This window comes from Alcanivorax jadensis T9 (genome assembly GCF_000756655.1).
Taxonomy (GTDB): Bacteria; Pseudomonadota; Gammaproteobacteria; order Pseudomonadales; family Alcanivoracaceae; genus Alcanivorax; species Alcanivorax jadensis.
Window position 1 is genome coordinate 115,344 of sequence record NZ_ARXU01000005.1, and the last position, 113,150, is coordinate 228,493.

General features: G+C 58.7%; 108 protein-coding genes (2 of these 108 cut by a window edge). 78 read left to right on the plus strand and 30 right to left on the minus strand.

Features of this window, described 5'->3' with window-relative positions; all coding sequences use genetic code 11:
- From T9A_RS08645 to T9A_RS08685, 10 genes are all read left to right on the plus strand, one after another.
- A protein-coding gene (locus tag T9A_RS08645; protein WP_052042692.1) for an NAD(+) kinase crosses the window boundary here: on the plus strand, positions 1-606 show its 3' portion. Its footprint begins 324 nt before the window's first position; 606 of the gene's 930 nt are visible here — the last part of the coding sequence; its start codon lies beyond the left edge, outside the window; its stop codon occupies positions 604-606.
- 138 nt (positions 607-744) lie between these two features.
- On the plus strand, positions 745-1,017 hold the full coding sequence (locus T9A_RS08650; protein WP_035247134.1) for a YeaC family protein: 273 nt from the start codon (positions 745-747) through the stop codon (positions 1,015-1,017).
- A gap of 253 nt (positions 1,018-1,270) precedes the next feature.
- Complete coding sequence (locus tag T9A_RS08655; RefSeq protein ID WP_052042695.1) at positions 1,271-3,700, plus strand: hypothetical protein; 2,430 nt, start codon at positions 1,271-1,273, stop codon at positions 3,698-3,700.
- A gap of 107 nt (positions 3,701-3,807) precedes the next feature.
- Positions 3,808-5,319 (plus strand): aminopeptidase N, encoded by a 1,512-nt coding sequence (gene pepN / locus T9A_RS17270; protein WP_232222049.1) that lies wholly within the window; start codon positions 3,808-3,810, stop codon positions 5,317-5,319.
- Between the two features lie 85 nt (positions 5,320-5,404).
- Positions 5,405-6,415 carry an aminopeptidase N C-terminal domain-containing protein gene (locus T9A_RS17275; RefSeq protein ID WP_232222050.1) on the plus strand — a complete coding sequence of 337 codons (1,011 nt, stop codon included), beginning with the start codon at positions 5,405-5,407 and terminating at the stop codon, positions 6,413-6,415.
- Between the two features lie 316 nt (positions 6,416-6,731).
- A complete protein-coding gene (locus T9A_RS08665) occupies positions 6,732-8,702 on the plus strand; it encodes a DUF1302 domain-containing protein (protein WP_035247136.1) in 1,971 nt (656 codons plus the stop codon).
- A 45-nt stretch (positions 8,703-8,747) separates the two neighbouring features.
- Entirely contained in the window at positions 8,748-10,154 is a 1,407-nt protein-coding gene (locus tag T9A_RS08670) for a DUF1329 domain-containing protein (RefSeq protein ID WP_035247139.1), read from the plus strand.
- Between the two features lie 138 nt (positions 10,155-10,292).
- Entirely contained in the window at positions 10,293-11,384 is a 1,092-nt protein-coding gene (locus tag T9A_RS08675; RefSeq protein WP_035247140.1) for a WD40/YVTN/BNR-like repeat-containing protein, read from the plus strand.
- Positions 11,385-11,394: 10 nt separating this feature from the next.
- Positions 11,395-13,776: an efflux RND transporter permease subunit gene (locus T9A_RS08680; protein WP_052042698.1), complete on the plus strand. Its 2,382-nt coding sequence runs from the start codon at positions 11,395-11,397 to the stop codon at positions 13,774-13,776.
- A 252-nt stretch (positions 13,777-14,028) separates the two neighbouring features.
- On the plus strand, positions 14,029-15,039 hold the full coding sequence (locus tag T9A_RS08685) for a quinone-dependent dihydroorotate dehydrogenase (protein ID WP_035247142.1): 1,011 nt from the start codon (positions 14,029-14,031) through the stop codon (positions 15,037-15,039).
- Positions 15,040-15,268: 229 nt separating this feature from the next.
- Here the strand turns inward: T9A_RS08685 and rmf are convergent, their stop codons facing one another.
- A complete protein-coding gene (gene rmf / locus T9A_RS08690; protein ID WP_035247144.1) occupies positions 15,269-15,475 on the minus strand; it encodes a BatR family protein in 207 nt (68 codons plus the stop codon).
- Positions 15,476-15,727: 252 nt separating this feature from the next.
- Between rmf and rlmKL the strand changes: the two genes are divergently transcribed.
- From rlmKL to T9A_RS08705, 3 genes are read left to right on the plus strand one after another with little or no spacing between them, the layout of a single operon-like run.
- Positions 15,728-17,839: a bifunctional 23S rRNA (guanine(2069)-N(7))-methyltransferase RlmK/23S rRNA (guanine(2445)-N(2))-methyltransferase RlmL gene (rlmKL, locus tag T9A_RS08695; RefSeq protein ID WP_035247147.1), complete on the plus strand. Its 2,112-nt coding sequence runs from the start codon at positions 15,728-15,730 to the stop codon at positions 17,837-17,839.
- Positions 17,839-18,063 carry a glutaredoxin family protein gene (locus T9A_RS08700; protein WP_035247149.1) on the plus strand — a complete coding sequence of 75 codons (225 nt, stop codon included), beginning with the start codon at positions 17,839-17,841 and terminating at the stop codon, positions 18,061-18,063. Before rlmKL ends, T9A_RS08700 begins: the two co-directional genes overlap by 1 nt.
- Before the next feature lie 44 nt (positions 18,064-18,107).
- A complete protein-coding gene (locus T9A_RS08705) occupies positions 18,108-18,413 on the plus strand; it encodes a DUF6482 family protein (protein ID WP_035247152.1) in 306 nt (101 codons plus the stop codon).
- A gap of 105 nt (positions 18,414-18,518) precedes the next feature.
- On the opposite strand, the gene T9A_RS08710 is transcribed toward T9A_RS08705, so the two are convergent.
- Genes T9A_RS08710 through lexA form a run of 3 tightly spaced genes read right to left on the minus strand, consistent with a single transcriptional unit; the run spans position 18,519 to position 20,350 of the window.
- Positions 18,519-19,340, minus strand: a complete 822-nt coding sequence (locus T9A_RS08710; RefSeq protein WP_052042700.1) for a TatD family hydrolase — start codon at positions 19,338-19,340, stop codon at positions 18,519-18,521.
- A complete protein-coding gene (locus T9A_RS08715; protein WP_052042703.1) occupies positions 19,288-19,704 on the minus strand; it encodes a DUF1499 domain-containing protein in 417 nt (138 codons plus the stop codon). Before T9A_RS08715 ends, T9A_RS08710 begins: the two co-directional genes overlap by 53 nt.
- A gap of 31 nt (positions 19,705-19,735) precedes the next feature.
- Positions 19,736-20,350, minus strand: a complete 615-nt coding sequence (gene lexA / locus T9A_RS08720; RefSeq protein ID WP_035247154.1) for a transcriptional repressor LexA — start codon at positions 20,348-20,350, stop codon at positions 19,736-19,738.
- A gap of 318 nt (positions 20,351-20,668) precedes the next feature.
- Between lexA and T9A_RS08725 the strand changes: the two genes are divergently transcribed.
- Positions 20,669-21,319, plus strand: a complete 651-nt coding sequence (locus tag T9A_RS08725) for a Crp/Fnr family transcriptional regulator (RefSeq protein WP_035247157.1) — start codon at positions 20,669-20,671, stop codon at positions 21,317-21,319.
- Between the two features lie 158 nt (positions 21,320-21,477).
- Here T9A_RS08725 and T9A_RS08730 read toward each other — a convergent pair whose 3' ends face one another.
- Entirely contained in the window at positions 21,478-21,924 is a 447-nt protein-coding gene (locus T9A_RS08730) for a universal stress protein (RefSeq protein WP_035247160.1), read from the minus strand.
- Positions 21,925-22,195: 271 nt separating this feature from the next.
- Between T9A_RS08730 and topA the strand changes: the two genes are divergently transcribed.
- The 17 genes from topA to T9A_RS08815 all read left to right on the plus strand — a co-directional run bounded on the left by topA (position 22,196) and on the right by T9A_RS08815 (position 40,810).
- Entirely contained in the window at positions 22,196-24,946 is a 2,751-nt protein-coding gene (topA, locus tag T9A_RS08735; RefSeq protein WP_035247162.1) for a type I DNA topoisomerase, read from the plus strand.
- Positions 24,947-25,075: 129 nt separating this feature from the next.
- A complete protein-coding gene (locus T9A_RS08740; RefSeq protein WP_035247165.1) occupies positions 25,076-25,606 on the plus strand; it encodes a DUF6586 family protein in 531 nt (176 codons plus the stop codon).
- Positions 25,607-25,880: 274 nt separating this feature from the next.
- Positions 25,881-26,669 carry an outer membrane lipoprotein-sorting protein gene (locus tag T9A_RS08745; protein WP_035247168.1) on the plus strand — a complete coding sequence of 263 codons (789 nt, stop codon included), beginning with the start codon at positions 25,881-25,883 and terminating at the stop codon, positions 26,667-26,669.
- A gap of 2 nt (positions 26,670-26,671) precedes the next feature.
- Positions 26,672-27,955, plus strand: a complete 1,284-nt coding sequence (locus tag T9A_RS08750) for a hypothetical protein (protein WP_052042720.1) — start codon at positions 26,672-26,674, stop codon at positions 27,953-27,955.
- A 280-nt stretch (positions 27,956-28,235) separates the two neighbouring features.
- Complete coding sequence (locus T9A_RS08755; RefSeq protein WP_035247170.1) at positions 28,236-28,871, plus strand: TetR/AcrR family transcriptional regulator; 636 nt, start codon at positions 28,236-28,238, stop codon at positions 28,869-28,871.
- A 127-nt stretch (positions 28,872-28,998) separates the two neighbouring features.
- Positions 28,999-29,469: a L,D-transpeptidase gene (locus T9A_RS08760; RefSeq protein ID WP_035247173.1), complete on the plus strand. Its 471-nt coding sequence runs from the start codon at positions 28,999-29,001 to the stop codon at positions 29,467-29,469.
- Between the two features lie 11 nt (positions 29,470-29,480).
- On the plus strand, positions 29,481-30,494 hold the full coding sequence (gene nagZ / locus T9A_RS08765; protein ID WP_232222051.1) for a beta-N-acetylhexosaminidase: 1,014 nt from the start codon (positions 29,481-29,483) through the stop codon (positions 30,492-30,494).
- Positions 30,495-30,502: 8 nt separating this feature from the next.
- Positions 30,503-31,660 (plus strand): mechanosensitive ion channel family protein, encoded by a 1,158-nt coding sequence (locus T9A_RS08770; RefSeq protein ID WP_035247175.1) that lies wholly within the window; start codon positions 30,503-30,505, stop codon positions 31,658-31,660.
- Complete coding sequence (locus T9A_RS08775; protein ID WP_084573445.1) at positions 31,647-32,213, plus strand: hypoxanthine-guanine phosphoribosyltransferase; 567 nt, start codon at positions 31,647-31,649, stop codon at positions 32,211-32,213. The genes T9A_RS08770 and T9A_RS08775 overlap by 14 nt, the downstream gene beginning before the upstream one ends.
- Positions 32,214-32,215: 2 nt before the next feature.
- Complete coding sequence (locus tag T9A_RS08780; RefSeq protein ID WP_084573446.1) at positions 32,216-32,956, plus strand: S-methyl-5'-thioinosine phosphorylase; 741 nt, start codon at positions 32,216-32,218, stop codon at positions 32,954-32,956.
- A 48-nt stretch (positions 32,957-33,004) separates the two neighbouring features.
- Positions 33,005-34,030 carry a CNNM domain-containing protein gene (locus T9A_RS08785; protein ID WP_035247182.1) on the plus strand — a complete coding sequence of 342 codons (1,026 nt, stop codon included), beginning with the start codon at positions 33,005-33,007 and terminating at the stop codon, positions 34,028-34,030.
- Between the two features lie 32 nt (positions 34,031-34,062).
- A complete protein-coding gene (gene cysK, locus T9A_RS08790; protein WP_035247186.1) occupies positions 34,063-35,031 on the plus strand; it encodes a cysteine synthase A in 969 nt (322 codons plus the stop codon).
- Between the two features lie 153 nt (positions 35,032-35,184).
- Positions 35,185-35,448: a hypothetical protein gene (locus T9A_RS08795; RefSeq protein WP_156964875.1), complete on the plus strand. Its 264-nt coding sequence runs from the start codon at positions 35,185-35,187 to the stop codon at positions 35,446-35,448.
- A 126-nt stretch (positions 35,449-35,574) separates the two neighbouring features.
- Positions 35,575-36,765, plus strand: coding sequence for a BaiN/RdsA family NAD(P)/FAD-dependent oxidoreductase (locus T9A_RS08800; RefSeq protein WP_035247192.1), 1,191 nt, complete (start codon positions 35,575-35,577; stop codon positions 36,763-36,765).
- Between the two features lie 166 nt (positions 36,766-36,931).
- Positions 36,932-37,315 (plus strand): DUF6394 family protein, encoded by a 384-nt coding sequence (locus T9A_RS08805; protein ID WP_035247195.1) that lies wholly within the window; start codon positions 36,932-36,934, stop codon positions 37,313-37,315.
- A 5-nt stretch (positions 37,316-37,320) separates the two neighbouring features.
- Positions 37,321-39,039: a potassium channel family protein gene (locus T9A_RS08810; RefSeq protein ID WP_035247198.1), complete on the plus strand. Its 1,719-nt coding sequence runs from the start codon at positions 37,321-37,323 to the stop codon at positions 39,037-39,039.
- A 79-nt stretch (positions 39,040-39,118) separates the two neighbouring features.
- Complete coding sequence (locus T9A_RS08815) at positions 39,119-40,810, plus strand: bifunctional helix-turn-helix transcriptional regulator/alpha/beta hydrolase (RefSeq protein ID WP_035247201.1); 1,692 nt, start codon at positions 39,119-39,121, stop codon at positions 40,808-40,810.
- Positions 40,811-40,870: 60 nt separating this feature from the next.
- On the opposite strand, the gene T9A_RS08820 is transcribed toward T9A_RS08815, so the two are convergent.
- The 7 genes from T9A_RS08820 to T9A_RS08850 form a co-directional block, all read right to left on the minus strand.
- Positions 40,871-41,302 carry a thioesterase family protein gene (locus T9A_RS08820; protein ID WP_035247205.1) on the minus strand — a complete coding sequence of 144 codons (432 nt, stop codon included), beginning with the start codon at positions 41,300-41,302 and terminating at the stop codon, positions 40,871-40,873.
- A 195-nt stretch (positions 41,303-41,497) separates the two neighbouring features.
- Complete coding sequence (locus T9A_RS08825; RefSeq protein ID WP_035247209.1) at positions 41,498-41,857, minus strand: hypothetical protein; 360 nt, start codon at positions 41,855-41,857, stop codon at positions 41,498-41,500.
- Positions 41,858-41,898: 41 nt separating this feature from the next.
- Positions 41,899-42,309 (minus strand): roadblock/LC7 domain-containing protein, encoded by a 411-nt coding sequence (locus T9A_RS08830; protein WP_035247212.1) that lies wholly within the window; start codon positions 42,307-42,309, stop codon positions 41,899-41,901.
- A complete protein-coding gene (locus tag T9A_RS08835; protein ID WP_035247214.1) occupies positions 42,306-42,857 on the minus strand; it encodes a GTP-binding protein in 552 nt (183 codons plus the stop codon). Before T9A_RS08835 ends, T9A_RS08830 begins: the two co-directional genes overlap by 4 nt.
- A gap of 4 nt (positions 42,858-42,861) precedes the next feature.
- Positions 42,862-43,833, minus strand: a complete 972-nt coding sequence (locus T9A_RS08840; RefSeq protein WP_035247216.1) for a hypothetical protein — start codon at positions 43,831-43,833, stop codon at positions 42,862-42,864.
- 374 nt (positions 43,834-44,207) lie between these two features.
- Positions 44,208-45,743: a glutamate synthase-related protein gene (locus tag T9A_RS08845; RefSeq protein ID WP_035247219.1), complete on the minus strand. Its 1,536-nt coding sequence runs from the start codon at positions 45,741-45,743 to the stop codon at positions 44,208-44,210.
- Between the two features lie 153 nt (positions 45,744-45,896).
- Positions 45,897-46,787 carry an SDR family NAD(P)-dependent oxidoreductase gene (locus T9A_RS08850; protein WP_052042705.1) on the minus strand — a complete coding sequence of 297 codons (891 nt, stop codon included), beginning with the start codon at positions 46,785-46,787 and terminating at the stop codon, positions 45,897-45,899.
- Positions 46,788-46,999: 212 nt separating this feature from the next.
- Between T9A_RS08850 and T9A_RS08855 the strand changes: the two genes are divergently transcribed.
- Entirely contained in the window at positions 47,000-47,908 is a 909-nt protein-coding gene (locus T9A_RS08855) for an oxidoreductase (RefSeq protein WP_035247225.1), read from the plus strand.
- Between the two features lie 103 nt (positions 47,909-48,011).
- On the plus strand, positions 48,012-48,734 hold the full coding sequence (locus tag T9A_RS08860; RefSeq protein ID WP_035247227.1) for a YebC/PmpR family DNA-binding transcriptional regulator: 723 nt from the start codon (positions 48,012-48,014) through the stop codon (positions 48,732-48,734).
- Positions 48,735-48,799: 65 nt separating this feature from the next.
- On the opposite strand, the gene T9A_RS08865 is transcribed toward T9A_RS08860, so the two are convergent.
- Positions 48,800-49,393, minus strand: a complete 594-nt coding sequence (locus tag T9A_RS08865) for a peptidoglycan binding protein CsiV (RefSeq protein ID WP_035247229.1) — start codon at positions 49,391-49,393, stop codon at positions 48,800-48,802.
- Between the two features lie 248 nt (positions 49,394-49,641).
- Positions 49,642-53,121, minus strand: coding sequence for a transcription-repair coupling factor (gene mfd, locus T9A_RS08870; RefSeq protein ID WP_035247231.1), 3,480 nt, complete (start codon positions 53,119-53,121; stop codon positions 49,642-49,644).
- Positions 53,122-53,220: 99 nt separating this feature from the next.
- On the opposite strand from mfd, the gene T9A_RS08875 reads away from it, so the two are divergent.
- Positions 53,221-53,508 carry a DUF6916 family protein gene (locus tag T9A_RS08875; protein WP_035247234.1) on the plus strand — a complete coding sequence of 96 codons (288 nt, stop codon included), beginning with the start codon at positions 53,221-53,223 and terminating at the stop codon, positions 53,506-53,508.
- Here T9A_RS08875 and T9A_RS08880 read toward each other — a convergent pair.
- From T9A_RS08880 to T9A_RS16605, 6 genes are read right to left on the minus strand one after another with little or no spacing between them, the layout of a single operon-like run.
- Complete coding sequence (locus T9A_RS08880) at positions 53,483-53,956, minus strand: GNAT family N-acetyltransferase (protein ID WP_035247236.1); 474 nt, start codon at positions 53,954-53,956, stop codon at positions 53,483-53,485. The two genes, T9A_RS08875 and T9A_RS08880, sit on opposite strands and share 26 nt — an antisense overlap.
- Complete coding sequence (locus T9A_RS08885) at positions 53,956-54,372, minus strand: phage tail protein (protein ID WP_035247238.1); 417 nt, start codon at positions 54,370-54,372, stop codon at positions 53,956-53,958. The genes T9A_RS08880 and T9A_RS08885 overlap by 1 nt, the downstream gene beginning before the upstream one ends.
- 8 nt (positions 54,373-54,380) lie before the next feature.
- Entirely contained in the window at positions 54,381-54,791 is a 411-nt protein-coding gene (locus T9A_RS08890; protein WP_035247240.1) for a phage tail protein, read from the minus strand.
- 13 nt (positions 54,792-54,804) lie between these two features.
- Positions 54,805-55,218 (minus strand): phage tail protein, encoded by a 414-nt coding sequence (locus T9A_RS08895; RefSeq protein ID WP_035247242.1) that lies wholly within the window; start codon positions 55,216-55,218, stop codon positions 54,805-54,807.
- A gap of 7 nt (positions 55,219-55,225) precedes the next feature.
- Positions 55,226-55,999, minus strand: coding sequence for a hypothetical protein (locus T9A_RS08900; protein WP_035247244.1), 774 nt, complete (start codon positions 55,997-55,999; stop codon positions 55,226-55,228).
- Positions 55,999-57,216 carry a DUF8740 domain-containing protein gene (locus T9A_RS16605; protein WP_052042707.1) on the minus strand — a complete coding sequence of 406 codons (1,218 nt, stop codon included), beginning with the start codon at positions 57,214-57,216 and terminating at the stop codon, positions 55,999-56,001. Before T9A_RS16605 ends, T9A_RS08900 begins: the two co-directional genes overlap by 1 nt.
- A gap of 281 nt (positions 57,217-57,497) precedes the next feature.
- Between T9A_RS16605 and tesB the strand changes: the two genes are divergently transcribed.
- From tesB to nqrM, 11 genes are all read left to right on the plus strand, one after another.
- Entirely contained in the window at positions 57,498-58,376 is an 879-nt protein-coding gene (tesB, locus tag T9A_RS08910; RefSeq protein WP_035247246.1) for an acyl-CoA thioesterase II, read from the plus strand.
- The gene (locus T9A_RS08915; protein WP_035247249.1) at positions 58,373-58,960 is read left to right on the plus strand and encodes a uracil-DNA glycosylase family protein; all 588 of its coding nucleotides are present in this window, start codon (positions 58,373-58,375) and stop codon (positions 58,958-58,960) included. Before tesB ends, T9A_RS08915 begins: the two co-directional genes overlap by 4 nt.
- A gap of 409 nt (positions 58,961-59,369) precedes the next feature.
- A complete protein-coding gene (locus T9A_RS08920; RefSeq protein WP_084573447.1) occupies positions 59,370-60,809 on the plus strand; it encodes a glyceraldehyde-3-phosphate dehydrogenase in 1,440 nt (479 codons plus the stop codon).
- Between the two features lie 268 nt (positions 60,810-61,077).
- Complete coding sequence (locus T9A_RS08925) at positions 61,078-62,424, plus strand: Na(+)-translocating NADH-quinone reductase subunit A (protein WP_035247251.1); 1,347 nt, start codon at positions 61,078-61,080, stop codon at positions 62,422-62,424.
- Between the two features lie 2 nt (positions 62,425-62,426).
- Positions 62,427-63,659 (plus strand): NADH:ubiquinone reductase (Na(+)-transporting) subunit B, encoded by a 1,233-nt coding sequence (locus T9A_RS08930; RefSeq protein WP_035247253.1) that lies wholly within the window; start codon positions 62,427-62,429, stop codon positions 63,657-63,659.
- Positions 63,660-64,457 carry a Na(+)-translocating NADH-quinone reductase subunit C gene (locus T9A_RS08935; RefSeq protein WP_035247256.1) on the plus strand — a complete coding sequence of 266 codons (798 nt, stop codon included), beginning with the start codon at positions 63,660-63,662 and terminating at the stop codon, positions 64,455-64,457.
- On the plus strand, positions 64,457-65,122 hold the full coding sequence (locus tag T9A_RS08940; protein WP_035247258.1) for an NADH:ubiquinone reductase (Na(+)-transporting) subunit D: 666 nt from the start codon (positions 64,457-64,459) through the stop codon (positions 65,120-65,122). Before T9A_RS08935 ends, T9A_RS08940 begins: the two co-directional genes overlap by 1 nt.
- 12 nt (positions 65,123-65,134) lie before the next feature.
- Positions 65,135-65,755, plus strand: coding sequence for an NADH:ubiquinone reductase (Na(+)-transporting) subunit E (nqrE, locus tag T9A_RS08945; RefSeq protein WP_035247259.1), 621 nt, complete (start codon positions 65,135-65,137; stop codon positions 65,753-65,755).
- A gap of 16 nt (positions 65,756-65,771) precedes the next feature.
- Positions 65,772-67,001, plus strand: coding sequence for an NADH:ubiquinone reductase (Na(+)-transporting) subunit F (gene nqrF / locus T9A_RS08950; RefSeq protein WP_035247262.1), 1,230 nt, complete (start codon positions 65,772-65,774; stop codon positions 66,999-67,001).
- Positions 67,002-67,170: 169 nt separating this feature from the next.
- Positions 67,171-68,181 (plus strand): FAD:protein FMN transferase, encoded by a 1,011-nt coding sequence (locus tag T9A_RS08955; RefSeq protein ID WP_035247265.1) that lies wholly within the window; start codon positions 67,171-67,173, stop codon positions 68,179-68,181.
- Between the two features lies 1 nt (position 68,182).
- Positions 68,183-68,419 (plus strand): (Na+)-NQR maturation NqrM, encoded by a 237-nt coding sequence (gene nqrM / locus T9A_RS08960; protein WP_198030647.1) that lies wholly within the window; start codon positions 68,183-68,185, stop codon positions 68,417-68,419.
- A gap of 237 nt (positions 68,420-68,656) precedes the next feature.
- Here nqrM and T9A_RS08965 read toward each other — a convergent pair whose 3' ends face one another.
- The gene (locus tag T9A_RS08965) at positions 68,657-69,754 is read right to left on the minus strand and encodes a GNAT family N-acetyltransferase/peptidase C39 family protein (RefSeq protein ID WP_035247268.1); all 1,098 of its coding nucleotides are present in this window, start codon (positions 69,752-69,754) and stop codon (positions 68,657-68,659) included.
- A 120-nt stretch (positions 69,755-69,874) separates the two neighbouring features.
- On the opposite strand from T9A_RS08965, the gene T9A_RS08970 reads away from it, so the two are divergent.
- Positions 69,875-71,044: a patatin-like phospholipase family protein gene (locus T9A_RS08970; protein WP_035247271.1), complete on the plus strand. Its 1,170-nt coding sequence runs from the start codon at positions 69,875-69,877 to the stop codon at positions 71,042-71,044.
- On the opposite strand, the gene T9A_RS08975 is transcribed toward T9A_RS08970, so the two are convergent.
- Positions 71,008-71,799: a glycerophosphodiester phosphodiesterase gene (locus T9A_RS08975; RefSeq protein WP_084573448.1), complete on the minus strand. Its 792-nt coding sequence runs from the start codon at positions 71,797-71,799 to the stop codon at positions 71,008-71,010. The genes T9A_RS08970 and T9A_RS08975 overlap by 37 nt on opposite strands.
- Before the next feature lie 404 nt (positions 71,800-72,203).
- Here T9A_RS08975 and T9A_RS08980 point away from each other — a divergent pair, with 404 nt between their 5' ends.
- From T9A_RS08980 to T9A_RS08990, 3 genes are all read left to right on the plus strand, one after another.
- Positions 72,204-73,370, plus strand: coding sequence for a sulfotransferase (locus tag T9A_RS08980; RefSeq protein ID WP_232222052.1), 1,167 nt, complete (start codon positions 72,204-72,206; stop codon positions 73,368-73,370).
- A gap of 292 nt (positions 73,371-73,662) precedes the next feature.
- Positions 73,663-74,841: a glycosyltransferase gene (locus tag T9A_RS08985; RefSeq protein WP_035247274.1), complete on the plus strand. Its 1,179-nt coding sequence runs from the start codon at positions 73,663-73,665 to the stop codon at positions 74,839-74,841.
- Complete coding sequence (locus T9A_RS08990; RefSeq protein ID WP_084573450.1) at positions 74,822-75,574, plus strand: polysaccharide deacetylase family protein; 753 nt, start codon at positions 74,822-74,824, stop codon at positions 75,572-75,574. Before T9A_RS08985 ends, T9A_RS08990 begins: the two co-directional genes overlap by 20 nt.
- 26 nt (positions 75,575-75,600) lie before the next feature.
- Here T9A_RS08990 and yecR read toward each other — a convergent pair whose 3' ends face one another.
- The 4 genes from yecR to T9A_RS09010 form a co-directional block, all read right to left on the minus strand.
- Entirely contained in the window at positions 75,601-75,927 is a 327-nt protein-coding gene (gene yecR / locus T9A_RS08995) for a YecR family lipoprotein (protein ID WP_035247277.1), read from the minus strand.
- 90 nt (positions 75,928-76,017) lie between these two features.
- Positions 76,018-76,911 (minus strand): carbon-nitrogen hydrolase, encoded by an 894-nt coding sequence (locus T9A_RS09000; RefSeq protein ID WP_035247280.1) that lies wholly within the window; start codon positions 76,909-76,911, stop codon positions 76,018-76,020.
- Positions 76,912-76,933: 22 nt separating this feature from the next.
- The gene (locus T9A_RS09005) at positions 76,934-77,941 is read right to left on the minus strand and encodes an agmatine deiminase family protein (protein WP_035247283.1); all 1,008 of its coding nucleotides are present in this window, start codon (positions 77,939-77,941) and stop codon (positions 76,934-76,936) included.
- A gap of 42 nt (positions 77,942-77,983) precedes the next feature.
- A complete protein-coding gene (locus tag T9A_RS09010; protein WP_035247285.1) occupies positions 77,984-78,853 on the minus strand; it encodes a hypothetical protein in 870 nt (289 codons plus the stop codon).
- A 169-nt stretch (positions 78,854-79,022) separates the two neighbouring features.
- On the opposite strand from T9A_RS09010, the gene T9A_RS09015 reads away from it, so the two are divergent.
- Together T9A_RS09015 and lolD are read left to right on the plus strand one after the other, a co-directional pair.
- On the plus strand, positions 79,023-80,258 hold the full coding sequence (locus T9A_RS09015; RefSeq protein ID WP_035247288.1) for a lipoprotein-releasing ABC transporter permease subunit: 1,236 nt from the start codon (positions 79,023-79,025) through the stop codon (positions 80,256-80,258).
- Positions 80,251-80,955, plus strand: a complete 705-nt coding sequence (gene lolD, locus T9A_RS09020) for a lipoprotein-releasing ABC transporter ATP-binding protein LolD (RefSeq protein ID WP_035247290.1) — start codon at positions 80,251-80,253, stop codon at positions 80,953-80,955. Before T9A_RS09015 ends, lolD begins: the two co-directional genes overlap by 8 nt.
- Here lolD and T9A_RS09025 read toward each other — a convergent pair.
- Positions 80,938-81,513 (minus strand): DUF2062 domain-containing protein, encoded by a 576-nt coding sequence (locus tag T9A_RS09025; RefSeq protein WP_035247293.1) that lies wholly within the window; start codon positions 81,511-81,513, stop codon positions 80,938-80,940. The genes lolD and T9A_RS09025 overlap by 18 nt on opposite strands.
- A gap of 298 nt (positions 81,514-81,811) precedes the next feature.
- On the opposite strand from T9A_RS09025, the gene T9A_RS09030 reads away from it, so the two are divergent.
- The 8 genes from T9A_RS09030 (at position 81,812) to murB (ending at position 90,377) form a co-directional block, all read left to right on the plus strand.
- Positions 81,812-84,037: a DNA internalization-related competence protein ComEC/Rec2 gene (locus tag T9A_RS09030; protein ID WP_035247295.1), complete on the plus strand. Its 2,226-nt coding sequence runs from the start codon at positions 81,812-81,814 to the stop codon at positions 84,035-84,037.
- Positions 84,038-84,122: 85 nt separating this feature from the next.
- Positions 84,123-84,752 carry a MotA/TolQ/ExbB proton channel family protein gene (locus T9A_RS09035; protein ID WP_035247298.1) on the plus strand — a complete coding sequence of 210 codons (630 nt, stop codon included), beginning with the start codon at positions 84,123-84,125 and terminating at the stop codon, positions 84,750-84,752.
- Positions 84,749-85,174, plus strand: a complete 426-nt coding sequence (locus tag T9A_RS09040; RefSeq protein ID WP_035247299.1) for an ExbD/TolR family protein — start codon at positions 84,749-84,751, stop codon at positions 85,172-85,174. Before T9A_RS09035 ends, T9A_RS09040 begins: the two co-directional genes overlap by 4 nt.
- Entirely contained in the window at positions 85,171-86,913 is a 1,743-nt protein-coding gene (gene msbA / locus T9A_RS09045; protein WP_035247301.1) for a lipid A export permease/ATP-binding protein MsbA, read from the plus strand. The genes T9A_RS09040 and msbA overlap by 4 nt, the downstream gene beginning before the upstream one ends.
- 7 nt (positions 86,914-86,920) lie before the next feature.
- Positions 86,921-87,919: a tetraacyldisaccharide 4'-kinase gene (gene lpxK / locus T9A_RS09050; protein ID WP_035247303.1), complete on the plus strand. Its 999-nt coding sequence runs from the start codon at positions 86,921-86,923 to the stop codon at positions 87,917-87,919.
- A 180-nt stretch (positions 87,920-88,099) separates the two neighbouring features.
- Positions 88,100-88,873 carry a 3-deoxy-manno-octulosonate cytidylyltransferase gene (gene kdsB / locus T9A_RS09055; protein ID WP_035247304.1) on the plus strand — a complete coding sequence of 258 codons (774 nt, stop codon included), beginning with the start codon at positions 88,100-88,102 and terminating at the stop codon, positions 88,871-88,873.
- Positions 88,870-89,349 carry a low molecular weight protein-tyrosine-phosphatase gene (locus T9A_RS09060; protein ID WP_198030648.1) on the plus strand — a complete coding sequence of 160 codons (480 nt, stop codon included), beginning with the start codon at positions 88,870-88,872 and terminating at the stop codon, positions 89,347-89,349. Before kdsB ends, T9A_RS09060 begins: the two co-directional genes overlap by 4 nt.
- The gene (murB, locus tag T9A_RS09065) at positions 89,346-90,377 is read left to right on the plus strand and encodes a UDP-N-acetylmuramate dehydrogenase (protein ID WP_035247307.1); all 1,032 of its coding nucleotides are present in this window, start codon (positions 89,346-89,348) and stop codon (positions 90,375-90,377) included. Before T9A_RS09060 ends, murB begins: the two co-directional genes overlap by 4 nt.
- A gap of 295 nt (positions 90,378-90,672) precedes the next feature.
- Here murB and rne read toward each other — a convergent pair whose 3' ends face one another.
- Positions 90,673-93,945 carry a ribonuclease E gene (rne, locus tag T9A_RS09070; protein WP_198030649.1) on the minus strand — a complete coding sequence of 1,091 codons (3,273 nt, stop codon included), beginning with the start codon at positions 93,943-93,945 and terminating at the stop codon, positions 90,673-90,675.
- Between the two features lie 724 nt (positions 93,946-94,669).
- Between rne and T9A_RS09075 the strand changes: the two genes are divergently transcribed.
- Genes T9A_RS09075 through sppA form a run of 3 tightly spaced genes read left to right on the plus strand, consistent with a single transcriptional unit; the run spans position 94,670 to position 97,272 of the window.
- A complete protein-coding gene (locus T9A_RS09075; protein ID WP_035247311.1) occupies positions 94,670-95,623 on the plus strand; it encodes an RluA family pseudouridine synthase in 954 nt (317 codons plus the stop codon).
- Complete coding sequence (locus T9A_RS09080; protein WP_035247314.1) at positions 95,620-96,297, plus strand: HAD-IA family hydrolase; 678 nt, start codon at positions 95,620-95,622, stop codon at positions 96,295-96,297. The genes T9A_RS09075 and T9A_RS09080 overlap by 4 nt, the downstream gene beginning before the upstream one ends.
- A complete protein-coding gene (sppA, locus tag T9A_RS09085; RefSeq protein WP_035247316.1) occupies positions 96,298-97,272 on the plus strand; it encodes a signal peptide peptidase SppA in 975 nt (324 codons plus the stop codon).
- A gap of 589 nt (positions 97,273-97,861) precedes the next feature.
- Here the strand turns inward: sppA and T9A_RS09090 are convergent.
- Positions 97,862-98,452: a Maf family protein gene (locus tag T9A_RS09090; RefSeq protein WP_035247319.1), complete on the minus strand. Its 591-nt coding sequence runs from the start codon at positions 98,450-98,452 to the stop codon at positions 97,862-97,864.
- Between T9A_RS09090 and T9A_RS09095 the strand changes: the two genes are divergently transcribed.
- The 16 genes from T9A_RS09095 (at position 98,451) to T9A_RS09170 (ending at position 113,113) form a co-directional block, all read left to right on the plus strand.
- The gene (locus tag T9A_RS09095; RefSeq protein WP_035247322.1) at positions 98,451-98,660 is read left to right on the plus strand and encodes a hypothetical protein; all 210 of its coding nucleotides are present in this window, start codon (positions 98,451-98,453) and stop codon (positions 98,658-98,660) included. The genes T9A_RS09090 and T9A_RS09095 overlap by 2 nt on opposite strands.
- Before the next feature lie 12 nt (positions 98,661-98,672).
- On the plus strand, positions 98,673-99,188 hold the full coding sequence (locus T9A_RS09100) for a YceD family protein (RefSeq protein WP_035247324.1): 516 nt from the start codon (positions 98,673-98,675) through the stop codon (positions 99,186-99,188).
- 33 nt (positions 99,189-99,221) lie between these two features.
- Positions 99,222-99,410, plus strand: a complete 189-nt coding sequence (gene rpmF / locus T9A_RS09105; protein WP_035247326.1) for a 50S ribosomal protein L32 — start codon at positions 99,222-99,224, stop codon at positions 99,408-99,410.
- Positions 99,411-99,574: 164 nt separating this feature from the next.
- A complete protein-coding gene (gene plsX, locus T9A_RS09110; RefSeq protein WP_035247329.1) occupies positions 99,575-100,600 on the plus strand; it encodes a phosphate acyltransferase PlsX in 1,026 nt (341 codons plus the stop codon).
- Positions 100,601-100,689: 89 nt separating this feature from the next.
- Entirely contained in the window at positions 100,690-101,619 is a 930-nt protein-coding gene (gene fabD / locus T9A_RS09115) for an ACP S-malonyltransferase (RefSeq protein WP_035247332.1), read from the plus strand.
- 2 nt (positions 101,620-101,621) lie between these two features.
- Positions 101,622-102,353: a 3-oxoacyl-ACP reductase FabG gene (gene fabG / locus T9A_RS09120; RefSeq protein ID WP_035247334.1), complete on the plus strand. Its 732-nt coding sequence runs from the start codon at positions 101,622-101,624 to the stop codon at positions 102,351-102,353.
- A 186-nt stretch (positions 102,354-102,539) separates the two neighbouring features.
- Positions 102,540-102,773 carry an acyl carrier protein gene (acpP, locus tag T9A_RS09125; RefSeq protein WP_035247337.1) on the plus strand — a complete coding sequence of 78 codons (234 nt, stop codon included), beginning with the start codon at positions 102,540-102,542 and terminating at the stop codon, positions 102,771-102,773.
- 245 nt (positions 102,774-103,018) lie between these two features.
- The gene (gene fabF, locus T9A_RS09130; RefSeq protein WP_198030650.1) at positions 103,019-104,257 is read left to right on the plus strand and encodes a beta-ketoacyl-ACP synthase II; all 1,239 of its coding nucleotides are present in this window, start codon (positions 103,019-103,021) and stop codon (positions 104,255-104,257) included.
- Entirely contained in the window at positions 104,257-105,057 is an 801-nt protein-coding gene (pabC, locus tag T9A_RS09135) for an aminodeoxychorismate lyase (protein WP_035247343.1), read from the plus strand. The genes fabF and pabC overlap by 1 nt, the downstream gene beginning before the upstream one ends.
- 166 nt (positions 105,058-105,223) lie before the next feature.
- The gene (mltG, locus tag T9A_RS09140; RefSeq protein ID WP_035247346.1) at positions 105,224-106,282 is read left to right on the plus strand and encodes an endolytic transglycosylase MltG; all 1,059 of its coding nucleotides are present in this window, start codon (positions 105,224-105,226) and stop codon (positions 106,280-106,282) included.
- Complete coding sequence (gene tmk / locus T9A_RS09145) at positions 106,279-106,905, plus strand: dTMP kinase (protein ID WP_035247349.1); 627 nt, start codon at positions 106,279-106,281, stop codon at positions 106,903-106,905. Before mltG ends, tmk begins: the two co-directional genes overlap by 4 nt.
- 514 nt (positions 106,906-107,419) lie before the next feature.
- Positions 107,420-108,433, plus strand: coding sequence for a DNA polymerase III subunit delta' (locus tag T9A_RS09150; RefSeq protein WP_035247352.1), 1,014 nt, complete (start codon positions 107,420-107,422; stop codon positions 108,431-108,433).
- Between the two features lie 90 nt (positions 108,434-108,523).
- Positions 108,524-108,871: a PilZ domain-containing protein gene (locus tag T9A_RS09155; RefSeq protein ID WP_035247354.1), complete on the plus strand. Its 348-nt coding sequence runs from the start codon at positions 108,524-108,526 to the stop codon at positions 108,869-108,871.
- Between the two features lie 191 nt (positions 108,872-109,062).
- Positions 109,063-109,854, plus strand: a complete 792-nt coding sequence (locus T9A_RS09160) for a TatD family hydrolase (protein ID WP_035247357.1) — start codon at positions 109,063-109,065, stop codon at positions 109,852-109,854.
- Positions 109,851-111,188 (plus strand): DNA recombination protein RmuC, encoded by a 1,338-nt coding sequence (gene rmuC, locus T9A_RS09165; RefSeq protein ID WP_035247359.1) that lies wholly within the window; start codon positions 109,851-109,853, stop codon positions 111,186-111,188. The genes T9A_RS09160 and rmuC overlap by 4 nt, the downstream gene beginning before the upstream one ends.
- A 281-nt stretch (positions 111,189-111,469) precedes the next feature.
- Positions 111,470-113,113: a S1 family peptidase gene (locus tag T9A_RS09170; RefSeq protein ID WP_035247361.1), complete on the plus strand. Its 1,644-nt coding sequence runs from the start codon at positions 111,470-111,472 to the stop codon at positions 113,111-113,113.
- Here the strand turns inward: T9A_RS09170 and T9A_RS09175 are convergent.
- Positions 113,078-113,150: the 3' end of a hypothetical protein gene (locus T9A_RS09175; protein ID WP_035247364.1), read on the minus strand. The gene runs 770 nt beyond the window's last position; 73 of the gene's 843 nt are visible here — the last part of the coding sequence; its start codon lies beyond the right edge, outside the window; the stop codon is at positions 113,078-113,080. The two genes, T9A_RS09170 and T9A_RS09175, sit on opposite strands and share 36 nt — an antisense overlap.

The following is a 113,150-nucleotide window of genomic DNA, read 5'->3' on the forward strand; positions in this document are numbered from 1 at the left end:
CGTGGTCACCTGGGGTTTCTCACCGATATTCTTCCCTCCGAAATCGAAAGCCGGGTGGGGCAGGTGCTGGACGGTGAATACACCACCGAAAAGCGGTTTCTGCTGGATCTGGAAGTGCGCCGGGGCAAGACCGTGGTGGGCGAGGGCTGCGCCCTGAATGATATCGTGCTGCTATCCGGTGACAGCGTGCACATGATCGACTTCGAGCTGGTGATCGATGGCCATTTTGTTTATGGCCAGCGTTCCGATGGCCTGATCATCTCCACTCCCACCGGTTCCACGGCCTATGCGCTGTCCGGCGGCGGGCCCATCATGCATCCCAAGCTGGATGCCATGGTAATGGTACCGCTCAATCCGCATACCCTCACCAGCCGCCCGCTGGTGGTGGCCGGTGACAGCGAGATTAAGATCCATATCACCACCGAAAAGGTCCGGCCACTGGTCAGCTGCGACGGCACCGCCGGGATTCGCCTGCAGGTGGATGATGTGATCGCCATTCGCAAGAAACCCCACCGTTTGCACTTGATTCACCCGCCAGGCCATGATTTCTACCAGGCCTGCCGTTCCAAGCTGGGTTGGAGTACTCGCCCCGGTGACAGCAATTAAAAAGCAGTTAATAGTGAGTAGTTAATAGCTACAGGCAAACAGCGGTTTCCCTGTATCCGTCCCAGGCTAGCTAGGCCGGAAACGGGCGTAAGCCCACCCCCGCCGAACTGGCGGGGGTGCCTCTAACGAGTGAATCTCATGACCTATCAAAGCTTTGAAGACCTGATCTCTGCCATGACGCAGGAAGTCTGTGACAACATGCGCCGCGCTATTGAAACCGGCAAATGGGCGGATGGCCGGCCGCTGACCCGGGAGCAGCGTGAAACCTGTCTGCAGGCAGTGATTGCCTGGGAGGCAAAGAACCTGCCCGAGGAGCAACGCTCAGGCTATATGGAGCAGCAATGTAAGAGTGGGGAGGGCGAGCCAGAGGAGCAGCCGGTGACCCTGCGTGCGCCGGATCGACTTCAGTAGACCTGTTCTCTCTCTCGGGCGGTGACTGGCGGGTCGTCGCCCGGATACCGCCTATCGGACCAACGTCAAGTTTTTCCTGTCAAAGACCGTTGGTGCTCTTCCAAACATACTGTATTCTTCCTAGGTGACAACTCTGCTGTGTAGGTTAGCCGGCCTAGATTCGGCGCACAGGGACGATGTCTTTCTGGCTGCGTTATGGGAGATTGCGGCGCAGACAGAAATAAAAAAGATAACAAACGGTTTGGGAGAACCCATGCATATCTACAAGAAAGTACTGCCTGCGGCAGTGGCCTTGGCACTGGCGGCCTGTGGTGGCGGCAGTGATACCGTTCCTGATCAGAGTGAGGGTGCTACCCAAATCGGGACTTTTCCCCGCTTTGACCCGCTTGCATCCGATCTGCCGTTGAATACCGATATTGTCTTCGCGGCAGCAGCAACCAGTGATGGTACTGCAGACGTGGGCGCTCCCACCAATCCGGTGGAAGCGGCAATTAATGGCCTGGACGGCTTTTCTACCAGCGCTTATTTCGATATCGGATTTGCCGGCGGTAGCATTGATCCAGCGAGCCTCTGTACGACGTTGGCTCAGGCGATGGCGCAGTGCGCTTCACCGAATGTTTTCCTTATCCCGCTGGATACTGGTAGCAATGATGCACTGGATCCCGCCAATATCGTCGGCGTTCAGGCTCCGGGTAACTGGCCCGCTGCCAGCGCTGAGGTAGTGTCTCTGGATGGCGGCACCAACAATGTGCTGCGTGTGATTCCTCAGGAGCCTTTGCAGGCCAAGACCAAGTATCTGGTATTTGTTACCAATGGCGTCCTGGACAGTGCTGGTGACCCGATTACTCCGTCCAGCAGCTACAATACGCTGGGTGAAACGACTCCGGCTGTAACTCCCGCTCTGCAGCCGGTACGTGATGCTATCGCAGGCTGGGAAACTATTGCTTCCGGTGTCCTGCAAACGCTTTCCGGCGGTGCTATCAGTGCCGAACAGGCAAAAGACAGCATTGCCATTTCCTACACCTTTACGACCACGGATCCCCAGGCGCCACTGGTTGCCATGGCGGCACCTCGTGCAGCACTGGTTCAGGCGCAGGTTGCTCTAGGCATTGCTGGCGGCACAGCCGTTGCAAACTCTACAGGACTGGAAGCCCTGGGGCTGTTGAGTACCCCCAAGGCTCGGGATAATGACATTGCTGCAGCAACTGCCGTTGATCTCAATGTTCTGACGGGTGGAGCGTTGCCTGCTGGCGTCGGTTCTCTGTATACCGGCTTTATCAAGCTGCCGTACTACCTGACTACGCCCGATACCACCATGAAGATGAGTTACACCCAAGATAGCTGGGTGGCCGATCAGACGCTGGGTGGGGCATTAAGCGCAGAGTTGCCACCAGGTGCACCGGCATTGCCGCCTGTGGATGCCGATGGCGTGACCTATAATGTGACCTACCGATACCCGTTTGCGGCGCAGAAGAGTGTCGAGTCGGTGCCGTTGCAGGTCACATTGCCTGAGCCGGATCATGTTCCAGCGAACCCGGCTTTTGGCGGCGCAGACTGTCAAACGGCACGTCCTGCGGGTTACCCGGTGGTGATTTATATCCACGGTATTACCAGTGACAGGGCGTCCGTGGTGGCGCTGGCCCATACTCTGGCATCCGTCTGTGTTGCAACAGTGGCGATTGATTTGCCGCTTCACGGTGTGACGAGTGGAAACCCTCTGGGCGCCTTGCTTGGCGCTGATGCTGTCAGCTCCGCTTATGACCCGGCAGACGTCCCTGTCGAGCGTCACTTTGGTGACCCGGGTGGTTCCGGTGCTCAGTTCATCAATCTGGGAGTGCTCAATAACACTCGCGATAATATGCGCCAGTCTGTCATGGATATGTTGAACCTTAATGCCAGCCTGGACAGCATCAGCACCTCATTGAATGATGCGGGTCTGGGAACTCTGGATACCACCAATGTGAAAACGGTAGGTGTTTCTCTTGGCGGTATTGTCGGTGCGGTGTACGCCACCGTGAATCAGAGGGCGATTGGGTTTGAAAGCCTCACCGGCTTTACCAGTAATCTGAAGCCTCTTGATGGGCTGGTGGTTTCCGCCGGCGGTAGCCAGCTGACCCAGATCCTGAACAATTCGCAGACCTTTGGTCCGGTGATTGAGGCAGGCCTGGCAGCAGCGGGCGTTCAGAAGGGCACCACAAACTTCGAACGCTTCCTGTATGTGGCTCAGAGCGCAGTGGATTCCGGTGATCCGGTAAACTTTGCTGAAACCCTGGGAACCCTCGGTGTGCCGGTACTGGTACAGCAGATTGTCGGTGGTGGTGATGCTTCAGGCCTGGCTGATGCCAAGGTCTATACTGCCGACAAGGTAGTGCCAAATAGCGCCGCTGGTGCGCCACTGGCAGGTACGACCCCGCTGGCAGCCCTGCTTGGTGCCGGCCAGGTTGGCCCAGGGCCTGTGGATGTATCCGCTGCTAACGCTCTGGTAAATCTGACCATCGGTCATCACGCTTCACTGCTGCGCCCCAACGAGGTAAGTGGTGAAATGCCCACCAATGGTGAGAATGTGGCGACTGCAGAACTGCAGACCCAAGTAGCTAGCTTCGTATTGGCGCCGGCATCCACGGCTGTTGGTTCTGCACCGAATGGTAGCAATACCGCGGCTGCCTTTATCGAAGCCCCATAATGGCTGTATTACCGGGCTGATCTTCAGCCCGTGAAATGGCATAGTCACAACACCTCGCTCTGCGGGGTGTTGTCGTTTTTGTCTGCCCCTTTTGTTTGGAGTCTTCCATGGATAGCCCGCAAGCTGATGTGAAAACCACTCGCCTGGCTGATTATACGCCACCGGATTTTCTTGTAGACCATGTGGAGCTGGACGTGGACTTACGGGACGGTCAGACCCGGGTGACCAGCACTATGCAGTTTCGCCTAAACCCTGAGAATACACGGGAAGGTGGTAGTGATCTGATTCTGGACGGTGAGTGCCTGGCGCTTGAGTCGCTGGCAATCAATGGTGAGCCTGTTGCGGAAAATCGATACCGCTATGAAAAGGACAAGTTGACCATCGAAAGCGTCCCTGAGACTTTTTCGCTGACGTCTGTAGTGCGGATAGAACCGGAAAAAAATACTGCGCTCGACGGTCTCTATCGTTCCAATGGCATGTACTGCACCCAGTGCGAAGCGGAAGGTTTTCGTCGGATTACCTTTTTCCCTGATCGGCCGGATGTATTGGCCCGGTTCACGACCACGGTGCGGGCCGACAAGAAGCGCTACCCGCTGCTGCTATCCAATGGTAACCCGGTAGAACAGGGCGAAGAGGGCGATCGCCACTGGGTGACCTGGGAAGATCCGTTCCCGAAACCCTGCTACCTGTTTGCGCTGGTGGCCGGTGATCTGGCCTGTCTGGAGGACAGCTATACCACCGGTTCCGGTCGCCAGGTGTCGCTGCGCCTTTATGCGGAGCACCGCGATCTGGACAAGCTGGACCACGCCATGCTGTCGCTGAAGAATGCCATGCGTTGGGATGAAGACACCTACGGGCGTGAGTACGACCTGGATATCTATATGATCGTGGCGGTAAGCCACTTCAATATGGGGGCCATGGAAAACAAGGGTCTCAATATCTTCAATACTTCCTGTGTGCTGGCTCACCCGTCTACTACCACCGATGCCGGTTTTCAGCGGGTGGAATCCGTGGTGGCCCATGAGTATTTCCATAACTGGTCGGGTAACCGGGTCACCTGCCGGGACTGGTTTCAGCTCAGTCTCAAGGAAGGCTTCACCGTATTTCGAGACCAGCAGTTCTCGGCTGATATGAACTCAGCCGCGGTGCAGCGGGTGGAGAATGTGGACTTTCTGGTTAACCACCAGTTCCCGGAAGATCAGGGGCCCATGGCGCATCCTGTGCGCCCGGCGGAATACCAGAAAATTGATAATTTTTACACGCTGACGATCTATGAAAAGGGCGCCGAAATTGTCCGTATGCAGTATCACCTGGTGGGGCCGGAAGATTTTCGTCGCGCCACTGACCTTTACTTCGATCGTTTTGATGGCCAGGCGGTCACCTGTGATGACTTTGTTGCCTGCATGGAGGAGATCTCCGGGCGGGATCTGACCCAGTTCAAGCGCTGGTACAGCCAGGCGGGTACGCCGGTACTGACCGTGACAGATCGCCTTGAGAATGACCGGTACCAGCTCACCTTCCGCCAGCACACTCCTCCGACACCAGGGCAGGCGGAGAAACAACCGCTGATGATCCCGGTGCGTCTGGCCTTACTGGACGAAACCGGCGAGCCGGGATGAGGAGGGCAGTCGGGAGAAGGTCATTATCCTCGACAGGGAAGAGCAGACTTTCAGCGTTGATGCCGCTGGGCCGGTTACCCCTTCCTTGTTGCGGGGCTTTTCTGCGCCGGTGGTGCTCGACTACGCCTTCGATCATGGCCAGTTATCTCGCCTGCTGGCCCACGATAGTGATGGCTACTGCCGCTGGAGTGCTGCCCAGCGGCTTTACTTCTCCGCGCTGGATCGGCTGGTGAAAGGGGAGGGGGCCGCCGCAGCTGAGGCGCAAGCGCTGGTGCCCGTATTGGAGCAAGTGATCGGTCGGGCCGATGAAGATCCGGCTCAGGCTGCTCTGTTGCTGTCACTGCCTGGTGAAGTGGCCCTTGGCGACAGGCATACCCCCCTGGATCCTGGCGGAATCCATGCTGCCCACCATGCCATGAAGCAGGCCTTGGGCAAGGCGTTGCAGGGCCACTGGCTGTCACTGGCAGAGAATCTGATCGCTACTGAGCTGGAAATGGATGGCCGGGCCATGGGGCGCCGCCAGTTGCGCAATCTGGCGCTGGATTATCTGGCAGCGTCCGGTCACCCGGAAGCACAGCGTCTGGCAGCGGAGTTGTTCGAGTTACCGCTGTGTATGACCGAAGAACTGGCTGCGCTGCGGGTGCTGGTGCACTACAACCTGGCCGGGGCAAACCAGGCGCTGGCCCAGTTCGCTGAACGCTGGTCCGAGGAAGCACTGGTAATGGATCAGTGGTTTGCAGTTCAGGCCTCCATGCCTGGGGAGCAAAGCTTGTCCCGAATAGAGGCGCTGATGGCGCATCCAGCCTTTGACTGGACTGTCCCGAACCGGGTGCGAGCGTTGGTGGGCACCCTGGCTAACGGTAACCCTTCGGCCTTCCATTCCCAGGACGGGGAGGGGTACCGTCTGTTTGCTGCGGCACTGACTCGTCTTGACGGGATCAACCCGCAGATTGCAGCCCGGTTGGCTAATGCGGCCGCACGTCTGCCAAAGCTGGAAGCGGTGCGCCGTGAGCATCTAGCCTCAGCCTTGTTGACGGTCAAAAAGCAGGCTTCAGATAACCTGAGAGAGGTGTTGGGACGGATACTGGAGGCCTGATACGAGTGGCACTGGCATAAGTCGCGCCCCGAAGCTTTGCTTGCAAAGCTCCTACGGGTGAATCAGGCAACGGGGCTCGGGTCACGTTAATGCCTTCAGGCTGATAGCGGGATTGGTCAGTGCGCACAAAAGTAGTGACTAGCTGGTCGTTAAATGTACACTGAAGGGGGATTTCTTTTTGGTCCCGATATGTAAGAATTAAGACTTAGTCTGGGTGACGGCGTGCATCGGATGGAATGATGGGACCGGTACACAAGGGAGAAGCCGCCACCGGGGCAAGAACAATAAAGCCATACATGGCAATTCGGAGAGCTACATGAATAATAACCCCCTGCGCAAAACCAGGTTAGCGATGGCTGTTGCTGGTGCTGCAGCACTTACCAGTTTGTCACTTCCTGCCTCTGCAATTCAGCTTCAATTCGATAATCCTGACTGGACCGGTCGACTGGATACTGCCTTGTCCGTGGGTGCGTTGTTCCGCACAGAAGGGCAGGATCGGATGCTGGCTGCCAACGGTGATGTGGTTGACATGACCCTCAGAGGCTATGGCTCCCAGGTCAACAAGAACGATGCCAACAACAACTTCGATACTGGTCTGGCGTCTCTGGTTTACAAGATCACCCCGGAGATGGATTTGAGCTGGCAGGGGCGTTACGGCATGTTCGTCCGTGCCACGGCGTTCCACGATCAGCAGATCATGGGCGGTGGCCATGATGGCGGCGCTCTGATGAAATCAGGCCCCTTCGTGCCGGGTAACGGGTTTACCCGTTATGCGACCTATTCCGATTATGCCAATAACGGTATCGGGGATGATTTCAACCGTGATGCAGAGCGTTATGCAGGCCAGCGGGCTCGTATGCTGGATGCTTATGTCTGGGGCAGTTTCGATCTGTTCGAGAAGCCTCTGAATGTGCGTCTGGGCCAGCAGGTAATTAACTGGGGTGAAGCGCTGTTCATCCAGGGTGGTGTTAACACTGCCAACTACTTCGATCTCAATGCACTGCGCTTGCCAGGTTCTGAAATCAAGGAAGCCCTGTTGCCGCTGGATAGCTTGTACTTTTCCTACGGCCTGACCTTTAACGCGACACTGGAAGGCTTCTATCAATTCGAGTGGGAGAACTCCGAAGACGCACCAGCGGGGACCTACTTCTCTACTCATGATGCATTCCCTGGTAGAGGCGCTGACAACGTGATTATTGATGGCCGTGTTGTAGCCCTCGGCGCTGGCGCACCGGGTCTGGAAAATGCATTTGCTGCCTATACGGCTCAATTCGGGCCGGGTTACGAGTACGAAGCTACTCAGGTAACGGTTGACCGAATTCGTGATGAGGATGCGAAGGATGGCGGCCAGTTTGGTTTGGCCTATCGTTACTTTGCAGAAGCTCTGAATGGTACCGAATTTGCGCTTTACTATACCCGCACCCATGCACGTACGCCTGTAGTGGGTTCCCGCATCAACAAGATCAACACCTCTGGCCTGGCTGGTGTTCCGGAAACCATCGATACCACTGAATACCAGATGGCTTATGTGGAAGACCAGGACATGTTCGGTGCCAGCTTTAACACCGTTGTCGGCTCCATGTCTCTGGCGGGGGAACTGGCTTACCGGCCCAAGCGTGCGATTATCAATGAAATCGGCGACAACCTGATCCAGTCACTGGCTGGCGCAGCCGCAAACCCTGCACCAACCCTCGGCAGTCTGACTCAGCATTGTGTGCGCGCTGAACTTGGCGGTAGCTGTCTCAATTCCAACTCTCCCGTGCAGGAAGGCCAGCTCTACTACTTCTACGACGAAGTGGAAAGCTACAACGGCTCCCTGGTCAGTATTTTCAACTTCGGCCCTACTTGGGGTACCGATGGTTTGGTGGCCCTGCTGGAACTGGGCGTTGAGCACATCGAAGGCCTTGAGAATCCGGAGCTGGAATATAACTCCACCGCTGCCATTCTTGGCTCTGAAGCCCAGATCCTGAGCCCGGATGACCCCAATAAATATAATCTGGATGATACATCCTGGGGTTACCGTGCGGTTCTGAGAGCGAACTACAACAATATTTTTGCCGGTATTTCCATGGCGCCCAGCATCCGACTTGCCCACGATGTGAGTGGCAACTCCCCGATCGGCGGCAATTTCATGGAAGATCGCAAAGCTGCCACGCTGGGGCTGGATTTTGTGTACCTGAACAACCTGGAAGTGGGCATGTCTGCCACCAGCTTCTGGGGCGCCAAATATTCCAACAAACTGGCGGACCGGAACAACGCTACGGTTTCTGTTAAGTACTCTTTTTAATTTTTTCCGGGTCGGGATTCCGGCCCGTTTATTCGGAGAGCAATCATGTTGAAGAAATTGACCGCCATGGGCAGCGCGCTTGCGCTGTCACTGAGCGTAGCGGCCAATGTGCAGGCTGCCGTGTCCGCACAGGAAGCGGCAAAGCTGGGCAAGTCCCTGACCCCCTTCGGGGCCAACGTCAGCGGTAACGGCAAAGCCGTGTCCACTGGCCTTGGCATCCCTGATTGGACCGGCGGTATCCAGAAGAAGGATATCCCCAAGGAATATACCCGGCCCGGCCAGCACCATCCGGACCCCTACAAGAATGACAAAGTGGTATTCACCATCACCGCCCAGAACCTGTCCAAATATGCCGACAAGGTGCCTGATGGTGTGCAGGGTATGCTGAAAACCTACCCGGATACCTTCAAACTCAATGTCTACCCAAGTCACCGCTCTACCTCTGCACCGCAGTGGGTCTACGACAACACCAAGAGCAACGCCACTCGCGCCACTCTGGCGGAAACCGGCGTTGACAAGGCGTTTGGTGGGATTCCTTTCCCGATTCTGAGCGGTAGCAATGAAGACAAAGCACAGCAGGCGATCTGGAACCACATTCTTCGCTGGCGTGGCCTGTATGTGGTGCGTCGTGCTTCCGAAGTAGCGGTGCAGCGTAACGGTGCCTACTCCCTGATTACTTCCCAGCAGGAAGTGTATTTCCGCTACTACGATCCCAAGTACAACTTCGACAGCCTGGACAACATCATTTTCTACTACCTGTCCTTCACCAAGGCGCCAGCGCGTTTGGCCGGTGGGGCCGTGTTGGTCCATGAAATGCTGGACCAGAAACAGATGCCGCGTCAGGCCTGGGGTTATAACGCTGGTCAGCGCCGTGTCCGTCGGGCGCCGAACCTGGCCTATGATACCCCCATCGCTGCTGCTGATGGTCTTCGTACCGCCGATGACACCGATATGTATAACGGTGCCCCGGACAAGTACAACTGGAAACTGGTGCATGAAAAGCCGGTGGAAATGTTTATTCCCTATAACAATTACAAGATGGACAGCCCTGACGTGAAATACGAAACCCTGCTGCAACAGGGCCACGTCAACCCGGACTATCAGCGCTGGGAACTGCACCGTGTATGGGTCGTGGAAGCTAACCTGAAAGAAGGTGAGCGTCATATCTACGCCAAGCGCCGTTTCTACATTGATGCAGATTCCTGGCAGATCGCCGCCATCGACCAGTACGACCGCCGTGACGAACTGTGGCGCGTGAGCCTGGCCTACATCAAGAACTACTATGAAGTGCCAACCCAGTGGACCGCGCTGGATGTGTTCCATGATCTGCGTGCCCAGCGTTACCACGTACAGTTCCTGGATAACGAAGAGCCGTCCATTCTGGATTATAGCCAGCCGGTACCAGATGATCGTTACTTCCATCCGGCCGCATTGCGCCGCCGCGGACGGTAATGACAAGAAAAAGCTGACCGTTTAACGGCACAGCACTGGCAACGCGACCGGGAACCGACGGGCCATCATCTAGGGCTCCAAGTCCCCGGTCGTTTTGCAATTGGCTCCGTCAAGGAGCCTTCGGGAAGAGATGGGACAATGAGAAAAACACTTTTGCTGGCTGTTGCAGCCATGCTGTCTGCCCCTTTGCAGGCACAGTTTATTGATAACAAGTCGCCGCTGGTTACAGCCAACAACTATCTGGATCTGGCTAACGCCAATGGCCGGATTGTGGCGGTGGGTGACCGCGGCAAAATTCTTTACTCCGATGATGATGGGGATCACTGGCAGGCAGCCAAAACCCCTGAAGAGGTGCTGCTGACAGCGGTTTGTTTTGCGGATGCCCGCAACGGCTGGGCCGTGGGCCATGATGCAGTGGTACTGGGTACCCGTGATGGCGGAGAAAGCTGGACGCTTCAGTACAGCGATCCGCTGGGTGGCAGTGATGATAGCGAGCCGGCTGATGAGAGCATGGATGATCTGTCCATGGACGACATCTATGGCGACCCCTATGAGGACGATGCCTACGGGGATGATCTCTACAGCGATGATCCTTACGAGGAAGCCGCCGCTGCACCCGTCGATACCTCCGGTGCGCCGCTACTAGATGTGCACTGTGAAAGCCGTGACAAGGCAGTGGCAGTGGGTGGTTATGGTTATTATCTGGAAACCTCCAACGGCGGTGAGACCTGGAACAAACGCACCGCTGCACTGAGTAATAACGATGGTTGGCATCTGTACGGCTTTGCGGCCGCTCCCGCTAGCAACGATCGCTATCTGGTTGGTGAAAAGGGCGTCATCTTTCGCTCTTCGGACAAGGGCCAGAACTGGGAAGCGTTGACCAGTCCCTATGACGGGACCTTGTTCGGGGCCACCCCGATATCCGATTACCAGGTGTTGATCTACGGCCTGCAAGGCAATGTGTGGTTAACCGCCAATCGCGGCAGTAGCTGGGCCAAGGTGCCCACCAAGCTGACCCGTGGTGTGAATGACGGCACGGTACTGGAAGACGGCACGGTGGTGCTGGTTACCAATGCCGGCGGCATTCTCACCAGCCACGATGGTGGTCAAACCTTCTCCCTGCGGTTCCTTCCGGACCGTGAATCCATCTCCGCAATTTTGCCCCGAAAGGCAGGCGGCGTTCTTGTCGCCGGCCAGGGCGGAGTGCGTGTGATTGAAGACGTAAAATAAGGGGCACAGCATGTCAGGTCGTATTTCCAAAACCATTGCCGGCGGGCTGTTTTCCATTCGTCCCGTTGTGCTGCTGCTGTTTATTGCAGCGACTGTCTTCCTGGGCTTTCAGGCCAGCAAGATTCAGCTTAATACCGATATCCGCAAAATGGTCCCGCTGGGTCATCCCTATATCCAGAACTTCCTGGAGCACAAGGATGATATGAGCCTGGGTAACGATGTGCGTGTCATCGTTGCAGAAACCCAGAGTGAGGATATCTTCAATCCTGAGTATATGACGGCCCTGAAGGAAATCACCGACGAGGTGTTTGCCCTGGATGGCGTGGATCCCAGCAAAATCAGTTCCCTCTGGACCAGCAATGTACGCTGGAATGAGGTAACCGAGCAGGGCTTCCAGGGTGGTGAAGTGATTCCCGCCGGTTACGATGGCAGCGAAGCGACGCTCGAAGATCTGCGCACCAATGTGCTTCGCTCAGGCCAGGTTGGCCGTCTGGTGGCGGATAACTTCCAGTCCAGTGTGGTGCATGCCCATTTGCTGGATGCGCTGGGTGAAAACGGCGTGGATATTCCCGTGCTGGCAGCGCGTCTTGAAGAGATTCGTGCTACCTATCAGGACAAGTATCCCAACGTTCGAATCCATATCGTCGGCCTGGCCAAAAAAGCCGGTGATGTGATGGCCGCCGCAGAAGAAGTGGCCATGTTCTTCTTCTTCACTCTGGCTCTGATTGCAGTACTGCTGCTGCTGGATACCCGCTGTTTGCGCAGTGCAATGACAGTGACCGTTTGCTCTTTTGTGGCGGTTATCTGGCAATTGGGGATTGTCAGTACGCTGGGCTTCACCATTGATCCTTATTCGATGCTGGTGCCGTTCCTGGTGTTTGCCATTGCGGTCTCCCATGGTGTGCAGATCGTCAACACCCTGGCGAACTACGCTGCAGAAGGGCAGACCCCACTGGATGCGGCGCGTAATACCTTCCAGTCCTTGTATGTACCGGGCATGGTGGCGCTGGTGTCAGATGCCATCGGCTTCCTGACGCTCTATATCATCGATGTGGGCGTGATCCGGGAACTGGCCATGGCGGCCAGTATCGGGGTGGCGGTGATTATCATCACCAACCTGATTGTGGTGCCGATGGTGCTTTCCTACCTGGGTGTCAGCGGTGCATCAGTGCGCAAGATTCAGGCGGGAGAGAAGAAAGAGCACCCGCTGGCCGGGCTGTTTGCCCGCTTTACCCGTAAGCCTTTGGCGGCTCTCTCCATTGTGATCGCAGTGGCCGGTTACGGGGTGGGCATCTACATGAGCCAGGATCTGAAAATCGGTGATCTGGACAAAGGTGCACCAGAGCTCTGGCCGGACCCGTGTGAAGAAATGGATTGCCCGCGCGGTTATGAACCCAAGCCCCGCTATCGCTATAACCACGACGTGAATTTCCTGGTGTCCAACTACTCTGTCAGTGCGGATGTGCTGGTAGTGATGGGCAAGACGCCGGTGGAGTCCTGTAACACCTATCCCGCCATGCAGACCGTGGATGATTTGTCCTGGACCCTGCGCAATGTGGAGGGAGTGCAGGATGTTGTTACCATCTCGTCGGCAACTAAACTGATCTCCACCAACATGAATGAAGGCTCCCTGAAATGGGCTACCATTTCCCGGGACCAGTATGCGCTCAACAATGTCATGAGCTTCATGCCGGACAGCCTCTACAATCTGGACTGTTCCCTGGCCCCGGTGTACGTGTTCCTGGATGACCACAAGGCGGAAACCCTGGACCGTGTGACCGCAGCGGTGGCCGATTTCGCCGAGAAGCGGAACAATGAAGAGGTTATCGAGTTCAAGCTGGCGTCAGGTAATGCTGGCGTGGAAGCCGCCACCAACCAGACCATCGAGGCCAATCAGTATCCCATGCTTGCCCTGGTGTACGCGGTGGTATCGATTCTGGTGCTGATCGCCTTCCGCTCCATTCGTGCGGTGATCTGTATCATCGTGCCGCTGGGGCTGACTTCCATCCTTTGCCAGGCGCTGATGGCGCATCTGGGCATTGGCGTGAAAGTGGCGACCCTGCCGGTGATTGCTCTGGGCGTCGGTATCGGTGTGGATTACGGGATTTATATCTACAGCAAACTGGCTCATTACCTGAAACAGGGTATGGATCTGGAATCCGCCTACCGGGAAACTCTCAAGACTACAGGCAAGGCGGTGGCCTTTACGGGCATCACCCTGGCCGTGGGCGTGATCTTCTGGGCATTCAGTTCCATCAAGTTCCAGGCGGATATGGGCATCCTGCTGACCTTCATGTTCCTGTGGAACATGATCGGTGCCCTGTGGCTGCTGCCCGCTCTGGGCTGCTTCCTGCTCAAGCCTGATGCGGCCCGCGCTCGTCAGAACAGCTAACTGACGCGCTGGTTTCTGTTGGTTATTTTCAAGCCCGGCTCTGCCGGGCTTTTTTTGTATTGGTAAAGTCTGGGCTATCTGGCAAACCCCCTGGTTCAGTTGGAGCCTTTTTCACAAGGCGAAGATTCCCGCCCAGCCAGATTCTCTAAGGCGGCGCGAGCTCGTACTACCCCAGGCTGTCCGACACAAAACATCGAAGTGACGGGGTAGCTTGGCTATAATGCCGGCCATTATCACAATCCGGGTTGTCCCATGCTGTACTCCCTTGCTCGCCCTCTGCTGTTTTCCTTGTCTGAAGAACATGCCCATGAGCTGACTCTGGCCATGCTGCGCAAGCGGGCGGGCAAACTGTGGCCAGGCAGTGTGCCGGCATCCCCGCGGGAAGTGATGGGCATTGAATTCCCCAATCCGGTGGGCCTGGCAGCGGGCCTGGACAAGAACGGTGACTGCATAGATGGTCTGGCGGATCTGGGTTTCGGTTTTATCGAGGTGGGCACGGTAACCCCGCGTCCGCAGCCGGGTAACCCCCAGCCCCGCCTGTTCCGTCTGCCCAGCGCCGAGGCGCTGATCAACCGCATGGGGTTCAACAATCTGGGGGTGGACTATCTGGTCGGTGCGGTTAAACAGAGCCGCTACAAGGGCGTGCTGGGTATCAATATCGGCAAGAACAAGGACACCCCGGTGGAAGACGCGGTTCAGGATTACCTGAGCTGTCAGCAGAAAGTCCACGCCTATGGGTCCTACCTGGTGGTGAATGTCTCCTCACCGAATACTCCCGGCCTGCGTAGCCTCCAGCACGGCGACGCGCTGAATGCATTGCTTGGCACCTTGCGCGAAGCTCAGACCCGTCTGGATGCGCAGCATCGTCGTCGGGTACCGTTGGTAATCAAGATTGCTCCGGACAACAGTGAAGAAGAGCTGCAGGCCATGGGCGAAGCGTTTGTGCAGCACGGCATCGACGGTGTTTGTGTGGGTAACACCACCCTGTCTCGCGAAGGGGTACAGGGGCTCCCCAAGTTCGATGAGCAGGGTGGCCTTAGCGGTGCCCCCCTGAAACCCATTGCCAACCAGGCACTGGCTACAATGAGCCAGACCCTGAAAGGGCGAATCCCGATAATCGGGGTAGGGGGTATCAATAGTGCCGCGGACGCGCTGGAGAAGCAGCAGCTGGGCGCCGACCTGGTACAGATTTACAGCGGCTTGATCTATCAGGGGCCGGGCTTGATCGGCGATATCGCCCGCGCCTGGCCCAAAGCTATCTAACTAAGCTAAGAGCTATGCTGCTTGGATAGGGAAGGTCTGGAAAGTTCCGAGCCTTCGTGATTTCTTACGAAGCCGCTGTAGGAGCCCATGCTTGCATGGCGAACCGTGCGAAGCACGACATCGTCCGAAGGACGATCAAAGCTAGAAGCTGGAAATTAAAAAGGGCCCGGGAGGGGCCCTGTGAGTCGGCGCTTGATGCGCCGGCGGGGTGTTGAACGGGTTTAAGGTGTTAGCCGATATTTTTCAGGTTCTGAATGCTGGATACCCCCAGCATCCCATGTGCGAAATCGGTGCGACCTTCGCGCCAGCCGCCCATCCAGTTGGTGCGTGCACTGAGGGCGCCAAACGGGCATTCCTCACGAGATTTTCCATCCAGGCCGGCGTTGTATCCCCGGCTGTAGGCGCGGTCGTCTTTGTTTCTTTTTTGTCGCTTCATAGACGCTTTCCCTTTCACAGATAGCGGTAGTGAAAATGACCCCTGGCAGAGAACAAGGCCAGTTATTGGGGTCGACTCATTCAGTATGGGAAAGCGCTGGGGTAGTGTCGAATATCATGTAGCAATATGGTTCGTGCCTGTTAAGCATATGACGTATAAAGGACAGCTTGACGACGATTTGTGTAACGCATTGAAAGTTAAATAGTTAATTTTACCGTTACGCATAAAACAGTCACTTACGAGGTATCAGTAATGGAATTTGTGGCCACCAGCATGCCCGGTATCGCCGAGTTGCTGGCCGATGAACTGTCGTCACTGGGCATATCGGTAACAGAAACCGGTCGTGCCCATGTGGCATTTACCGGCGGTACCGCGGATGCACTTCGGGTCTGCCTGTGGTCGCGGCTGGCGGAACGGGTGCTGTTGTCCCTGGCGACCCTCGGGGTCACCCCGGATATCGCACCGGAAAAGCTGGCTGCCAGCCAGGACTGGCTGTCTCTGGTGGGCAATGATGCGCCGCTGCATATCCATCTTGAGCACGGACCGGGTGTTCGTGGTGATAACCGCATCAGCACCAAGCGCTTTATTCAGGCCCTGCCACCACAATTCACGGTATCCCGGGATGCCCGTGGCAGTTGCTGTATCCGTGCCCGGCTGGATCCCAATGAAGCCCATCTGTGGCTGGATCTGGCCGGCGATCCCTTGCATCGGCGTGGTTACCGGTTGGCCGGTGGTCGGGCGCCGCTTCGCGAAACTCTTGGCGCAGCCATGCTGTGGGCCGCCGGCTGGCGCCAGGGCAATCATCCGGCAGTGTTAATGGACCCGTTTTGCGGCTCCGGCACCCTGTTGATAGAAGCCGCGCAGATCGCCGCCGGCTGGGCAGCGGGTGCCCAGCGCCAGCATTATGGTTTCCAGCAGTGGCGGGCGTGTCGCCGTCAGCTCTGGCAGGATGCCATGGAGGAGGCCGCCGAAAGCGCCCGCCAGCCGCTTCCTGAGATGTCCCTGAAGGGATTCGACGTGGACGGCCGGGCTATCCAGCTGGCCCAGCAGAATGCCGAGCGGGCGGGGGTTCGTCAGGCCATTCATTTTGAACGTCGGGAACTGGGCGCCCTGCGTTCCCGGGATTTTGCCGATCAGGGCCTGTTAGTAGCTAACCCGCCCTGGGGCGAGCGTCTGGATGAGCAGCAACAAGCTGGCTGGCTGCATTTCGCCCTGGGCCGGTTGCTGGCCAAACTGGCGCCGAACTGGCAAGCGGTGTTGTTGGGCGCCGACGCGGAAGTGATGGATCGCTCCGGTATGGATCTGCAGAGCCAGTGGCGACTGAAGAACGGGCCGTTCAATAACTTCATTCGTCTGTACCACTCTCGCCAGCCAGCGCAAGTGGAGGTGGTGACGATTGCTGAGTCATCCGCCTTCGAGGTGCCGGAAGGGGCCCAGCCGCTGGTGAACCGCCTGCGCAAGAATGGCAAACACCTGCGCCGCTGGCTGGAACGCGAAGATATCCAGTGCTATCGCCTCTACGATCGGGATCTGCCCGAGTTCAATGTGGCCGTGGATATCTATGGCGATCAGGTACTGGTGCAGGAATTCAAGGCGCCGAAAACCGTGGACCCGGAGAAGGCCAAACAGCGACGGGATCTGGCAGTGACCGCTGTTCGCGCGGCCCTGGGTGTACATCGCGAACAGGTGCACCTGCGAACCCGGGAGCGTCAGAAAGGCAATCAGCAGTACCAAAAGCTGGATGGCCAGGGGCGTTACCGGTTGGTGCGAGAAGGCCAGGCTCAGCTGCTCATCAACCTGCAGGACTATCTGGACACGGGTCTGTTCCTCGATCACCGTCCCACGCGGCTGAAAATTGCCGAGGAAGCCAGCGGCAAGCGCTTCCTCAACCTGTTTGCCTACACCGGCTCGGCCACCGTGCATGCGGCTGTTGGCGGCGCCAAGCGCACTGTTACCGTGGATGCTTCCAAGCGCTATCTGGAATGGGCAGCCTGCAATCTGGCCGCCAACGGCTTCTCCACCGAGCAGCATGAGCTGGTGCGCGCCGATACCATGCGCTGGCTGGACGAATGCCAGGAACAGTTCGATCTGGTGTTCTGTGATCCTCCGACCTTTTCCAACAATAAGTCGCGCAGTGACTTCGTGGTGGAAGAGCACCATGGGGAGTTGATCCGCAAGATCATGCGTCGGCTGGAGCCGGGCGGGGTACTGTATTTTTCCTGCAACTACCGGCGTTTCCAGCTCGACCCGAGTATCAGCAAATGGTATCAGGTAGAAGATATTTCCCGCTGGAGCATCCCGGAAGATTTTCGCCGCAATGACAAGATTCATGTCTGCTATGCCATTCGGCATGTGGAGGACTGATGAGCGTAGTGCTTTATACCACGGTGGGCTGTCACCTCTGTGAACAGGCCTGTGAACTGGTCGCCATGGTGTCACCGGACCTTACGCTGACACTGGTTGATGTGGCCGAGGACGATGAGCTGCTGGCCCGCTATGGCGAACGCATTCCCGTGCTGATGAAAGAGGGGCGGGAGCTGGGTTGGCCATTCGGTCTACTGGATGTGCAGCAGTTTCTGGCAGGCTGAGTGATTGATGCGGGCTTCACAGCGGCAAGATCATCATTGCTGTTATGGAAACGATCAGCCCCAAAAAACTGCACAAGCGCAAGGCCGATGAAGTCGAGATTTTCTCGGCCTGCCTGTCCGTGTGCACCGTCAAAGTCCGCTTCGCGGATACCTGGTACTGGGTGACCGACGACAGCGGTAAAATCATGCGCTTCAATGGCCCCGAGCACGCCAATAACCAGCTTCAGACCCTGTCTACCGACTCCGCACATTTGCTCCATCATTCTGCCCATGCGGAAATGGTCGGTCAGCCGGAAGGGGAGGTGATCCCTCCGCTTCGTGTGCGCTTTCACTGGCGAAGCCAAGCCTGACCTGTTGGAGTCTTGCTCGCAAGGGGAAGGCTTGAGCCTGGTGCCATTACCTGCTCAAGAGAGATTTCGCTTTGTGAGCAAAGCTCCAACGGTTTCGGGTTTCGGTTATCTGAACAGCACCCGCGCATTATCACTCGTCATACCCGCCACCCGGGCCACATCTTGTCCCCGTAAACTCGCCACCCGCTTACCTATCCAGGGTAACAATGAAGGCTCGTTGCGCCGCTTTTTCGGGGGCGCTTCCGGCAGATCCCGGGGTAGCAGATAGGGCGCGTCGGTTTCCAGCAGCAGCCGGTTATCGGGGATGTTGTGTACCAATTCCGCCAGCGGCTTGCCGCGGCGCTCATCGCACACCCAGCCGGTGATGCCAATGTGGCAATCCAGATCCAGATAATCAAAAAGCGCCTGGCGTGATCCGGTAAAGCAGTGCACGACCGCACCGACAAGGTGATCCCGGTAGGCTTTCAAAATGGGCGCGAAGCGTTCGTGGGCATCGCGCTCGTGGAGAAACACCGGAAGCTGGTATTCCACTGCCAGGGCCAGCTGGGCCTCGAAGGCACGTTCCTGATCCGGGCGTGGGGAAAAGTCACGATTGAAATCCAGGCCCATTTCGCCGGCGGCTTTTACGCTGTGGTGGCTTAACAGTTCCCGCATCTCCTTTTCCAGGGCCGGGGAATAGAAGCGGGCGCTATGAGGGTGAAGGCCAGCGGTGGAAAACAGATCATCGTGCTGGCTGGCCAGCTCCATGGCCTGGCGGGATTCGTCCACATTAGTGCCGGTGAGAAGTTGCCAGTTCACCCCGGCAGAACGGGCCCGCTCAAGTACCTCATCCTGATCATCGCGGAACTGCTTGTCGGTCAGATTAACGCCGATATCAGCCCAATGGGGAATGTCGGTCTTGAAGTGAGTAGTGTGAGGTTCTTGCATCAGGGGCCTGCTCCGCCAGTTGTTCGCGCAGGGATTCTACCCGACGACGGTTGGCACCTAAATCCCAGTAGCCGACCCGTGATGCGGAGCGTACCTCTACCACGCCGTCTTCACGAATATAGAATGTCACATCATCCACGAAACGCAGCAGTCGGCTGGAGAAGCGGGCCTGGATACGGGACTGGCCGACCACATCGAACTCGACGCGGTCAAGTTGCCGCAGCAGGGCCTGTAGGCGAGTCATGCTGGCCTGGCGAGTTTCTGCTACCTGCAGAGGCGCCACCCGGCGATCTTCGTCTTTGGCCAGGCTGGAGACGCAGTTGGGCGAATCCGGGCAGGGGGCGAGCAGATGCGTATCGGACATGGCGGCAACACTCATAAATAGCAGAATGGCACTAGAAAGAATTCGGATCACGGATCAACCCCACGAAAATACCCTCGATGATCAGTTGATCAGCCGGCACCTTGATCGGCTCATAAGCCTCGTTAGCCGGTAACAGGGTGGCGCTGGACTTGTTTAACTTTAGGGTCTTTACCGTGACTTCTTCGTCAATGCGGGCAACCACGATCTCACCGGAACGGGCCACGTTGGATTTGCGTACGGCGATCAGGTCGCCATCGAAGATGCCTGCCTCGATCATACTGTCGCCCTGTACCTTCAAGAGGTAAGTGGGGCGTTGCTTGAACAGCCCCTGGGGCACCGGCACGGTACGTTCCACATTTTCGATGGCCTCGATGGGAACCCCGGCGGCCACTTTGCCGACTATCGGCAGTTCTTCTTCCGACCAGTAGGCGTTGTCGAGCAATTGAATGCCACGGGAGCGGTCACTGTGGAGTTTGATAAAGCCCTTTCTTTCCAGGGCTCGCAAATGGTCAGAGGCGGCATTCTTGGACTGAAAGCCCATGATGTCGGCAATTTCCGCGCGAGTGGGTGCCATACCGGTATCGGCGATGCATTCGCGGATACAGTCCAGCACCTGTTGCTGGCGATCGGTGAGTTTGCTGCTCATAACCTTCTCCATGTTTCCCGCAGGATTTCGGTTCCATACCCGGGCGTCATCGACGCTTCTGGCTAACCAGGCTGTCAGCCAAGGCTGACAAACAGTGCTACAAAACCGATGCTAGCATAGGTACTGATAATATGAACAGTGCTATTTGAACAGTTGTGGCGGGCTGAATTTTACCAGTTTCGGGAGGATATCGTTGCCCTGTGGTAGCGGTGGCACTAGCATATTGCAGGGAGCATCTGAATGGTTGCGGGTCTTTGTGTTGATTCGCCCGGCAGGCGGAAGCTTCGATAATAATTCCATCAGACCTGGGGATAGTAGATGGAGCAGGCCAATAATAATGACTTCGGCCAACAACGGATCCGGCAGCTGTTATCCGGTGTCCCGTTTTTCAATGAAATTGCCCGTGATGATCAAAGCGAATTTGCCCAGCTTGAGCAGAATACCGGCCTTTGGGTAGCCGGTTCCGGTGACACTGTGATTCGTGCCGGGGATGTGGATTCCACCCTGTATTTCCTGCTGCGAGGGCAGCTTGAGGTGCTATCTGATACGACTGGAGACGCGCCGCTTTATTACGTATCGCCGGGGGAGGTTTTTGGCACTCTTTCCATGTTGCTCGGTACTCCCCGCAGCGCCACGATCAAGGTGTCAGAGACGGCCCGCGAAGCGGTATTGGTGAGCCTGGATTTCAATGAATTCAACGAGGATGACAGCCCTTATTCATTGAGTACCCGGCTGGCGTTCTTCCACATGATCGTTCACCACATCCGCTGGACCCTGGAAGTCAAACGTATGCAGTCGCCGGACCATGAGCTGGTCCAGTCCATGCGCAAGCTACCGGTGTTTCATGGAGAAAAAGGCACCCGGGAAGAACTGGCCGCCCTCAAGGTTCAGGCCCAGGGACTGGCGGAGCTGCTATGTCGCTGGAACGAGGAAGGGCCGGAAGGGACAGGGGCGTTGCAGCTCACTTGAAGGCAGTGAATAGTTAACAGTTTCGCGGAACAGGTTTTCTGTTTTGTGAACGTAAGAGGCCGCGTCCAGGGGATGGACGCGGCCTCTTACGTTTCAGTCAGGGATGCGCCGGCACGCGCGCTATTAGCTATTAGCTATTAGCTATTCACTGTTAACTATTAACTGCCTTTCTGATCGACCTTAACCGCCAGCACATCACAATGCGCCCCCGGTACCAGGCCGCGGGCAGTTGAGCCCAGTAGCAGGGCCAGGCCGCTGCGGGTGTGGCTGCCTACCACGATCAGGTCGGCGTCCAGTTTGTCGGCCTGATCGAGGATGGTCTTCTCGATGGAACCCAGCTCCACATGGACATTATCGGCGGGTATCTGGTAGCGGCCGGCATAGGTGTCGGCGGTTTCCCGGGCCTGTGTCATTAGCCCGCTTTGCAGGTCGGTCACATCCATGGGCACATCGGCGCCATAGGCCAGTGCCAGTGGCTCGATCACATGGATCAGATGCAACTCTCCGTCGTTGCCGGAGAGCACCCCGGCCGCCCGGGATAGCACCTGGGCAGACTCGTCACTGCAATCAATGGCGACCAGAATTCGGCGATAGGGGCTTGTCACGGTTCTCTCCCTGAAATGGTGTCTTTTCCGCAGTATAACGCTCTTTGGGCGGCTTGCCAGAACCTGTTTCTCACTGGGAGGGTTGCCCAAGACCCTCTCTCTGGTCTACTACTAAAAAAGGACGGTCGGTGACAGCAGAGCTTGACCCGGCCATACCGGCGCTGTCTAAATAGCGCCCGAAGAAGACTGGCGCCGCCTGTGTGACCGCCATATCGGGGCACTGTAGTCGGTGCGCTCTGTTCAACAAACCGCCGCCATTGAGAACCTGAGAATGGGAAAAACTCTTGTTATTGTGGAGTCGCCTGCCAAGGCCAAGACCATCAACCGCTACCTGGGCGACGACTTCGTAGTGAAGTCCAGCGTCGGCCACGTACGCGATCTGCCGGTCAGTGGTGGCTCCAAGAAGAGCACCCCTCAGGAACGCGCCAAGGAAGCGGCCTACACCCGCTCCCTGCCCAAGGAGGAGCGCGAAGCCTATAAAAAGAAGAAGGCCAAGGCCCAGTTGATCAACCGTATGGGCGTGGACCCGGAACATGGCTGGAAGGCCCATTACGAGATTCTTCCCGGCAAGGAAAAGGTGATTGATGAACTCAAACGTCTTGCCGCGAAAGCCGACCGCATCTATCTCGCAACGGATTTGGACCGCGAAGGGGAGGCGATTGCCTGGCACCTGCGGGAAGTGATCGGTGGTGACGATACCCGCTTTGACCGGGTGGTGTTCAACGAAATCACCAAGAAAGCCATCCAGGCCGCCTTCGAGCAGCCCGGCAAGCTGGACCTGAGCCGGGTGGAAGCCCAGCAGGCTCGCCGCTTCCTGGACCGGGTGGTGGGCTTCATGATCTCGCCGTTACTGTGGGAAAAGATTGCCCGTGGCCTGTCCGCCGGCCGGGTGCAGTCCGTCGCCGTGGAACTGGTGGTGGAGCGTGAGCGGGAAATCCGTGCCTTCATCCCGGAAGAATTCTGGGAAATGCACAGCGATACCCACAGCGAGCAGGGTGAAGCCCTGCGTCTGGAAGTGGCCAAACACAAGGGCGTGAACTTTCGCCCGGACAATGGTGACGACGCGGAGCAGCACCGCCAGGCGTTGCAGCAGGCCGGCACCCTCACCATCAGCCAGCGCGAGCAGCGACCCACCCGGTCGAAGCCTTCCGCACCCTTTATTACCTCCACCCTGCAGCAGGCAGCCAGCACCCGCCTCGGTTTCGGGGTGAAGAAGACGATGATGATGGCCCAGCGCCTTTATGAGGCCGGCCATATCACCTATATGCGTACCGATTCCACCAACCTGAGCAGTGATGCGGTAGCCGCCTGCCGGGAATGGATTGGCGAGAAGCTGGGTGACAAATACCTGCCCGAGAAGCCGCTGTCCTACAGCAGCAAGGAAGGCGCTCAGGAAGCTCACGAAGCGATCCGCCCCTCTGATGTGCGCCGCACTTCCGATTCTCTCAAGGATATGGAGCGTGATGCCCAGCGTCTGTACGAGCTGATTCGCCGTCAGTTCATTGCCTGTCAGATGCCGCCGGCGGAATACCTGAGCTCCACGCTCACCGCCACCGGCAATGACTACGAGTTGAAGGCCAAGGGTCGCATCATGAAATTCGACGGTTGGACCCGTATCCAGCCGCCGGCCTCGCGCAAGGGCCAGGAAGATACCCTGCTGCCGGATGTGAAAGAAGGCGACAAACTGACCATCAATCAGGTGGACATCGATCAGCATTTCACCAAACCGCCGGCACGCTTCACTGAGGCCAGCCTGGTGAAAGAGCTCGAGAAACGCGGCATCGGGCGCCCATCAACCTATGCAGCGATCATCTCCACCATCCAGGATCGTGGTTATGTGCGCCAGGATAACCGCCGTTTCTATGCGGAAAAGATGGGCGATATCGTCACCGACCGGTTGACGGAAAGCTTCCCCAATCTGATGGATTACAGCTTTACCGCCCGGATGGAAGAAACCCTGGATGAAATCGCCGAGGGCCGCCGCAACTGGCAGGATGTGCTCGACGATTTCTATCGCGATTTCGTGGGCAAACTGGAAGCCGCCCAGGGCGAGGGTAGTGGCAAGCAGGCCATCGGCGGTATGCGTGCCAACCTGCCCACCGACACTGACATTGATTGCCCCAAGTGCGGCCGTCCCATGCAGATCCGCACCGGTTCCACCGGGGTCTTCCTGGGCTGCTCGGGCTACAGCTTGCCGCCGAAGGAGCGTTGCACCGCCACCCTGAATCTGCTGCCGGGCGAAGAAGCCGAGTCGGTCAATGCCGATGACGAGGAAGCGGAAGCCAAGGAACTGCGCAACAAGAAGCGTTGCCAGAAGTGCGGCACGGCCATGGAAAACTACCTGATCGACGAAAAGCGCAAGCTGCACATCTGCGGTAATAACCCGGACTGTGACGGCTACGTGATCGAGAAGGGCGAGTTCCGCATCAAGGGCTACGATGGCCCGGTGCTGGAGTGTGAAAAGTGTAGTCACGAGATGCAGTTGCGCACCGGCCGTTTTGGTAAGTTCTTCAAGTGCACCAACGAAGAGTGCGGAAATACGCGCAAACTGCTCAAGAGTGGCGAGCCGGCACCGCCGCGGGCGGACCCGATTCCCATGCCGCACCTCAAGTGCGAAAAATACGATGACGACCACTATCTGCTGCGCGACGGTGCTTCCGGCCTGTTCATGGCGGCGAGCAAGTTCCCGAAAAACCGGGAAACCCGGCCACCGCTGATTCTGGAAATCCAGAGTGTTGCCGAGCAGCTCGATCCCAAGCACAAGTACCTGGCCGAGGCGCCAGCGAAAGACCCGGACGGCAATCCCGGGGTGCTGCGCTACAGCCGCAAGGCCAAAGAGCAGTACGTGATGAGCGAGATCGACGGCAAAGCCACTGGCTGGATGGCCTTCTATCGGGACGGCAAATGGGTCGAGGAACAGACCAAAAAGGCCCCGGCGAAGAAAAAAGCCGCCGCGAAGAAGAAAGCGGCAGCTAAAAAGAAGGCCCCGGCAAAGAAAAAGGCCGCCACCAAGAAATCCTGACCGCCGTTATTTGTAGGAGCTATGCTTGCATGGCGAACCGGCTCGCGACGGCCATGTTTTTTCGCCATGCGAGCATAGCTCCTACGGTCAGGTTAATCCGTTATACCCATAGTATCTGCGAGTCTTCTCATGTCCCGAATGGTCCGAGAAAATGCCGTCAGTGGTCTGCGTGAGCGGATCTACTTTGCTCAGGCCCTGCTGCGCCAGCTCACCCGTGAACAGGCGGGTGCGGTGCCTGCGGTACGCCTGGCCCTGCGCGGTGCCGTGGTATTTCATCTTTATTCGGCGCTGGTCGGTCTGGCTCGCCAGTCTGCCAGCACTTATCAGGTAGCTGGTGCCGACCATTTGTTCAGCCTGGCCGCCCTGGTTCAGGCGTTTCGTGACTCTGAAGTGGAAGCACCGGAAATGGCCATCCTCGGCCAGGCACTGGCCGACCGCGCAGACCTGATCGCCTGGCTGGACGGTGAGATGCAGAACGCCATGGGCGCTGCCGGCCTGGCCCGCCGCCCAACCCCACCCAGCGACGCCAACGCCCTCAACCTGATGGCGGAAGACCGCTATGCCCCCCTGGCAGAAGGCGACATGGAGCGCCTGAGCAACGCCATCCAGCGGGTCAGCGAGCTGGTGGAGCATTGTGTGGGGTATCTGGAAGAGTGGTGAAGGCAGTTGTCAGTTGATAGTGGACAGTTGATAGCTACGCGATTGAATGCGGTCTGCGCCTTTAACGCATGAGCCCGCGCCCATACCCTAGGCGCGGCCTAATGCGCTGGAAATTAAAGCATTACTCTGAACGCGAGCTATCAACTGTCCACTATCAACTGCCAACTAATTTTGGCCCCTTCAGCATCCCCCTTTCCGTTATCCTCCCTATCATGGTAAACACACTGTTACCCATAGCGGTGTGATCAACACAACAACCAAACCGAGGTTCACCATGAAAGTTCGCCTGCTGCTGGCCGGCCTGGCTCTGGCCTGTGCCGTTCCTGTTCTCCACGCCCAGACGCCGGAAGAGAAAGGCCTGGAAATTGCCCGTGAAGCGGATCGTCGCGGGGAAGGGTTTGGTGACTTTCAGGCCGACATGCGCATGGTGCTGATCACCCAGCGCGGCGATACCTCGGAGCGGGAGCTGCGGGTCAGTACCCTGGAAGGGACGGGCGAGGAGGGTGACAAGAGCCTGACCATCTTCGATACCCCTCGCGATGTGCGTGGCACCGCCTTGCTCACCTACAGTTACAAGACTGGTGATGATGATCAGTGGCTGTATCTTCCTGCCCTGCGCCGGGTGAAGACCATCGCCTCGCGCAACAAGTCCGGCCCCTTCATGGGCAGCGAATTCAGCTTTGAGGACATGCGCGGCCAGGAAGTGGAGAAATACACCTACAAATACCTGCGTGACGAGCCCTGCAGCGAGCTGACCTGCTTTGTCATGGAGCGGTATCCCACCGATGAGAATTCCGGCTACACCAAGCAGATCGCCTGGATCGACCAGAAGGAGTATCGGACCTGGAAAGTGGAGTACTACGACCGCAAGGAAAGCCACCTGAAAACGCTCACCATGAGTGACTTCGCCCGGTACCAGGACAAATTCTGGCAGCCCGGCAAGATGGCCATGGTCAATCACCAGACCGGCAAGGCCACCGACTTGTTCTGGAGCAACTACCGCTACGACACCGGTCTGAGCGAAGCGGACTTCAACCAGAACAGCCTGAAACGGGCCCGTTGATCGTGCTGTTGCGACAAACCCTGGTGGCATTGCTGGTGCTGCCTAGCCTGGCCGCTGGCTGGGAGTTTCGTGGCGAAACCGGCCTGGAAGGACGTTATTTCACCCAGGCTTCTCCTTACGAGGCGGCGGACTATTCAACTAATAGTTCCCTGTATCTGAAAGGCGAGGTCTTCCACGAGTGGAACAACCGGGACGACCAGTTCATCTTTATTCCCTATGCGCGGGTTGACGAAAACGATAGCGAGCGCACCCATGCAGATATCCGCGAGCTGTCCTGGATTCACGTGGGTAGCGGCTGGGAATCCCGGGTAGGGATTCGCAAGGTGTTCTGGGGCGTCACGGAAGGGCGTCACCTGGTGGATATCATCAACCAGACCGACCTGGTGGACCAGGTGGATGGCGAGGAAAAGCTCGGCCAGCCCATGCTGAACCTGTCCACGGTACGTGACTGGGGTATCGTCGACCTGTTCGTGCTGCCGGGCTTTCGTGAGCGTACCTACGCCGGGGAAGAGGGCAGACCGCGTACACCGTTGCCGGTGTCCGACCATGCTCGTTACGAATCCGGTGCCGAAGACAAGCGCGTGGATGTGGCATTCCGCTACCAGCAGTATTTCAATAATGGCTTGGAGCTGGCCCTCTCCCATTTCTCCGGCACCAGCCGCGAGCCATTACTGCTTCCGGAAGCGCTCAGCCCCCAGCAGTTGCAAAGCCTGCTGCTCACCGGCAGCTTGCCCGCCGGCAGCGATCCGGAGCTGGTACCGCTGTATAACGTGATTGACCAGACCGGCCTGGAGCTGCAATACCTGAACAACGGCTGGCTGTGGAAGCTGGAAGCCATTACCCGCTCCGGGCAGGGGGATCGCTTTACCGCGCTGGATGGCGGCTTCGAATATACCCAGGTGGGCGTCCTCGACAGTGCCGCGGACCTGGGCTGGCTGCTCGAATACCTGTGGGAAGATCGGGATGCGTTACTGGCGTCGCCTTTCCAGGATGATGTCCTGTTGGCGACCCGATTCACCTTCAACGATGTGGCGTCTACGGAGATTCTCGCCGGTGTGATCTACGATCTGGAGAATGACGAGAAGGCCATCAACCTGGAATCCAGCCGCCGCTTCGGCAATAACCTCAAGGCCAGCCTGGAGGCCCGCTTTTATACTGATACTGCGAAACCTCTCTCCGCCTCGGAACTGTACCTGTCAGCCCTGCAGGGCAGGGCGGAAAATCCGGGCCTGAGCCCGGTCAGCCGCTCGGACTTCATCCAGGCGGAAGTGGTGTATTACTTCTGAAGAGAGTTCAAAGTTCAAAGTTGAAAGTTCAAAAGCGCGGGCTGGTTATGGTGCCACCGGACACAGGCCAGAGCCGCGCCGCACGGATAAAGAAAAAAGATATTCATCCGAATGGCCGAGTGAGGTAGCCAACTGGGTTTTATGAGTGGCGTCGCGGCGCCGAGGGTCAATGTTTAGCGCAAGCCCCCGCCCGCGCTTTGTAACTTGCAACTGTCCCCTTGACCCCCTTCACACCCAAACGTATGTTTGAAACGTATGTTTTGAACACAGGGCAGGGCGCATGGCACAGGCGGGCACGGTAGACCGGATTCTGGATACCGCAGAGGTATTGTTTGCCCAGAAGGGCTTTGCGGAGACCAGCCTGCGTGCTATTACCAGCAAGGCCGGAGTGAACCTGGCCGCGGTGAACTACCATTTTGGTTCCAAGGAAGCACTGATACAGGCGGTATTCGAGCGCTTCCTGACGCCGTTCAGTGCGGCACTCGGTGCCAAGCTGGATGAAATGGAAGCGACCGGCACCCCGGACACGCCGGAAAACGTGCTCGGCATCGTGTTTCGTCTGGCCCTGGGCACCCACCCGGAAGACCCGCAGCGCGCCGCCATCTTCTTTCGTCTCTCCGGGCAGGCCTACAGTCAGCCTCAGGGGCACTTGCGTGACTATCTGCACACACACTACGGCGCCGTCTTTAAACGCCTGCAGGAGCACTTACAGCGAGCGGTGCCGAGCGTACCGCCCATGGAATTGTTCTGGCGCGTTCAATTCAGTCTGGGCGCCGTGATCTTTACCCTGTCCGGCATGCAGTCCCTGCAGGCTATCAGCAAGGCCGATTTCAACCTGGATGTGAGCACCGCGGATATCACCCGGCGGCTGCTGCCGTTTCTGGTCGGAGGCATCCAGGCCGATGTACCGGAATAACCCGCTTTTCTGTAGGAGCTATGCTTGCATGGCGAACTGAGCGTAGCGAAGGTAATGTTCTAGCTGGCTGATCCCTGCGGCCAAACGGTTTTTCGCCCTTCAAGCATAGCGCCTACAAAAGGATGGTATGGAACTGATCATCAACCTCTCTGAACAATGGCTGGAACTGCGCGGTGAGCGCACCGAGCGTTTTCCCGTGTCCTCCGCCCGCAACGGGGCAGGGCAGGCCATGGGCAGCGAAGCCACGCCGCTGGGTCAGCATCTGGTAAGGGCCCGTTTCGGCGACGGTCTACCGGAAGGTGCGGTGTTCAGCGGGCGCAAATTCTCTGGAGAGATCTGCGATGCGGCCAGGGTCCGTGAGCATCCGCAACGGGATTGGGTACTCACCCGCATCCTCTGGCTGGGGGGCATGGAACCCGGCCACAATCTGGGCGGTGACGTGGATAGTTTCCGACGCTTTATTTATATTCACGGCACACCCGACAGTGAGCCCATGGGGACGCCTGCCTCCCATGGCTGCATACGCATGCGCAATGCGGATATGATTCGCGTCTTCGATCAAGTGCCTGTGGGCGCCGCTGTCACCATTACCGAATAACCAGGATTGCCATGCCATCCGTTTCCCCCCTGCTGATGCTCGATCTGGAAGGTCTCCAGGTCAGCGATGTGGAGAAAGACTTGCTCAGCCACCCGGGTACCGGTGGGCTGATTCTCTTTACCCGTAACTACCAGGACCGGCAGCAGCTTGCTGAGCTGGTTCGCCAGATTCGCGCGGTACGGCCAGAGATACTGATCGCCGTAGACCAGGAAGGGGGGCGCGTACAGCGTTTCCGTGACGGGTTCGTGCGCCTGCCGCCCATGGCCGCCCTGGGGCGTCGTTACGACCAGACCCCGCAGTTAGCGATGGCGGAAGCCTCCCTGGTCGGTGAGCTGATGGCCTCTGAGCTGACCGAGCTGGATATTGATCTCAGCTTTGCGCCGGTGCTGGACCTGGACTACGGCACCAGCACGGTAATCGGAGACCGCAGCTTCCATGGCGATGCGGATGCCATGATCGCCCTGGCCGGTGCCTTTATCGACGGCATGAGTGCCGCCGGCATGGCAGCCACTGGCAAGCACTTCCCCGGCCACGGCCACGTGGTAGCGGATTCCCATCTGGAGTTGCCGGTGGACCCGCGCCCGCTGGCCGAAATCGAAGCGGCTGACTTGCGACCTTTTGTGGCGCTGGCACAAAAGCTGGACGGCATCATGCCTGCCCACGTGATCTACAGCGCGGTAGAAAACCAGACCGCCGGTTTTTCCCGCTACTGGCTGCAGACCCGCTTGCGCGAGCAAATGGGTTTTCGCGGCGTGATCTTCTCCGATGATCTGTCCATGGCCGGTGCCCACGGCGTGGGCGGCTATGCGGAGCGGGCCCGGGCGGCGCTGGAAGCCGGTTGCGATATGGTGCTGGCCTGCAACAACCGCACAGGGGCCGAACAGGTGCTGGATTTCCTTGCCGGCACTCCCTTCAGCGGCCAGGTGCCGGCCAGCGGCCTGCGCGCCCGTTCGCGTCGCCCCATGGAAACCACCAAACGACACGCTGCCACGGAGCTGGCGGCGGCATTGACTGAACCTCGCTAAGGACTCACATGAACTGGGACTGGAACCAACTGCTGCAATGGCCGAACGTGGAGACCCCCACGGATATCTGGCTGACTCAATTGTTCATCATCGTACTGTGTACGGTGTCGGTGAACTTCATCCTGATGCGCGTCATCGATGTGCTTGACCGGTTGATCAACAAGACGGAAACCCTGTGGGACGATGCTCTGCTGGAAGCAGCGCGGATTCCGCTGCGGCTGGTGTTCTGGGTCATTGGTTTGTCGATCTCCGTGGAGCTGCTGCAGGCAGTGACCGAGCAAGCCAATGAACTGTTCGACCTGGCTCCCAAAGTCCGTCAGATCGCCTTCATCATCATCATTGCCATGTTCCTTAACCGGTTTATCTCCTACACGGAGAAAAATCTGATCGACGCCTCGCGCATGCGTAAACCCATGGACAAGTCCACCGCCGCGGCGGTAGCTAAATTGCTGCGGGTGTCGGTGATCATCACTTCCTTGCTGATCATCCTGCAGACCATGGGCTACAGCGTGTCGGGGGTGCTGGCTTTCGGCGGTATCGGTGGCATGGCGGTGGCCTTTGCCGCCAAGGATCTGCTCGCCAACTTCTTCGGCGGCATGATGGTGTACCTGGACAAGCCGTTTCGGATCGGGGACTGGGTGCGGTCACCGGACCGTTCTATCGAAGGTACCGTGGAGCATATCGGCTGGCGGCTGACCTGTATCCGCACCTTTGACCAGCGTCCGTTGTATATCCCCAATGCCATGTTCACCACGGTGGTGCTGGAAAACCCGTCACGCATGTTTAATCGTCGTATCAACGAGAAGATCGGTATCCGCTATGACGACTGGCAGAAAATGCCGGGCATTGTGGCGGAAGTGAAACAGATGCTGATCGACCACGAAGAGCTGGAAACCGACAGCCGTACCCTGATCGTCAACTTCGACAGCTATGGCGCGTCGCACCTGGAGTTCTTTATCTACACCTTCACCAAGACCACCCAGTGGGTGCGTTACCATGAGATCAAGCAGGATGTGCTGATGAAGATCATGGCCATCGTCAACGAGCACGGGGCGGAGTTTGCCTTCCCCACTCGCACCCTGCATCTTGTCAGCCACAACGACGATCATCCCGCCACGGGTCTGGAAAACGACAACACTGAGGACGCACAGCATGTCCATCGCTGAGGAGCTGCAACAGGAACTGATGCGGGTACGCCGCGAGGCCATCGAGCTGCATTCTGCCGATCAGGTTCAGGAAGCCATCGCCAAGCTGGCCTTCGCGGTCACCGAAGCTTACTCGGGCAAGGTGCCGGTGATGCTGACCGTCATGAACGGGGGGATGATCTTCGCTGCCGAGTTGGTCAAGCGCCTGGATATTCCGCTGGAGATGGATTACCTCCACGCCAGTCGTTATCTGGGGGAAACCAGTGGCGGCGATGTGGAGTGGATTGTCACCCCCAATGCCAGCCTGGCCGGGCGGGATGTGCTGATTGTGGATGACATTCTTGATGTGGGTACCACCTTGCTGTCCATCATCGACGCCTGCAAGGCTCAGGGTGCTGCCTCGGTGAAGACCTGTGTGCTGGTGGACAAGCAGCATGACCGCAAGGCAAAGCCGGGCCTGAAAGCCGACTTCACGGCCCTGGACGCGGCGGATTATTATCTTTTCGGCATGGGTATGGACTACAAGGGTTTCTGGCGTAATGCGCCGGGGATCTACGCGGTAAAGGAACACTGAGTATGTTGGCGTTTATTGGCGGCACCGGTCTTACGCGCATGGATAATCTGCGCATCATCCGCAGACAGGCGATTTCCACCCGCTTTGGCGATCCGTCCGCTGCGGTAGTGGAAGGGGAGCTGGATGGCCAGAACGTGCTGTTCCTGGCCCGCCATGGCGACCCCCATGTACTGCTGCCTCATCAGGTGAACTATCGGGCCAATATGACGGCCCTGAAAGAGGCGGGTGCCACCGCCATTGTGGCGGTGAACGCGGTAGGCGGCATCACTGCCCAGGCCCCCACCGGCGCCCTGGTGTTGCCCGACCAGATTATCGACTACACCTGGGGCCGAGAGATGACCCTGTTCGACGACCCGGCGGAGCCGCTGGTGCACGTGGACTTCAGCTGGCCGTTCGATAGCGCTTTGCGCAATGGCCTGAAGGAAAAACTGGCTGCGTCGGAGCTGAAATGGAACGACGGCGGCTGCTATGCGGCTACTCAGGGACCACGGCTGGAAACCGCCGCAGAAATCATTCGCCTGGAGCGTGACGGTTGCGACATCGTCGGTATGACCGGCATGCCCGAAGCGGTGCTGGCCCGGGAGTTGGCATTGCCCTATGCCATGCTGTCGCTGGTGGTGAATCCGGCAGCGGGCAAATCCAGCCATGAGATCACCATGGCGGAAATCGAAGCTGTCATTCACGATGGCATGGCCAATGTGTGCCGGGTGTTGACGGATTTTGCCGGTGGCTACACCGCCTGATTATCACGGCCGCTGCCGAGCAGCGGCTTTTGGAAGGAGCTTCGCACAGTGACCCTGCTGATCATCTTCGCCGCCGTCTCCATCGGCTTTTCCTTTCTTTGCTCGATTCTGGAAGCGGCATTACTGTCGATTACGCCGAGTTTCATCGCCGGCCTGCGGGAAACACGGCCCAAGCTCTATGAGACGCTCCGTTCCTACAAGGACGATATCGACAAACCCCTGTCCGCCATTCTCACCCTCAATACGGTCGCCCATACCGTAGGGGCTACCGGGGTCGGCGCCCAGGTGGCGGTGGTGTTTGGCGAAGCCTGGCTCGGCGCGGCCTCCGCGGTGATGACCCTGGCCATTCTGGTGTTGTCGGAAATTATCCCCAAGACCATTGGGGCGAAATACTGGCGCGCTCTGGCGCCCATGCTGCCGCCGGTTCTGCAGTTCATCATGATCGCTCTGATGCCCTTTGTGTGGCTGTCCAAGCTGATTACCAGCCGCATTGGTGGTGGCGAGCACGATGTGGACGTGCGGGCGGAAATCCGCGCCCTGGCTGACATGGGCAAGGATCAGGATGCTCTGGACGACAACGAATTCCAGGTGATCCAGAACGTCCTGCGCCTGCACGACATCAAGGTCGGCACCATCATGACCCCGCGCACGGTTTGTCGCACGGTGACCCCGGAGATGACCGTGGCCGAATTTCTGGAAAAAGAGAAAGACCAGCCTTTTTCCCGCTTCCCGGTGATGACGGAGAAGGGCGAGGGCAAAGGCTATATCCACAAATCTGACCTGCTGGGCTGCAACCCGGAGCAGACCATGAGCGTACTGGCCCACGAAGTGCCTCTGGTCCATACCGGGATGGGGATCGACAAGCTGTTTCACGCCATGTTGGCCCAGCGCCAGCACATGGCGGTGGTCTATGACGAGCACGGCACCTGGGTAGGGCTGATCACGTTGGAGGATATTCTGGAAAGTATTCTCGGCCGTGAGATCATGGACGAAACCGATCACGTGGCAGACCTGCGACTCTATGCCCGCCAGCGCTGGAGCCGGCGGTTGAAAAAGCAGGAAAAGCCACAATAGGAAGTAACAAGCCAGATTGAGGAGAAGCAACCATGACCGAGATCTACAAGGACAACAGCGAAACCATTGGCAAGACCCCGCTGGTGCAAATCAACCGCATTAGCCAGGGAAAAATTCTCGCCAAGCTGGAATCACGCAACCCGGCGGGTAGCGTGAAATGTCGTATTGGCAGCTCCATGATCTGGGACGCGGAAAAGAGCGGCAAACTGAAACCCGGCATGACCCTGGTGGAACCCACCAGCGGCAACACCGGTATTGCCCTGGCTTACGTGGCAGCGGCGCGGGGGTACGACCTGACCCTGACCATGCCCGACACCATGAGCCTGGAGCGGCGTAAAATCCTCAAGGCTCTGGGCGCCAAGCTGGTGCTTACACCCGGCGCCAAAGGCATGCCTGGAGCTATTGCCAAAGCCGAGGAACTGGTCAGCGAGAATCCGGACACGTTCCTGATGCTGCAGCAATTCAACAACCCGGCCAACCCGGAAATCCACGAGAAAACCACCGGCCCGGAAATCTGGGATGCGACCGGTGGCGATATTGACGTCCTGGTGAGTGGTGTGGGCACTGGTGGCACTATCACCGGGGTATCGCGCTACATCAAGAACCAGAAGGGCAAGGCCATTACCTCAATTGCCGTAGAGCCGGATTCCTCCACCATGATCAGCGCAGCCCTGAAAGGGGATGAGCCCACCCATGGCCCGCACAAGATCCAGGGCATCGGTGCCGGCTTTGTGCCGAAGAACCTGGATCTGTCTGTGGTGGATCGTTGTGAGCAAGTGAGCAACGAAGACGCCATGGCATGGGCCCACAAACTGATGCAGGAAGAGGGCATTCTTGCTGGCATCTCCTGCGGGGCAGCCATGTGTGTGGCGGACCGTATCAGCCAGCTGCCGGAATTCGAGGGCAAGACCATTGTGGTGGTACTGCCAGACTCCGGCGAACGCTACCTGACCTCCCCGTTGTTTGCGGATATGTTCAGTGACCAGGAGCTGAACCAGTAGGGAACGGCTTGCTGGCGATCTTCACCCTGCGATGGTCGCCAGCCGCAACGCTGGCGGGCTTTGCCCGCCGGCGCTGTACAGCGCTGGCCCTGTGCCGTATAAATGCAAATTATTGAGTTAAGAAAACCGTTGGCAAAGCGGTCTGGGGGAAGCATGAAAGCACCAATATTGTTGTTGGGCAGTCTGGTTTTACTGGCCGGTTGCTATGGAGATAGTAGTGATGTGAGCCGTAGCGGTGAGGTGGAAAACCGCCCGCCACTGGGCCAGCAGCAGCCAGCTGCACGGCTGGTACCCGCCGACGAACAGATGGCCAGTGGTCGTTACCGCACTGATATTCAGGTCGCCAACGGCGCCCAGACGGTATCCTCCAGCAGTGAAAATTACACCACCACTGCGGAAGTCTCCGTGATCCGCTAATCACCAAACCCGAATCCTCCCACGCTCTTTTTGGGCGGATCAGCCGTCGGCGACATTCACCGTTCAACTGCGATGGCCTCAGCCTCTGATCCCCGCTATCCTTGCGGCCGGTAACCGGAGGGCCCCATGGCAGTCAGTACAGAAGTGGATATCGTCGTTATCGGCGCCGGAGCGGCTGGACTGATGTGTGCTGCCACGGCTGCCTATCAGGGCCATCGGGTACTGTTGCTGGATCACGCCAACAAGGCGGGCAAGAAAATCCTCATGTCCGGCGGTGGTCGGTGCAACTTCACCAATCTGAATACCACCCCGGAACATTTCGTTTCCGCCAACCCCCATTTCTGCAAATCCGCCCTCAAGCGTTACAGCCCCTGGCACTTCGTGGAGCTGGTGGAGCGCCATGGTATCGAGCATGTGGAAAAGGCGGCGGGGCAACTGTTCTGCGCAGAATCTTCCAAGGATATTCTCGGCATCCTGCTCACCGAGTGTGACTGGGCCGGTGCGGAGATTTCGCTGAAGACTCAGATTCGCCGGGTGGAGCGGGCGGGGCAGGGCTTTGTGCTCACTACTTCCGCTGGCGTCATTCGTTGCGCCAAACTGGTGGTGGCCTGCGGGGGGCTGTCGATTCCCACCATGGGGGCCTCGGGCTTCGGCTATCAGCTTGCTGAGCAATTCGGGCTCAGTGTGCTGCCCACCCGTGCCGGGCTGGTACCGTTCACGCTACAGCCGGATGACAAGGCCTGGCTGTCCGCTTTGTCCGGTATCAGTACCGAGGTGGTGGCAGAGGCCGGTGGCACCCACTTTGCCGAGCCCATGCTGATCACCCACCGGGGCCTGTCTGGTCCAGCCATGTTGCAGGTCTCCAGTTTCTGGGCACCGGGCCAGCCGGTGACTGTGGACTGGCTACCCGGTGTTGCCCATCCTTTCGCCGATCTGGTCGCCGAGCGCAACCAGCATCCCAACCGTGGCATGGAGCGGTGGCTGCGCCAGTATTTCTCGCAACGGCTGGCTGGGGCCCTGGTGGAGCGGTTTGGCTGGCAGGGCAACCTGCAGCAGTTCAGCAACGAGCGCCTCAGTGGTCTGGCAGCCACCCTCAAGGGCTGGCAATTCAAACCCTCGGGCACGGAAGGCTATCGCACCGCAGAGGTTACCCTGGGCGGGGTCGACACCGATGCCATCTCTTCCAAGACCTTTGAAGTGAACACCGTACCGGGGCTGCACTTCATTGGTGAGGTCCTCGATGTCACCGGTCAGCTCGGTGGCTTCAACTTCCAGTGGGCCTGGGCCAGCGGTTGGTGCACGGGGTTGGCGTTGTAGAGTTTGCCAGCCCGCTGAGAGGCATGGCCTCACCGCCGGAGGCTTCGGATAAACCGTATTTCGCGGTCGGCTCTGTAGGTAAGTCATCCTGGGGCAAGCCTGTAGCCCACCAGTCCATTCCCTGACACAATGATCCCCAACACCTCGGGCAAAACAAGGATGCACGATGAACCTCGAGAAGGTGGTTTTTGGTTTTTTCATTCTGCTTGCGCTGACGCTTAACTTCGGGTTCTTCTACGGGGAGATTGATAACCCGCAGCACCATGACGTTTATGAGTTGTTTGCGGCCCTGGTGGTCAGCCTGATAGCCACCGTGCTCAAGTTCGGTGAACGCACGCAGATTGGCGCTGTGTTGTTGGCTTCCTCCCTGGTGGCAGATCTTCAGTTAATCGTGGCCGCCATTGTCTGGGCGGTCGCGGTGCATGTGCTTGAAGTCGGGCTGACGCCGGCGGTAATGGCGTCCATTGTGTCCCTGTCAGGTGGCGCCCTGTTGGCCAACCTGGTATCCGCCGTGCTGTTGACGGTGGAAACCATCACCCTGCAGCGATAATTGCCATGCCCTCTGTCGTTCCCATGATCCTGCGGCGCATGCGTGTGCCACTGGTGGTGCTGATTGTGGCGTACAGCATCGCCACCGTGGGTTTCACTCTGATTCCCGGCGTGGATGATCAGGGTAACCCCTGGCGGATGAGTTTCTTCGAAGCCTTCTACGTGGTCAGCTACACCGGTAGCACCATTGGCTTCGGTGAGGTGCCATACGATTTTTCCGGTGGCCAGCGCATGTGGACCATGGTCAGTATTTATCTGACCGTGTTCTCCTGGCTGTATTCCGTGGGCATCATTATTTCCCTGCTGCAGGACAAGAATTTCCGGCAGGAACTGAGCCGAGTGCAATTGCAGCGCAGCCTGCGCCGCTTTCGTGAACCCTTCTATGTGATCTGCGGCTACGGTGATACCGGCAAACTACTGACCCGGTCTTTGCTCAGTCGAGGCATGCGGGTGGTCATCGTGGACAAGGACCCGGAAGCCATTGATTCTCTGCGCATCAAGGATCAGGGGCTGTATGTGCCGGGTTTTACGGTGGATGCGGAAATCCCCGGGAACCTGGTCAAGGCCGGCCTCAAGCACCCGCTGTGCCGTGGCGTACTGGCGGTGACCGACAACAATCACACCAATTTGAAAATCGCCACTACGGTGAAATTGCTGAACAAACACAGCCAGGTGTTCTGTCGCGCCGGTAGCGAAGAAAATGCCAACAATATGTTGTCCTTCGGCACTGATCTGGTGGTCAATCCCTATCAGGATTTTGCCCGTCGTCTGTTGTTGGGCATCCGCCAGCCGGATACCCACCGGGTGTATGATTGGCTCACCTCCTTGCCCGGTGCCGGCTTGCCGGAGCGGCCAATGCCTCCCCAGGGTCGCTGGATACTGTGTGGTTTCGGCCCTTTTGGGCGCGCTGTGTACGAGGCGCTCAGCAAGGAGGCGGGTATTGATCTGGTGGTGGTGACGCCACACCCGAATCAGCCGGATGTGCCTGCTGGCAGCGTGGAAGGGAAGGGCACGGAAGCTGTGACTCTGCGTGAAGCGGGTATCGACAAGGCCGTGGCCCTGGTGGTGGCGACACCGGATGATGCCGATAACCTGTCAGTCATGATGACGGCGCGCGAATTGAACAGCAGTATTTACATGGTGGCCTTGCAGAACCGCCTGCATAACCGCCTGTTGTTTCAGGCCGTTAATCCTGAATTGCCCGTGCAAACCAGCTTTCTGGTGGCCAGTCGTTTCCTGTCTGTGCTCAATGCGCCTCTGTTGAAAGAGTTTCTCCAGGAGGCAGAGAAACAGGGTAATGAGTGGAATGAGCAACTGCTGGAGCGTATGGCCGGGATCACGACCACGATCACCCCGGAAAGCTGGCACGTGCAGATAGGCGATGAAGAGACCCCCGCAGTGACCCTGGCTCTGCGTCTGGGGGAGCCGGTTACCCTGGGCAACCTGTGTCGTAGTCCCCGTCATCGGCTCACTTGTCTGGATGCCATTCCCCTGATGCTGCGCCGCAATGGCCGCAATACTCTTCTGCCCGATGAAACGGAAAAGCTGGAGCCTGGTGACCGCTTGCTGTTTTGCGGCACGGACAAGGCCAATAATCTGATGCAATGGAGCCTGCGCCACCTCAACGCCTTGCGTTACGTGCAGACGGGCCATCAGCGACCGGATGGCCTGGTCTGGCGCTGGCTGGCCAAACGCCGGGCAGCACCGGTGGACGTGCGGGAATAGTCGCCGGTAGTTGCTTGCCTGCTTGCCGTGGTTCCCGGCACTTCCTATGATCGTTGCTGCAGACTATGGGCGAGACTGAGTGGAAGACGACAACAATAACGATGCGCTGATCGGTAAAATCTACGAAACAGCGCTGTCCCCCGGCGACTGGGTCGAGTTGCTGGATACCATTGCCGGCTGGACGGATAGCCGGCCGCCATCCGCCGATCCCGGCAGCTCTCTGGCAACGCGACAGACTTCCAGCGAAGTGGATCAACTGATTGACCACCTGGAACGGGCGGTGCGTAGCAGTGCCTACATGCATGCCCTGGAAGATCGTACCCAGGTGCTCAATGCCATGTACAACCAGATGCCCTGGCCCATGCTGATGCTGGATGATGGCATGCAGGTACTGGAATGCAATCCAGTGGCCAGGCTGGTGCTGGCGGATGGCCCGGTGCAGTTGCATGAAGACGGCAGCCTGCTGTTTGCCGATCGGGAATTGAAACAGGCCCTGGACCGCATCAACCGGATGGCTGAGGGCCGTGAAACCCGCTTGATCAGTTCTCCCCAGGACGGGGTGTCCCTGTTATGTCTGCCGGTGCAGAAATCCGATGCGCCGGGGACAATTTCCCAGCTGCGTACTATCGTCTGGGTGTTGGCGGGCCATAGCGTGGTGACGCCATCCCCGGAGATGCTTCGCTCCCTGTTTAATATCTCCCAGGCGGAATCCCGCCTGCTGCACCTGCTGTGCAAAATCGGCAACCTGAGCCAGAGCGCCAAACTGCTGAATGTCAGCATTCACACCGCCCGTACCCAGCTCAAATCCACTATGGCAAAACTCAATGCCAACAGCCAGGTACAGCTGGTCAGTCACGCCATGGGCCATGCTCTGGTGCAAGCAGCGAAACTGCCACAAATCCAGCAGGAACAGGAATACACCCTGAGCCTGCCAGATCGTCGAGTGCTTAGCTGGTACGAATATGGCGACCCCAATGGCCGCTCGGTACTCACCCTGGACAACCTGGGTGCGGCCATGCCGGATCATGGCTACTTTGATGGCTGGTATCGTGAAAAAGGGCTACGCATGATCATGATCGTGCGGCCCGGCTACGGCATTTCCACCTACAAGGCGGGTATGGAATTCCGGGATTTTGGCCCGGATATTCTCGCCTTGTGTGAGCATCTGGACCTGAATCGTCCACCCATGGCGGCCTACTGTGGGGGAGGCCCCTATGCCCTCTGTGCGGCAGCGCTATACCCGGACATTTTCGATCGACTTGGCCTGTTGGCCAGCACTGTTCCTATCGAGCACTTCGAATTGGACAAGCTGGACCCGCTGCACAACATGTTCTTGCGTCTTTTCCGTCGTGACCCGAGGCTATTTGTGTTGGTAGGGCGGTTGGGCATACGCGGGGTGCAGAAGGCGCCAGAAAAATTCTTCGCCATGATTGCAAAAGGGTTGTGCGATCAAGACAAGGCTGTGCTGGGTAATCCGGATCTGTTGCAGCGCACCATCAAATCCATGCGTCGCAGTCATTTCCAGGGTGCCCGCATTATGATTGATGAGTATCTACGCATGCAGCATCCCTGGCAGGTGGACCTGGGCAAGATTACCGTGCCGGTCATGCAGTGGCACGGCGAAGACGACCGGATTATTTCCATCGGCAGCGCCCGCGGCCTGGCGAGTGATTTGCCCGGCGTGGCGTTTCGCAGTTTCCCGGGACTGGGGCGCTTTATGGTCTATCCGATGTGGAAGGCGTTTCTTACAGAGTTGCTGGAACTGGACTGATTCAGAACAGGCGTGAATTTGTCGACGATGCAGTGCGTTTCAGCAGACGCCCTTACCTTGTCATGCAAGATCGGCAAACTGCTCTCGAAACGCCGTTGGCACGGGCATGATTGCGTGGCTCTGATGATCGAAAAAGACAAAGCCCTGCTTGGCTAACACTACCAGCTGACCGCCAGGCTGTTTGCTGACCCGGAAAATCAGATCGGCCCCGTACTTGTTGAAATCCATCAATCCCACTTCGAACTGAAGATCATCTTGAGCGAAACTTTCCGTCTTGTAGGTGGCCACCAGGTCAGTCACCACAATGCTCTGCTTGTCGGTATCGAACTGGTCGAAGCCGATATGGCAGAAAAACCGGTAACGGGCTTCGGAGAGCAGTGAGATCATCTGGTCGTTGCCCACATGTTTACCGGTATTCAGGTCTGTCATGCGCACATTGATGGTGTGGGTGTAGATGAACTGCTCGGGCAGATCAAGTTGAACGCGAGCCATACTGCAGTCTCCAGCGGGGAAGGAGAGGAGTGTAGCAAGGTCTATCGGGTTTAGTGAAAAAGGATTATGTATTGGGCGGAGTGGCATTCTGGCAACACATGCACCAGCTCAGGAAGTGGTCTGAAAGCACCGTGCCATGGAAGAACGTATGGTACGGAGCAGCAATGGTGCTGCTCCATACCCACGACGTGATGGTTAAACGTTCAGGTCAGCTTCAACCGATTGGCAATTGCGCCGAGCCAGTGCCAGATTGGATTTTGCCTTGTCCAGCACCAGGTACATGAACAGACCTTCATTTTTCGCCACCGGACGGATGATGTGATATTGGGTTCCCAGTGTGATCAGAATATCCTCGATGGTGTCTTTGAGTCCCAGTGATTTCATGGTTTTAAGCTTGGCACGAACCACCTCGGTGTTGCCGGCGGCGGCCAACTCAAGATCCAGTCCGGTCCCATCCTGACCCAGCACCATGCCACTGTTTGAATCAACAATAGCGGCACACATTGCACCATCGGATTCCAACAGGGTTTTCAGACTCTCAGTAACGTTGCCCATAACTAACTCCTATTATTTTATATTTTCCCTAAAGAGGGGAACTAACTGGCTGCTTTCAATGATTCCGATAGAGCTGCACAACAGTTTTTGGCGCCCCAGATCAGTTGCCCGAGCTTGGAGGCGTCATTGGCGACTACGGCCAATGCCAGGGGAGGTGAGCTGTTGGGCACTTTCATCACGGCCACAACGCCCTCCTCGGATTCGACAATCAGGCGGCTGCACTCAGAAATGCCCGCTTCTTTTGCTATTGCCGAGCTGATTGCCGCAAGGGAGCTTCCCATTGCGGCAAGCCGGCTGGCTTTCCCCTTATCGTTTTCCAACGTGGCTATTTCAAAGCCATCACTGCTCAATAGCACGGCAGAGGTGATCCCCGGGGTGGAGTCTTGCAGGATGTGTAGCTGTTTCTGCGCCATTGCCACGGCAGAATCGCTAAGAGGGTTCCTGTCTTTCATACTTGCATCAGTTCCATTTCGTTGGCTTCGATCTGACAGAGGAGGGTTTCAACCAGAAGCAGAACGTCTTCACACTCCCTGACGTCCACGGAAATCACTGGGACAAACAGATGTTTGGCTGCCAGTTTTTCCGTAACCCGGTCGATACGTGTGAAGTCATCACTGGAAATCCGGCCAATACCAATAACCAGAGGCGTTTCCCCGTTGTTGGAAAAAGCGTTGGTGTAAAGTTCCAGGTGTTCTTCAAGGTCCGGGTGTTCGCCGTTCAGCAGGAGGATAACTCCTGCTGCATTGGTAGCCAGAATTGGCCACATGAACTGAAAACGCTCTTGCCCTGGTGTGCCGTAAAGGCGCACGCCACTACCGTCAGGCAGGCTGATATAACCGTAATCCAGACCGGCGGTCGTCATTTCCTTGTTGCACTGCTCTAAATCAGTGTTTATCACATCCGTGGAGACACATTCCTGATCACTGAGTTGAGTGATTGCCGTAGTCTTACCGGCGCCCATCGGGCCGGTGAAAAGGATTTTGAATTCGTTGCTTATCATTATTTCAGCTCAATCCCAGACGTGTTCTCAGGCCTTTGATCATCCCACCGAGGCGATGGTGTTCCGCGCCAGCTTGTACTGATGGGGCTATAGCAGAGGGCGGTCTCACCTGACTGACCAGTAACCCGCTAATTTCACAAGCATTGATGAAGTGATAAAGCGCCTTGTCATCACAATGTGAAAGTGTCTTCAGCTCTGACAGCGTCAGTGCACGGCGGGTCATCAGGGCACACAAGGAGAGCAACTGCCGGGATTTATTCAGCGCTGCAGCACTGGGCCAACGGCTCAATTTGAAATGGCTGTCTTCATCCAGCCAGGGCAGCAGGTCATTGCAATGGTTAGCTCCGGTTAGCCAGGCGAGCTCAAACAGTGGCCGTGGCACCATGCCCTCGGAAACGGGTTCGCTGCTGGGGCTTAAAGGGCTAAAAGACACTGGGCCTGCGGACAAGGCGTGTAGCAATGCGGGCCGTGCGTAAAACCGGTGGCTTCCGGGTTTTACCAGTAAAAGGCCTTCCGGACTTTGGCTGCTGTACAGTTCAGTCGACCCCTTGTTATTGATAACCCGGTATAAACTGGCACAAAAATCGACGCTAGGTAGTGATGAGTTTCCTTCTGATTCAGACACTTCACGATTATGCTCAGCATGACTGGATGAAGTATCCAAAGATCGCAGTACCTCATCCAACACATCCAGCAGCTGCATGACTCGAAATGGGTGTGGCAGCGCAAAAGCGGATGCTGGTTTTTCCTCAGAGCTGGGGTAAATGACGATACAGGGTTTTTGGCTCAGGTCGTCCTGGCTGGTTTGTGCCTCTTGCAGACTGGACACCATGAGAACATCCGCCATCGCAGGTGTTGCCTGGCTCCAGTGTACTGAGGAACGGCCATCAATGATTTTCAGCATGGAAAGACAGGCACTGACCGTGTCTTCTCCCAATCCGATAAATCCAAGACGCTGTGTTTGCATTTGTGCCATCCGAGATCCGGTAGTACCGGTTACTGCAATAGTGGCGAAAACTGCTGATCGCCATCAGTTAGTGATCTATGTCTCAATTATTAGTAGCGGGACGCCCAGCAGGGCAAAGGGATCGCGACAGGCGGAGACTTTCAAGGGATGAGTTGATGTTGCGATCACGTCATATTGACCGTCTTTGTTGGCGGTTTTCTGAAGCGAAGGAACGATTTTTTTATAACAGGATGATTAATAAGGAAAATATTATTATTTGAAAAAATAAGTGACGTTGGTTGTGAGGTAACGAAATAAATGTACGCCTTTTCCTACATTTGCCATTCACTTGTAAGACATTGCTTACCGATGGTTGAAATTTCTCCCTCTGTTATCTCTGGAAGCTAGCCGATTCCGCCATAACGAACCCCGGCCAGGGCAGCCATTTCCCGATCAAAGGTTGCCAGGTCTTCCAGGGTAAATTGATTCAGATGGTGGTGGCCGCAGGCGCGGGCCATGACTTGCATCAGCTCTGTTGAGGCATGGAAGAAGTTGGCCAGCCGGTGGGCAGCGTGGTCCACGTCCAGACGTTTTCGCAATTCCTCGTTCTGGGTGGCGATGCCGGCGGGGCATTGGTTGGTATTGCACATGCGGGCGCCAACGCAGCCAATGGCCTGCATGGCGCTGTTGGACAGGGCAATACCATCGGCCCCCAGGGCCAGAGCTTTGACGAAATCCATGGGCATGCGCAGGCCGCCGGTGATCATCAGAGTGACGTTGCCGCTGGCGCCCTGGTCATCCAGATAGCGGCGGGCGCGGGCCAGGGCGGGGATGGTGGGCACGCTGATGTGGTCGCGGAACATGGCGGGTGCAGCCCCGGTGCCGCCGCCCCGGCCATCCAGAATGATGTAGTCGGCGCTGGCATCCAGGGCGAACTGGATGTCTCTTTCGATATGGTTAGCGCTCAGTTTGAACCCCACCGGTATGCCGCCGGACACTTCCCGCACCCGGTCGGCGAAACGTTTGAAATCATCGCTGCTGTGCAGCTCCCTGAAGGTGGCAGGGGAGATGGCCGGCTGGCCTTCGGGAATGTGGCGCACCTGGGAAATCTTGCCCACGTTCTTGTTGGCAGGCAGATGGCCGCCGGTGCCGGTCTTGGCGCCCTGGCCACCCTTGAAGTGAAACGCCTGCACCTTCTTCAGATGGTCCTCGGTATAGCCAAACATGGCGCTGGCCAACTCGTAAAAATAGCGGGAATTGGCGGCCTGTTCTTCCGGCAGCATGCCGCCCTCGCCGGAACAGATGCCGGTGCCGGCCAGGTCTGCGCCCCGTGCCAGTGACACCTTCGCCTCCTCGGAAAGTGCACCGAAGCTCATGTCCGAGACCATCAGGGGAATCGCCAGCGTTAGCGGTTTGTCCGCTCTGGGACCGATCATCAGTTCGGTGCCTACGGGTTGGTCATCCAGCAGCGGTTGGGTGGCCATCTGCGCCACCATGATCTGGATATCATCCCATTTGGGCAGGCAGTCACGGGGGACGCCCATGGCGGTCATGGGGCCATGATGGCCGACTTTATCGAGCCCGTTTTCCGCCAGGTCGTGGATCAGGGCCACGTTGGGTTCCTCTGCGGTGGCCTTGGGCTGTGGCATGCCGTCCCGCTGGATACTCTCCGGGCCGGGGCCTTCTTCGCCGACCTGGTCTTTGCTGAACCGGGCGTGGGTGCCATCGCAATAGGGGAAGTTGCCGCTATGCTTGCACATGCACAGGTAGCCTTCGTCCTTGTCGGCTTCGAAGCCGAGGGGCGTGATATCGGTGCCCGCATGGGAGCCATCGCAGAAGGGCTGGTTGGCGGAACGACCGCAGCGGCAGAAGTGGTAGGTTTCACAGGGTTTGAGTTCGGTTTTCCGGGGCTTGATATCGGCGATGACGGGCTTGGACATGGTGGCTCCTGGCTGGCACTGCGGGCTGGGATACTTCGATCATGCCAGCGGTGGCGGGGGAGTCAACGCTTTGGACAGGGCAGGATAGAGAGCGCTCGCCATTCGACTCTGCCTGCCTTACCGCGCGGCAGGAAGAGTCGAGTGACGCGCTTGCTAGCGGTTCGATTCGATGTTTCGAACCAGGCGGTGAATCTTTTCGCTGCGATCCAGCAGCGCATCGCTGAGTGGGCTCATCACCCCCCGCAGCATGGACAAGGGTTTCCAGCGGGCCGGGGCAATAATGGCAGCGGAACGGGTTGTCAGGCCGGCAACCAGGGCAGTGGCAATTTCCTCGGGCTGCACCTGCTTTCTCAGAACGGCGGGGAAGGCGCTTTCAATCAGCTCGGAGGCGGTGGCATGGCCACCGAAGGCCAGCTCGGTGATAGGTGTTGCCGTCCAGCCGGGGTAGAGCACGCTGGCGCTGGCGCCGGTACCGGCCAGTTCAGCCCGCAAGGCTCTGCCGAGCATTTCCACTGCCGCCTTGGAGGCGGCGTAGGGCGCATTGACCATGCCGTTGACGAACGAATAGATCGAGGAGGTGATGATAATCTGGCCATGATTTCGCTGAACCTCCGGCAGGGCCGCACGAAGAGTGCGCCAGACGCCGAACAGATCCACGTCGATAATTTTTTCGAACTCGGCCTCATCGCAGCTGGCGATAGTCGCCGGGTTGTTCCGCCAGGCAATGCCGGCGTTGGCAAAGGCGATATCCAGCCGGCCAAAGTGCTCCACGGTTTGCAGAACGACAGCTTTTGAGGCGGCTGCATCCGTTACGTCGAGAGGCAAGGCGAGTACCCGTGCGGGATCAAATTCTGCGGCAAGCAAGTCCAGGGACTGCTGGGATAAATCCGTCAGCACCAGGTTGGCCCCTTTTGTGTAAAGCGCTCGAGCGCTGGCAGCACCAATCCCGCCGGTTGCGCCGGTGATGAGAACCACCTTGCCATTCAGGTCATACTTCTTGCCCACGTGCTGATCTCCCTGTAAGTCGTTGCGTCCGGTAACCATGACAGCGGTCACCGGTGAGTCAAAACAAGCACAGAACCATACCACTGATGCTCAGTGAGAGTCCTGTGGGATTCAGTAGCCACCGGCCTCAAGCCGACCCGTGAGTTTTCCTTCATCGTGTGGCGTCAAACGATTGGCCCAGCAGGAAGGGGTGATGGTAGCCGGTGCCGTGCACAATCATTTTCATCGCAACCACAGGAAAGGATTTTCTCATGGGCAAATCAACCTGGCGGCCGGAGATGATGGCAGACCTCACCGGCAAGACGATTCTGGTAACCGGCGCCAACAGCGGCATCGGCCTGGAAGCGGTGAAACTGTTCGCCGGCAAAGGGGCCGAAGTGATCATGGCCTGCCGTAATGTGGACAAGGCCAAAGCGGCCGCGGAGGCGGTGAAAGCCATGGTGGCTGACGCCAGGCTGGTGATTATGGCGCTGGATCTGGCTGATCTTGCCTCGGTAAAGGCGTTTGCCGAGGCGGTAAAGCAGCGCTTTTCAAGGCTGGATGTGTTGCTCAACAACGCTGGCCTGATGGCGCCGCCATTGCAGCGAACCCGGGATGGTTTCGAAATGCAGTTCGGCACCAATCACTTGGGACATTTTGCGCTGACCGGCCAGCTTGTTGAGCTTCTCGAGTTTGCCAGCGATCCACGGATTGTGCAGATATCCAGCCTGGCCCATCGGGGCGGTAAGTTGATGTGGGGGAATCTCAATGCGGAAAAAAACTATTCCCGTTGGCCCTTCTATTGTCAGAGCAAGCTGGCCAACCTGATTTTCGCCAGGGACCTGCAGCGTCGGCTGCAGGCATCGGGGTCGAACATCAGGGTAATGGCCGCTCACCCCGGCTATTCCGCTACCCACCTTCAGGATACGGTGCCCGGTGGAGGCCTGTTCAACAAGATCATGGCTCAGTCTGCTCAGATGGGGTGCCTGCCCGGCGTTATGGCCGCCACCAGCGATGCGGTGGAGGCGGGCGGTTATTACGGCCCGGAGGGAAAGGTGATGGAATTACGCGGCTATCCGGCCCCGGCCTTTGCCCGCAAGATCACTGACAATCAGGCCGTTGCACAGCGGTTGTGGGAAGAATCGGAGCGGTTGACCGGGGTACATTATCTTAACGATTAGACTGTTTGTCTGATGTTGAGGGGTGTTATTCCCCGGGCGTAGGTAATTTCCCGTTTTTCCCCTAGAATCTGCGGCTGACTATCAATCTCGGAGTAAGTATCCCATGGGCCGCGCCTATCAGAACCGTAAAGAATCCATGGCGAAAACCTCGGACATGAAGGCCAAGGTTTACAGCCGCTATGGTCGAGAGATTTATGTGTGCGCCAAGGCCGGTGGCCTGGATCCATCTGCCAATCTGGCCCTGCGTGGTCTGATTGACCGGGCCAAGAAGGATCAGGTGCCTGGCCATGTGATCGATAAAGCCATCGACAAGGCCAAAGGCGGCGGCGGTGAAGATTTTGCCCCGGCTCGTTACGAGGGTTATGGCCCTGGCGGCTGCATGGCGATCATCGAGTGTCTTACCGACAATCCCAACCGTACTTTCGGCGATGTGCGCGTGGCGTTCACCAAGACCAAGTGCAAGATCGGTACCCAGGGCACCGTGGCTCACATGTTCGATCATGCGGCGATTTTCGTGTTCCGTCATGATGACGAAGAAGCGGTGCTGGAAGCACTGATGGACGCGGATGTGGATGTCACCGATATCGAAAGCGAAGACGGCATGCTCACTGTGTTCACCCCCAACACAGAATATGCCAAGGCCCGCCAGGCGCTTGCTGGCGCTTTCGAAGGTATCGACTTCGAGGTGGATGAAATCCAGTTTATTCCGCAGAGTTTCACCACGGTGAGCGGCGATGACCGGGAGCTGTTCGATAAATTCCTGGCCATGCTCAACGATCTGGACGATGTGCAGAACGTGTATCACAACGTAGATTTGGCCGAATAAATTTGATGTCTCTTCCGCCTGGACCACTTACTGGGCGGGTGCCCGACTGTTTGATTTGATCGGCCTTAACGAGTGATTCGCACCAGCATGCCGAACATGGGGTGGTCGAAGTAATAGACTTCATGGCCGGTGAGGCGACGGCTTTCGTCGATATCCACGTAGAAACGCTGGCCGTTACTCTGGGTATTGAACCAGATGCGTGGCTCCACGTGGACGTAGCGGGATTCGCTGAAGTGCAGTGTGCCTTCCAGTTCTGGCACGTTGCCGTCACCCGTTGTCAGGGTCTGACCACCGCTCAGATACACTGGCAGAGTGTCGCTCTTGTCACCAATGGGCTGGCTCCAGGCCTTGTGGTAAAGCTGTCGGTAATCACCGGTGCCGGCCATGCGCTCCATCATGTATTGCAGCACGGTCTCGTCTTCCGGCAGAGGTTGCCAGGCACCGCGGGACAGTGCGTCCGGGTCGGCGTATTCGCTGGCTTCCGGTGCGCCAATAGTCACTGACCGGGAGGCGTAGCGAGGTTGCAAATCGGCGGGCCAGATTTCTTCGCTGCTGCCGTGATCACGGGCGAATATCAGGACCTCAACGTTGTACCAGCTCTGGGCAATGACAGGGGTGGCCATGAGGGCCAGCACAGCCAAAAAGAATGCGCGAAGCATCGGGATCTCCTCTGGTGGCCTGTATGCAGGCCTTATCTTGATACTGACGTGGAGGTGTGCCCCTCCTGCTGCCTGTCGGATGCTCCGCTGGGGGCGGAGAATCCGGTGATTTCCTTACACCTGTACGCCTTGGCTGTGACAAGGCGACACCCTGGAAATTGCACCCACGTCATTTTTTATTTCAACGACTATAACCAGTTCACATCGCCAATTCACGATTAACCGCCTGGCCGGTCGTTTTTCACGAATTAGCTGCCGGTGTCCTGCTTGATGCTCTGGGCTGCAAGGCGCTTGAGCAGGGCCTCTACCACCTCGATACGTTCCTCTGGCGTTTCACTGCCTTCCACAAAACGCAGTGCATTGGCACCCTCGAGCTTGTAGCGGTTGGGGCCGGACTGGACCAGTTTTACGATGGTCAGCGGATCCACCGGGGTGCGCTCGCCGAATTCCAGCTTGCCGCCGCCGGCGTGAGCATCGAGTCGAGTGATGCCCAGGCGGTCCGCCTGCTGGCGCAGTTCGGTGACCGCAAACAGGTTTTTCACCGGTGCCGGCAGCAGGCCGAAGCGATCGATCATTTCTACCTGCAGTTCTTTCAGGCCATTGCGGGTCTTGCAGCCGGCAATGCGCTTGTAGAGGGTCAGGCGGCCGAACACGTCAGGCAGGTAATCCTCAGGGATCAGAGCGGGGATACGCAGGTTCAGTTCCGGACCACCGCTGAGCGGTTTTTCCACGTCCGGTTGTTCGCCCCGTTTCAGAGCTTCCACCGCCTGTTCCAGCATTTCCATGTAGAGGCTGAAACCGATGGTGTGGATGTTACCGTGCTGCTCTTCGCCGAGCAGTTCCCCGGCGCCACGGATTTCCAGATCCTGGCTGGCCAGCATGAAGCCGGCGCCCAGGTCGGTGGCCTGTTCGATGGCCTCCAGGCGCTTGAGTGCGTCCTTGCTCATCGCCTTGGGGCTGGGGGTGATCAGGTAGGCGTAGGCCTGGTGATGGCTGCGGCCCACGCGGCCTCGTAACTGATGCAGCTGTGCCAGGCCGAGCTTGTCGGCCCGGTCGATGATGATGGTGTTGGCGCTGGGCACGTCGATGCCGGTTTCGATGATGGTGGAACAGACCAGCACATTGAAGCGCCGGTGATAGAAGTCGCTCATCACCGCTTCCAGTTCCCGCTCGCGCATCTGCCCGTGGGCAATGCCGACGCGGGCGTCAGGGACCAGTTTGCGGATGTCGGCCGCGGTCCTGTCCATGGTGTCGATATCGTTGTGCAGATAGTACACCTGACCGCCACGAAGCAGCTCGCGGAGCAAGGCTTCCTTGATGGTGGTGTCGTTGTGCTGCTGCACGAAGGTTTTTACCGACAGGCGTTTTTGCGGTGGGGTGGCGATGATGGAAATGTCGCGCATGCCGCTAAAGGCCATATTCAGGGTACGGGGGATCGGAGTGGCGGTGAGGGTGAGGATGTCGCATTCAGCGCGCATCTGTTTGAGGCGCTCCTTGTGACGCACCCCGAAGCGGTGTTCCTCGTCCACGATGATCAGCCCGAGGTCGCTGAAGGAGACGGTTTCCTGCAGCAACTGGTGGGTGCCGATCAGGATATCCACCTTGCCTTCCTTCAGACGCTTCAGCACCTGGGTCTTGTCCTTGGCACTGCGGAAGCGTGACAGCACTTCGATGTTCACCGGCCAGTCGGCAAAGCGGTCAGTGAAGGACTCGTAATGCTGCTGGGCGAGCAGGGTGGTGGGCACCAGCACCGCCACCTGGGTCTGGTTTTCCACTGCCACGAAGGCGGCGCGCATGGCCACTTCGGTCTTGCCGAAGCCCACATCACCGCACACCAGCCGATCCATGGGCTGGCTGGACTGCATGTCGGCAATCACCGAGGCAATGGCGGCCTGCTGGTCCGGGGTTTCCTCGAAGGGGAAGCCGGCACTGAAGCGCTCGTAATCGGTCATGTCCACGTCGAACTGCTTGCCCTGGCGGGCTTCGCGGCGGGCGTAGGTGTTGAGCAGCTCCGCGGCCACATCGTGGATCTTTTCTGCGGCCTTCTGCCGTGCCTTGCTCCACTGCTCGGTGCCCAGCCGGTTGAGCGGGGCGGTATCGCCGCCGCCGTAGCGGCTGATCAGGTGCAGGGAGGACACCGGCACGTAGAGCTTGTCGCCGCCGGCATATTCCAGTAGCAGGAACTCGTGTTGCTGGCGGTCCACTTCCATATGGATCAGGCCCAGATAGCGGCCCACGCCATGCTCCATGTGCACTACCGGGGAGCCTTCGGTGAGCTCGCCCAGGGAGCGGAAGGCCTGCTCGGCGGCGCCGTCGTCGCTGCTGGATTTGCGGCGCCGGCGTTGCAGAACCCGTTCGCCGTAGAGGTCGTTCTCGGTGACTACCAGCAGTTCATGTTCGGGGGCGTAGAAGCCCGCATCCAGCTCGCCGCGGGTCAGGCTCCAGCGCTCTGGCTGGGCGATAAAGTCCGGCCAGTTGTCTTTCAGGGCCGGCTGGATGCCGATTTTCTGCATCAATTCCAGCAGGGCTTCCCGGCGGCCGGCGGTTTCTGCACAGAGCAGAATGCGGGTGTCCGGATGGGCGTCGGAGAAAGTGTGCAGCAGGGCCAGCGGGTTGCTGGCGCGCACATCGGCTGTGAGCGCCGGCATGCTGGCCACGTCGAAGTGAATGGCGTTGTCGCTATCCGCCTGTCGGGCACGGGGGTGCTGTTTGAGAGAAGCTGCCAGTTCTTCCGGGCGCAGGTACAACTTCCAGGGCGTCAGAATCGGCCGGTGGATATCGTGGCGGCGGGATTCATAGCGCTGTTCCACGTCGGCCCAGAAGTGCTCCACGGCGCTCTGGCAGTCGGCTAGCTCCACCAGTCGCACATCGTCGGGCAGGTAGTCGAACAGGGTGGCCATGTTCTCGAAGAACAGCGGCAGGTAGTACTCCAGCCCCGGCGCGGACAGGCCGTCGGACACATCCTGATAGAGCGGCACGCCGCGGGTGTCCACGTCGAAGGTGTCGCGAAAGGCGGTGCGGAAACGGCTGATGCCGTCGGCGCTGAGCGGGTATTCCGCCGCCGGCAGCAGGGTGATGTCATCCACCTTGCCGGTGGAGCGCTGGCTTTCCGCGTCGAACAGGCGCAGGGATTCGATTTCGTCGTCGAACAGCTCAATGCGGAAGGGTTGATCGGCGCCCATGGGGAAGATATCCATGATGGCGCCGCGCACGGCGAATTCGCCGTGTTCGTAAACGTTATCCCGCTGTCGGTAGCCGCAGGACACCAGGCGGCTGCGGGTGGCTTCCATATCGAAGGTGTCGCCCACTTTGAGCATGAAGCTGTTGCCGGTGATGTGCAGTGGCGGGGCCAGCCGCTGCATCAGGGTATTTATTGGCACTACCAGGATGCCCTTGTGACTGATGGGCAACTGGTGCAACACGCGGATGCGATCGCTGATGATGTCCTGGTGGGGGCTGAACAGGTCGTAGGGCAGGGTTTCCCAGTCCGGAAACAGCATTACCGGCGTATCGTTGCCCTGATCCCCGCTACCGGTCAGGTAGAACTCCAGCGAGTCGGCAAGGTGTTGTGCGCGACTGCTGTTGGGAGCCAGCACCACAAACAGATGATCCTGGCTGCGTGCCAGTTCGGCCAGCACGGCAGCCATGCTGCCGCTGTCCAGCCCGGCCCAGTCTTTGTAGTGCTCGCGGCCGGTGGGGAAGAGGCTGCTGTCGGGGAGTAACTTCATTAAGACCCGTGTCCTGCGTGTTCGGTGGGTGCGTATTGTAGCCAAGGGTGACGGTGCCGTCAGTGCCGGCTAGACTGCCGGTCTGATTGGGGAGGATGCATGATTACATTACAACAATGGAAAGATTGTGAAGGACAGGCGTTTACGCTGGAAAATGGCGATAGCCTGACCTTGGCGGAAGTGACGATGCCGATCTCGCCGGAGGGGTGGGAATGTTTCTCCCTGTTGTTTGCGGGGCAGGTGCAATTGGAGCAGGGCGCCACTGTCATGCGTAACGACGTGCTTGGTGAGACATCGGTGTTTGTGGTACCGGTGGGGCCGTTGGGCGCCAGTGATGGTACCTACCATTTCGAAGCGGTGTTCAATCGTCAGGTTGCCAGCGCATAAGCAGGTAGACACCCTTGTCTGCCTGTTCCACAAAGCCCAGCCGCTCATAGAGCCGTCGTGCCGGGTTATTGGTTTCCACGTGAATAGTCAGGGGCTTGCCGGCCCGGCGAGCCCGGGCCTGCAGGGCGGCGAGAACCTGTGACCCCAGGCCGCTGCCACGAAAGGCCGGCAGCAGGGCAATATCCACGATGCGGATTTCCTGCTCCCAATCGGACAGGTACAGCCGCCCGGCTGTCTCCCCGCTTAACTCAATCAGATGACGCTCCGCTTCCGGATAATGCAGCAGGTAGTGTTCGTGCTGCGCCTTGGCCTGCATGGCCAAAAAGGCATCCTGCTGCCCCTGGGGCCAGCCGGTCTGCGCCACTTCTTCCTGGCGGGTGCTGGTGTAGATGGCCAGTAACATCGGTGTGTCGCTGTCACTGGCCGGGCGTAAACGGTAGCTGTGCATTACGAGCGGGAAGGGTAAATGCCGAACAGGGCCACAATGAAGTGCACAAAGAGCTGGGGGGTCAGCGATTCCTGGTTGTTCGAATGCGCCTGCCAGGTTTGTTGGGTTTTCCCCAGGCCGCGATCAATGCTGACGCTGGTAGTGGCAGCAACGGCACCACTGGCATTGCTGCCACTTTTGGCGCCCAGACGAGCCTGAGGAAGTCCCGGGCCCGTGCCGGCGTGTACCGGAGAGCGTCCCCGACAATCCGGTAGACCGAATGTGGTTCTGCCATCACCGCCATAAATGGTGCCAAACAAGGAAAACAGCGCATCATTCTGTGATACGGCCAATAGTTGGCCATCGCAGAGTGCCCAGCCTCGCGGAGCAAAATTGCCGGCAAACATGCGAATTTCACCTACAAAGGGTTCTGACATAGGAGCCTCTAGCTTCTGCTTGGGAAAAGCCCTTGCAGGGCAATGGCAAAGTTAAGCGCGATAGAATCCATCTGCGCACCATGGGTGGCAACCAGGGTGTTATTCAAGGTGCTGCCCAGATTGCGATCCAGGGTCAGGCTGTCCAGGGTGTCTCCATCATCGGCAGGCCCGGTTGTGTTCGCCGTTCCCCCTTTAGTGCCCTGATTGATGCTACCCGCTCCCGGATGCATGGGCGTGCGGCCGCGCAGGTCCGGAAGTGCAAAGCTGGTTCTGCCGTCGCCACCGTAGGTAGTGCCCAGCAGAGAATAAAGGGACTGGTTTTGATTGATCGGCAAGATTTGTCCATCGCAGAAGGCCCAACCGCGGGGCGCAAAGTTGAAGCCGTAAATGCGGATTTCGGCGAGAAAGGGTTCGCTCATCAGTAAAAGACTCCTAGCCTCTGGATGGGTATAGCCCTTGCAGAGCAATGATGAAATTCAGACCCAGATAAGGATGGCGCTGATCGCCAGCGGGTATTTTGGCGGCGATAGTGCGGGTGGTCTGGCTATTGCCCAGGTTACGGTCGGGCGTGACGTTCTGTACAACCTCTACCGGGTTGTTCTCGGCCACCTGACCAAGGCGATAACTTGGCAGTCCGGGGCCTCTGCCGGGATGTGCGGGCGCTCGGCCTTGCAGATTGGGTAAGGCCACTGTGGTACGACCATCCCCGCCATAAGTGGTGCCGATCAGGCTGAACAGGGCGGTATTCTGACTGATAGGCAAGAGTTGCCCGTTGCAAAAGGCCCAGCTGCGAGGGGCGAAATTACCCGCAAAGATGCGAATTTCAGCAATAAAAGGTTCGCTCATAGTGGCCTCACACGCTGATCAGCAGGTTACTGCCCGGTTGCCAGCTCAGATGAGCCAGCTGCTGGGCGCTGGTTTGGGGGAGTGCCAGTACCGGTGTAGCTCGGTCAGCCCAGCAGAGCTGCTTCTGGCAACGATCCATGATCAATAGCTGGTCGTTCACGGCGGTCAAGCCGCTGGGCATGGTTAATGTGCTGACTTCACTGCCCAGGCTGTCGCCTGTCAGGGTGAAGTGGTGCAGTCGCCGATCGCCGAGGGTGAGCAGGGTGATGCGCTCTGCGGTTTTGGCCAGAGAGGCGGGACCATTCAGGGGCCGGTCGCTTTGCAGCCAGACTCTGGATTCATTGCGCAGATGCAGTCGCATCAGGCGATGGCCGTGTACATCTGCGATCAAAGCGTGGTCACCATTGAGCACAAAGTCGGCAGGTTCCTGCAGATCGGTCAGATCAATATGGCGGGCCTGGCTACCGTCGGGCCGGAACCAGCTTAGCCGACGCTGGCTGCGGTCCAGCAGGACAGCGTTATCCCCATCCAGGGCCGCGGCAACGATGCGGGTTTCGTGGGGAGCGCCGGTGTCTAGACTGATGGTGCTGCCGTTGCGATACCACTGGGCTTGGCGGCCATGGTCGGTGATCTGCAGCCTCTGGTTCTCGCCGAGGGCAATCGCCCGCGCTGCACTGACCAGTTCCACGCGGGCTGCCGTGGTGCCGGCGACCAAGGGTGTGCTGAGCAGGATCCCGGCCGCGCCGCCAGCCGCGATAAACTGCCGTCGCGTGATAGCCATTAGTTGGCTACCGCGCAAGTAATGGTAATGGCGGTAGGCGTGGCGGCCGCGCCAGTCTGCCAGGTTTCGCAACTGCCGCTCCAGGCGCCGGCGGCACTGGGGTAGCTGTTGGTAATGTAGCTATTGCTGGCACACTGAACGCCACCGGCCAGTACTACGCCACTGTCACATTGGCAGCTTGTCGCACTGGTGCAGGCCTTCTGGGCTACATTGCTGGTACTGAATGTGCCGGCTGGGCCGGTCATGCCGGTGAGCCCTATAGGGCCCTGGTTACCTGTGTCGCCTTTGGGGCCTGCGGGACCGGCGATGCCTTGCGGTCCGGCTTCACCCTGAGGTCCTTGATTGCCGGTATCGCCCTTGGGGCCGATAGGTCCAACGGGGCCTTGGTCTCCAGTGTTGCCTTTAGGACCAGTGGGCCCAGCGATACCTTGCGGTCCGACTGCGCCTTGTGGGCCTGTATTACCGGTATCCCCTTTGGGACCGATAGGACCGATGGGGCCCTGGCTGCCAGTCTCGCCTTTGGGGCCAATGGGGCCGGCGATGCCTTGTGGTCCAGCTTCACCCTGTGGACCTTGGGGGCCCGGTGCGCCCGCCGGACCGGGTTGCCCCGTATCACCCTGGGGCCCAGTGGGGCCGGCTTCACCAGTGTCACCTTTGGGGCCGACCAAGCCGCTGTCCGGGCCTACCCACTCACCATTTTCATTGATCAAAAGCTGATCGGCGACGCTTACCGTGCGCGGAGTGATATCCCCGTTGACCTGCTCGGCTTCGCGGGCCTGCAGGGCATAGGGCACGCTGCCGGTGGTGACGACAAGGCGCGGAGACATTTCACTGTCGCCATTAATCGCCAGCCCCAGTTCTACCTGATTGCTTTCCAGCAGGTCATCGGGCAGGGGGTTGCTGTCGCTATCACCCAACACCAGGCTGTATCGGCCGTTCTCAACGCTGACGGTCATGTCTTCGGTCCAGAGGACTGCGCCAAGACCGAGGGGATCGGTGTTGGTCCCTCCATCATTCTGGTAGTCGGTCGTCCGCCCGGATAGATCGTAAAGGGTTGTGGTCAGCGTGTAGGTGCCATGCAGGGGCAACTGGCTGGAGCGATCGCTGAGATAGCCTTGTATGACCAGGCGTGATGGAACGGTGGCTTGCACGGCCTGAGAGAAAAGCAACATGCAGAGCGCCATGGCCGCCAGGCCACCGCGGAGAAGCTGAAACATCGAATTGTCCCCCCGAAGGCGATCTAGGCGCCCCCTTTGTCTATTTGTGCATATAGTAAACAGTGTGACTCAGTGCAAACAAGCGCTATAGGTGATGTTTTCTCTGGCGTCGTGCCAAGAAGGTGGCCGAGACCGCAATGGTGTTGTCAATTCCCTGGGCTGTCTCTGAGCGCGCGGAACCCCCGGCAGGTTGAGCCGATTCGTGATTTGACCTCAAATTTTAGCGGGCTTGCGGTTACCATGACCCGTTATTGATTGTGTTTTGCGCTGAGGATACGTCTATGAATGCATCGGTTCGGGAGCTGATGACGCTGTTTGATCTGGAACAGCTCGAGAATAATTTGTTTAGAGGTCAGAGCCAGGCCAATGGCCAGCAGAGTGTGTTTGGCGGCCTGGTGGCCGGTCAGGCGTTGCTGGCGGCCTCGAAAACCGTGCCGACGGACCGGTCGGTGCACTCTCTTCATGCCTATTTTCTGCGGGCCGGGGATTTCACCAAACCCATCGTCTATGACGTGGACCGCATTCGAGACGGCAGGAGTTTTACCACCCGCCGGGTCAACGCTATCCAGCATGGCCGGCCGATTTTCTCGCTGGCGGCGTCGTATCAGGTTGAAGAAGAGGGCGTTGCCCATCAGGTGCCCATGCCGGAGGTGGCCGGTCCGGAAGGTCTCGAGAATGACGAGGCAGCCCGACAGAAGCTGGTGGCCCGGTTGCCGGAACAGTATCGCGAGGCGTTTCTGCAAGACCGGCCGGTAGAGTTCCGCCCGGTGACCCCCCGTGATCCGATTTCTTCCCAGCCGGAACCGCCGTTGCGGGAGGTCTGGTTCAAGGTGGTCGATTCTGTCGACGCAGACCCCATGACCCAGCGGGCCTTGTTGGCTTATTGCTCGGATTTCGGGCTGATGGGGACGGCCATGCTGCCCCACGGCATGAATTTCTGGCAGCCCCATGTGCAGTGCGCCAGCATTGATCACGCCATGTGGTTCCACGGGGATTTCCGCATTGATGAATGGCTGCTCTATCGTAGCGAGAGCCCCTTTGCCGGTGGCTCCCGGGGCATGAACTTCGGCTCCATCTATCGTCAAGACGGCACCCTGGTGGCATCTGTGGCCCAGGAAGGGCTGATGCGCCTGCACCGCTCGGATAGCCCGGCGGCATGAGCAAGCTGATCCCTCTGCTGGAAGAGGTGAGGGCCTGCCGGCTGTGCGAGGCCCGTCTGCCTCTGGGGCCGCGCCCGGTGGTGCGCGCCGGGGAGGGGGCCCGGCTGCTGATCGTGGGGCAGGCGCCAGGCACTAGGGTCCATGAAACCGGCATTCCCTGGAATGATCCTTCCGGGGACCGGCTGCGCGACTGGCTACAAATGGACCGGGAGGCCTTCTATGACGAAAACCGCATTGCCATTATGCCCATGGGGTTTTGTTATCCGGGTCGCGGCAAGGGGGGCGATCTGCCGCCCCGCCCGGAATGTGCCCCCCAGTGGCATGAACAGTTGCTGGCGGAGCTGCCGGATCTGCAGCTGACCCTGCTGGTGGGGCAGTACGCCCAGAAGTACTACCTGCCGGAGCCGGGCAAGACCCTGTCAGACAATGTTCGTGATTTCGCCCGGGCCCTGCAGCATGGCTACTTCCCGCTGCCTCATCCGAGCCCGCGAAACCGGTTATGGCTGCGCCAGCGGCCCTGGTTCGAGGAGGAGGTGTTGCCGGTGTTGCGTGAACGTGTGAAACGGTTGGGAGCCTTTGTATAAGTCCTTGCGCGCTCAGCGGGGTCTGAAGGGTGCAGCTGTTGTGGTTTGTCGTGACGGACAGGGTGGGCTCCTTTCCTATCGACAAAGCGCAGCAGATGTGCCCTTCAGGCCTCGCCCTCCGGGGCTTTCAGGGCGGCCCATCATCTGGGCGCACTTTTGAGCGCAGGCGGGTTGCCAGTCGATAAAGGGCAACAACGTGTGTGGGCCGGCCTGTAAGCCTGAGTGTGCAAGGAGTTATGCAAAGGCTCCCATGTGAAACCGTAATATCCCCGCCATTTGGGTGGATAAACGCGGCGTTTGGCGATATTATTCGCGCCCCAAACTCCACCGCCGGTGAACGTTGAAACCGGGCATTTCGGTGCCAGCCACGGTTTTCTTCACCCGAACCCAACCTGAGAGGGGCATCTCCGTGAACAAACTGGAAGACCACTTCGGACGCTGGAAGAACCGCGAAGAAATCGCAGAAGCCATGATCCCGATGATCGGCAAGCTGCATCGCGAAAAGAACATCACTACTACAGTTTACAGCCGCTCCCTGGTCAACAAGTCTGTTATCCAGATCCTGAAAGCCCATCGTTTCGTCAAGCAGGTCGAAGATTCCGAGCTGTCCGTGGTGGATTCCTTCCCGGTTCTGCAGGAAGTGAACAAGCTGGACCTGGGCCCATGCCGCATTGATATCGGCAAACTGGCGGTAGAGTACAAGAAAGATAATCGCGGCCTGTCCATTGAGGACTATGTCCGTGAAGAGCTGGCTGAAGCGGTCAATAACAAGGGGCCAGAGCCCAGCTCCACGGACGTGGTGCTGTATGGTTTTGGCCGTATCGGCCGTATCTTGGCCCGTTTGCTGATCGAGAAAGCGGGTTCCGGCGATGGCCTGCGCCTGAAGGCCATCGTGGTGCGCGAATCCGGCAAGGGCGACTTGCAGAAGCGTGCCAGCCTGCTGCGTCGTGATTCTGTGCACGGCCCGTTTGCCGGCACCATCGCCGTGGATGAAGACGAAAACGCCATCATCGCCAACGGCAACTTCATCAAGGTGATCTACTCCAGCGATCCGTCTTCCATCGATTACACCGAGTACGGCATCAACAATGCTGTGGTGATCGACAACACCGGTAAGTGGCGCGATTCGGAAGGCCTGTCCCAGCACCTGCAGTGCAAGGGCGTTGCCCGCGTGATGCTGACTGCGCCGGGCAAAGGCGATATGAAAAACATTGTTCATGGTGTGAACAATGACATGATCGAAGACAGCGACAAGATCATTTCCGCTGCCAGCTGCACCACCAATGCCATCGTACCGCCGCTGAAAGCTCTGGAAGACAAATTCGGCATCGAATACGGCCACGTGGAAACCGTGCACTCCTACACCAACGACCAGAACCTGCTGGATAACTTCCATAAAGGTCCCCGTCGTGGTCGCTCCGCGCCCCTGAATATGGTGCTGACCGAAACCGGTGCGGCGACGGCTGCTGCCAAGGCGCTGCCGTCCCTGCAGGGCAAGCTCACCGGCAACTCCATCCGGGTGCCCACTCCGAACGTGTCCATGGCGATCCTCAACCTGACCCTGGGCAAGGAAACCACCCTGGAAGAGCTTAACGAGTACCTGCGCTGGGTGAGCCTGCACTCTCCGCTGCAGCGTCAGGTGGACTTCGTGAGCAGCCCGGATGCGGTATCTACCGACTTCGTCGGTTCCCGTCACGCTTCCGTGATTGATGCGGAGGCTACCATTGTCAGTGGGCGTCATTGCGTACTGTACGTGTGGTACGACAACGAGTTCGGTTACAGCTGCCAGGTACTGCGTATCCTGCAGCAGATCTCCGGGGTGGAATACCCGGCGTACCCGAAGGACTGAACTGCGTTTGAAAAGAAGCCCGCGCTGCGGGCTTTTTTTCGGTGCATAACCGGGTTTTCTTTTGCACCAAAGTAGTTCTGTGCGACGAAAGACGGGTCGCACGGTGCTGGCGAACGGGCAGGTGCGTCTTTATAATGGCGCCGCCGGCTGATGCCGGCTCCCAAGTGCAAATTCCGGTTTTAGCGAACATCCACGGCATTTCCCGCTTTTCGGGGCTTGCAGGCGGATGTGCCTCGACTTCAGCAACACGCAACGTGGGCGAGAAACTATGATTAAAGTCAGGAAGGGCCTGGATCTGCCCATCACTGGTGCACCGCGCCAGGCGATTGAGGAAGGCCACCAGGTTCGTTCTGTTGCCGTGCTCGGCGGTGACTATGTGGGCATGAAACCCACCATGGAGGTCCGCGAGGGAGACGTGGTCAAGAAAGGCCAGTTGATCTTCACGGACAAGAAAACCGAGGGTGTGAAATACACCGCTCCTGCCGCCGGCAAGGTGGTGGCGATCAATCGTGGCCACAAGCGCGTCCTTCAATCTGTAGTGATTGAAGTGGCCGAGCAGGAAGACGAAGTCACCTTTGATTCCTACAGCCCTGAGCAGATCGCCGGCCTGGGCCGTGAAGCGGTACAGCAGCAGCTGGTGGACTCTGGCGAGTGGACCTTGTTGCGGACTCGCCCCTTCGGCAAGGTACCTGCGCCGGGTAGCACCCCGAATTCCATTTTCGTTTCCGTTCTTGATACCAATCCGCTGGCCCAGGAGCCGGCACTGGTGATCAAGGAAAACGAACAGGCTTTCCGTCACGGTCTTGCCGTGTTGAGCCGTCTTACCGATGGTCCGGTATGGGTATGTCGTGGCCCCAATACCGACCTGCCGAGCTTCGCCGGTGGCCAGGTACGTGAAGAAGCCTTTGCCGGCAAACACCCGGCGGGCAATGTGGGTACACACATTCATCACCTGGATCCGGTTAGCCTGAAAAAGATTGTCTGGTCTGTGGGTTATCAGGACGTGATTGCCATCGGTAAATTGTTCACCGAAGGCAAGATCTACTCCTCCCGGGTAGTGGCTCTGGCCGGCCCGCAGGTTAAAACGCCTCGTTCCCTGCGTACCCGGGTGGGTGCCAGCACCGACGACTTCGCCCAGGGCGAACTGAAAGAAGGTGACAATCGCCTGATCAGTGGTTCCGTCTTTGGCGGCCACAATGCCCAGGGTCCGGTGGCTTTCCTTAGCCGCACCGGTAACCAGGTAACGGCGTTGTGCGAAGGCCATAAGCGCGAATTGCTGGGCTACATCTCCCCTGGCGTGAATCGCTTCTCGGTGCTGAACATCTACCTGTCCAAGCTGATGCCGGGCAAGCGTTTCAACTTCACCACCACCACCAACGGTTCCGAGCGGGCCATGGTGCCGGTGGGGGCCTACGAGGAAGTGATGCCGCTGGATATCCTGCCGACTCAGTTGCTGCGTGCGCTGATCGTTGGGGATACCGACAGTGCCACGGCACTGGGCGCGCTCGAGCTGGTGGAAGAAGACCTGGCCCTGTGTACCTTCGTGTGCCCGGGCAAATACGAGTACGGTCCGATTCTGCGCGACAATCTCACCACCATTGAAGCGGAGAGCTGAGCATGGGCATGAGAAGTTTTCTGGACAACAAGGTCGCCCCGCATTTCCACGAGGGTGGCAAGTTCGAGAAGTATTACACCTTCTACGAAATGTTCGACACCATGCTGTACACCCCGGATTCGGTGACCCGGTCCTCTGCGCATGTACGCGATGGTATCGATCTGAAACGGATCATGATGACGGTGTGGTTCTGCGCCTTCCCGGCGATTTTGTTCGGGCTGTGGAACACCGGTTATCAGGCCAACCTGCAAATCGCTGAAGGCTTCAGCCCGATTCCCGGCTGGCGCAGTGATCTGGTGATGGCGCTGGCAGGCTTTGATGCGGCCAGCCTCTGGTCGAACCTGCTACACGGCATGGTCTACTATGTGCCGATTCTGATTGTGGTCTACCTGGGTGGTTTCATCTGGGAGGGCCTGTTCGCCTGGAAGCGCGGCCACGAAGTGAACGAAGGTTTCTTCGTGACGGGTATCCTGTTTACCCTGATTCTTCCTCCGGCTATTCCCCTTTGGCAGGTATTCCTGGGTATTTCCTTTGGTGTGGTCATCGGTAAGGAAGTGTTCGGGGGTACTGGCAAGAACTTCCTCAACCCGGCGCTGGTCGGGCGGGCGTTCCTGTTCTTCGCCTATCCGGCAGAAATGTCCGGGGATGCGGTATGGACCGCGGTGGATAACTTCTCCGGGGCGACCCCATTGGCGTTGGCCGCTGCCGGTCAACTGGACTTCGCCAGCAATCTGACTGCCGATGCCGGTGCCAATATCTCCTGGATGCAGACCTTCCTGGGCGGTATTCAGGGCTCCATCGGTGAGACATCAACACTGGCGATTCTGATTGGTGGCGCGGCGTTGCTGCTTACCAAAGTGGCCTCCTGGCGCATCGTACTGGGTGTATTCCTGGGTATGGTGGCGCTCAGTACTCTGCTGAATGCGGTGGGCTCAGCTACCAACCCCATGTTCGCCATGCCTTGGTACTGGCACCTGACCGTGGGCAGCTTTGCCTTCGGCATGATCTACATGGCCACTGACCCTGTGTCGGCCTCCATGACCAATGTGGGCAAGTACATCTTCGGTGCTCTGATCGGTGTCATGATCGTATTGATCCGGGTGGTGAACCCGGCGTTCCCGGAGGGCGTGATGATGGCAATCCTGTTCTCCAACCTGTGTGCGCCGTTGATCGACCACTTTGTTGTGCAGGCGAATGTTCGTCGCCGCCTGCGCCGGACCGGGGGAGAAGTGTAAATGTCAGCAAATAAAGAAAGTGTCGGCAAAACGCTGCTGGTTGCCTTTCTGGTCTGTGTGGTTTGCGGTGTGGTGGTTGCCACCGCTGCGGTAAGCCTGCGACCGGTACAGAGCAAGAACCAGCTGCTGGACAAACGCATGAACATCCTGCAGGCCGCTGGTCTGTACCAGCCCGGTGTGGATGTGAACGAGGTATTCAAAAGCATTGAACGCCGCTTTGTTGACATCGACACCGGTGAATACGTAGAGATGCCGGAATCCTATGACCAGCGCAAGGCAGCCAAGGACCCCCAGCGGTCCGAACGCCTCAGCGGGAAAGAGGATATTGCCGGTATCAAGTCCCAGGCGAACGTTGCAGAAGTGTTCCTGGCCCGCGGTGATAACGGTGACCTGAGCCGCATCATCCTCCCGGTGCATGGCTATGGCCTGTGGTCCACCTTGTATGGTTTCCTGGCCCTGGAGCCGGATGCCAACACCGTTTCCGGTCTGGGTTTCTATGAACACGGCGAAACCCCTGGCCTCGGCGGCGAAGTGGACAACCCGAAATGGAAAGCCCTGTGGGAAGGTAAAAAGCTTTATGGTGAGCAGGGTGAAGTAGAAATCCAGGTGGTCAAAGGCGCCGTGGACAGCAAGACGCCGAACGCCGAACACAAGGTGGATGGCCTTGCCGGCGCGACCCTGACCAGCAACGGTGTCAGTAACCTGCTGCGCTTTTGGGTCGGTGAAAACGGTTTCGGTCCTTACCTCAAGCGCATGCAGCAAGGTGAAGTGGTCGAACAGCAGGAAGGAGACGCGTAATGGCGGAGAAAACGAAGGACATCCTTTTAGGTCCGATTTTCGACAACAACCCCATCGCGCTGCAGATCCTCGGTATCTGCTCCGCCCTGGCGGTAACCAGTAACCTGAGCACGACGGTGACGATGTGTATTGCATTGACTACCGTCACCGCGTTCTCGAACTTTTTCGTCAGCTCGATTCGCAATTACATTCCGTCCAGCATCCGTATCATCGTGCAGATGACCATTATTGCCTCGCTGGTAATCGTGGTTGACCAGTTCCTGAAAGCCTATGCCTATGGCATTTCCAAGCAGCTGTCGGTGTTCGTGGGGCTGATCATCACCAACTGTATCGTGATGGGCCGGGCGGAAGCCTTTGCCATGAAGAACCCGCCGATCCCGTCCTTCCTGGATGGTGTGGGCAATGGTTTGGGCTACTCGGTGATACTGCTGGGTCTGGGTTTCATTCGTGAACTGCTGGGTGCCGGCAGCCTGTTCGGACAGCAGATCCTGACCAAGGCCGCTGACGGCGGCTGGTTCGTGACCAACGGCATGATGCTGTTGCCGCCCAGCGCCTTCTTCCTGATCGGTCTGTTCATCTGGGCGATCCGGGTCTGGAAGCCTGAGCAGGTAGAAGAGGATACCTTCAAGATGAAGCCACACACCCGTGTCAGCGACGCGTTTTAACGGAGACGAGTAATGTTTGAACATTATCTGAGCCTGTTCGTCCGCGCCGTCTTTGTTGAAAACATGGCGCTGGCTTTCTTCCTGGGCATGTGTACCTTTATTGCCGTGTCCAAGAAGATCCAGACCTCTCTGGGTCTGGGTATTGCGGTGATTGTGGTACTGACCATCACCGTGCCGGTGAACAACCTGATACTGACTTACCTGTTGGACGAGAACGCCCTGGCCTGGACCGGGATTGAGTCCCTGGCTAGCCTGGACCTGCGTTTCCTGGGCCTGCTCAGCTATATTGGCGTTATCGCCGCGCTGGTGCAGATCCTGGAAATGACCCTGGACAAGTATGTGCCCAGTCTCTACAACGCCCTGGGCATCTTCCTGCCGCTGATTACCGTGAACTGCGCCATTCTGGGTGCGTCCCTGTTCATGGTGGAGCGTGACTATACCTTTGGTGAGTCCATGGTGTATGGCGTCGGGGCCGGGGTTGGCTGGGCGCTGGCGATTACGCTGCTGGCCGGTATTCGCGAGAAGCTGAAATACAGCGACGTGCCAGATGGCCTGAAAGGTCTGGGCATCACCTTCATCACCGTGGGGCTGATGTCTCTGGGCTTCATGTCTTTTTCCGGCGTGCAGCTGTAAGCGAAGGGGTTGAATCATGAGTTTTGAGATTATTCTCGGTGTGGTCATGTTCACCGCCATTGTACTGGCACTGGTGGCGGTGATCTTGATGGCCCGCTCCCGGCTGGTAGCCAGCGGGAACGTGCACATCAACATCAACAGTGATGAAGAAAAATCCATCGACGCCCCGGCTGGCGCCAAGCTGCTGGGTACCCTGGCCAACCAGGGTATCTTTCTGTCTTCCGCCTGTGGTGGTGGTGGCACCTGTGCCCAGTGTAAGTGTCAGGTTCTGGAAGGTGGTGGCGATATCCTGCCTACCGAAGAGGGACACTTCACCAAGGGCGAGATTCGCGACGGCTGGCGCCTAAGCTGCCAGGTGAACGTGAAGCAGGACATGAAGATCGAAGTACCGGAAGAGTTCTTCGGTGTGAAGAAGTGGGAGTGCGAGGTTATCGCCAACGATAACGTGGCCACTTTCATTAAAGAGCTGACTCTGAAGCTGCCGGAAGGCGAGAACGTGGATTTCCGCGCCGGTGGTTATGTGCAGCTGGAAGCGCCGCCGTTCGACGTGAAATTCTCTGATTTCGATATCAGCGAAGAGTACCGGGGAGACTGGGAGCGCTTTAATTTCTTCGATCTGAACTGCAAGAACAACGAGGAAGTGATTCGCGCCTACTCCATGGCGAACTATCCGGAAGAGAAAGGCATCCTCAAGTTCAATATCCGGATCGCCACTCCGCCTCCGGGCTCCAAGGATATCCAGCCTGGGATCATGAGCTCCTATGTCTTCAACCTGAAACCGGGTGACAAGATCACTGTGTTCGGTCCCTTCGGCGAGTTCTTTGCCAAGAAGACCGATGCGGAAATGGTCTTCATCGGTGGTGGTGCCGGCATGGCGCCCATGCGTAGTCATATCTTCGATCAGCTCAAACGTTTGAACTCCAAGCGCAAGATCAGCTTCTGGTACGGTGCCCGTAGCTGGCGTGAAACGTTCTACAATGATGAATATGACATGCTGGCCAGCGAGAATGACAACTTCGAATGGCATTTGGCGTTGTCTGATCCCCAGCCTGAAGATAACTGGGACGGCCTCACCGGCTTTATCCATAACGTGCTGTACGAGCAGTATCTGAAGGACCATCCGGCGCCGGAAGACTGTGAGTACTACATGTGTGGGCCGCCGATGATGAACGCCTCGGTGATCAAGATGCTTGATGACCTGGGTGTGGAACCGGAAAACATCCTGCTGGATGACTTCGGCGGATAACACCAAAAACGCCGACCTGCGGGTCGGCGTTTTGTTGTTAAGCTTTTTTATGTAGGAGCTATGCTTGCATGGCGAACGGGACGGTAAGTTCCGGGTAGCGAGGTTCGCCTCGCGTTGGCCTTTGCCAGAGTGTTTCCTGCAGAACGTTGAACTACCTTGGATTAAAGGTATGGCCCGTCTCGTTTTTGCTCTTGTCGTTCTTTCCGTTGCACTGCTCACCGCCTGCGATGACAGCAAAAACCGCCTGTCCGTTCTCAGCGGCCCGACCATGGGCACCACCTGGAGTGTGAAGTTCAGCGGCACACCCAAGGAAGGCGTAGAAGATCTGAAAGCGGATATCGAGGCGGCGCTGGAGCAGGTCAACGCAGAAATGAGCACCTATCGGCCGGAGTCCAATCTGAGCCGTTTCAATGCGGCGCAAGCCGGCACGTTGATGGCGTTGCCGGAGGATACGGTCAAGGTTCTGTCTGTGGCGTTCGGTATTTCCTCGAAAACTGGCGGGGCCTATGACGTGACGGTGGGGCCACTGGTCAATCTGTGGGGGTTTGGCCCGGACCCGGACCGTTTTGAGCCGCCGTCAGAGGACGAGATCAACGCTGCCATGGCGCGGGTGGGTTGGCAGCAGTTGCTGTTGAATGACAATGAGCTTCTGCAGCCCGGCAATGTGTACGTGGACCTGTCCTCCATTGCCAAAGGCTTTGCCGTGGACAAGGTGGCAGAATTGCTGGAAAGCCAGGGTTTGAAAAACTACCTGGTGGAAGTGGGTGGCGAGTTGCGCGGTAGTGGCAGCAAGCCCTATGGTCAGCCCTGGCGGGTGGCCGTGGAACGCCCGATTGCCGGCGTGCGGGAAGTGGAACAGGTAGTGGTATTGAAAGACATGGCCGTGGCTACCAGCGGCGATTACCGCAACTTCTTCGAATCTGATGGGCAACTGTATTCACATACCCTGGATCCGAGAACCGGTTATCCTGTGGACCATATGCTGGCATCGGTGTCGGTGCTGCACGAAAGCGCCATGATGGCGGACGGCCTGTCCACCGCCATGACAGTGCTGGGTCCGGAGGCCGGTATGGCGTTTGCCAAACAGCACGAACTGGCCGTGTTTTTTATTGTCAGAAAGGGTGAGGGCGTAGAAGAAATTTCCACGCCTGCCTTCGATGCAATCGTGGAGGAGAAATAACATGTTGATGACCATTATGGCCGCAGTGATCTTTATCGGCCTGCTTTTCTCGGCCATGGCGGTCGGCGTGATTCTCTCCAACAAGCCGATCAAGGGCTCCTGTGGTGGCCTGGCCACACTGGGTATGAAAGAGGGTTGCGAAATCTGCGGTGGTGACCGGGGCAAGTGCGAGGAAAACACCCAGAAGGTGGACGGTGAAAAAGCCGCGGCCTTGGGCAAAGACGTGATGAAGATGTGATGCCACATCCGCCCAGCAAGAAGCCCGCCGCGCGCGGGCTTTTTTTGTGTCTGGCTCGTCGGGACAGGAAAAACATTTTTTACCACAGAGGGCACAGGGTTCACTGAGAAAAAGAAAACACTAGGGTTGAAGTTCGTGGGGAGAATTATTTCATGCTAACGCGCCGCAGGAGGGATCAGGTTTTACCTCTGTGGCTCTGTGCCCTCTGTGATAAAAAACCATACCCCCAACACCAGGCTAAACACTCAACACCACCGCCGTGCGCAGCTTGGCCTGGCCGTACTTGCGCATCTGGTCGAACTTTTCCCGGGTGATCGGCACATGCTGGCAGTCCAAAGGGGCCTGGTCCTCGCCCGGGTCCGGGTCGTGAATATAAAAGCATTCCTCATCGCTGCCACTGATGGCCACCCAGTGCGGGGCCTTGCGGCCATCCAGGCGCCAGGTGCTGATCAACACCAGCACGATGTTGCCGGCGGTGATGGCGTCGTCCAGATCCGCGGCACTGAAATCTTCGTAACAGACCGGCAGGGATTGCGCCTTGCAGGCCTCCACGAAATAGTTGTGCAGGGTGGTGATCACTGCCTTCTTTTCAGGGTCACGCACAGAGTCTACAAACAACGGGCCGGTCTGATTGCACCAGACACGCGCCTCAAGGCCTCGCTGACGAGCGGCCAGGGCCAGGCCCATGGGGTGGCAGCCGCCATGGCCGGCGGTCATGAAAATGGTGGTGGCTTCCCGCCACAACAGCAGCTCTTCGGTGGTGCTGGGGGGTTGCTGCTTGAGCGCCGCAAGGGCCATCATCAGACAGGCCGGCCCGCAGGTGAATGGCGTGGTCTGCTGTACCCAGGGCAGATGTAGCCGTTCCGCGTTGTCAGGCAGGTAGAGGAGACGCTTCTGGTAGCGCAGGGCATCCTGGTGGTCTTCGTAGTAATCCGGCGTCTGCGCAAAAAGACGGTAGCCACGTTTTTCGTACAGGGCGATAGCGGCAGCGTTATCCTTGCGTACTTCCAGGCGCAGATAGGGGCGGCGTTGTTGCAGCGCGTAGTCTTCTGCAGCTTCCATGAGTTTTTCCCCCAGATTCCGTCCCCGTTGCTTTGGATCCACGGCGATGGAATAGAGTCGCGCCAGCCGGGTGCCCGGTTGCAACAGCACCAGCACATATCCTGCCAGGGCATTGTCATCATCAAGGGCGACGATCAGACCGCTGTGTTGGCGTTTGAGCCATTTACGGAAGCTGCGTCGGGAAAGACGGTCCGATGAGAAACAGCGCTGTTCCAGCGCGGTGAGGGCGTCCAGATCATCGGTGGTGGCGGGGCGTAGCTGAAAGCGGTACATAAAGCGGTTTCCAGAAGATGCCCCAGCATAAGGCAGGGAGCCGGCAGATCGCCAGTGGTATTGCGGCTGTGGTGACAGAATGTCTGTCACGGCATACTGGTGGAAATTTGGAGGGTGGAAATGCAGAAACAGGACCCGGTTCGTGGGTTGATATTGTCCGGGGGCGGCGCCCGTGGCGCCTATCAGGTCGGGGTGCTGGCAGCGATTGCAGAATTGCTGCCTCGCGGGGAGCCAAACCCGTTCCCGATTATCTGCGGTACCTCCGCGGGGGCGATCAATGCGGCGTCACTTGCCGCCAATGCCGGTAATTTTCGCACGGCGATTCGTGGGCTGGAGCGAGTCTGGGCCAATATTACCGCTGAACAGGTCTATCGCACGGATACCTATGCGTTGCTGAAAGCCGTGGTTCGCTGGCTGTTTTCCGGTGTCACTACTGGCAAGACGCCGGAACGCAGTGCTCTGCTGGACAATATGCCGTTGCAGCGCCTGCTTACCCTGGTGATCAATTTTCGCCGTATTCGAGATAACCTGGATCAGGGCCATTTGCGTGCGCTGGCAATCACCGCATCCGGTTATGCCACTGGCGAGTCGGTGAGTTTTTTCCAGGGTGACAGTGAACTGCCGGAATGGGTGAGAGCGCGTCGCAAGGGCAAGCGCTCCGACATCGAAGTGCAGCATCTGCTGGGGTCTGCGGCAATCCCTATCCTGTTTCCTGCCAGCAAGGTGGACGGTGCCTATTACGGTGACGGCGCTCTGCGGCAACTGGCGCCATTGAGCCCGGCATTGCATCTGGGGGCCTCCCGGCTGCTGGTGATCGGGGTGTCCGGTAATATGACGGCGGGCCATCAGCGTCAGTTAAGCGGTTATCCATCAATGGCCCAGGTGCTCGGCCATGTGCTCAACAGCGTCTTTGTGGATACCCTGGAAGGGGATGTGGAGCGTCTGGAAAGGATCAACCGGACCCTGTCTGCCATGAGCGAGCGCTCCCGGCGCAAGCATGGTATTCAGTTGCGACAGGTGGATGTGCTGAAGATCTACCCGTCCCGACCCATTGACGAAATTGCCGCCGAACACATCAAGGAATTGCCGCGGGCGTTGCGTTTCTTCCTGCGAGGTTCCGGTGCCACCCGGTCGCCGGGGGCCAGTGCCATGAGTTATCTGTTGTTCGAGCCGGGGTTCACCCGCAGCCTGATCGAGATGGGCCGCAAGGATGCCATGGCGCGCAAGGAAGAAATTCTGGCGTTTTTCGCGGATCAGCCACTCAGTGCGGCGGTTTCCGAAGAGGAATAACGGGGGCTGCGCCGGAAGTGGCTGACGAAGCTGGTGGGGTAATCGGTAATGATGCCATCCACCTGCAGTTGGGCCAGCCGGTCCGCTTCGGTGAGATCGTTCACCGTCCACACCGACACCTTGAGGCCGCGTTTGCGCGCCCGGCGCATTAATGCCGGGGTCACCAGCGAGTAGTGGGGCATCAGCCAGTTGCAGCCCAGGCCGTGGGCCCGGCGGGTGGGTTGCAGGTAGCGGTACTGGCACACATAGCCCCGTTCCACATCCGGCGCCATGGTGCCGATCATGCGCAGAAAGCCGGTATGGCTGGAGGTCACCACCACCCGCGATTGCAATTGCTGCTCATGGATCATATGAGTGAGGCGATGAGCCAGCTGATGCAGCACCACCCGATCCGCCCCTTTTACCTCGAACTGGAAGCGCATGGCCGGGCCGCAAAGCTCCACCACTTCCTGCAGGGACGGAATCCCCGTGGGGCTGTGCCAGCCGGGGGTATTGCGGCGAGCATCCATGGTGCCCAGCTGCGAGCGGGTGTATTGGCGCACATCGCCGCGCATGCCGGTGGTGCGGGTAACGTCACTGTCGTGCAGCACGATCAGATGGCCGTCGGCGGATAGCCTGACGTCCAGTTCCATTTCCGTGACACCGGCTTCCAGTGCAACCTGAAAACTGGCCAGGGTATTTTCCGGGGCTTCGCCGCGTGCGCCCCGGTGACCGACCAGTGTCGGGTGGCGAGGTGCTGTGCTGGGTGCTGTCATCGCGATAGTCATACCACTATTGTTTGAAGAACCTGTTTGGGATCTATACGCGGCCGCGTTGCTGCTGAAAATGGCGCCAGGCAAGGCGTGAACCGCAGGGCCTGACGGGTCAAGTTCAAGGTTCACAACACAGCATGGCGCCATTTTCAGCAGTAACCCGAAGGGCCGGGCCCCTTTTTCCGCCAGCCCGAGATTGCGCTTGTTTATGTAGAGCGACTACACGGCACAATCGCAATCACGACCTGGCGAAAAAATTGACTCCGGCGCGGCCGCGTATAGATCCCAAACAGGTTCTTGGAGAAAGATGACAGCGCTATGACTCGGAGACAAGAGGCAAAATTGTCATTTTTATGACATGGGCGAGGCGTAGCGTGCACGCTGCATGGAATAGCCGGGAGAACGGTTTGGCAGTACTGAAACGCTATGTGCATTTTTTTGTGATGAGCTGGCTGCCGGCCTACGATGGTCGGGCAGGGCGGTTTTCCCTGCAGCGGCTGCTGGTGATGGCGCTGTTCTGGCCCCTGTTTCTGCTGGTGCAGGCCATCAATGGCTTGGGCCTGTTGCTGGATTATTTGCTGTTTCCTGATTTTCGTCGCGTCCAGGTGCGTGAGCCGCTTTTTGTGGTGGGCGTGCCCCGCAGCGGTACCACCTTCCTGCATCGCCTGCTGGCCATGGACGAACGCTTTACCACCACGGCCCTGTGGGAACTACTGTTTGCCCCGTCGATTACCCAGCGCTCTTTCTGGACCGCTATTGCCCGCCTTGATGGATGGATTGGCCGGCCGGCGGGGCGCTTGCTGTTATGGATCGAGCGGCGTCTGCTCGGAGGTTTGGATGGCGTGCACAAGACCGGGCTGCTGGACCCGGAGGAAGATTACCTGGCATTGATTCCGGTGTGGGGCTGCTTCCTGCTGGTACTCGCCGTGCCGGTGCCGGCCCTGTGGCGTCTCACCTATCTGGACCGGGATGGCACCGACAAGGAAAAGCAGAGGCTGATCGCGGCCTATCGGCGTTTTGTGCAGCGGCATCTTTATTTTCATGGCAGCCACAAACAACTGCTGTCCAAGAACCCGTCGTTCACGCCGTTGATGGCGACCCTGGCGGAGGCCATTCCGGATGCCCGCTTTATCGGTTGTGTCCGCAACCCCAGCGCGGCGGTGCCATCACAGATCAATTCCATCCTGATTGGCGCGCGCCTGTTTGATGGCCGTGACACCACCGATTACTGGCGCCAGGGCTTTATGGCCATGCTCGATTATTACTATCGCCATGTACTTGAGGTGCTGGAAAGCCTGCCACCGGAACGCCAGGCCCTGTCGGTGATGGAGCAACTGGCACCGGCACCGGCAGAAACCGTGCTGGCGTTTTATCAGCGTTTTGGCTGGCAGCCCGACGACACTTTTCGGCAACGGCTTGAAGCACAAGAGCGCAAGGCAAAACAGTACCGCAGCGGCCATCATTACAATTCGGACGAACTGGGCGTAAGCCCCCATGAACTCGACCATGTCTTCGGCTGGGTTTATGAACGTTTCGGATACCCATCTCCCAACACTGATGAAAAACCCCTGTAGGAGCGCCGCTTGAGGCGCGAATCTACTTGCCTCATCAGCCGCGAGTCACGAGAAGCGCGACTCCCACGAATAGATTTTTGCTTTTCGAAACTTGCTTCTCGCAACTTGAAACGGTTTTGGTTCGCGCCTCAAGCGGCGCTCCTACAGCGGCGTTGTAGATGTTACGGAATCGCGCCGCCAGCCACGCTCCTACAGCGACTTCTGGGTTTCGTTACATCTTGTCGCAATTACACCGTCATGGTGCGGCAATGCTGTCACATTATCGACATGAGTGGCGCTGATACTGGCGTTCATGGATACCAAAGAGCTACGCATACTGTTTGTGGTGGATGCGATCAAGGGTCGGAATGGCGTCGGCGCCTACTTCCAGGATCTGGTCTCGCATCTCAAGGACCATGTGGCACAGGTGGAACTGGTGCAGCCCTGCATGGAGGAACCGCATCCTTGCCAGGGCGCATCCATGCCAATCCCCGGCGACCCCACCCAGCGACTCTTTTTTCCCAAGGTGCGTGAACTGAGCGCCCTGGTCTGGGAAATGAAACCCCACGTTATCGTGATTCCCGGCCCCGGTATATTTTCCATGATCGGTTACTGGATCGCCCGCAAGTGGGGCATCCCGGTCTGCGTCACCTTCCAGACCGATTACAACCGCCTGGTGGAACTGTACTGGGGGCGCCGCCTGGCCAGGCTAGCCGGTGGCCTGCTCAACTGGGTCAACCGCACCTTGTTCCAGGGTAGTGAAACCGCCGCCACCATCTGTGAATCCATGATCGCCCAGGCCCGCGCCGCCGGTGCCCGTAATCCGCAGTTGGTGGGCACACCGCTGGCCCGGGAATTTGTGAATACGCCTGTCACCCGGTTGCATGACAGCGTAAGGCGGGTCTGTTATGTGGGCCGGCTGGCGGCGGAAAAGAATATCGAATCCTTCCTGGCCCTGGCCGCGTCACGGCCGGATTTGCAGTTCGAGGTGGCCGGTGACGGGCCACTGCGCAGCAAGGTAGAACAGGCCTGCAAGGGATCCGCCAACCTGACCTTTCATGGCTGGTGTAGCCGCCAGCAGGTGGTGGAGATTCTCGATCGCTGCCAGGTACTGGTGCTGCCGTCCTCGGTGGAAGCCTTCGGTACCGTGGCGCTGGAAGCCATGGCCCGGGAGCGGTTGGTAATCACCACACCGGCTTGCGGCATCAACGAATGGCCGGCGCTGGCAGCGGGGCTGTGGATCATGGAACCCATGGAAAGCCTGAACCAGACCCTGGACCGGCTGCAGTCGCTGAGCCCGGTAGTGCGCGACCTGAAGGCGAAACAGGCCCGGCAGGCGGCACTGGGCATGAACCGGGACGCCATCGAACACTGGGCCGGGGTGCTGGGCCAATGTGCGCAGATGGCACCGGCTGCCAATCGCTCCCTGCCTTCCCCGACCCTGGCGCTGCTGCGCCGCTTGAGCAGCAACTATGCCCGCAGCGCTCTCTGATCCGCTACCGGCACCTCGCGCCCTGATATCCATCCACGATGTGATGCCGGAAACCCGCGAGCAAGTCAGCCAGATTCTGGCTCTGCTGCCCCAGGGGCCACAGGCGATCACCCTGCTGGTAGTGCCGGGGAGCAACTGGCAAACGGCGGATCTGGACTGGCTGCATCAGCTCCAGCAGCAGGGATACCCGCTGGCCGGCCATGGCTGGCTGCATCGCTGTGAGCCACCCATCAGTCTCTATCATCGCCTGCACAGTCTGCTGCTGTCGCGACGAGTGGCGGAGCACTTGTCCTTGTCTGCCAGTGGTATAGAGGCTCTCATGATGCAGTGTCATCGCTGGTTTTCGCAGCAGGGGCTGAAAACCTGTGATCTTTATGTGCCGCCGGCCTGGGCCATGGGGTCAATCAGTCGTGCTCAGCTGGCGGCTATGCCTTTTCGCCTGTTCGAGACGCTGACGGGCGTTTTTGATGCCAGAGCACAACAGATGCATCCACTGCCTTTGGCAGGATTCGAGGCGGATACGCTGCTTAGAGAATGGTTTTTACGGGGCGTTAATCACTTGAACTGGCGCAGAGCCTGCCACACTGGGCAAGCCCTGCGGATCGGCATTCACCCTCATGACCTGTCATTACGGCTGGGTCATCAGGTTATCCCGATGTCGAGGGCGGTATCGGCCAGCCTGACGTATCAGGATGCGGCAAGCGGTTGCCCTGTGATCACACCGAGCGGATAAAACACCCGCCGGCTAGCGGGTGCGGCTTATTGCTGGGATTGCTGGGCCTTGGCCGTGCACTGGAAGGTAGTGCTCAGGGTCCAGGCGATACAATCGCCGTCCTGGGTTTCTGTCTTGCAGGATTTGCTGGGAGTGTCGGAGGGCAGCGCGCCGTTGTAACCCCAGCTTTGGCACTGTGCGCTGGCTTTCTGCAGGCCCTGTTGCCAGTCCACCTTGGGGCTTTGCATCAGGCTGTAGTCATAGGACATGACCACGGTGCCTTCGGACTGGTTGCCATCGCTAACCATCATGGCAGAGGGTGCTGCGCAACCGGCGAGCAAGGCTGCAATAAAGAGAGCGGATAGACGGGTCATTGTGGGCTCCATATGAAATAGCGGAAAACAGGGAAGGTACTTTCCGGCAACGTTGCCCTCAAGGGGCTTTCTGTAATGTTGTAGAGCGGGTCAATCCCGGTAACGCTTGGGCAGATCGCCGTAGGCATCCACCCGCCGGTCACGCAGATAGGGCCAGATGCGGCGTACGGACTCGCTGCGCTGCATGTCCACGTCGGCGAGCAGCACCTGCTCGCTGTCGCTGTCTGCCTGAGCCAGGAATTCGCCCTGGGGGCCGCAGACGAAACTGTTGCCCCAGAACTGGATGCCGCTCTCACCCACCGGGCTTTGTTCGAAACCGGTACGGTTGGCCACCAGTACTGGCAGGCCGTTGGCGATGCCGTGGGCGCGCTGGATGGTGATCCAGGCGCTGAGCTGGCGCTGTTTTTCCCCGTCATCGTCACTGGGGTCCCAACCGATGGCGGTGGGGTAGAGCAGCAGGTCGGCACCGGCCAGAGCCATAAGACGCGCCGCTTCCGGGTACCACTGATCCCAGCAGACCAGCAGGCCCAGTTTGCCGACACTGGTTTCGATAGGGCTGAAGCCGCTACGGCCATCGTTGAAATCTGCATCCCCCGGGGTGAAGTAGAACTTCTCGTAGAAGCCCGGATCATCGGGGATGTGCATCTTGCGATAGATCCCCGCCAGGCTGCCGTCCTTTTCCAGAACAACGGCGGTGTTGTGATAGAGGCCGGTGGCTCGCTTTTCGAACAGGCTGCCGACGATGACAATGTCCAGTTCTTTGGCCAGCGCTCCCAGCGTCTCGGTGCTGGGGCCGGGGATGGTTTCTGCCAGATCAAACACGGTGGTGTCTTCGGTCTGGCAGAAATACAGGCTGCGGTGCAATTCCTGCAGAAGTACCAGCTCGGCCCCCTTGTCAGCGGCCTCGCGAACCAATGCCAGGGAATGATCCAGGTTGGCTTGCAGATCACTGTGGTTTTTCTGCTGGATAACGGCCACGCGCATGAGTATCTCCTAAAAACCTTGTTCAGACCGCGCCACGGGGCAGTTGCATGGTGACACAATGCAGGCTGCCGTGTTGTTCGATCAATACCCGACAGTTTACCGGAGTCACCTGGCGGTCACCGGATACGCTCTGCAAGGCATCAATGGCCTGCTGATCCGTATCGCAGCCATAAATGGGCAGCAGGATTTTCTCATTGGTAATAAGGAAGTTGGCATAGGTGGCCGGCAGTCGCTCGCCTTCCCGGTTGAACTGCGGGGTGGGTAGGGGCAGGGGCACCAGTGTCAGATTGTGTTGCCGGGCCAGTGTCTGTAGCTCGTGCTCCATGGCGGCCAGGCTGGCGTAGTGGCTGTCGGCCTGGTTCCGGCATTGCACGTAGGCGATGGTGCGGGTATCCACGAAACGCGCCAGCGTGTCCACATGAGCGTCGGTGTCGTCGCCTTCCAGCTCGCCGTGATCCAGCCACCAGATATCGGTAACGCCCAGCTGTTCCTTGAGCAATGCGACCAGCTCTGCCTCGGACAGGTCCGGGTTGCGGTTGGGATTGCGCAGGCAATGGCGTGTGGTCAGCAGATTGCCTTGGCCGTCGGTGTCGATGGCGCCGCCTTCCAGCACCAGCGAGGGACTGTGCAGTGGCAGTTGCCAGGGCAGACGACGGTTCAGGGTATTGTCCTTGTCGGCGTCAAATTTGCCGCCCCAGCCGGTAAAGGTGTAATCCAGCAGCTCAACGTTACCGTTATCTTCCACAGCAATAGGGCCGAAATCCCGGGCCCAGGTATCGTTGTAGTCGGCAATGATCAGTTCAAGGCGCTCGGTATCCAGGCCGCGATCGGCGGCGAGGGTTTTGACCCGTTGTTCGCTGGCAGTATCACGGCATACCAGCCGCACCTGCTGATGATCCAGCAGGGCGGCGAGTAGATCCAGATAACAGTGTTCGGCGTCGGCCAGATGATTCACCCAATCGGTGTGGGTGTCGGGCCAGGCCAGCAGCACCCCCCACTGGGGGTGCCATTCAGGAAGAAGTCGGCGCATGCTCGGGAAGTCCGCTAGGAGGGGGCGATGCGCGCGAGTTTGCTACCGGCGTGCATCCCAGTCAATAGAGAAGCCGCCTTGCGATTCTTCCTCCACTTCCTCGACCTTTTGCTCGGCCTCGTCAGCCTGTTTTTCGGCATCAGCCACAGCATCAGCTGCTTGTTCTTCTAGCTGCTTGGCTTCGGCTTTTGCTGATTCAGCGGTCTCTTCTGCCTGTTGCTCCAGCTGTTGCTGCTTTTTGGCAGCAGCCTGCTCGGGAGTCACTTCGCCGGCGATGATGATGCGACCGGTAACCGGGTCAAAGCGGAATTCGCCATCGGCCGGGGTTTGCTCTTTGGATTGGGGCGCGGTGGCCGGTTCTGTTGGTTCTGTTACCGCCTCCGGTCCATCCTCTGTAACGTTGGCTTGTGGCTTGGGAGCTGGTTCGGGTTCTGGCGCCGGCTCAGGGGTCTGTTGCGGGGCTTCTGGTTCAGGGGCCTCGATGGTGGCAGGTTGTTGCTCGGCCGGGGCGTCTTGTTTCGTTTCCGCTCCAACAAAGCTGCCGCTCACCGGGTCGAACATGGGCGGCGCGGCGCTCTCCGGCGCTGCTTGCTGTTCTTGTTCGGTGTCGGCTGTGGTTTCTTCAATGGCAGGCAGCTGTTGGGTGCCGGACACCACATCCGGTGCGGCACTGGCCGGGCGATCGACCACAGTATGCAGGCTGATGCCGTTTTCGAAGTAGACGGTGAAGCCGTCGTAGTTCCAGCGGGTAATCGCCGGTGAACCCACCGGGCCCTGGACGGAGGCAGGTGAACCGAAGTCTGCCCGTACTTGCGCTTCTGGCATACCGCGTTGGGGAGTCTCTGCGGCCAGGGCTGTAACCGGCATGGCCAGCGCTGCCGAGGCTAGCAGCGTCATTATTGTTGTCTTCATTTTTTCCCCCGGCGAGATGTATTTTCTTTCGATATTAGAAAGTTACAGACGCTTATTCAACCATTTTGCTAGATCATGAGCGCGGACGCTGTTCACAAAGCAGAATTTGTAATGTAGCAGTTTTCCAGAGCCGTGGTATTTGTCTTTGGTTTCGGGTTAAATGCGCTGCATGTTTCGACCTCTATCCTTTTATGTGGGGCTGCGCTACACCGGCGCCCGCGCCCGCAACAGCTTTATTTCCGTGATTACGCTGATTTCCGCATTGGGTTTGATGCTGGGGGTTGCCGTACTGATCACGGTCCTTTCCGTTATGAATGGTTTTGACCGGGAATTGCAGACGCGCATTCTTGGCATGGTCACTCATTTGTCCGTGCAGGGGCGCGAGCCGGTCGAGGACTGGCAGGCGCTGGCCAATCGGCTGGGGCACCACGATGAGATTGAAGCCGTGGCGCCCTTTGTGGAACTGGAGGGTATGCTCAGCCATCGCGGCAATGTGGCGGGTGCCATGATCAATGGCATCGAGCCCCAGGCCGAGCGAAAGGTGTCCATCGTCGGCGACTTCATGGAGCAGGGCGAGCTGGAAAAGCTTGCCCCCGGCGAGTTTGGCATGGTGCTCGGCTATGGGCTGGCCCGTCGTCTCGGCGCCGAACTGGGGGACAAGGTTACCCTGGTACTGCCGGAAGCCACCATTTCCCCTGCCGGGGTGATGCCCCGTTTCAAGCGTTTCACCGTCACCGGGATATTCCGGGTGCGGGCGGAAGTGGATTCCCTATATGCCTACATCAATGTGCAGGACGCCGCCAAGCTGGCCCGCCAGGCGGGGACTGTACAGGGCGTGCGGCTGAAGCTTGATGACCTGTTCAGTGCCCCGGCCATGGGTTGGACGCTGCAGCAGGAACTGGGCCCCAATTACTACACCCGCGACTGGACCCGCAGCCACGGCAATTTGTTCCAGGCTATAAAGATGGAAAAAACCATGATGACGCTGTTGCTCAGCTTTATCGTGGCGGTGGCGGCGTTCAATATCATTTCCAGTCAGGTGATGCTGGTCACTGAAAAGCGCGGCAATATTGCGGTGCTGCGTACCCTGGGGGCTTCGCCGGGTACCATCATGCGGATTTTCATGGTGCAGGGCACCGTGATCGGCTTTGCCGGTACCTTGCTGGGAACCGGCCTTGGCGTGCTGCTGGCCACCAATGTCAGCAAGTTGGCTGAGTGGGTAGAGAAGACCTTCAATACCCGGCTTTTTGACGCCTACTTCGTTAACTATCTTCCTTCGGAGCTGCAGTGGTCGGATGTGATCACTATCGTCTCCATTGCCCTGGTGATCAGCTTTTCTGCCACCTTATACCCATCCTGGCGTGCCAGCCGGGTGCAACCGGCGGAGGCCCTGCGTTATGAATGATTCCCGCAACGCCACCGGCACCGGTATCGTGCTGCAAGCCGAAAAATTGGTGAAAAGTTACGACGAAGGGAACAACGAACTGGAAGTGCTCAGCGGTGTGGATCTGACCGTGACCCAGGGGGATATTCTGGCAATCATCGGCACCTCCGGCTCGGGCAAGTCCACCTTGCTGAATCTACTGGGAGGGCTGGATCGGGCAACCCGGGGCAGTGTTTCCATTGCTGGCAATGCGCTGGCGACCATGAGTGATCGTGATACCGGCAAGCTGCGCAACCGCTATCTGGGTTTCGTCTACCAGTTTCATCACCTGTTACCGGAATTCACTGCGTTGGAGAATGTGGCCATGCCACTGCTGATTCGCGGTGACAGTCCGGCAAGCTGCCAGGAGAAAGCGGCGGCTACTCTGAAGAAGGTAGGGCTGGAGCATCGTCTCAAGCACAAGCCGTCGGCACTGAGTGGCGGGGAGCGCCAACGAGTCGCTATTGCTCGGGCTCTGGTAACCGAGCCGGCCCTGGTGATGGCAGATGAGCCTACCGGCAATCTGGATGAACGTACCGCTGCCCATGTGCAGTCACTGATGCTGGAACTCAACGACACCCTGGGTACCGCTTTCATGATCGTTACCCACGATCGCGAATTTGCGTCACGCTGCCCGCAACAATACGAGTTACACGACGGGTTATTGCGGCGGCTCTGAGTCGTCGTCCTCTTTCGCTTCCTGTTCTTCCTGCTTGCGAGCTTCGCGTCGCAGCACCCTGGCGCGGCGGTGGGCACGCAGGTTCCAGCTGCGTACCACGGCCAGCCGCCAGGCCACTTTCACGGCGGCATAGGCGAGCCCGCCAAACACCACTGCGCATAGCGTTGACCCCAGCCATAGCGGCACCAGTTGCTCTACAAACCAGGCCACGGTAATGCCTTCGCCACTATGGTGCGGCATTCCCAGCATCCAGGCGCCAATCCGGTAGGTGAAATAGAAAATCGGTACATAGGTGACCGGATTGGAGATCCACACCAATACCACCGACAGTGGCAGGTTGCAGTGGAAGCGCACAGCGAGCAGAGCGGCCAGCCCCATCTGCAAGGGAATGGGTAGCAGGGCAGTAAAGACCCCGATAAAGGCGGCACCGGCCAGTGAGCGCCGGTTGATGTGCCACAGGTTCGGATCGGCCAATACCTCACCCAGAAAGCTCAGCGCTTTGTGTTCGCGCAGGCGATCCGGTTTTGGCAGGTATTTTCGGAAGATCCGTTTTGGCATGAACTCACGTCTGCAGACCGTGTCGGGAGAATCCCGTGAATGTCGTGTCGGTATCAGCTTAGGTGCCCGGCAGGCTGGGTACCACCCGACTTGTGTTATGCGTTGGGAGCCTCTTCAGAGGTTTCATGGCGCATGGCGGGCATGAAATAGCGTCAGAAACTTACCTGGCTGCACCCCGCGGGTGGCTATTATGCCCGGATCGGAAAAAAAGGCATACACCTACACGGGGCTTTGTGTCTCCTGGACATCATACAAAGACTGACCGTGAAGAAAGCGACTATTTTCCACGGGAGCAGGGATGCGATTGTGGTGCTTATCGGCGGCGCTGGCGGCAGCATGCTGGCTGGGCCTGTTGTGGCCGCTGCTGGTACTGGTGGTAGTAGCGGTTCTGGGTTGGCGGCGCGGGCGGCGTTGGCTGGTGTGGTTGCCGCTGTTGTGGTGTTACGGCGTTGTACAACTGAACAGTGGCGTGTCAGCAAGGCTGCCTGCTTCCCTGGAAGGGGAAACCCTGGTCATGCAAGGCAAGGTGGTGGGGTTGCCGGCCACGGTCAACGAGTTTCGTTTCGGTCGCTGGCGGTATCGCCAGACGCTGACGCTGGACGTTTGGGGCGCCACCCGCTGGCCCGGCATGCATCGTATCCGGGTCAACGCCTATGAACTGCCGGTGCAGGTGAAGGCAGATCAGCGACTGGCGCTGATGGTGAAGTTGAAGGCACCCCGTGGGGTCTACAATGCCACCGGCGTGGATGCGGCCCGGCGGGATCTGGCTGCGGGCATTGATGCCCGGGGTACCGTGCAGTCGTGGACGGTGCAGGGTGGTGACAAGGGACTGGATCGTTGGCGACAGTGGTTGTCGGACCTGGTGGCGGAACGGGTATCCGTGTCGCCAGCGGGTAGAGCGATCCTGCCGGCACTGGTGGTGGGCGACCGGTCGCGGTTGTCCAGCGAGCTGTGGCAGCAATTTCAGATCACTGGTGGCGCCCACCTGCTGGCCATTTCCGGCCTGCATATCGCCATTGTCGCCGGTTGGTTCTGGTGGTTGGGGCGCTGGCTGCTGGGGCCGATGATGCAGCGCCTGTTCCCAGTTTTAACCGTGTTTACGTTGCAGCAACTGGCCTGGGGGCCGGCACTGCTGGCAGCTCTGGGTTATGCCGCCCTGGCCGGGTTCAGTCTGCCAACAGTACGCGCCGTGATTATGCTGGCGGTGGTAGCGGTGGCGCAGTGTGCTCGCGTGTCAGTGCCATTGTGGAAGAGCCTCGGGGTGGCGCTGTTGATGGTGCTACTGCTGTTCCCTTTGTCGGCGCTTTCGGAAAGCCTGTGGTTGTCGTTCGGCGCAGTGGCTGCCATTGCCATGCTGGTGACCAGTCATGGTGCCCGCTGGTTACTGGTGCTGCTGCCGGTGATGATGGCCATGCTCGGTGCCATTCTGTTCCAGCAATGGTCGATCAGTGCGCCCTTGGCCAATCTGTTTCTGATCCCCTTGTATACCTGCATAGTGGTGCCGCTGGCCTTGCTGGGCAGCCTGTTGCAGCAGGGCTGGATTCTGCAGGGGGCGGCCACTGGCACGGAGTTGTCTGTGTGGCTCATGGCATCGCTGGCGTCCTCGACCAGTGGCTGGCGGTTGCCGTTGCCAACGGCAACCAGTGGGCTGTTTGCGATGCTGGCACTGGCTCTGCTGCTGATGCCGGCATTGCCGTTTCCTCGGCGGTTGCTGCCGATCCTGTTATTGCCCTGGTTGTGTCAACGAGCAGCGCCATTGTCTGAGGGTGATTGGGAGTTGGTGGCGTTTGATGTGGGGCAGGGGCTGGCGTTAGCGGTGCGCACCCGGGAACATCTGCTGATTTACGATAGCGGGCCGTCATGGCCTGGTGACAGCATGGCCCGGCGCATTATCCTGCCATGGCTGGCCCGTCAGGGGCTGACGCCCGACCGCATTATTATCAGCCACGGGGACAATGATCATGCCGGTGGCATGAAGGTGTTAGCCGGCATGGCACCAGTGTCCAGCGGTGAACCGCAACGTGTGCCGGGTAGCGAGGCGTGTCGTGCGGGGCAGCAGTGGGGCTGGGATGGCGTGACGTTTACGCTGCTGTGGCCCGGGCCGGAGGTGGTGCCGGGCAACGAGTCGAGTTGTGTGCTGCAGGTGTCCGGTGCCGGGAGCTCGTTGCTGATACCCGGTGATATCGGCAAGCAGAGTGAGTATCGATTGCTGGGTTCGCTGCCGCGTGCGGATTTGCTGGTGGTGGCACACCATGGCAGTAGCAGCAGTACCAGTGCGGCCCTGTTGAGACAGGTGCAGCCCGCCTATGCGCTGGTCAGTGCCGGTTATCGGAATCGTTTTCGTCATCCGCACCCGCAGGTGCTGCAACGGCTGGGCAATGCCGGGGTCACAGTTCTGCGCACCGATCGGGATGGCATGATTGTGTTTCGCTGGGGTGCCGCTGATAATGTGCCGCTTATAACAACATGGCGCCAATTTCGTGAAAGACCCTGGCACCGGCCAGCGGCCTGGCGTTTCTGGTAATGATTAACCTGAAGTCATGGCTTCAGGTTCAAATTAACCCGACGGCGCTCTGAAAACGACGCTGTGAGTGAGGGGAGAAGTTAAGGTGCAGGATCTTGTGCAGTCCGGGGGTTGGATGATGCTCCCGATCTTGATCTGTTCGGTGGTGGCTCTGGCCATTGTGGTGGAACGTTTCTGGACCCTGCGTCCGAGCAAGTTGGCGCCGGCGGATACCGTGCCGCAGGTGCAGACGCTACTCAAGCGGGGTCTGCTCAACGAGGGCAATCTGGTCAAGCTGCGTGACAGCTCGCCGCTGGGCCGCATTCTGGCTACCGGGTTGGCCAATGCCCGCCATGGCCGCGAGATCATGAAAGAAAGTATCCAGGAAAGCGCCACCATCGTGGTGCATGAACTGGAAAAGTTTCTCAGCACTCTCGGCTCCATCGCTGCCATCACGCCGCTGCTGGGCTTGCTGGGTACCGTGATCGGCATGATTGATGTTTTTGCCGCCATCATGATGCATGGCACTGGCGATGCGGCCCAGTTGGCCGGCGGTATTTCCCAGGCGCTGTTGACCACCGCTGCCGGTCTGGTGGTGGCGATTCCAGCCATTTTCTTCCACCGTTTCTTTGTGCGTCGCGTGGAAGAAATCACCATGGAACTGGAGCAAAGCGCTGTGCATGTGGTGGATCTGGTACACGGTGATCGTGAGGCGGACCCGGGGGGCAAGGCGTGAAGTTTCCCCGGCCCAGCCAGGAGGAAATCAGCGTTAACCTGACACCGCTTATTGATGTGGTGTTTCTGCTGCTGATTTTCTTCATGGTCTCTACCACGTTTGATGACAAGACCCAGTTGTCCATCACGCTGCCGGAGGCGGAAGCAGCGCCGTTGGCGCAGTCTTCGGACCAGGTTGAGGTGACGATTACGTCGACCGGCGATTATCTGGTCAACGGCGAAAAGCTGGCGGCCAGTGATAGCAAGACGCTACGCACCGCGCTGTTGAAACTGGGGCAGGAAAAAACCGACTTGCCGTTGCAAATCTATGCAGATGCCAATGTGGCCTATCAGTCGGTGGTTCGCGTTTATGACGTGGCCGGACAGCTGGGTTTTGTTAAGCTGTCGCTCACTACTCGCGAATCTCCCAACGAGGCACAATGAGTCAATCCTCTGTGGACGTGTGGCCGACCTACAAGCGGCTGCTCAGTTATGTTCGACCGTACTGGTTGATGCTGGTCATCAGTGTCATCGGTTACGCGCTGTACGCGGCGACTCAGGCCGGCGCTGCCCAGCTTGCCGGCTTCCTTGGTGAAACCATTGTCGAGCCCACGGAGACCCGGGTTTTGCTGGTATCCATCGCGCCATTGGTGCTGGTGATTTTTCAGGGCCTGGGCCAGTTCATGGGTAGCTACTCCATGAATTGGGTGGCGCAGCAGCTGGTGTATGTATTACGCAATGACGTGTTCGGCCATGTGTTGCGTTTGCCCCAGTCGGAATATCATCGCAATGCGTCCGGGCGCATCATGTCGAAAATAATTTTCGACGCCCAGCAGGTCACCAGTGCCGGTACCGATGCCATCATTGTGATCATCCGTGAAGGGCTTACGGTGATTGGGCTGACCTCCTTTCTGCTCTGGCAGAACTGGAAGCTGACTCTGATTCTGGTGGCCGTGGCGCCGTTGATTGCCTTGGTCGTGAATATTACCAGCAAGCGGTTTCGTAAGATCAGTCGTCGTATCCAGTCTTCCATGGCGAACATTACCCATTTTCTCGGCGAAGCCATCGAGGGCAGCGGGGAAGTGAAAATCTTTGGCGCCCAGGAGCAGGAAGCCGATCGGTTTCATGGCGTCAGCCGCAGCTTTGCCAAGCAGAATGTGAAGCTCAATGCCAGCAAGATTGCCAGCACGGTAATCGTGCAGCTGTTTGTGGCAGTGGGCATCGGTGCGATCACGTTTCTCTACATCAATCTGATGGGCGAAGATCTTTCCGTAGGTGGTTTTCTGTCCTATATCGCCGCTGCCGGCATGATTCAGAAGCCGCTCAAGCAGCTTACGGATGTGAACGTAAAAGTGCAGCGTGGGGTGACCGGTGCCTCCAGTCTTTTCGAGTTGCTGGATACTGAACAGGAAGAGGACGCCGGTACCTATGTGCTGCCAGCCAAGGCGCGGGGGGATATCGAATTTGACGGCGTCACCTATGGGTATGATCCGGCGCAGCCGGTTCTCAGGAATTTGAGTTTCTCTATCAAGTCCGGTGAAACCGTGGCGCTGGTCGGGCGGTCCGGGGCAGGGAAGAGCACCATCAGTGCCATGTTGCCTCGCTTCTTCGATCCGGATCAGGGGCGCATTCTGCTGGATGGCGTACCGCTGCCGGATATCCAGCTCACCGACCTGCGTCACCAGATTGCCATGGTCAGTCAGCGGGTAGTGCTGTTTAACGATACCGTGCGCAACAACATCGCTTATGGCGAGCTCCGTGGTGTGGATGATGCGGCGATTGAACAGGCGGCCCGTGACGCTCATGCCTGGCGCTTTATCGAGCAGCTGGAGCATGGCCTGGAAACCCGGCTGGGGCAGGACGGCGTACAGCTTTCCGGTGGCCAGCGCCAGCGTATCGCCATTGCCAGGGCATTGCTGAAAGACGCGCCGATCCTGATTCTGGATGAAGCCACCAGTGCCCTGGATACGGAATCCGAGCATCATATTCAGCAGGCGCTGGAGCAGGTCATGGTCGGGCGCACTACCCTGGTGATTGCCCACCGCCTGTCGACCATCGAGAAAGCCGACCGGATTCTGGTACTGGATCAGGGCCAGTTGATCGAGCAGGGGTCACATCAGGAACTGCTGAACAAGAATGGCCTTTATACCCAGCTGTATCGCATGGATTTTGCCGAGGAGTAAGTCGGCCATGGGCTCATTGAGCGAATGGATTCAACAGGGCTGGTATAAGGGTAGCCCGTGGCTGGTTCCACTACGGCCGCTCTCCATGCTGGTGTCCCTGGAGGCCAAGCGACGCCTGCAACGGTTTCGCAAGGAAAAGCCCTCGCCGCCGGTGCCGGTATTGGTGGTCGGCAATATTACCGTGGGCGGCACTGGCAAGACGCCGTTGGTGATTGCCCTGGTGCAGGCCGCCGTTGCCCGTGGCTTGAAGGTGGTGGTGGTGTCTCGGGGATTCGGCGGCAAGATCGATCACTATCCCCATCTGGTCACCGCGGACAGCAATGCACTGGAGGTAGGCGATGAGCCTGTGCTGATCGCCCGCCGCACCGGCGTTCCGGTGATTCTGGACCCGGATCGTCGCAATGCACTGGACGTGGCCATCCGCGATCACGCTCCGGATCTGGTGATCAGCGATGACGGTCTGCAACATTACGCCCTGCCGCGCAGCGCAGAAATTGTGGTGGTGGATGGTCAGCGTGGTCTGGGCAATGGCCGCTGCCTGCCGGAAGGCCCGCTGCGAGAGCCGGCGACCCGCCTCAAGGAAGTGGATTTCGTGGTCAGCACCGGAGGTGGCTGGAGTGGGGCGCACCCGATGATCATGCGCCCCGCAGACATCACCTCCCTGGCTACGGGCGAAACACTGGATCATCAGGCATTCTTGCGCGAGCACCCCCAGGTCCACGCGGTGGCCGGCATCGGCAACCCCAAGCGGTTTTTTAATCTGCTCAGCATTCTCGGCCTGAGCGCCACCCCCCATGTGTTCCCGGATCATCATGCTTTCCAGCCAGCGGATCTGGCGTTTGCCGATGGCCTCCCGGTGCTGATGACCGAAAAGGATGCGGTAAAATGCGCCCCCTTCGCCGAACCGCACTGGTGGTACCTGCCGGTGACGGCCAGTCTGCCGGAAGGGTTGCTGGAGCAGATGCTGGACCGGGCGCTGGGCAAGGATGCTGATCCTGTGGTGTGATTTATTACCACAGAGGTCACAGAGCACACAGAGAATACATGGTGCCGACATGAAGGGTCGTGGCGAGTTGCAACCTATGAAGTGGCGCGTTTTATTCTGATAATGATCTTTTACTCAGTGAACTCTGTGCCCTCTGTGGTAAATCAGCCTTATCTCCTGAAATTACGAAGAGGTTAAACGATGGGTTTTAGTGTGGTGGTGCCTGCCCGTTATGCATCGACTCGCTTGCCGGGCAAGCCGCTGGCGGATATCGCTGGCAAGCCCATGGTGGTGCGGGTGGCCGAGCGTTGTCAGCAAAGTCAGGCAGGGCAGGTCTATGTAGCCACCGATGATAGCCGTATTGCCGAGGCTCTGGTTGGGCAGGTACCGGTGGTCATGACCCGGGAGGATCACCCTTCCGGTACCGACCGTCTTCAGGAAGTGGCCGCCAAACTGGAATTGGCCGATGACGATATCATCGTCAATGTGCAGGGTGACGAGCCATTGATCCCGCCGTCGGTGATCAATCAGGTGGCCGCCAACCTGGCCGCCAATCCTTCCAGCCAGATGGCCACCTTGTGTGAGCCCATCGAAGACGCAGACCATCTGTTCAACCCCAATGTGGTGAAAGTAGTGTTTGATGATGATGGTCGGGCACTCTATTTTTCCCGGGCGCCGATTCCCTGGCATCGTGATGCCTTTGCCGACGGTAGCCGGGATATCAGTGGTGAGCGTTTTGCGAAAGGTGAATGGTGGAGACACATTGGTATCTACGCTTACCGGGTGTCATTTCTGCACCAGTATGTGCAATGGCCGCCAGCGAAACTGGAGCAGTTGGAGTCCCTGGAGCAGCTGCGGGCCATGGCCAATGGCGTAGCGATTCACGTGGCACCGGCCATTGAGGCGGTACCGGGCGGTGTGGACACTCAGGAAGACCTGGAGCGTTTGCGTACGCAACTGGGAGGGCAGGCATGACAGTGTCCGTGCTTTTTGTCTGCCTGGGTAATATCTGCCGCTCACCCACCGCCGAGGCGGTCTTTCGTGAGCGTGTGATTGCCGCCGGTCTGGAAGAGAAAATCTGTATCGACAGCGCCGGCACCGGAGACTGGCATATCGGCCGTGCCCCGGACCCGCGAACCCGGGAAGCGGCGGCCCGCCGGGGCTACCACTACCAGATGGATTCCTTGCGTGCTCGCCAGGTGGACCCGCAGGACTTCTACGAGTTTGACGTGGTGCTGGCCATGGACAATGCCAATCTGGCGGATCTGCAGGCCATGCAACCGGCAGATGTCACGGTCACGCTGGGGCGCTTTCTGGATTACGCCAGCGGTGCCTCCGTGAGCGAGGTGCCGGACCCTTATTACGGCGGTGAGGACGGCTTTGATCGTGTCCTGGATCTGATTGAAGGCGGTGCCGACGGTCTCCTGGATGCGCTGCGAGAGCGCCTATGAGTCTGCTCCAGCCGTCGTTAGTGGAAACCGATGCGGATCTGAGCGAACTCAATACCCTGCGTTTGCCCGCCCGTGCCCGACGACTGGCCAGGCCGGTCACCCTGGATGCCCTGGAACAGGTGCTGGCCGAGCGTGATCCGGCCGAGTCGTTGCAGGTGATCGGCGAGGGCAGCAATCTGGTGATCCACGGTGATTTACCCGGCCTCACCCTGTGTCCGGCCATGGATGGTATGGCCCTGGTGAAAGAGGATGCGGAGTTCGTCTGGGTTGCCGCCGGTGCCGGGGTGCACTGGGATGATCTGGTGGCCTGGACGGTCGAGCAGGGCTGGCAGGGGCTGGAAAACCTGTCGCTGATTCCCGGCACCGCCGGGGCAGCACCGTTCCAGAATATCGGTGCCTATGGAGTGGAGCTGTCCCAGGTGCTGGAGCAGGTTACCGTGATGGAAGTGGCCAGCGGCCGGGTAACGCACTTTGCTGCCGAAGAATGTGAATTCGCCTACCGGGACAGCCGCTTCAAAAGTCGCGACCGGGGCCGCTATGTAATTACCGGTATCGAGTTGCGCCTTAACAAGCTGCCGGCCTGTAATGTGAGTTATGGTCCCCTCAAGGATCACTTTGCGCACCTACCAGTCGAGGATGTGTTGCCGGCGGCGGTGCGTGAGCGGGTAATTGCCGTGCGCCAGAGCAAATTGCCCGACCCGGCGGTACTGGCCAATGCCGGCAGTTTCTTCAAGAACCCGGTGGTGAGTGTCGACAAGGCGGGACAACTGAAAAAGAGCTTCCCGGGCCTGGTGGGCTATGAGCAGCCCGAGGGCATCAAGCTGGCCGCTGGCTGGCTGATCGAACAGGCTGGCTGGAAAGGGCGCAGGCTGGGTCCCGTGGGCATGCATAGTGAGCAGGCCCTGGTGCTGGTTAACCACGGTGGTGGCACCAGTGAAGATGTGTTGGCACTGGCCTCTGCCGTGCGTCGGGATGTCTGGGAGCGTTTTGGTGTCAGCCTGGAGCAGGAGCCCATCCTGCTGCCGTAGAAGCGCGCAACTGAGCCGCTGTAGGAGCGTGCTTGCACGCGAAAAAGGAGCGGCTGCTGGCAGCCTCCTGCAACGGAACGCCGAATTTCTCCCCACTGTTACAGATTGCGTAGGGTGCACTGAGCCTAAGGCGAACTGCACCAATCCGGCGTTTGAATGGTGCAGTTCGCCTTAGGCTCAGTGCACCCTACGCAATCTGTAACAGTGGGGAGAAATTCGGCGTTTTGGGAGCAGCGCCCATAAAAAAGCCCCGCTAAAGAGCGGGGCTTTTTTATGGGCGAAGTATCAGCTTACCTCAGGATTCTGAGGAAGCGTCCTCTTCTGCGGCTTTGGCGGCGGCTGCCGCTTCTGCCTGTTGCTGCCGGCGGCGCTGGCGCGGGTCGTTGCTGGCCCGGCCCATCTCTGCGGCGGCGGGTTTGGCTTCGGCGCGTACCGCTTTCACCTCGGTGGCCCGGCTCGGTAGCTCATTGGCTTCCGGCTTGGGCGCCTCTTTCGGCTTTTCCGCTTCACGTGGGGCTGGCGCGGTGCGCTGGTAGCCCGGTTGACGCGGATCATTGCTGGCACGGACCGTGGCATCATCCTCGGCGGCGCTTTCTTCTGCCACCGGTTCGCTGGCGGTCGGCTTGTCTTCCACTTGAGCCGGAGCGGGAGCTTCTGCAGCGGGCGCCTCGGCGGGAGTTTCTGCCTTGGCCGTGTCCTGCGCTTGTGGCTCGGGTTGCTCAGTTGCTTCGGCTGTGGCCGCTTGCGGTGCAGCGGCGGGCTGCTCCGCTTTGGGCTCGGCGGCTTTCGGTGTTTCCGCCTGGGGAGCCTCAGCTTCCTGGGCCGGTTTTTCCTGGGCCGGTTTCTCTGCAGCAGGCGCTTGCGCTGCCGGTTTGTCGGCCTGTTCCTCGGGCGCTTCAGCTTGCGGTTCCGCTGGAGCCTGTACTTGTGGCTCTGCTTTTGCCTGCTGCTCGGGCTGCGGTTCTGCTTTCGGCGCTTGCGGCTTTTCTGCGACCGGAGCCGCGGCGGCAGGCTGCTCTGCTGTTTGCGCGCTGGAGTCTTTCTCTACCTTTTCGGCTTTGGCCGTTTCCTGAGCCTGTGCCGGCTTGGCAGCGCTTTGAGTCTCAGCTTTCTCGGTATTCTCAACCTTGGTAGCTGCCTGAGGCTGCTCACCAGCAGTCGGTTCCTGTGCTGGAACCAGCTTCGCCGGCGGATGGCCTTCGTTGTCCATCACCGTTGGCGGGGCAGGGGTACGGGCCGGCTGAGCCTGCTGGGGCTTCTGCTCGCCAGCGGGTTTGTCGCCATTGACTGCGGATTTTGCCGGACGCTGACGTTCGCGCAGCGGACGATCATCCTTGGCATCGTTGCGGCGGGACGCCTTGGGGCCCTTGCTGTCGCTGTTGCCTTCGGTGTTGTCCTGCTGCTGGGGCTTCTTGTTGCGTGGCTTGTTGCCGCCGTCGCTCTTGTCGCCCTTGTTGTCGTTGCGACCGTCATTGCGGCCTTCATTGTTGCGACCGTCGTTACGGTTGTCGCCGCCACGGTTGTCGTTGCGATTACGACGGTTGTCGTTACGGCCGCGACGTTCGTTGCGGTTGTCGTCCTTGTTGTCGCCGGAGCGGTCTGCAGAACGGTTGTCGCCACGATTGTCAGACTGGCGGTTGTCGCTCTTGCGATTGCCACCGTCCTTGTCGTTCTGGCGTTTGTTGCGCGGGTTGCGATTATCGTTATCGCCACCCTTGCCGCCGCTCTTGCCTGCATCCTGCTTGTTACGGTTGTCGTTACGGTTGCGGTTGTTGCCGCCGCGACCACCGCGGGTGTTCTGCTGGCGCGAGCTACCCTTGCCCTGGGGCTGGGGTTTCTTGGCCTTGGGCTGCTTGGGTTCGCTGGTAAAGATCTGCGCCAGCCAGGTGAAGAAACGGGCCAGGATGCCTAGATTTTCTGTAGGGGTAGCCGCGGGTGCCGGAGCCGGTTTCGGCGGCGGCGGGGCGGTGTCCGGTGCCATCAGTTTGACGGCCGGCTCCTGGGTCTTGATTTCGGTATCCTGGGCGGAGGCGATATCCGCATCCTTGTTCCCTTCCAGCAGTTCCAGTTCATGGCTGGGCTGGGCGATGGTCTGGTCATCACGAATCCGTTCCACCTCGAAATGCGGGGTTTCCAGATTCTGGTTGGGGATGATGACCACGCGAACATTGTGCGCATCTTCAATGGCGCGCAGGGGTTCGCGTTTCTCGTTAAGCAGGTAGGTGGCGACGGCCACCGGCACCTGGGCCTGGATCTCGCCGGTGCGCTCCTTCATCACCTCTTCTTCAATGAGGCGCAGGATGCTCAGAGCCAGGGATTTCACATCACGGATGTGGCCCTGACCGTTACAGCGCGGGCAAACAATGCTGGAGGTTTCCCCCAGGCTCGGGCGCAGCCGCTGACGGGACAGCTCGAGCAGACCGAAGCGGGAAATGCGGCCCAGCTGGATACGGGCGCGGTCGGCCTCCAGGGCATCGCGCATGCGATTTTCCACGTCCCGCTGGTTGCGGGCCGGACCCATGTCGATGAAGTCCACCACGATCAGGCCGCCGATATCACGCAACCGCAACTGGCGGGCGATTTCATCCGCTGCTTCCAGGTTGGTGTTCAGGGCGGTTTCCTCGATGTCCGCGCCTTTGGTGGCACGGGAGGAGTTGATGTCGATGGACACCAGCGCTTCGGTGGGATCGATAACAATGGAGCCACCGGAAGGCAGCTTCACTTCGCGCTCAAAGGCGGTCTCGATCTGGGACTCGATCTGGAAGCGAGAGAACAGCGGGGTTTCGTCGCTGTACAGTTTGATCTTGTGCTGGAAGTCCTGCATCACCTGCTGCACGAAGCCCTGGGCCTCGTCGTAGACTTTTTTGGAGTCGATCAGGACTTCGCCGATGTCCTTGCGCAGGTAGTCGCGGATAGCACGGATGATGACGTTGGATTCCTGATAGATCAGGAAGGGCGCCTTGCGATCCTTGGAGGCATCGTCGATGGAGTTCCACAACTTCAGCAGGTAGTTCAGGTCCCACTGCAGTTCCTCGGCGCTGCGTCCCAGGCCGGCGGTACGAACGATCACACCCATTTCATCGGGGATGGTCAACGCGCCCAGGGCTTCCTTGAGCTGCTGGCGTTCTTCACCCTCAATGCGACGGGAAATACCGCCGGCACGGGGGTTGTTGGGCATCAGTACCAGATAGCGGCCGGCCAGGCTGATGAAGGTGGTGAGGGCGGCGCCCTTGTTGCCACGTTCTTCCTTGGCCACCTGAATGATGACTTCCTGACCTTCCTTGATCACTTCCTTGATGTTGATGCGACCCTGGATGTCTTTCGGGTCTTTCTGGAAGTACTGACGGGAAATTTCCTTGAGGGGAAGAAAGCCGTGACGATCGGCGCCGAAATCTACAAACGCGGCTTCCAGGGACGGTTCCACCCGGGTGATCTTGCCTTTATAGATGTTGGCTTTTTTCTGTTCACGGGTTCTGTGTTCGATATCCAGGTCATACAGCCGTTGGCCGTCGACCAGTGCCACCCGAACCTCTTCAGGGTGAGTGGCGTTAATAAGCATACGTTTCATGGTGCTACCACAAGTTTGTGGTGGCATGAGGCAGGGCCGGAATGTAACCGGTAGCAGACCAGGGGGAGTGCTGGCAGGCTTGTCACGGGCAGGGCGCACGCGGGGCGTGTTTGATCGCTTTCCTGGGTGATTATAGTGCCTGAGTCAGCAGCTCTCCGAGTTGTGTGCAATGTTTAGTGCGTAATCGTACTGACAATAGGCCAGCCTGTAATGCTTCACGCGATTGCCGTGGTTAGTTGTCACACAGCAATGTGTAAACTCTTGTCTGTCTGTTTTCCAGGTCGTTTGACCGGCGCTGCAGCCACCATCGTTAATGTTCAGGGTCCGTCATCGGACGCTGTTTAAACGGGTTCATCTGCAGCGTTTGCCCACACTGCAATCTGCGAATGGGCGATAACGCTTTATTGTAGACCTGAGGCGGGCTCTGTCTTCTCGGCTATGCCGGAGCGGGCCAGACGGCGAATGTTCGCTGCGCGTCGCCGTCGCCTATATTCAGGTCGACGCTTGACTATAGCAGCAAAAGCCAAGAGAGATCAATCAGATAGGAACAGGGCAGTGGATAGTGAATAATTAACAATTAATAGTTAAAAGCTATAATCCATCATGGGTTTATAGTTTTATTGGGCGCGGTTTCGTTGCTTTCAGGTGGTTATGTGCGGCATTCATGCAGCTATTAATTATTCACTATTAACTATTCATTGCTCTTTTCTATAGAATCGCCGCCATGTCAGACGAGACCCCCGCAGCGAACCGTGTCAGCTTCGTGACCATTGACGAAGGCCGGCATGGTCAACGCCTGGACAATTTTCTCTTCACCCATCTGAAAGGGGTGCCCAAATCTCGTGTCTACCGGATCATTCGTTCCGGGGAAGTGCGGGTGAATAAAGGGCGCGCCCGCCAGACTACCCGGCTGGCCACTGGGGATGTGGTGCGTATTCCGCCGATCCGCACCAGCGAATCCGAGGCCCCGCCGGTGGTCAGCAGTGGGCTGACCGAGCGCCTCAGCCGGGCCTGTGTTTATGAGGATGATCAGCTCTTCATCTTCAACAAGCCCGCCGGCCTGGCGGTGCACGGTGGCAGCGGGGTGAGCCTGGGGCTGATTGAGGCCCTGAGGGTGATTCATCCGGCGGAAAAGGAAATGGAGCTGGTCCACCGGCTGGACCGGGATACCAGTGGACTGATCATGGTGGCCCGCAAGCGTGCCTTTCTGCGCAAGATGCAGCGTCTGATGCAGGCCGGTGAGGTAGAGAAGCGTTATTGGTTGCTCTGTCAGGGCTTCAAGGGCAAGGAGCGCACCATGGACGCGCCACTGCTGAAAATGCAGAACGGCAACGAGCGCATTGTCCGGGTGTCCCGGGAGGGCAAGGCGTCGGTCACCCATTTTCGCATGCTGGAGCGGCTGGCGGATGTGCAGCTGGTTGAGGCGACCCTGGAAACCGGTCGCACCCACCAGATTCGTGTGCACAGCCAGTTTGGCGGGTTCCCTTTGCTGGGGGACGATAAATACGGCACCGACAAGGGGGCTGCTTTACTCGCCAGCATCGGTCACAAGCGTTTGTGCCTTCATGCCCGCAACCTGGTCTTTCCCCATCCCAATAGCGGCAAGAAGGTGACCATCACCGCGCCGCTGGATGAGGATTTCGAGGCCATCCTGAAGACACTGCGAGGTGCCCGGTGAACTACGATCTGGTGATTTTTGACTGGGACGGCACGGTGATGGACTCCACCGGACGGATTGTCAGCTGCATGCAGCTGGCGGCGGTGGATCTGGGTCTCCCTTCACTGCCCGATGAAACCGTATGCGGCATTATCGGTCTGGGGTTGCCGGAGGCAATCGGCACGCTTTACCCGGTGCTGGACGCTGGAGCCATTGAGCGCATGCGCGAACGCTATGCCTTTCACTTTATTGCCGCTGAGGCTACACCCAGTGCTCTTTATCCCGGTGCCGAATCCCTGCTGACCGGGTTGCGGGAAGCAGGGATGAAGCTGGCAGTGGCCACGGGCAAGAGCCGCAAGGGCTTGCAACGGGTATGGGGCAACACCGGGCTCGATCGCTATTTTGATGCCTCCCGTTGTGCGGATGAGAGCCATTCCAAGCCGCACCCGGCCATGGTGCTGGAGTTGCTTCAGGAGATGGCAGTGTCGGCTCAAAGAGCGATTGTGGTGGGCGATACTACCTTTGATCTGGAGATGGCCAGAGCCGCCGGGGTTGACCGTGTGGCAGTCAGTTACGGCGCTCATCCGGTAGAGAAACTGTTGCCTTGTGAGCCTCTGGCTGTCATTGATAGATTGCATCATCTGCTGCCAGTGCTAGGGCTGGCAGCGACTGAACTGGTTACGGAGAATCTGTAAATGGAAAATCAGCCCCCTTCATCCCGTCCCGGGAACGAGCGTGAGTGGAAACTCATCGAGAAGCTGCTGGGTCAAGCCCAGGATGAGCACCGTAAATCCCGTCGCTGGGGGATTTTCTTCAAGATTCTGACGTTCGTTTACCTGTTCGTGCTGCTATTCATCATGCTGCCGGGCAAGGCCGGAGAAACCATGAAGGTCACTGAGGAGCATGTGGGCTTCGTGACGGTCTCCGGTGTGATCGCGCCGGATCAGGATGCCAGCGCGGATATGATTGTAAGCGGTCTGACGCGGGCTTTCGAAGCGGAGAATAGCAAGGCGATTGTTCTCAAGATCAATAGTCCGGGTGGTTCGCCGGTGCAGTCCAATCAGGTGTACAACGCCATTAAGCGCCTGCGCGCCGAATATCCCGAGAAAAAGGTTTATGCTGCCATCACCGATCTGGGGGCGTCCGGCGCCTACTATATCGCCTCCGCCGCTGATGAAATCTACGCGGACCCGGCCAGCATCGTGGGGTCCATTGGCGTGATCATGGCCGGCTTCGGTTTTGAGGAGGCAGCCGAGAAACTGGGTGTGGAACGTCGTGTGCTTACCGCCGGTGAAAACAAGGCGGTGATGGATCCCTTCTCCCCGATCAGCCCGGAAGACCGTAAACACATGCAGGTGATGCTGGATGAAATCCACCAGCAGTTTATTACGGCAGTAAAAAACGGTCGTGGTGATCGCCTGAAAGCGGACACCCATCCGGAAATCTTCTCTGGTCTATTCTGGACCGGCGAGAAGGCCATGGAGCTGGGCCTGGTGGATGGCCTGAAGAGCCCGGGTAATGTGGCCAGGGACATCGTCGGGCTGGAAGAGATGGTCAACTACAGCGTCAGTCGTTCGCCCTTTGAGGAATTTGTTCGCCGTTTCGGGGTGTCCATCGGGGAAGGCGTAGCCAACAAGCTGGGCCTGTCTGCAGCGCCGGCAATTCGCTGAAATGAAATGATAGCTACGAGCTACGAGCTACGAGCTACGAGCGACGAGCTACGAGCTACGAGCTACGAGCGACGAGCTACGAGCTACGAGCTACGAGCGACGAGCTACGAGCTACGAGCTACGAGCGACGAGCTACGAGCTACGAGCTACGAGCGACGAGCTACGAGCTACGAGCTACGAGCGACGAGCTACGAGCTACGAGCTACGAGCGACGAGCTACGAGCTACGAGCTACGAGCGACGAGCTACGAGCTACGAGCTACGAGCGACGAGCTACGAGCTACGAGCTACGAGCGACGAGCTACGAGCTACGAGCTACGAGCGACGAGCTACGAGCTACGAGCTACGAGCTACGAGCTACGAGCTACGAGCTACGAGCTACGAGCTACGAGCTACGAGCTACGCTGGTTGGATAGGGAAGGTCTGGAAAGTTCCGGGCCTTCGTGATTTCTTACGAAGCCGCTGTAGGAGCCGATGCTTGCATGGCGAACCGTGCGAAGCACGGATCGTCCGCAGGACGATCAAAGCTAGAAGCTAGAAGAGGCGGGTTCCGAAAAGCGGCATCGCTCCCGGAACCCGCGCTGCTGCCTTTATAGAGGCAGAGAGATCCCTTCCGCTGCCAGAAACTCTGTCAGCAGAATCAATGGCAGGCCCACCAGGGTGTTGGGGTCCCGGCCTTCCATGGCCTTGAACAGGACAATACCGAGCCCTTCAGATTTGAAGCTGCCGGCACAGTTGAGCGGCTGTTCCGCATCCACATAGCGTTCTATCTGCGCTGGACGCAGAGTGCGGAATTGCACATGGAAGGGGTCGCAGGCTACCTGGGTGCGTCCAGTGGCCGTATTGAGCAGGCACAGGCCGGTGAGGAAAGTCACCCGCTGGCCGCTGGCGGCGCTCAGCTGTTCGATGGCCTTTTCCCGGGTGCCGGGCTTGCCCAGTACCCGGTCGCCGATCACGGCCACCTGGTCAGAGCCGATGATCAGGGTGTCCGGGTGTGACCCGGCCAGAGCGCCGGCTTTTTCCCTGGCCAGACGCATTACCAGGGCCACCGGGGATTCGTCCGCCAGGGGGGATTCATCGATATCCGGACTCTGATGGATAAAATCCAGCCCCAGCTTGTCCAACAACTGGCGACGGAAGGGCGAGGACGAGGCAAGTAACAGGGCAGGGGTGTCAGTCATGATTATCTCCGCTTCTGGCGCGGCAGAGTGTAGTGATTTTCCCTTGATGGAAGAAGGGTTGAGGGCAGATAAAGCCGTCAAAATGAGCGGGTTCGGCCTGATTTATGCACTCAGCCCGGTAATCTTTTTCCCGGATACGAAAAACTCTTTTGCTGTCAGCGATTTAGCTGGCCACATTAACTTTGACAGGCGGGCCTTGCGGGCCTAGAATTGCGCGCTTATGTTTTCAGGGCAACTGCCACAGTTCCTCGATCCCCGCAAATATGCGGATCAGGGTCGCGTCGTTGAGGGCCGGCTTACCGTTAGTGACCTGCCACGCCTGCAGGATTACCGCGAAAGTCTGGACCAGCCAGTAGTAATTTCGCTGGCGTTCGGTCGTGATGAAGAGGGGCATCGGCGTATCGAGGGCGAGGTCAGCACGCAATTGGTGCTGCCGTGTCAGCGCTGCCTGGAGCCAGTAGTTTGTGATGTGCACGCGACCATTGATGTGGCGCTGGTACGGAACGAGGATCAGGCGAAAGCCTTGCCGCAGCGACTGGATCCCTGGCTAGTGGGTGATGACCCCATGGTACTCACCGACCTGCTTGAAGAAGAGCTGTTGCTGGCCATGCCGTTGGTGGCACTGCATGACTCTTGCCCGACAGTTTTACCGCACGAAAGCGGTAAACCTGAGAAACAGGAAAACGCGGATAACCCTTTTGCCGTTCTGGCCAAATTAAAAGGTCAAGGCAAGTAAATTCAGGCTGAATAAACGCCCGAGGAGTTCGAAATGGCTGTTCAGAAGAACCGTAAAACCCGTTCCAAGCGCGGCATGCGCCGTTCTCACGACGCGCTGACTTCTGCCGCGCTGACCGAAGATACCAACACCGGTGAAGTTCACCGTCGTCACCACATTTCCCCTGATGGCATGTACCGTGGCCGCCAGGTGATTCGTCAGGTCGAGACCGACGACGAATAAGTGACGCGGGAGCCTCGGGCTCCCGTTTTGCTGTGTGCCTGTATAGGCACCCTGAAAATCCTCCTCCGGGAGGATTTTTTGTAAGTGGATGATAGCCACCATGTTTCCATGGGCGGAAATTTGTCAGAATAGCCGCCGCTGAATTGATAACAAGGAAACAGCCCATGTCGGTTGTGACGTTGGCGGTGGATGCCATGGGGGGAGATCACGGTCTTGCCGTGACAGTGCCCGCTGTGGCAACAATGCTTTCCCGCCAGGAACACCTGCACATTATTCTCGTCGGCCAGCCCGAACCGCTGGCGGACGCCATCACCAAGGCTGGCCTCGATGGCCATGCCCGCATCACGGTCCAGCCCGCCAGCGAACTGGTGGCCATGGATGACTCGGTGGCCGTGGCCCTGCGCCAGAAGAAAGATTCCTCCATGCGGGTGGCCATCAATATGGTCAAGGAAGGGCGCGCCCAGGCAGCGGTCAGTGCCGGTAATACCGGTGCCCTGATGGCGGTGAGCCGCTTCGTGCTCAAGACCCTGCCCGGGGTGGATCGTCCTGCCATCTGTACCGCCATTCCCACCGTGTCCGGCCACTGCCATATGCTGGACCTGGGCGCCAATGTGGATTCCGAACCCGAACACCTGTTGCAGTTTGCCCTGATGGGGCAGGCGCTGGTCAATGCGGTGGATGGCGTGCGCCACCCCCGGGTGGCCCTGCTCAACATCGGTGAGGAAGACATCAAGGGCAATGAGCAGATCAAGGAGGCCGCCGGCCTGCTGCGTGATGCACCGAACATTAACTACGCCGGCTTTATCGAGGGTGACGGTATCTTTGCCGGTGAAGCGGATGTGGTGGTCTGCGATGGTTTCGTGGGCAATGTGTCCCTGAAGACCATGGAAGGCGTGGCCAAGATGCTCAAGAACATGATCCGTGAAGAGGCAGAGCGTTCCTGGCTGCGGAAACTGTCCGCCTTGCTGGCCCTGCCGGTGTTTCGTGGTCTGAAGTCGCGCATGGATCCGGACCGATACAACGGTGCCAGCCTGGTTGGCCTGCGCGGTGTGGTGGTGAAAAGCCATGGTGGCACCACGGTGGAAGGCTTCGCCAGTGCCCTGGAAGTGGCCGAACTGGAAGCCCGCCGCAATGTGCCGGCACTGATCCGCGATGCCCTGGCACCAGTGGTCAATAGCGCGGACGCCTGAAACAGTACATTAATACTTTGTTGCAGGGTGAGCCGGACAGCCAATGGCAAAGTCGGCATACTGCGACCTGCACTTTAAGGGGATAGTGAATGTCCAAAACTGCTTTTATTTTTCCCGGTCAGGGTTCCCAGAGCCTTGGCATGCTTGCTGACTTTGCCGACCGCCCGGCGGTAAAGCAGACCTTTCAGGAAGCCTCCGGCGCCCTCGGCCTGGATATCTGGGCTCTCTGTCAGGATGGTCCCCAGGAAGCCCTGAACCAGACCGAAAACACCCAGCCCCTGTTGTTGACGGCAGGTGTTGCTCTGTGGCGGCTGTGGGAGCAGAGCGGCGGTCCGCGCCCCAATTTGCTGGCTGGCCACAGCCTGGGCGAGTACACCGCGCTGACCTGTGCCGGTGTGGTCACCCTGGGCGATGCGGTGCGCCTGGTGCGTACCCGCGGACAGCTGATGCAGCAGGCCGTAGCCGCCGGTGAAGGCAAGATGGCCGCCGTGCTGGGTCTGGATGATGATCAGGTCCGCGCGGCCTGTGAGCAGGCCGCCGAAGGCGATGTGGTCGAAGCGGTGAACTTCAATGCCCCGGGGCAGGTAGTGATCGCCGGTTCCGCCGCCGCAGTGGAGCGTGCCATTGCCGCCTGTAAAGACGCCGGCGCCAAACGGGCCATGCCCTTGCCGGTTAGCGTACCTTCCCACTGTGCGCTGATGAAGCCGGCAGCGGATCAACTGGCAGAGACCCTTAACGCCACCAGCTTCCATGCTGCGGAAATGCCGGTCATCAATAATGTGGATGTGGCCATGGAAACCGCGCCGGAGCAGATCCGCGAGGCGCTCATTCGCCAGCTCTATTCGCCGGTGCGCTGGGTGGAAACCATTCAGGCCCTGAAAGAGCAGGGTGTCAGCCACGTCTATGAATGCGGCCCGGGCAAGGTGCTCAGTGGTCTGATCAAACGGATTGACCGGGACATTGCTGCCCGGCCGCTGGAAAACGGAGAGGCCTTCGAGGCTGCTCTGAAAGGAGAATAAGGATGTCAGAAAAGAAAGTCGCGCTGGTTACCGGTGCCAGTCGCGGTATCGGTCGTGCCATTGCCGAGCAGCTGGTGGCAGATGGCTTTTTCGTGGTTGGCACTGCCACCTCGGAAAAAGGCGCTGCGGCTATCGGTGATGCACTGGGTGCCAACGGTGCCGGCAAGGTGCTGAACGTGACTGACAAGGAATCCGTGGCCAGCACGGTGAAGAGCATCAATGACGAGTTCGGTGCGCCGCTGGTCTTGGTGAATAACGCAGGGATTACCCGCGATAACATCATGCTGCGGATGAAAGATGACGAGTGGGAAGATGTCATCAACACCAATCTGAATTCCCTCTATCGGGTCAGCAAGGCCTGCCTGAAAGGCATGACCAAGGCTCGCTGGGGGCGCATTATCAATATCAGTTCCGTAGTCGGTACCATGGGTAACGCGGGCCAGGCGAACTATGCCGCTGCCAAGGGCGGGGTAGAAGGTTTCACCCGTGCATTGGCGCGGGAGCTCGGCTCACGTAACATCACAGTGAATTCCGTGGCGCCGGGCTTTATCCAGACGGACATGACGGAGGCTCTGCCGGAAGCGCAGAAAGAGGCGCTTCTGGCGGGTATTCCGCTGGGTCGTTTGGGTCAGCCTGGGGAAATTGCCAGTGCAGTTGGCTGGCTTGCCAGCGATGGTGGCGGCTACGTCACCGGGACCACTTTACATGTCAATGGCGGCATGTTTACCGGTTAGCTCAAAAAACGGGCACCGGAGGGTTTCTGAAAAAGCGGTCTAATACGCTGTTTTTACAGAAGAAAATATTTGGAAAAACTTCAGGTAACGGCACTGGCTCAGTTGGGTTGCAAGCGCAAACAGCGTTCACCTAGAATAGCCGCTGACAGGTGCTAGCACACCATTAATCAGGAGAGTTATAGGATCATGAGCAGCATCGAAGATCGCGTAAACAAAATCATCGTTGAACAACTGGGTGTTAAGCCGGAAGACGTAAAACCAGAAGCGTCCTTCGTTGAAGATCTGGGTGCCGACTCCCTGGACACCGTTGAGCTGGTGATGGCCCTCGAAGAAGAATTCGAAACTGAAATTCCGGACGAAGAAGCGGAGAAAATCAACACCGTTCAGTCCGCTGTGGATTACATCAAAGCCCACAGCTGAGTTTCAGTTGTTGAAGCAGTACCAGGAAAGCCGCAAGGTTCAATGAACTTGCGGCTTTTTTGTTGCCGTTGAAGTCACTTTGGGTTTGTCATCATGAGCTGGCAACGTGAAGGCTGCTCTTCCGGCTATTTCATGGCTGAATGTTGATTTTTGCTTACACAACGGCGACGAGCATCGGGATTCTTTATAGTAATCTTGTCGCTTAGTGCTTAGTGCCCCAACAATAAAGGATGGGAGGTATTCGGGTGACGTCACGTCGAGTAGTGATTACAGGTCTGGGAATGTTGACCCCGCTGGGTGCGGATGTGGCTTCCACCTGGGAAGGTATCAAAGCGGGTAAGAGCGGCATCCGAAATATCGATCATTTCGATACGGAATCCTTCGCCACGCGTTTTGCCGGCCTGGTGCCGGAATTCGATATAGCCGATTACCTGTCCCCGAAAGATGCCCGCAAGATGGATGTCTTCATTCAGTACGGTCTGGTGGCCGCGATTCAGGCCATCCGCGATGCCGGTCTGGATATGGACAAGGAAGATGCAGACCGTGTCGGCGCCGCGTTCGGCTCGGGAATCGGCGGCCTGACCAATATTGAAGACAACCACCGCAAGATGCTGGATTCCGGCCCGCGCAAGCTGTCTCCGTTCTTTGTGCCTGGCACTATCATCAACATGATCGCCGGTAATCTGGCCATCATGTATGGCATGAAAGGGCCCAACTTTGCCATCACGACAGCCTGTACCACCGGTACCCATAACATCGGTTTTGCCGCCCAGCAGATCATGCTGGGCCAGGCGGATGTGATGGTAGCGGGGGGCTCCGAGAAAGGCTCCACACCGCTGGGAATGGGCGGTTTTGCCGCAGCACGAGCGCTGTCCACCCGCAATGATGACCCCCAGGGCGCCAGCCGACCCTGGGACAAGGGCCGTGATGGCTTTGTGCTGGCTGACGGTGCCGGTGCAGTGGTATTGGAAGACTACGAGCACGCCAAGGCCCGTGGGGCTACCATCTACGCCGAGCTGGCAGGTTTCGGCATGAGTGATGATGCCTATCACATCACCGCGCCGGCAGAAGGGGGTGTGGGCGCCATGAAAGCCATGGAAAATGCGCTGCGCAATGCGGGAGTCGCCGCGCAGGAAGTGGATTACATCAACGCCCACGGCACTTCCACACAGATGGGCGACCTGGCGGAAATTGCTGCCATCAAGTCCCTGTTTGGCGAGCATGCCGAGAAACTGGCGGTGAGCTCCACCAAGTCCATGATCGGTCACCTGCTGGGAGCGGCCGGGGCGGTAGAGGCGATCTTCTCTATCCTGGCCATTCGTGACTCCATTGCGCCACCTACCATCAACCTGGATGAACCCGACGAGGGCTGTGATCTGAATCTGGTGGCGAATACGGCCCAGCAGCGCAATATCGACTATGCGCTGTCCAACTCCTTCGGTTTCGGCGGTACCAACGGTACCTTGCTGTTCAAGAAGGTGTGATGGTCGATCCTCGTGATCGCGGACTGGCCTATGGCGATGGGCTGTTTGAAACCCTGAGGGTGACGGCGGATGGCTCCGTGCCACTCTGGCCCTGGCATCTCCGGCGTTTGCTGCGCGGTGCCCGGGCGCTGGGGCTGCCATCCCTGCCGGAAACGCGTTATCTGTCGGCCCTTGAAGAAGGGGTGGCTGCTCTGGGCGGAAAGCCCGGTGTGGTCAAGCTGATCTTGACCCGGGGGCCGGGGGGACGCGGTTATCTGCCTCCCTCGAACCCAAAGCCAACGGTGTTATGGCAGGCCGGTCCGCTGCCCGCCTGGTCCCATCAGCTGCGTGAGCAGGGCATTGTGCTGGGGCTGTGTGGTGAGCCACTGCACCCGGAGTCCCTGGCCGGGCTCAAGCACCTCAACCGTCTTCCCCAGGTACAGGCCCGCCGCGAAGTGGCTCGCCATGGCTGGCACGAAGGGCTGTTGCTCAGCCCCCGTCGCCAACCGCTGGAAGCCACCTCGATGAATCTGTTCGCCCGGTTGGATGGCCATTGGTGGACGCCGGACCTGCAGGCGGCCCGGGCTGGTGTGGCGGGGGTGATGCGTGAGTGGCTTGATGAGCATTTGACGGAGCAGGGGGAAAATGTGGTCTGCGATCTGCGGCCGCTGTCACAGCTTGCCGACGCTCAGGGGCTGTTTTTGTGTAACAGTGTTGTCGGCGTGCTCCCGGTGCGTAAACTGGCGCAATGGCAGTGGCCGGTACTGGATTCAGTGCTGCAATTGCAGCACTCTGTGGATGCGCTTTTTCTGCCACGGTAACACCGTTGCCAACCTGCCTGAGACACCAGGATTCATGAGCTACCCGGTGATGAGTGCCTTGAGAGGTCGAGTTTTGCCACGCTGACTCCCCCCTCCCTCAGGGCGATCGTTCCGCTCTGGCAAAGAATTTATTTCATTCCGCAACACAGGCCCTACAATTTCTCTCATGCGTAAAAAAATTCGAATTTTCGGACTGCTGGTGGTGTTGCTGGTGGTCGCCGTTCCTTTGGTGACGGCCTGGGTCAGCAGCTACTTGCACCAGCCCTTGCCGCTGACTGAGGCCAGTGTGGTTGAGGTTCCCCGTGGTGCAGGGTTGAGTCAGGTGCTGCATGAGCTGAAAAAACGCGGCTTGCTGGGCGAAGGCTATCAGGCGGATTTTCGCCGTGTAGGGGCGCGGATCTATAGCAGCCTGACGGATATGGACGGGCGCATGCATGTGGGCGAGTACCGCTTGCGGCCCGGTGACTCCCTGCTCAGCCTGCTGGAAAAAATGGATCGCGGGGAAGTGATTCAGCGCAGCCTGACGCTGGTGGAGGGCTGGAACTTCCGTGAGCTGCGCCTGCGGCTGGCGGCTCAGGAAAGCCTGAGTCATACCCTGGACAGTCTCACTGATGACCAGATCATGGAAAAGCTGGGCCGCCCGGACCTGCATCCGGAAGGCTGGTTTGCGCCGGAAACCTATTTCTATACCCGTGGCACCTCGGACCTGACCATCCTGCGCCGGGCGCTGGAGCGGCAGGAAGCCTTGCTGGAAGAGGCCTGGTCGCAGAAAGCGGATGACCTGCCCATCGACAGCCCCTATGAAGCGCTGATACTGGCGTCCATTATTGAAAAGGAAACCGGGGTGCCGGACGAGCGCCCGGAAATTGCCGGCGTCTTTACCAACCGGTTGCGCAAGGGTATGCGCCTGCAGACGGACCCCACAGTGATTTACGGAATGGGTGAGGCCTATGATGGCAATATTCGCCGTTCCGACCTGCGCCGACCCACACCCTACAACACCTATACGATTTCCGGGTTGCCGCCCACGCCCATCGCCATGCCCGGTCGTGAAGCGATCCAGGCGGCGGTCAATCCGGCGGAAACCGAGTCCCTGTTTTTTGTTGCCCGCGGCGATGGCAGCCATTACTTCTCCAAAACCCTGGCACAACACCGCAAGGCCGTCCGTGACTATCAGCTACGCCGTCGCGAAGGTTATCGCTCCTCGCCGGGGGGGTCACAGTGAGGGGCCGTTTTATCACCCTGGAAGGTGGCGAAGGCGCCGGCAAGAGCAGCAACCTGGACTGGCTTGCCACCCGATTGCGCGAGGCAGGCAAGACCGTGCTGGTGACCCGGGAACCGGGCGGCACCCCGTTGGCGGAATCCATCCGCAACGTACTGCTGGCGCCCAGCGATGAAAAAATGGCGGATGATACCGAGCTGCTGCTGGTGTTTGCCGCCCGGGCCCAGCACCTGGCAGAAAAGATTCGTCCGGCTCTGGAGCGGGGCGACTGGGTGCTGAGCGACCGTTTTGTGGATGCCACCTGGGCCTATCAGGGAGCAGGGCGAGGTCTTGACCAGGATGCCATTAGCCGCCTGGAGGCGCTGGTGGTGCGTGATACGCAGCCCGACATGACGCTGCTGTTTGATGTGCCGGTGGATGTGGGCATGGCCCGTGCCGGCAAACGGGCGGCTCTGGATCGCATCGAGCAGGAAGACCGGGCGTTCTTCGAGCGGATTCGCCAGTGCTATCAGGAACGGGCCGGCAATGAACCGGACCGCTTTCGGGTGCTGGATGCCTCATGCGATCTGGATCAGGTCCGTGCCCAGCTACAGCCACTGCTGGAGGAAATGCTCACATGGAAGTAATAGGGTCTGTTGGCGGTTCATTCGCACCTCTGTTGCGCCTGAAAAAGCGCCAATCTAGCAGGCTGTTGAAAAGCCCCTTGCGTGCTCAGTCTTTCAGGCTGGTTCGCAATCTAGGCGCGCTTTTGAAAGTGTATGTCCATCCATCGAAAAAGCGCAAGAACGAGTGCGGGCCAGCCTGGAAGACCCGTAGGGCGCGGCCTGAAGGGCCCATCTGCTGCGCTCTGTCGCTAGGAAAGGGAACCACCCTGTCCATCGCGACAAAACACAACAGCTGCACCCTTCAGGCCACGCTGAGCACACAAGGGGCTTTTCAACAGCCTGCCAGGCACGAGGAGAGATGTTTGGTTGCTCTAAATGAGCGATTCGTAACGACGAGTGGCGCTTTTTCAGGCGCAACCCGAAGGGCTGGGCCCCTTTTCCCGCTCAGCAGTGTTGGAGGTCGTTTACATAGAATAATTATGCCGCACTCCCTCCGCCTTGCTGAGCGAAAAAATGAACTCCAGCAGAGGTGTGAATGAACCGCCAACAGACCCTTGCCCGTATCCAGGTGCCGTGCCCCTGGCATCAGGACACCATGGCCCAGCTGCTGGATCAGCATCAGCAGGGAAGGCTTCCCCATGCGTTGCTGATCAGCGGTGCAAAAGGGATCGGCAAGCTGCGGCTGGCGGAGTCCCTGGCGCAGACATTGCTCTGTGACAACCCGGCCGGGGGACTGCCCTGTGGCCAGTGTCAGGGGTGTCAGTTGAGTGCTGCCGGCACCCACCCGGATCTCCACCGTCTCAGCCCGGAAGACAAGAGCCGGGCGATCAAGATTGATCAGGTGCGCAAGCTGGTGGGCTTTGCCACCCGTACCGCCCAGTACAGCGGCTACCGTGTGGCCATTGTCGCGCCAGCGGAAGCGCTCAACCGCAACGCCCAGAATGCTCTGCTCAAGACCCTGGAAGAACCCGGTGGGCAGACGTTGCTGTTGCTGGTCTGCGATCAGCCGACCCTGTTGCTGCCGACGATTCGCAGCCGCTGTCAGCAGCGAATTCTGCCTCTGCCGCCCCAGGAGCAGGCTCTGGAGTGGTTACAGGGCCAGGTAGGGGAGAGTGCCCGCTCGTTGCTGGATGCGGCTCAGGGGGCGCCTCTGCGAGCCCTGGACCTGGATCAGGCGGAGTGGTTTGCCGATCGAGCCCGTTTGCTGGAGGTGCTGGTGTCGGTGGCGGAAGGGCGTCAATCGGTTGCTCAGGCGTCCCCCATGCTGTCAAAGCATGATCCCACGGAAATGGCCGGGGTGATCTATGGCTGGTTGTCCCGCTGCCTCAATCAGGCCTATTCAGGACAGCAAAGCGCCGATGCATCACTGGCGCCCTTGCTGACCCGACTGTCCCGTGCCGTGCCGCCGGCGCGCCTGCTGCGCGCTGCCCAGCGGGTACTGGAAGGGCGACGGGCATTGATGTCCGGTGCCAACCCCAACAAGGATCTGCTCTACGAACAGTGGCTGCTGGTGCTGGTGGGCGTTGACGCTGCGGCGGCAGCCCACTAATCTTTACGCTATTAATAATAAAGTCTTACTGGCTGTGCCATGCGCTGACGGGCATGGGGACAGCCGGTATGTCACACGAGGCTCTCCCCTATGAAAATGCCCGGCGGCCGCAGCGGCATCCTGTCGCTTTCCATCAAGGACAAGGCGGTACTCTATTCCGCTTACATGCCCTTCATCACCAATGGCGGCCTGTTCATTCCCACCGACAAGCAATACAAGCTGGGCGAGGAAATCTTCCTGTTGCTCAACATCATGGATGAATCCGACAAGATCCCGGTGGCCGGCAAGGTGGTCTGGATCACCCCGAAAGGGGCCCAGGGCAATCGCAGTGCCGGAATCGGCGTGCAGTTCTCCGACCAGGACGACACTGCCCGGGTCACCATCGAAAACCATCTGGCCGGTTCCCTGGAATCCGATCGTCCGACGCATACGATGTAGGACGCCGCACGCATCACGCAACAACGCGATAAGCGCTTTTCCACATTGAAACCCTTGAGGCCGCGCCCTAAACCTGAGCGCGGCCTCATGCGTTTAGTGACACAAAAACCCTGCCCGTGTTGTTGCGTGCTGCGTGTCGCATGTTGCCTATCTACGCTACAATTCCCGCGTTTGTCATGCCGGAGCACTGAATGTCTGACGTCGCTTTTGTGGATTCCCACTGCCACCTGGATCGCCTCAATCTGGACGCCCATAACGGGGACTTTGATGCCATGATGGCCGCCACTGTCGAGGCAGGGGTCAGCCACATGTTGTGCATTGGCGTAGACCTGGAAACCTTTCCTGATGTGCAGGCGCTGGCCGAGCAACATGATCATGTGTATGCCAGTGTTGGCGTGCACCCGCTCTACAAGGAGTCCCGCGAGCCCCAGGTCAGTGAGCTGGTAGAAAGGGCATCGCACCCGAAAGTGGTCGCCATTGGCGAGACCGGGCTGGACTACTTTTATGCCAAAGAGCAGCGGGAGTGGCAGCAGCGGTATTTTATTGCCCATATTCAGGCAGCTCGGGAGACCGGACTGCCGCTGGTTATCCATACCCGTGGCGCCAAGGACGATACCCTGGCGCTGCTGAGAGAATACGGCCAGGGGCAGGTTCATGGTGTGCTGCATTGCTTTACCGAAGACCTGGATATGGCGCAGCAGGCCATCGATATGGGGTTCTATATTTCCATCTCCGGCATTATCACGTTCCGCAATGCAGAAAGCCTGCGCGACACCGTCAAGGCACTGCCGCTGGAGCGCCTGTTGATCGAAACCGACTCTCCCTGGCTGGCGCCGGTACCGTTCCGGGGCAAGCCCAATGAGCCCCGCTATGTGGCCCAGGTGGCCGAATGTGTGGCGGAGCTAAAGGGGGTCGACGTGGCTGAACTGGCGCGCATTACCCGTGACAATTTCTTTACCCTCTTCAACAAGGCGCAACCATGAATCCGAATTTGATGCTGGGGCTGGCCGCCCTTGGTGGCGCAGTCTTTGCGGCGCTGCTGGTGCTGCTGATGGAGCGTCGTCGAAGCGCTGGCCGGGAAGCGGAGCTGGTGGCCGAGAAGCAGGCCCTGTCGGAACCGCTGGCCCAGGTGCCGCTGTTGCGCGAGCAGCTGGACACCAGCCAGCGCCGTTTGCAGGACAGTGAGTCCCGTCTGCAGCAGCTGGCCTCCGACAAGGCGCGGCTGGAAGAGCGGTTGGCCGGCCAGGAAGAAAAACTGACCTTTGCGGAGAAGAGCCGCGAACAGCTCAAGCAGGAATTCGAAAACCTGTCCGCACGGATTTTCGAGCAACGGGGCAAGCAGCTGCAGGAACAGCAACAGCAAGGGCTGGACGGCATGCTCAAACCGTTCCGTGAGCAACTGGCTGAATTCCGCCGCCGCGTCGACCAGATCCACAGTGACGAAACCCGGGCCCAGGCTTCCCTGATCGAGCAATTGGGTCAGCTGCGCAGTCTCAACCAGCAGATGCACGAGGACGCCCGCAATCTCACCGATGCCCTGAAAGGGCAGGTGAAGACCCAGGGCAACTGGGGGGAAATGATTCTTGAGCGGGTGCTGGAATCGTCCGGGCTGACCCGTGGGCGCGAGTATGAAACCCAGGTCACCCTGAAAGATGAGAGCGGTCAGCGACGCCTGCCTGATGCCATTGTCCACCTGCCCGAGAACAAGGACGTGGTGATCGATGCCAAGGTCTCCCTGGTAGCCTATGAGCGCCTGTCATCGGCCTCCACCAGTGAAGAGCGGGAGCAGGCCCTGCGTGATCATCTGATGTCTCTGCGCAGTCATATCAAAGGCCTGGATATCAAGGATTACAGCGGACTGGAAGGAATTCGCAGTCTGGACTTCGTGCTGCTGTTCATTCCCATCGAGGGCGCCTTCATGGTGGCCATGGAGCAGGACTCCAGCCTCTACACCGATGCCTTTGCCCGCAACATCGTGCTGGTCAGCCCAACCACCTTGCTGGTCACGTTGCGTACCATCCAGAACATCTGGCGCTATGAGTACCAGAACCGCAATGCCCTGGATATCGCCGCCCGTGCCGGCAAAATCTGTGATCAGGTGTCTTTGGTCACGGAATCCCTGGAAGACGTGGGTGACAAGCTTGCCAAGGCAACATCGTCCTGGGAGCAGACCCAAAAACGTCTTACCAGTGGTAACGGCAACCTGTTGCGCCAGGCGCACCAGTTGAAAGATCTGGGTGCTAAGGCTCGTCGCAGTCTGCCGGCACCGGCTGATGACGACGACTCTGAAGACCTGCAGGACGACAGTGCCGACTGATAAGTCAGTCGGACAATGTGGTGTGAATGTTGTAAAAGGTTGCTTTTATACAAAACGTTTTGCATGATAAAAAATATGCAGTAAAACTTCGCGCAATATGACGCTATATGTCGTAAAAAACGACAAAAATAGCGACAAAATGACCGGACTCGGTGGTCATTTTTGGTTATCTTCTGGCACTTGGGTGCCATCGTTCTAATATCAGAACCAGGTCACAGGTATAAGCCAAAATCCTTAGTTAGTATACGTTGCGTAACGAAACGCTAACTGAGGGTAATTTTATGTGTCGTTTGATAGTGGCCCTGCTTCTGGGGGCGGGTCTGGTTCAGACGGTATCGGCGTTGGAAGCTCAACCCCGGGTCATCGGGGGACAGGATGTCACACAGGTGCGGTCGTGGATGGCCGAAGTGGAAATCAGCCGGTCCGGCAATCCCAATTTTTCGGCGACGCTCTGTGGCGGCACTCTGATTGCCCCCCGCTGGGTGCTGACTGCCGCCCACTGTGTGGCCAGTGTCGAGGCAGAGATGCTGTTTGTCTCCCTTGGCAACGTTAATCGCACCAGCACAGAGGCTCCGGAACAACTGACGGTAACCGAACTGCAGGTGCATCCGGCCTACAATGCCACCCACTTCCATAATGACCTGGCCCTGCTCAAACTGGCGGCGCCGAGCCGCTTCAAGCCATTGGATATGGCCAAGCCGCACATCGTTACCGAGCTGGCGCTGGGCAACCATGATGAAGCCCTGGAAGTGCTGGGCTGGGGTTCCACCACCCCGGATGGTTTTGCCCTGACCGAGACTTTGCAGAAAGCGGATCTGGACTTTGTGTCGCCGGATTACTGCGCCAGCCAGTGGAGCAATCTCACCGGCAACCAGATTTGTGCCGGCGAAATGAACCCTCAGGGTCAGAAGCAGGATTCCTGCCGTGGCGATAGCGGCGGGCCGCTGGTTTACCGCAAGGATGACCAGCAGTGGCTGGTGGGTGTGACCAGCTACGGCCATGAAACCTGTGCCACCGATGGTGTGCCGGCGGTCTATAGCCGCGTGGATAGATACCTGCCCTGGCTGGAAGAGACCACCTCCGGCGGACTGGTGGATCTACAGACAGAAGGCCTCAACGGTGATCAGTACCGCAACATGTCCAGTGCGGTGACCCTCTATCCGCGTATTGCCAATACCAGTACCCGCAATGACGCCCGCAATGTGGGCCTGCGTATCGAGCATCAGCCCGGTCTGTCTGTGGCGGTACCGGGCCTTTCCTGCCGGACCTACACGGGCTACACCGACTGTCGAAACAGTCTGTTCCTGGCACTGGGACAGACCAGCGCCACTTATGCCGTTACCCTGAAGGCCCCGTCCCGTTGGGCTGATCAGGTGCGAGTAAGCCCGATCAGCGACTCGTATGATTACTTCAGTTTGCGCAGCGAAGCGTTCAATCTGGTATTCAGTAACGAGCCGGATGTGGTGCTCAGTCTGACCACCAACCGGGGTAGCGATGGCCATGTTCGTGTCAGCGCTCTGGTGCGCAATGCGGCGACTCATCAGACAGCGGCGCGGGTGAGACTGGGCTTCATCTTGCCTGCAGGGTGGGAAACCGTTGAAATGCCGGGCAACTGCAGTGGCAGTCGTAGTGTTCAGTGCGGTCTTGGGGACCTGGGGCCGGAGCAGTTTGTGACCCAGCAACTGCTGCTTTCAGGGGAGGGATATGACCCCATGACAGTGCAGGTATGGACCGATAATGGTGATTTTCCAACCGGTGACAGCAAAGCCTATACTCGGCCCGCTCAAGCTCGTAGCGCCAGTAGCGGTGGTGGCAATACGACAGGAAATGACAGTGGTGGTGGCGGTGGCGGTAGTGGTGGCAGCTTGTCGTTCCTGGCGCTGCTGGGCCTAGCCCTGATTGCCGCTCGACGGCTCCACCAGTGACAGGTGCCGCTGGCGCTCCGGCGCCAGCGCGCCCTGA

Bases quoted from the DNA above. Each gene is read 5' to 3' on its own strand.
- T9A_RS09090 (WP_035247319.1), bottom strand. From the start codon at position 98,452: ATGACTGACACCCCTGCCCTGTTACTTGCCTCGTCCTCGCCCTTCCGT.
- T9A_RS09005 (WP_035247283.1), bottom strand. From the start codon at position 77,941: ATGCGCCGACTTCTTCCTGAATGGCACCCCCAGTGGGGGGTGCTGCTG.
- T9A_RS08650 (WP_035247134.1), top strand. From the start codon at position 745: ATGACCTATCAAAGCTTTGAAGACCTGATCTCTGCCATGACGCAGGAA.
- T9A_RS08675 (WP_035247140.1), top strand. From the start codon at position 10,293: ATGAGAAAAACACTTTTGCTGGCTGTTGCAGCCATGCTGTCTGCCCCT.
- T9A_RS09170 (WP_035247361.1), top strand. From the start codon at position 111,470: ATGTGTCGTTTGATAGTGGCCCTGCTTCTGGGGGCGGGTCTGGTTCAG.
- T9A_RS09100 (WP_035247324.1), top strand. From the start codon at position 98,673: ATGTTTTCAGGGCAACTGCCACAGTTCCTCGATCCCCGCAAATATGCG.
- T9A_RS08860 (WP_035247227.1), top strand. From the start codon at position 48,012: ATGGGCCGCGCCTATCAGAACCGTAAAGAATCCATGGCGAAAACCTCG.
- pabC (WP_035247343.1), top strand. From the start codon at position 104,257: ATGGTCGATCCTCGTGATCGCGGACTGGCCTATGGCGATGGGCTGTTT.
- T9A_RS08855 (WP_035247225.1), top strand. From the start codon at position 47,000: ATGGGCAAATCAACCTGGCGGCCGGAGATGATGGCAGACCTCACCGGC.
- T9A_RS08850 (WP_052042705.1), bottom strand. From the start codon at position 46,787: ATGGTTACCGGACGCAACGACTTACAGGGAGATCAGCACGTGGGCAAG.
- T9A_RS08795 (WP_156964875.1), top strand. From the start codon at position 35,185: ATGAAAGCACCAATATTGTTGTTGGGCAGTCTGGTTTTACTGGCCGGT.
- rmuC (WP_035247359.1), top strand. From the start codon at position 109,851: ATGAATCCGAATTTGATGCTGGGGCTGGCCGCCCTTGGTGGCGCAGTC.
- pepN (WP_232222049.1), top strand. From the start codon at position 3,808: ATGGATAGCCCGCAAGCTGATGTGAAAACCACTCGCCTGGCTGATTAT.
- T9A_RS08710 (WP_052042700.1), bottom strand. From the start codon at position 19,340: ATGCAAGAACCTCACACTACTCACTTCAAGACCGACATTCCCCATTGG.
- T9A_RS08985 (WP_035247274.1), top strand. From the start codon at position 73,663: ATGGATACCAAAGAGCTACGCATACTGTTTGTGGTGGATGCGATCAAG.
- T9A_RS08915 (WP_035247249.1), top strand. From the start codon at position 58,373: ATGAGCAAGCTGATCCCTCTGCTGGAAGAGGTGAGGGCCTGCCGGCTG.
- T9A_RS08830 (WP_035247212.1), bottom strand. From the start codon at position 42,309: ATGAAAGACAGGAACCCTCTTAGCGATTCTGCCGTGGCAATGGCGCAG.
- T9A_RS08780 (WP_084573446.1), top strand. From the start codon at position 32,216: ATGTTGGCGTTTATTGGCGGCACCGGTCTTACGCGCATGGATAATCTG.
- cysK (WP_035247186.1), top strand. From the start codon at position 34,063: ATGACCGAGATCTACAAGGACAACAGCGAAACCATTGGCAAGACCCCG.
- T9A_RS08835 (WP_035247214.1), bottom strand. From the start codon at position 42,857: ATGATAAGCAACGAATTCAAAATCCTTTTCACCGGCCCGATGGGCGCC.
- T9A_RS08755 (WP_035247170.1), top strand. From the start codon at position 28,236: ATGGCACAGGCGGGCACGGTAGACCGGATTCTGGATACCGCAGAGGTA.
- T9A_RS08990 (WP_084573450.1), top strand. From the start codon at position 74,822: ATGCCCGCAGCGCTCTCTGATCCGCTACCGGCACCTCGCGCCCTGATA.
- T9A_RS08775 (WP_084573445.1), top strand. From the start codon at position 31,647: ATGTCCATCGCTGAGGAGCTGCAACAGGAACTGATGCGGGTACGCCGC.
- T9A_RS09010 (WP_035247285.1), bottom strand. From the start codon at position 78,853: ATGAAGACAACAATAATGACGCTGCTAGCCTCGGCAGCGCTGGCCATG.
- T9A_RS08760 (WP_035247173.1), top strand. From the start codon at position 28,999: ATGGAACTGATCATCAACCTCTCTGAACAATGGCTGGAACTGCGCGGT.
- rpmF (WP_035247326.1), top strand. From the start codon at position 99,222: ATGGCTGTTCAGAAGAACCGTAAAACCCGTTCCAAGCGCGGCATGCGC.
- T9A_RS08725 (WP_035247157.1), top strand. From the start codon at position 20,669: ATGGAGCAGGCCAATAATAATGACTTCGGCCAACAACGGATCCGGCAG.
- T9A_RS08715 (WP_052042703.1), bottom strand. From the start codon at position 19,704: ATGTCCGATACGCATCTGCTCGCCCCCTGCCCGGATTCGCCCAACTGC.
- T9A_RS08935 (WP_035247256.1), top strand. From the start codon at position 63,660: ATGTCAGCAAATAAAGAAAGTGTCGGCAAAACGCTGCTGGTTGCCTTT.
- tesB (WP_035247246.1), top strand. From the start codon at position 57,498: ATGAATGCATCGGTTCGGGAGCTGATGACGCTGTTTGATCTGGAACAG.
- T9A_RS08770 (WP_035247175.1), top strand. From the start codon at position 30,503: ATGAACTGGGACTGGAACCAACTGCTGCAATGGCCGAACGTGGAGACC.
- T9A_RS08700 (WP_035247149.1), top strand. From the start codon at position 17,839: ATGAGCGTAGTGCTTTATACCACGGTGGGCTGTCACCTCTGTGAACAG.
- T9A_RS08805 (WP_035247195.1), top strand. From the start codon at position 36,932: ATGAACCTCGAGAAGGTGGTTTTTGGTTTTTTCATTCTGCTTGCGCTG.
- plsX (WP_035247329.1), top strand. From the start codon at position 99,575: ATGTCGGTTGTGACGTTGGCGGTGGATGCCATGGGGGGAGATCACGGT.
- nqrE (WP_035247259.1), top strand. From the start codon at position 65,135: ATGTTTGAACATTATCTGAGCCTGTTCGTCCGCGCCGTCTTTGTTGAA.
- yecR (WP_035247277.1), bottom strand. From the start codon at position 75,927: ATGACCCGTCTATCCGCTCTCTTTATTGCAGCCTTGCTCGCCGGTTGC.
- sppA (WP_035247316.1), top strand. From the start codon at position 96,298: ATGGAAAATCAGCCCCCTTCATCCCGTCCCGGGAACGAGCGTGAGTGG.
- nqrM (WP_198030647.1), top strand. From the start codon at position 68,183: ATGTTGATGACCATTATGGCCGCAGTGATCTTTATCGGCCTGCTTTTC.
- T9A_RS08925 (WP_035247251.1), top strand. From the start codon at position 61,078: ATGATTAAAGTCAGGAAGGGCCTGGATCTGCCCATCACTGGTGCACCG.
- T9A_RS09015 (WP_035247288.1), top strand. From the start codon at position 79,023: ATGTTTCGACCTCTATCCTTTTATGTGGGGCTGCGCTACACCGGCGCC.
- T9A_RS09030 (WP_035247295.1), top strand. From the start codon at position 81,812: ATGCGATTGTGGTGCTTATCGGCGGCGCTGGCGGCAGCATGCTGGCTG.
- T9A_RS08665 (WP_035247136.1), top strand. From the start codon at position 6,732: ATGAATAATAACCCCCTGCGCAAAACCAGGTTAGCGATGGCTGTTGCT.
- T9A_RS08820 (WP_035247205.1), bottom strand. From the start codon at position 41,302: ATGGCTCGCGTTCAACTTGATCTGCCCGAGCAGTTCATCTACACCCAC.
- fabD (WP_035247332.1), top strand. From the start codon at position 100,690: ATGTCCAAAACTGCTTTTATTTTTCCCGGTCAGGGTTCCCAGAGCCTT.
- T9A_RS09150 (WP_035247352.1), top strand. From the start codon at position 107,420: ATGAACCGCCAACAGACCCTTGCCCGTATCCAGGTGCCGTGCCCCTGG.
- T9A_RS08895 (WP_035247242.1), bottom strand. From the start codon at position 55,218: ATGAGCGAACCTTTTATTGCTGAAATTCGCATCTTTGCGGGTAATTTC.
- kdsB (WP_035247304.1), top strand. From the start codon at position 88,100: ATGGGTTTTAGTGTGGTGGTGCCTGCCCGTTATGCATCGACTCGCTTG.
- T9A_RS08800 (WP_035247192.1), top strand. From the start codon at position 35,575: ATGGCAGTCAGTACAGAAGTGGATATCGTCGTTATCGGCGCCGGAGCG.
- lolD (WP_035247290.1), top strand. From the start codon at position 80,251: ATGAATGATTCCCGCAACGCCACCGGCACCGGTATCGTGCTGCAAGCC.
- topA (WP_035247162.1), top strand. From the start codon at position 22,196: ATGGGAAAAACTCTTGTTATTGTGGAGTCGCCTGCCAAGGCCAAGACC.
- T9A_RS08880 (WP_035247236.1), bottom strand. From the start codon at position 53,956: ATGCACAGCTACCGTTTACGCCCGGCCAGTGACAGCGACACACCGATG.
- lexA (WP_035247154.1), bottom strand. From the start codon at position 20,350: ATGAGCAGCAAACTCACCGATCGCCAGCAACAGGTGCTGGACTGTATC.
- rlmKL (WP_035247147.1), top strand. From the start codon at position 15,728: ATGGAATTTGTGGCCACCAGCATGCCCGGTATCGCCGAGTTGCTGGCC.
- mfd (WP_035247231.1), bottom strand. From the start codon at position 53,121: ATGAAGTTACTCCCCGACAGCAGCCTCTTCCCCACCGGCCGCGAGCAC.
- T9A_RS08705 (WP_035247152.1), top strand. From the start codon at position 18,108: ATGGAAACGATCAGCCCCAAAAAACTGCACAAGCGCAAGGCCGATGAA.
- msbA (WP_035247301.1), top strand. From the start codon at position 85,171: ATGAGTCAATCCTCTGTGGACGTGTGGCCGACCTACAAGCGGCTGCTC.
- acpP (WP_035247337.1), top strand. From the start codon at position 102,540: ATGAGCAGCATCGAAGATCGCGTAAACAAAATCATCGTTGAACAACTG.
- T9A_RS08975 (WP_084573448.1), bottom strand. From the start codon at position 71,799: ATGACAGCACCCAGCACAGCACCTCGCCACCCGACACTGGTCGGTCAC.
- T9A_RS16605 (WP_052042707.1), bottom strand. From the start codon at position 57,216: ATGTTTCAGCTTCTCCGCGGTGGCCTGGCGGCCATGGCGCTCTGCATG.
- T9A_RS09075 (WP_035247311.1), top strand. From the start codon at position 94,670: ATGTCAGACGAGACCCCCGCAGCGAACCGTGTCAGCTTCGTGACCATT.
- T9A_RS09025 (WP_035247293.1), bottom strand. From the start codon at position 81,513: ATGCCAAAACGGATCTTCCGAAAATACCTGCCAAAACCGGATCGCCTG.
- lpxK (WP_035247303.1), top strand. From the start codon at position 86,921: ATGGGCTCATTGAGCGAATGGATTCAACAGGGCTGGTATAAGGGTAGC.
- T9A_RS08680 (WP_052042698.1), top strand. From the start codon at position 11,395: ATGTCAGGTCGTATTTCCAAAACCATTGCCGGCGGGCTGTTTTCCATT.
- T9A_RS08940 (WP_035247258.1), top strand. From the start codon at position 64,457: ATGGCGGAGAAAACGAAGGACATCCTTTTAGGTCCGATTTTCGACAAC.
- T9A_RS08740 (WP_035247165.1), top strand. From the start codon at position 25,076: ATGTCCCGAATGGTCCGAGAAAATGCCGTCAGTGGTCTGCGTGAGCGG.
- T9A_RS08825 (WP_035247209.1), bottom strand. From the start codon at position 41,857: ATGGGCAACGTTACTGAGAGTCTGAAAACCCTGTTGGAATCCGATGGT.
- mltG (WP_035247346.1), top strand. From the start codon at position 105,224: ATGCGTAAAAAAATTCGAATTTTCGGACTGCTGGTGGTGTTGCTGGTG.
- T9A_RS09000 (WP_035247280.1), bottom strand. From the start codon at position 76,911: ATGCGCGTGGCCGTTATCCAGCAGAAAAACCACAGTGATCTGCAAGCC.
- T9A_RS09155 (WP_035247354.1), top strand. From the start codon at position 108,524: ATGAAAATGCCCGGCGGCCGCAGCGGCATCCTGTCGCTTTCCATCAAG.
- rmf (WP_035247144.1), bottom strand. From the start codon at position 15,475: ATGAAGCGACAAAAAAGAAACAAAGACGACCGCGCCTACAGCCGGGGA.
- T9A_RS08885 (WP_035247238.1), bottom strand. From the start codon at position 54,372: ATGTCAGAACCCTTTGTAGGTGAAATTCGCATGTTTGCCGGCAATTTT.
- murB (WP_035247307.1), top strand. From the start codon at position 89,346: ATGAGTCTGCTCCAGCCGTCGTTAGTGGAAACCGATGCGGATCTGAGC.
- T9A_RS08745 (WP_035247168.1), top strand. From the start codon at position 25,881: ATGAAAGTTCGCCTGCTGCTGGCCGGCCTGGCTCTGGCCTGTGCCGTT.
- rne (WP_198030649.1), bottom strand. From the start codon at position 93,945: ATGAAACGTATGCTTATTAACGCCACTCACCCTGAAGAGGTTCGGGTG.
- T9A_RS08965 (WP_035247268.1), bottom strand. From the start codon at position 69,754: ATGTACCGCTTTCAGCTACGCCCCGCCACCACCGATGATCTGGACGCC.
- nqrF (WP_035247262.1), top strand. From the start codon at position 65,772: ATGAGTTTTGAGATTATTCTCGGTGTGGTCATGTTCACCGCCATTGTA.
- T9A_RS08930 (WP_035247253.1), top strand. From the start codon at position 62,427: ATGGGCATGAGAAGTTTTCTGGACAACAAGGTCGCCCCGCATTTCCAC.
- T9A_RS08840 (WP_035247216.1), bottom strand. From the start codon at position 43,833: ATGGCACAAATGCAAACACAGCGTCTTGGATTTATCGGATTGGGAGAA.
- T9A_RS08890 (WP_035247240.1), bottom strand. From the start codon at position 54,791: ATGAGCGAACCCTTTCTCGCCGAAATCCGCATTTACGGCTTCAACTTT.
- T9A_RS09160 (WP_035247357.1), top strand. From the start codon at position 109,063: ATGTCTGACGTCGCTTTTGTGGATTCCCACTGCCACCTGGATCGCCTC.
- T9A_RS09060 (WP_198030648.1), top strand. From the start codon at position 88,870: ATGACAGTGTCCGTGCTTTTTGTCTGCCTGGGTAATATCTGCCGCTCA.
- T9A_RS08900 (WP_035247244.1), bottom strand. From the start codon at position 55,999: ATGGCTATCACGCGACGGCAGTTTATCGCGGCTGGCGGCGCGGCCGGG.
- fabG (WP_035247334.1), top strand. From the start codon at position 101,622: ATGTCAGAAAAGAAAGTCGCGCTGGTTACCGGTGCCAGTCGCGGTATC.
- T9A_RS08655 (WP_052042695.1), top strand. From the start codon at position 1,271: ATGCATATCTACAAGAAAGTACTGCCTGCGGCAGTGGCCTTGGCACTG.
- T9A_RS08845 (WP_035247219.1), bottom strand. From the start codon at position 45,743: ATGTCCAAGCCCGTCATCGCCGATATCAAGCCCCGGAAAACCGAACTC.
- T9A_RS08865 (WP_035247229.1), bottom strand. From the start codon at position 49,393: ATGCTTCGCGCATTCTTTTTGGCTGTGCTGGCCCTCATGGCCACCCCT.
- T9A_RS08810 (WP_035247198.1), top strand. From the start codon at position 37,321: ATGCCCTCTGTCGTTCCCATGATCCTGCGGCGCATGCGTGTGCCACTG.
- T9A_RS08670 (WP_035247139.1), top strand. From the start codon at position 8,748: ATGTTGAAGAAATTGACCGCCATGGGCAGCGCGCTTGCGCTGTCACTG.
- T9A_RS08955 (WP_035247265.1), top strand. From the start codon at position 67,171: ATGGCCCGTCTCGTTTTTGCTCTTGTCGTTCTTTCCGTTGCACTGCTC.
- T9A_RS08970 (WP_035247271.1), top strand. From the start codon at position 69,875: ATGCAGAAACAGGACCCGGTTCGTGGGTTGATATTGTCCGGGGGCGGC.
- T9A_RS09095 (WP_035247322.1), top strand. From the start codon at position 98,451: ATGATTATCTCCGCTTCTGGCGCGGCAGAGTGTAGTGATTTTCCCTTG.
- nagZ (WP_232222051.1), top strand. From the start codon at position 29,481: ATGCCATCCGTTTCCCCCCTGCTGATGCTCGATCTGGAAGGTCTCCAG.
- T9A_RS08685 (WP_035247142.1), top strand. From the start codon at position 14,029: ATGCTGTACTCCCTTGCTCGCCCTCTGCTGTTTTCCTTGTCTGAAGAA.
- T9A_RS08875 (WP_035247234.1), top strand. From the start codon at position 53,221: ATGATTACATTACAACAATGGAAAGATTGTGAAGGACAGGCGTTTACG.